The 111,986-nt window shown below is 72.0% G+C and carries 109 protein-coding genes, 1 tRNA gene and 3 riboswitches (2 of these 113 only partly in view); of the genes, 82 read left to right on the top strand and 28 right to left on the bottom strand.

The window, feature by feature from the left end:
• From V2J52_RS05665 to V2J52_RS05720, 12 genes are all read left to right on the top strand, one after another.
• A protein-coding gene (locus V2J52_RS05665; RefSeq protein WP_331226706.1) for a DUF58 domain-containing protein crosses the window boundary here: on the top strand, nucleotides 1-854 show its 3' portion. The gene continues 34 nt to the left of window position 1, outside the view; 854 of the gene's 888 nt are visible here — the last part of the coding sequence; the start codon falls outside the window, past its left edge; the stop codon is at nucleotides 852-854.
• Nucleotides 841-1,293: a hypothetical protein gene (locus tag V2J52_RS05670; protein ID WP_331226707.1), complete on the top strand. Its 453-nt coding sequence runs from the start codon at nucleotides 841-843 to the stop codon at nucleotides 1,291-1,293. Before V2J52_RS05665 ends, V2J52_RS05670 begins: the two co-directional genes overlap by 14 nt.
• Entirely contained in the window at nucleotides 1,293-2,309 is a 1,017-nt protein-coding gene (locus tag V2J52_RS05675; RefSeq protein WP_331226708.1) for a vWA domain-containing protein, read from the top strand. Before V2J52_RS05670 ends, V2J52_RS05675 begins: the two co-directional genes overlap by 1 nt.
• The gene (locus tag V2J52_RS05680; RefSeq protein WP_331226709.1) at nucleotides 2,306-3,355 is read left to right on the top strand and encodes a vWA domain-containing protein; all 1,050 of its coding nucleotides are present in this window, start codon (nucleotides 2,306-2,308) and stop codon (nucleotides 3,353-3,355) included. Before V2J52_RS05675 ends, V2J52_RS05680 begins: the two co-directional genes overlap by 4 nt.
• Nucleotides 3,352-4,242 (top strand): hypothetical protein, encoded by an 891-nt coding sequence (locus V2J52_RS05685; protein WP_331226710.1) that lies wholly within the window; start codon nucleotides 3,352-3,354, stop codon nucleotides 4,240-4,242. The genes V2J52_RS05680 and V2J52_RS05685 overlap by 4 nt, the downstream gene beginning before the upstream one ends.
• A 308-nt stretch (nucleotides 4,243-4,550) precedes the next feature.
• Nucleotides 4,551-8,735 (top strand): choice-of-anchor G family protein, encoded by a 4,185-nt coding sequence (locus V2J52_RS05690; RefSeq protein WP_331226711.1) that lies wholly within the window; start codon nucleotides 4,551-4,553, stop codon nucleotides 8,733-8,735.
• 87 nt (nucleotides 8,736-8,822) lie between these two features.
• Nucleotides 8,823-9,620: a DUF5819 family protein gene (locus V2J52_RS05695; protein WP_331226712.1), complete on the top strand. Its 798-nt coding sequence runs from the start codon at nucleotides 8,823-8,825 to the stop codon at nucleotides 9,618-9,620.
• Nucleotides 9,617-10,672, top strand: coding sequence for an HTTM domain-containing protein (locus tag V2J52_RS05700; RefSeq protein ID WP_331226713.1), 1,056 nt, complete (start codon nucleotides 9,617-9,619; stop codon nucleotides 10,670-10,672). Before V2J52_RS05695 ends, V2J52_RS05700 begins: the two co-directional genes overlap by 4 nt.
• 14 nt (nucleotides 10,673-10,686) lie before the next feature.
• Nucleotides 10,687-12,168, top strand: coding sequence for a phytoene desaturase family protein (locus V2J52_RS05705; RefSeq protein WP_331226714.1), 1,482 nt, complete (start codon nucleotides 10,687-10,689; stop codon nucleotides 12,166-12,168).
• 61 nt (nucleotides 12,169-12,229) lie between these two features.
• Nucleotides 12,230-13,312, top strand: coding sequence for a quinone oxidoreductase family protein (locus V2J52_RS05710; RefSeq protein WP_331226715.1), 1,083 nt, complete (start codon nucleotides 12,230-12,232; stop codon nucleotides 13,310-13,312).
• A 76-nt stretch (nucleotides 13,313-13,388) separates the two neighbouring features.
• Nucleotides 13,389-14,198, top strand: coding sequence for a type I 3-dehydroquinate dehydratase (aroD, locus tag V2J52_RS05715; RefSeq protein WP_331226716.1), 810 nt, complete (start codon nucleotides 13,389-13,391; stop codon nucleotides 14,196-14,198).
• Between the two features lie 46 nt (nucleotides 14,199-14,244).
• Nucleotides 14,245-15,012, top strand: a complete 768-nt coding sequence (locus V2J52_RS05720; protein WP_331226717.1) for a variant leucine-rich repeat-containing protein — start codon at nucleotides 14,245-14,247, stop codon at nucleotides 15,010-15,012.
• Here V2J52_RS05720 and V2J52_RS05725 read toward each other — a convergent pair.
• Entirely contained in the window at nucleotides 15,005-15,451 is a 447-nt protein-coding gene (locus V2J52_RS05725; RefSeq protein WP_331226718.1) for a (deoxy)nucleoside triphosphate pyrophosphohydrolase, read from the bottom strand. The genes V2J52_RS05720 and V2J52_RS05725 overlap by 8 nt on opposite strands.
• A 92-nt stretch (nucleotides 15,452-15,543) precedes the next feature.
• On the opposite strand from V2J52_RS05725, the gene V2J52_RS05730 reads away from it, so the two are divergent.
• The gene (locus V2J52_RS05730; RefSeq protein ID WP_331226719.1) at nucleotides 15,544-16,263 is read left to right on the top strand and encodes a M50 family metallopeptidase; all 720 of its coding nucleotides are present in this window, start codon (nucleotides 15,544-15,546) and stop codon (nucleotides 16,261-16,263) included.
• Between the two features lie 212 nt (nucleotides 16,264-16,475).
• Entirely contained in the window at nucleotides 16,476-16,994 is a 519-nt protein-coding gene (locus V2J52_RS05735; RefSeq protein WP_331226720.1) for a MarR family winged helix-turn-helix transcriptional regulator, read from the top strand.
• A gap of 15 nt (nucleotides 16,995-17,009) precedes the next feature.
• On the opposite strand, the gene V2J52_RS05740 is transcribed toward V2J52_RS05735, so the two are convergent.
• A complete protein-coding gene (locus V2J52_RS05740; protein ID WP_331226721.1) occupies nucleotides 17,010-17,633 on the bottom strand; it encodes a MarR family winged helix-turn-helix transcriptional regulator in 624 nt (207 codons plus the stop codon).
• Between the two features lie 122 nt (nucleotides 17,634-17,755).
• Here V2J52_RS05740 and V2J52_RS05745 point away from each other — a divergent pair, with 122 nt between their 5' ends.
• The 12 genes from V2J52_RS05745 (at nucleotide 17,756) to mnhG (ending at nucleotide 29,176) form a co-directional block, all read left to right on the top strand.
• On the top strand, nucleotides 17,756-19,078 hold the full coding sequence (locus tag V2J52_RS05745; RefSeq protein WP_331226722.1) for an alpha-amylase family protein: 1,323 nt from the start codon (nucleotides 17,756-17,758) through the stop codon (nucleotides 19,076-19,078).
• 67 nt (nucleotides 19,079-19,145) lie between these two features.
• Nucleotides 19,146-19,219, top strand: a tRNA-Gly gene (locus V2J52_RS05750).
• A 130-nt stretch (nucleotides 19,220-19,349) separates the two neighbouring features.
• On the top strand, nucleotides 19,350-19,976 hold the full coding sequence (locus V2J52_RS05755; protein WP_331226723.1) for a nucleotidyltransferase domain-containing protein: 627 nt from the start codon (nucleotides 19,350-19,352) through the stop codon (nucleotides 19,974-19,976).
• A gap of 98 nt (nucleotides 19,977-20,074) precedes the next feature.
• Nucleotides 20,075-20,653, top strand: coding sequence for a dCTP deaminase (gene dcd / locus V2J52_RS05760; protein ID WP_331226724.1), 579 nt, complete (start codon nucleotides 20,075-20,077; stop codon nucleotides 20,651-20,653).
• A gap of 2 nt (nucleotides 20,654-20,655) precedes the next feature.
• On the top strand, nucleotides 20,656-21,729 hold the full coding sequence (locus V2J52_RS05765; RefSeq protein ID WP_331226725.1) for a hypothetical protein: 1,074 nt from the start codon (nucleotides 20,656-20,658) through the stop codon (nucleotides 21,727-21,729).
• A gap of 75 nt (nucleotides 21,730-21,804) precedes the next feature.
• A complete protein-coding gene (locus V2J52_RS05770) occupies nucleotides 21,805-22,239 on the top strand; it encodes a PRC-barrel domain-containing protein (RefSeq protein ID WP_331226726.1) in 435 nt (144 codons plus the stop codon).
• A 207-nt stretch (nucleotides 22,240-22,446) separates the two neighbouring features.
• A complete protein-coding gene (locus V2J52_RS05775; RefSeq protein ID WP_331226727.1) occupies nucleotides 22,447-25,446 on the top strand; it encodes a Na+/H+ antiporter subunit A in 3,000 nt (999 codons plus the stop codon).
• On the top strand, nucleotides 25,443-25,967 hold the full coding sequence (locus V2J52_RS05780) for a Na(+)/H(+) antiporter subunit C (protein ID WP_331226728.1): 525 nt from the start codon (nucleotides 25,443-25,445) through the stop codon (nucleotides 25,965-25,967). Before V2J52_RS05775 ends, V2J52_RS05780 begins: the two co-directional genes overlap by 4 nt.
• A complete protein-coding gene (locus V2J52_RS05785) occupies nucleotides 25,964-27,553 on the top strand; it encodes a Na+/H+ antiporter subunit D (RefSeq protein ID WP_331226729.1) in 1,590 nt (529 codons plus the stop codon). The genes V2J52_RS05780 and V2J52_RS05785 overlap by 4 nt, the downstream gene beginning before the upstream one ends.
• On the top strand, nucleotides 27,550-28,209 hold the full coding sequence (locus V2J52_RS05790) for a Na+/H+ antiporter subunit E (RefSeq protein ID WP_331226730.1): 660 nt from the start codon (nucleotides 27,550-27,552) through the stop codon (nucleotides 28,207-28,209). The genes V2J52_RS05785 and V2J52_RS05790 overlap by 4 nt, the downstream gene beginning before the upstream one ends.
• On the top strand, nucleotides 28,206-28,700 hold the full coding sequence (locus tag V2J52_RS05795) for an MrpF/PhaF family protein (protein ID WP_331226731.1): 495 nt from the start codon (nucleotides 28,206-28,208) through the stop codon (nucleotides 28,698-28,700). Before V2J52_RS05790 ends, V2J52_RS05795 begins: the two co-directional genes overlap by 4 nt.
• Nucleotides 28,697-29,176 carry a monovalent cation/H(+) antiporter subunit G gene (mnhG, locus tag V2J52_RS05800; protein ID WP_331226732.1) on the top strand — a complete coding sequence of 160 codons (480 nt, stop codon included), beginning with the start codon at nucleotides 28,697-28,699 and terminating at the stop codon, nucleotides 29,174-29,176. The genes V2J52_RS05795 and mnhG overlap by 4 nt, the downstream gene beginning before the upstream one ends.
• 30 nt (nucleotides 29,177-29,206) lie before the next feature.
• Here the strand turns inward: mnhG and V2J52_RS05805 are convergent, their stop codons facing one another.
• A complete protein-coding gene (locus V2J52_RS05805) occupies nucleotides 29,207-29,464 on the bottom strand; it encodes a DUF4235 domain-containing protein (RefSeq protein WP_331226733.1) in 258 nt (85 codons plus the stop codon).
• Nucleotides 29,465-29,652: 188 nt separating this feature from the next.
• A riboswitch (TPP riboswitch) is annotated at nucleotides 29,653-29,756 on the top strand.
• 60 nt (nucleotides 29,757-29,816) lie between these two features.
• Here V2J52_RS05805 and V2J52_RS05810 point away from each other — a divergent pair.
• The 7 genes from V2J52_RS05810 to V2J52_RS05840 all read left to right on the top strand — a co-directional run bounded on the left by V2J52_RS05810 (nucleotide 29,817) and on the right by V2J52_RS05840 (nucleotide 38,137).
• Nucleotides 29,817-30,917 carry a thiamine ABC transporter substrate-binding protein gene (locus V2J52_RS05810; protein WP_331226734.1) on the top strand — a complete coding sequence of 367 codons (1,101 nt, stop codon included), beginning with the start codon at nucleotides 29,817-29,819 and terminating at the stop codon, nucleotides 30,915-30,917.
• Complete coding sequence (locus V2J52_RS05815) at nucleotides 30,917-32,686, top strand: ABC transporter permease (protein ID WP_331226735.1); 1,770 nt, start codon at nucleotides 30,917-30,919, stop codon at nucleotides 32,684-32,686. Before V2J52_RS05810 ends, V2J52_RS05815 begins: the two co-directional genes overlap by 1 nt.
• Nucleotides 32,680-33,807 carry an ABC transporter ATP-binding protein gene (locus tag V2J52_RS05820; protein WP_331226736.1) on the top strand — a complete coding sequence of 376 codons (1,128 nt, stop codon included), beginning with the start codon at nucleotides 32,680-32,682 and terminating at the stop codon, nucleotides 33,805-33,807. Before V2J52_RS05815 ends, V2J52_RS05820 begins: the two co-directional genes overlap by 7 nt.
• Nucleotides 33,800-34,351, top strand: coding sequence for a hypothetical protein (locus tag V2J52_RS05825; RefSeq protein WP_331226737.1), 552 nt, complete (start codon nucleotides 33,800-33,802; stop codon nucleotides 34,349-34,351). The genes V2J52_RS05820 and V2J52_RS05825 overlap by 8 nt, the downstream gene beginning before the upstream one ends.
• A gap of 192 nt (nucleotides 34,352-34,543) precedes the next feature.
• Entirely contained in the window at nucleotides 34,544-35,278 is a 735-nt protein-coding gene (locus V2J52_RS05830; protein ID WP_331226738.1) for an HAD family hydrolase, read from the top strand.
• Nucleotides 35,275-37,656 (top strand): glycoside hydrolase family 65 protein, encoded by a 2,382-nt coding sequence (locus V2J52_RS05835; protein ID WP_331226739.1) that lies wholly within the window; start codon nucleotides 35,275-35,277, stop codon nucleotides 37,654-37,656. Before V2J52_RS05830 ends, V2J52_RS05835 begins: the two co-directional genes overlap by 4 nt.
• 4 nt (nucleotides 37,657-37,660) lie before the next feature.
• A complete protein-coding gene (locus V2J52_RS05840) occupies nucleotides 37,661-38,137 on the top strand; it encodes an aminoacyl-tRNA deacylase (protein ID WP_331226740.1) in 477 nt (158 codons plus the stop codon).
• A 3-nt stretch (nucleotides 38,138-38,140) separates the two neighbouring features.
• Here V2J52_RS05840 and V2J52_RS05845 read toward each other — a convergent pair whose 3' ends face one another.
• From V2J52_RS05845 to V2J52_RS05860, 4 genes are read right to left on the bottom strand one after another with little or no spacing between them, the layout of a single operon-like run.
• On the bottom strand, nucleotides 38,141-38,584 hold the full coding sequence (locus tag V2J52_RS05845) for a pyridoxamine 5'-phosphate oxidase family protein (RefSeq protein WP_331226741.1): 444 nt from the start codon (nucleotides 38,582-38,584) through the stop codon (nucleotides 38,141-38,143).
• A 60-nt stretch (nucleotides 38,585-38,644) separates the two neighbouring features.
• Nucleotides 38,645-39,436 (bottom strand): ABC transporter ATP-binding protein, encoded by a 792-nt coding sequence (locus tag V2J52_RS05850; RefSeq protein ID WP_331226742.1) that lies wholly within the window; start codon nucleotides 39,434-39,436, stop codon nucleotides 38,645-38,647.
• Nucleotide 39,437: 1 nt separating this feature from the next.
• Entirely contained in the window at nucleotides 39,438-40,352 is a 915-nt protein-coding gene (locus tag V2J52_RS05855) for an ABC transporter permease (RefSeq protein WP_331226743.1), read from the bottom strand.
• Nucleotides 40,353-40,365: 13 nt separating this feature from the next.
• Complete coding sequence (locus V2J52_RS05860) at nucleotides 40,366-41,364, bottom strand: ABC transporter substrate-binding protein (protein ID WP_331226744.1); 999 nt, start codon at nucleotides 41,362-41,364, stop codon at nucleotides 40,366-40,368.
• A 135-nt stretch (nucleotides 41,365-41,499) separates the two neighbouring features.
• Here V2J52_RS05860 and V2J52_RS05865 point away from each other — a divergent pair, with 135 nt between their 5' ends.
• The 6 genes from V2J52_RS05865 to V2J52_RS05890 all read left to right on the top strand — a co-directional run bounded on the left by V2J52_RS05865 (nucleotide 41,500) and on the right by V2J52_RS05890 (nucleotide 48,634).
• Entirely contained in the window at nucleotides 41,500-42,510 is a 1,011-nt protein-coding gene (locus V2J52_RS05865; protein ID WP_331226745.1) for an aldo/keto reductase family protein, read from the top strand.
• A 117-nt stretch (nucleotides 42,511-42,627) separates the two neighbouring features.
• On the top strand, nucleotides 42,628-44,346 hold the full coding sequence (locus V2J52_RS05870) for a glycerol-3-phosphate dehydrogenase/oxidase (RefSeq protein WP_331227118.1): 1,719 nt from the start codon (nucleotides 42,628-42,630) through the stop codon (nucleotides 44,344-44,346).
• Between the two features lie 111 nt (nucleotides 44,347-44,457).
• Complete coding sequence (locus V2J52_RS05875; protein WP_434056390.1) at nucleotides 44,458-45,168, top strand: MIP/aquaporin family protein; 711 nt, start codon at nucleotides 44,458-44,460, stop codon at nucleotides 45,166-45,168.
• A 50-nt stretch (nucleotides 45,169-45,218) separates the two neighbouring features.
• Nucleotides 45,219-46,733 (top strand): glycerol kinase GlpK, encoded by a 1,515-nt coding sequence (gene glpK, locus V2J52_RS05880; protein WP_331226747.1) that lies wholly within the window; start codon nucleotides 45,219-45,221, stop codon nucleotides 46,731-46,733.
• Nucleotides 46,734-46,759: 26 nt separating this feature from the next.
• Nucleotides 46,760-47,980, top strand: a complete 1,221-nt coding sequence (fdhA, locus tag V2J52_RS05885; RefSeq protein ID WP_331226748.1) for a formaldehyde dehydrogenase, glutathione-independent — start codon at nucleotides 46,760-46,762, stop codon at nucleotides 47,978-47,980.
• A gap of 135 nt (nucleotides 47,981-48,115) precedes the next feature.
• Nucleotides 48,116-48,634, top strand: a complete 519-nt coding sequence (locus V2J52_RS05890) for a DinB family protein (protein ID WP_331226749.1) — start codon at nucleotides 48,116-48,118, stop codon at nucleotides 48,632-48,634.
• A 27-nt stretch (nucleotides 48,635-48,661) separates the two neighbouring features.
• On the opposite strand, the gene V2J52_RS05895 is transcribed toward V2J52_RS05890, so the two are convergent.
• On the bottom strand, nucleotides 48,662-49,465 hold the full coding sequence (locus tag V2J52_RS05895) for a UbiA family prenyltransferase (protein WP_331226750.1): 804 nt from the start codon (nucleotides 49,463-49,465) through the stop codon (nucleotides 48,662-48,664).
• Nucleotides 49,466-49,565: 100 nt separating this feature from the next.
• Here V2J52_RS05895 and V2J52_RS05900 point away from each other — a divergent pair, with 100 nt between their 5' ends.
• The 5 genes from V2J52_RS05900 (at nucleotide 49,566) to V2J52_RS05920 (ending at nucleotide 52,992) form a co-directional block, all read left to right on the top strand.
• A complete protein-coding gene (locus tag V2J52_RS05900) occupies nucleotides 49,566-50,636 on the top strand; it encodes a type III polyketide synthase (protein ID WP_331226751.1) in 1,071 nt (356 codons plus the stop codon).
• Nucleotides 50,636-51,154, top strand: a complete 519-nt coding sequence (locus V2J52_RS05905; protein ID WP_331226752.1) for an isoprenylcysteine carboxyl methyltransferase family protein — start codon at nucleotides 50,636-50,638, stop codon at nucleotides 51,152-51,154. Before V2J52_RS05900 ends, V2J52_RS05905 begins: the two co-directional genes overlap by 1 nt.
• A 13-nt stretch (nucleotides 51,155-51,167) precedes the next feature.
• A complete protein-coding gene (locus V2J52_RS05910) occupies nucleotides 51,168-52,187 on the top strand; it encodes an NAD(P)/FAD-dependent oxidoreductase (RefSeq protein WP_491062120.1) in 1,020 nt (339 codons plus the stop codon).
• A gap of 75 nt (nucleotides 52,188-52,262) precedes the next feature.
• The gene (locus V2J52_RS05915) at nucleotides 52,263-52,517 is read left to right on the top strand and encodes a hypothetical protein (RefSeq protein WP_331226754.1); all 255 of its coding nucleotides are present in this window, start codon (nucleotides 52,263-52,265) and stop codon (nucleotides 52,515-52,517) included.
• A gap of 40 nt (nucleotides 52,518-52,557) precedes the next feature.
• Entirely contained in the window at nucleotides 52,558-52,992 is a 435-nt protein-coding gene (locus tag V2J52_RS05920; protein ID WP_331226755.1) for a VOC family protein, read from the top strand.
• Nucleotides 52,993-53,053: 61 nt separating this feature from the next.
• On the opposite strand, the gene V2J52_RS05925 is transcribed toward V2J52_RS05920, so the two are convergent.
• Nucleotides 53,054-54,442 (bottom strand): dihydrolipoyl dehydrogenase family protein, encoded by a 1,389-nt coding sequence (locus V2J52_RS05925; protein WP_331226756.1) that lies wholly within the window; start codon nucleotides 54,440-54,442, stop codon nucleotides 53,054-53,056.
• A gap of 210 nt (nucleotides 54,443-54,652) precedes the next feature.
• Between V2J52_RS05925 and V2J52_RS05930 the strand changes: the two genes are divergently transcribed.
• Nucleotides 54,653-57,439 (top strand): aconitate hydratase, encoded by a 2,787-nt coding sequence (locus tag V2J52_RS05930; protein WP_331226757.1) that lies wholly within the window; start codon nucleotides 54,653-54,655, stop codon nucleotides 57,437-57,439.
• 15 nt (nucleotides 57,440-57,454) lie between these two features.
• Here the strand turns inward: V2J52_RS05930 and V2J52_RS05935 are convergent, their stop codons facing one another.
• Complete coding sequence (locus V2J52_RS05935; RefSeq protein WP_331226758.1) at nucleotides 57,455-58,126, bottom strand: TetR/AcrR family transcriptional regulator; 672 nt, start codon at nucleotides 58,124-58,126, stop codon at nucleotides 57,455-57,457.
• A 42-nt stretch (nucleotides 58,127-58,168) separates the two neighbouring features.
• Between V2J52_RS05935 and V2J52_RS05940 the strand changes: the two genes are divergently transcribed.
• Genes V2J52_RS05940 through V2J52_RS05955 form a run of 4 tightly spaced genes read left to right on the top strand, consistent with a single transcriptional unit; the run spans nucleotide 58,169 to nucleotide 60,237 of the window.
• Nucleotides 58,169-58,798, top strand: a complete 630-nt coding sequence (locus V2J52_RS05940; protein ID WP_331226760.1) for a hypothetical protein — start codon at nucleotides 58,169-58,171, stop codon at nucleotides 58,796-58,798.
• Nucleotide 58,799: 1 nt separating this feature from the next.
• Nucleotides 58,800-59,420, top strand: a complete 621-nt coding sequence (locus tag V2J52_RS05945) for a hypothetical protein (protein WP_331226761.1) — start codon at nucleotides 58,800-58,802, stop codon at nucleotides 59,418-59,420.
• A 5-nt stretch (nucleotides 59,421-59,425) separates the two neighbouring features.
• Nucleotides 59,426-59,809, top strand: a complete 384-nt coding sequence (locus V2J52_RS05950; protein WP_331226762.1) for a VOC family protein — start codon at nucleotides 59,426-59,428, stop codon at nucleotides 59,807-59,809.
• A 47-nt stretch (nucleotides 59,810-59,856) separates the two neighbouring features.
• Nucleotides 59,857-60,237 carry a DUF4267 domain-containing protein gene (locus tag V2J52_RS05955; protein ID WP_331226763.1) on the top strand — a complete coding sequence of 127 codons (381 nt, stop codon included), beginning with the start codon at nucleotides 59,857-59,859 and terminating at the stop codon, nucleotides 60,235-60,237.
• Nucleotides 60,238-60,267: 30 nt separating this feature from the next.
• Here the strand turns inward: V2J52_RS05955 and V2J52_RS05960 are convergent, their stop codons facing one another.
• A complete protein-coding gene (locus tag V2J52_RS05960; protein ID WP_331226764.1) occupies nucleotides 60,268-62,196 on the bottom strand; it encodes a stealth family protein in 1,929 nt (642 codons plus the stop codon).
• 373 nt (nucleotides 62,197-62,569) lie between these two features.
• Here V2J52_RS05960 and V2J52_RS05965 point away from each other — a divergent pair, with 373 nt between their 5' ends.
• Complete coding sequence (locus V2J52_RS05965; protein ID WP_331226765.1) at nucleotides 62,570-62,941, top strand: VOC family protein; 372 nt, start codon at nucleotides 62,570-62,572, stop codon at nucleotides 62,939-62,941.
• 182 nt (nucleotides 62,942-63,123) lie between these two features.
• Here the strand turns inward: V2J52_RS05965 and V2J52_RS05970 are convergent, their stop codons facing one another.
• A complete protein-coding gene (locus V2J52_RS05970) occupies nucleotides 63,124-64,233 on the bottom strand; it encodes an NAD(P)-dependent alcohol dehydrogenase (protein ID WP_331226766.1) in 1,110 nt (369 codons plus the stop codon).
• Nucleotides 64,234-64,412: 179 nt separating this feature from the next.
• Between V2J52_RS05970 and V2J52_RS05975 the strand changes: the two genes are divergently transcribed.
• Complete coding sequence (locus V2J52_RS05975) at nucleotides 64,413-65,396, top strand: YihY/virulence factor BrkB family protein (protein ID WP_331226767.1); 984 nt, start codon at nucleotides 64,413-64,415, stop codon at nucleotides 65,394-65,396.
• A gap of 61 nt (nucleotides 65,397-65,457) precedes the next feature.
• Nucleotides 65,458-65,985, top strand: coding sequence for a GrpB family protein (locus V2J52_RS05980; protein ID WP_331226768.1), 528 nt, complete (start codon nucleotides 65,458-65,460; stop codon nucleotides 65,983-65,985).
• On the opposite strand, the gene V2J52_RS05985 is transcribed toward V2J52_RS05980, so the two are convergent.
• Entirely contained in the window at nucleotides 65,982-67,154 is a 1,173-nt protein-coding gene (locus tag V2J52_RS05985; RefSeq protein ID WP_331226769.1) for an SGNH/GDSL hydrolase family protein, read from the bottom strand. The two genes, V2J52_RS05980 and V2J52_RS05985, sit on opposite strands and share 4 nt — an antisense overlap.
• Nucleotides 67,155-67,392: 238 nt before the next feature.
• On the opposite strand from V2J52_RS05985, the gene V2J52_RS05990 reads away from it, so the two are divergent.
• A complete protein-coding gene (locus V2J52_RS05990; protein ID WP_331226770.1) occupies nucleotides 67,393-67,746 on the top strand; it encodes a PH domain-containing protein in 354 nt (117 codons plus the stop codon).
• Here the strand turns inward: V2J52_RS05990 and V2J52_RS05995 are convergent.
• Nucleotides 67,740-68,141 carry a VOC family protein gene (locus V2J52_RS05995; RefSeq protein ID WP_331226771.1) on the bottom strand — a complete coding sequence of 134 codons (402 nt, stop codon included), beginning with the start codon at nucleotides 68,139-68,141 and terminating at the stop codon, nucleotides 67,740-67,742. The two genes, V2J52_RS05990 and V2J52_RS05995, sit on opposite strands and share 7 nt — an antisense overlap.
• A 125-nt stretch (nucleotides 68,142-68,266) precedes the next feature.
• Here V2J52_RS05995 and V2J52_RS06000 point away from each other — a divergent pair, with 125 nt between their 5' ends.
• The 3 genes from V2J52_RS06000 (at nucleotide 68,267) to V2J52_RS06010 (ending at nucleotide 69,668) form a co-directional block, all read left to right on the top strand.
• Nucleotides 68,267-68,665 (top strand): helix-turn-helix transcriptional regulator, encoded by a 399-nt coding sequence (locus V2J52_RS06000; protein ID WP_331226772.1) that lies wholly within the window; start codon nucleotides 68,267-68,269, stop codon nucleotides 68,663-68,665.
• Between the two features lie 78 nt (nucleotides 68,666-68,743).
• Nucleotides 68,744-69,175: a VOC family protein gene (locus tag V2J52_RS06005; RefSeq protein WP_331226773.1), complete on the top strand. Its 432-nt coding sequence runs from the start codon at nucleotides 68,744-68,746 to the stop codon at nucleotides 69,173-69,175.
• A gap of 43 nt (nucleotides 69,176-69,218) precedes the next feature.
• The gene (locus V2J52_RS06010; RefSeq protein ID WP_331226774.1) at nucleotides 69,219-69,668 is read left to right on the top strand and encodes a YdeI/OmpD-associated family protein; all 450 of its coding nucleotides are present in this window, start codon (nucleotides 69,219-69,221) and stop codon (nucleotides 69,666-69,668) included.
• Nucleotides 69,669-69,690: 22 nt separating this feature from the next.
• On the opposite strand, the gene V2J52_RS06015 is transcribed toward V2J52_RS06010, so the two are convergent.
• The gene (locus V2J52_RS06015; RefSeq protein ID WP_331226775.1) at nucleotides 69,691-70,524 is read right to left on the bottom strand and encodes a hypothetical protein; all 834 of its coding nucleotides are present in this window, start codon (nucleotides 70,522-70,524) and stop codon (nucleotides 69,691-69,693) included.
• Nucleotides 70,525-70,729: 205 nt separating this feature from the next.
• On the opposite strand from V2J52_RS06015, the gene V2J52_RS06020 reads away from it, so the two are divergent.
• Entirely contained in the window at nucleotides 70,730-71,101 is a 372-nt protein-coding gene (locus tag V2J52_RS06020) for a VOC family protein (protein WP_331227119.1), read from the top strand.
• Between the two features lie 156 nt (nucleotides 71,102-71,257).
• On the opposite strand, the gene V2J52_RS06025 is transcribed toward V2J52_RS06020, so the two are convergent.
• Nucleotides 71,258-71,623, bottom strand: coding sequence for a cyclophilin-like fold protein (locus V2J52_RS06025; RefSeq protein ID WP_331226776.1), 366 nt, complete (start codon nucleotides 71,621-71,623; stop codon nucleotides 71,258-71,260).
• A gap of 244 nt (nucleotides 71,624-71,867) precedes the next feature.
• Here V2J52_RS06025 and dnaK point away from each other — a divergent pair, with 244 nt between their 5' ends.
• From dnaK to V2J52_RS06050, 5 genes are all read left to right on the top strand, one after another.
• The gene (gene dnaK / locus V2J52_RS06030) at nucleotides 71,868-73,730 is read left to right on the top strand and encodes a molecular chaperone DnaK (RefSeq protein WP_331226777.1); all 1,863 of its coding nucleotides are present in this window, start codon (nucleotides 71,868-71,870) and stop codon (nucleotides 73,728-73,730) included.
• Nucleotides 73,727-74,359: a nucleotide exchange factor GrpE gene (locus tag V2J52_RS06035; RefSeq protein ID WP_331226778.1), complete on the top strand. Its 633-nt coding sequence runs from the start codon at nucleotides 73,727-73,729 to the stop codon at nucleotides 74,357-74,359. The genes dnaK and V2J52_RS06035 overlap by 4 nt, the downstream gene beginning before the upstream one ends.
• Before the next feature lie 114 nt (nucleotides 74,360-74,473).
• Nucleotides 74,474-75,454: a DnaJ C-terminal domain-containing protein gene (locus V2J52_RS06040; RefSeq protein ID WP_331226779.1), complete on the top strand. Its 981-nt coding sequence runs from the start codon at nucleotides 74,474-74,476 to the stop codon at nucleotides 75,452-75,454.
• Nucleotides 75,455-75,507: 53 nt separating this feature from the next.
• Nucleotides 75,508-75,930, top strand: a complete 423-nt coding sequence (locus tag V2J52_RS06045) for a heat shock protein transcriptional repressor HspR (RefSeq protein ID WP_331226780.1) — start codon at nucleotides 75,508-75,510, stop codon at nucleotides 75,928-75,930.
• 69 nt (nucleotides 75,931-75,999) lie between these two features.
• Entirely contained in the window at nucleotides 76,000-76,887 is an 888-nt protein-coding gene (locus V2J52_RS06050) for a hypothetical protein (protein ID WP_331226781.1), read from the top strand.
• Nucleotides 76,888-76,997: 110 nt separating this feature from the next.
• Here V2J52_RS06050 and V2J52_RS06055 read toward each other — a convergent pair whose 3' ends face one another.
• The 3 genes from V2J52_RS06055 to V2J52_RS06065 are packed head-to-tail and all read right to left on the bottom strand — an operon-like array spanning nucleotide 76,998 to nucleotide 79,782.
• Nucleotides 76,998-77,396, bottom strand: a complete 399-nt coding sequence (locus V2J52_RS06055; RefSeq protein WP_331226782.1) for a type II toxin-antitoxin system VapC family toxin — start codon at nucleotides 77,394-77,396, stop codon at nucleotides 76,998-77,000.
• Complete coding sequence (locus V2J52_RS06060) at nucleotides 77,393-77,644, bottom strand: type II toxin-antitoxin system VapB family antitoxin (protein ID WP_331226783.1); 252 nt, start codon at nucleotides 77,642-77,644, stop codon at nucleotides 77,393-77,395. The genes V2J52_RS06055 and V2J52_RS06060 overlap by 4 nt, the downstream gene beginning before the upstream one ends.
• A gap of 56 nt (nucleotides 77,645-77,700) precedes the next feature.
• Nucleotides 77,701-79,782 carry a prolyl oligopeptidase family serine peptidase gene (locus tag V2J52_RS06065; protein ID WP_331226784.1) on the bottom strand — a complete coding sequence of 694 codons (2,082 nt, stop codon included), beginning with the start codon at nucleotides 79,780-79,782 and terminating at the stop codon, nucleotides 77,701-77,703.
• A 142-nt stretch (nucleotides 79,783-79,924) separates the two neighbouring features.
• Between V2J52_RS06065 and V2J52_RS06070 the strand changes: the two genes are divergently transcribed.
• A complete protein-coding gene (locus V2J52_RS06070; protein WP_331226785.1) occupies nucleotides 79,925-83,899 on the top strand; it encodes a phosphodiester glycosidase family protein in 3,975 nt (1,324 codons plus the stop codon).
• A gap of 95 nt (nucleotides 83,900-83,994) precedes the next feature.
• On the opposite strand, the gene V2J52_RS06075 is transcribed toward V2J52_RS06070, so the two are convergent.
• Nucleotides 83,995-84,168: an antitoxin gene (locus V2J52_RS06075; RefSeq protein WP_331226786.1), complete on the bottom strand. Its 174-nt coding sequence runs from the start codon at nucleotides 84,166-84,168 to the stop codon at nucleotides 83,995-83,997.
• Nucleotides 84,169-84,291: 123 nt separating this feature from the next.
• Here V2J52_RS06075 and V2J52_RS06080 point away from each other — a divergent pair, with 123 nt between their 5' ends.
• The gene (locus V2J52_RS06080) at nucleotides 84,292-85,719 is read left to right on the top strand and encodes an amidase (RefSeq protein ID WP_331226787.1); all 1,428 of its coding nucleotides are present in this window, start codon (nucleotides 84,292-84,294) and stop codon (nucleotides 85,717-85,719) included.
• Here the strand turns inward: V2J52_RS06080 and V2J52_RS06085 are convergent.
• Nucleotides 85,716-86,594, bottom strand: a complete 879-nt coding sequence (locus V2J52_RS06085) for a sigma-70 family RNA polymerase sigma factor (RefSeq protein WP_331226788.1) — start codon at nucleotides 86,592-86,594, stop codon at nucleotides 85,716-85,718. The genes V2J52_RS06080 and V2J52_RS06085 overlap by 4 nt on opposite strands.
• A gap of 79 nt (nucleotides 86,595-86,673) precedes the next feature.
• On the opposite strand from V2J52_RS06085, the gene V2J52_RS06090 reads away from it, so the two are divergent.
• From V2J52_RS06090 to pyrE, 5 genes are all read left to right on the top strand, one after another.
• On the top strand, nucleotides 86,674-87,060 hold the full coding sequence (locus tag V2J52_RS06090; RefSeq protein ID WP_331226789.1) for a DoxX family protein: 387 nt from the start codon (nucleotides 86,674-86,676) through the stop codon (nucleotides 87,058-87,060).
• Between the two features lie 122 nt (nucleotides 87,061-87,182).
• Nucleotides 87,183-89,801: an ATP-dependent chaperone ClpB gene (gene clpB / locus V2J52_RS06095; RefSeq protein ID WP_331226790.1), complete on the top strand. Its 2,619-nt coding sequence runs from the start codon at nucleotides 87,183-87,185 to the stop codon at nucleotides 89,799-89,801.
• 82 nt (nucleotides 89,802-89,883) lie between these two features.
• Entirely contained in the window at nucleotides 89,884-90,690 is an 807-nt protein-coding gene (locus V2J52_RS06100) for a serine hydrolase domain-containing protein (RefSeq protein WP_331226791.1), read from the top strand.
• A 33-nt stretch (nucleotides 90,691-90,723) separates the two neighbouring features.
• A complete protein-coding gene (locus V2J52_RS06105) occupies nucleotides 90,724-92,415 on the top strand; it encodes a patatin-like phospholipase family protein (RefSeq protein ID WP_331226792.1) in 1,692 nt (563 codons plus the stop codon).
• Nucleotides 92,412-92,984, top strand: a complete 573-nt coding sequence (pyrE, locus tag V2J52_RS06110; protein WP_331226793.1) for an orotate phosphoribosyltransferase — start codon at nucleotides 92,412-92,414, stop codon at nucleotides 92,982-92,984. The genes V2J52_RS06105 and pyrE overlap by 4 nt, the downstream gene beginning before the upstream one ends.
• 65 nt (nucleotides 92,985-93,049) lie before the next feature.
• Here pyrE and V2J52_RS06115 read toward each other — a convergent pair whose 3' ends face one another.
• Nucleotides 93,050-93,832 carry an exodeoxyribonuclease III gene (locus V2J52_RS06115; protein WP_331226794.1) on the bottom strand — a complete coding sequence of 261 codons (783 nt, stop codon included), beginning with the start codon at nucleotides 93,830-93,832 and terminating at the stop codon, nucleotides 93,050-93,052.
• Nucleotides 93,833-94,016: 184 nt separating this feature from the next.
• Here V2J52_RS06115 and V2J52_RS06120 point away from each other — a divergent pair, with 184 nt between their 5' ends.
• From V2J52_RS06120 to fbaA, 4 genes are read left to right on the top strand one after another with little or no spacing between them, the layout of a single operon-like run.
• Nucleotides 94,017-94,865 carry an SDR family NAD(P)-dependent oxidoreductase gene (locus tag V2J52_RS06120; protein WP_331226795.1) on the top strand — a complete coding sequence of 283 codons (849 nt, stop codon included), beginning with the start codon at nucleotides 94,017-94,019 and terminating at the stop codon, nucleotides 94,863-94,865.
• Complete coding sequence (locus V2J52_RS06125) at nucleotides 94,862-95,524, top strand: LemA family protein (protein ID WP_331226796.1); 663 nt, start codon at nucleotides 94,862-94,864, stop codon at nucleotides 95,522-95,524. Before V2J52_RS06120 ends, V2J52_RS06125 begins: the two co-directional genes overlap by 4 nt.
• A 29-nt stretch (nucleotides 95,525-95,553) precedes the next feature.
• The gene (locus V2J52_RS06130; RefSeq protein ID WP_331227120.1) at nucleotides 95,554-96,252 is read left to right on the top strand and encodes a TrmH family RNA methyltransferase; all 699 of its coding nucleotides are present in this window, start codon (nucleotides 95,554-95,556) and stop codon (nucleotides 96,250-96,252) included.
• Nucleotides 96,253-96,301: 49 nt separating this feature from the next.
• Nucleotides 96,302-97,324, top strand: coding sequence for a class II fructose-bisphosphate aldolase (fbaA, locus tag V2J52_RS06135; protein ID WP_331226797.1), 1,023 nt, complete (start codon nucleotides 96,302-96,304; stop codon nucleotides 97,322-97,324).
• A gap of 70 nt (nucleotides 97,325-97,394) precedes the next feature.
• On the opposite strand, the gene V2J52_RS06140 is transcribed toward fbaA, so the two are convergent.
• On the bottom strand, nucleotides 97,395-97,775 hold the full coding sequence (locus V2J52_RS06140) for an STAS domain-containing protein (protein WP_331226798.1): 381 nt from the start codon (nucleotides 97,773-97,775) through the stop codon (nucleotides 97,395-97,397).
• Nucleotides 97,776-97,862: 87 nt separating this feature from the next.
• Here V2J52_RS06140 and V2J52_RS06145 point away from each other — a divergent pair, with 87 nt between their 5' ends.
• On the top strand, nucleotides 97,863-100,013 hold the full coding sequence (locus tag V2J52_RS06145) for an ATP-binding SpoIIE family protein phosphatase (RefSeq protein WP_434056381.1): 2,151 nt from the start codon (nucleotides 97,863-97,865) through the stop codon (nucleotides 100,011-100,013).
• A gap of 37 nt (nucleotides 100,014-100,050) precedes the next feature.
• On the opposite strand, the gene V2J52_RS06150 is transcribed toward V2J52_RS06145, so the two are convergent.
• The gene (locus V2J52_RS06150) at nucleotides 100,051-100,380 is read right to left on the bottom strand and encodes an STAS domain-containing protein (RefSeq protein WP_331226800.1); all 330 of its coding nucleotides are present in this window, start codon (nucleotides 100,378-100,380) and stop codon (nucleotides 100,051-100,053) included.
• Nucleotides 100,381-100,554: 174 nt separating this feature from the next.
• Here V2J52_RS06150 and V2J52_RS06155 point away from each other — a divergent pair, with 174 nt between their 5' ends.
• Both V2J52_RS06155 and V2J52_RS06160 read left to right on the top strand, forming a co-directional pair.
• Nucleotides 100,555-101,841, top strand: a complete 1,287-nt coding sequence (locus tag V2J52_RS06155; RefSeq protein ID WP_331226801.1) for an adenylosuccinate synthase — start codon at nucleotides 100,555-100,557, stop codon at nucleotides 101,839-101,841.
• A 68-nt stretch (nucleotides 101,842-101,909) separates the two neighbouring features.
• Nucleotides 101,910-102,224 carry a DUF2249 domain-containing protein gene (locus tag V2J52_RS06160; RefSeq protein WP_331226802.1) on the top strand — a complete coding sequence of 105 codons (315 nt, stop codon included), beginning with the start codon at nucleotides 101,910-101,912 and terminating at the stop codon, nucleotides 102,222-102,224.
• 62 nt (nucleotides 102,225-102,286) lie between these two features.
• On the opposite strand, the gene V2J52_RS06165 is transcribed toward V2J52_RS06160, so the two are convergent.
• Entirely contained in the window at nucleotides 102,287-103,264 is a 978-nt protein-coding gene (locus V2J52_RS06165) for an LppM family (lipo)protein (protein ID WP_331226803.1), read from the bottom strand.
• 136 nt (nucleotides 103,265-103,400) lie between these two features.
• Here V2J52_RS06165 and purD point away from each other — a divergent pair, with 136 nt between their 5' ends.
• From purD to purQ, 5 genes are all read left to right on the top strand, one after another.
• Nucleotides 103,401-104,684 (top strand): phosphoribosylamine--glycine ligase, encoded by a 1,284-nt coding sequence (gene purD / locus V2J52_RS06170; protein ID WP_331226804.1) that lies wholly within the window; start codon nucleotides 103,401-103,403, stop codon nucleotides 104,682-104,684.
• Nucleotides 104,681-105,553 (top strand): phosphoribosylaminoimidazolesuccinocarboxamide synthase, encoded by an 873-nt coding sequence (locus V2J52_RS06175; RefSeq protein WP_331226805.1) that lies wholly within the window; start codon nucleotides 104,681-104,683, stop codon nucleotides 105,551-105,553. Before purD ends, V2J52_RS06175 begins: the two co-directional genes overlap by 4 nt.
• 303 nt (nucleotides 105,554-105,856) lie before the next feature.
• A complete protein-coding gene (locus V2J52_RS06180) occupies nucleotides 105,857-106,837 on the top strand; it encodes a fatty acid desaturase family protein (protein ID WP_331226806.1) in 981 nt (326 codons plus the stop codon).
• Nucleotides 106,838-106,925: 88 nt separating this feature from the next.
• On the top strand, nucleotides 106,926-107,189 hold the full coding sequence (gene purS, locus V2J52_RS06185) for a phosphoribosylformylglycinamidine synthase subunit PurS (protein ID WP_331226807.1): 264 nt from the start codon (nucleotides 106,926-106,928) through the stop codon (nucleotides 107,187-107,189).
• Complete coding sequence (gene purQ, locus V2J52_RS06190) at nucleotides 107,189-107,929, top strand: phosphoribosylformylglycinamidine synthase subunit PurQ (RefSeq protein WP_331226808.1); 741 nt, start codon at nucleotides 107,189-107,191, stop codon at nucleotides 107,927-107,929. Before purS ends, purQ begins: the two co-directional genes overlap by 1 nt.
• Before the next feature lie 272 nt (nucleotides 107,930-108,201).
• Here the strand turns inward: purQ and ald are convergent, their stop codons facing one another.
• A complete protein-coding gene (gene ald / locus V2J52_RS06195; protein ID WP_331227121.1) occupies nucleotides 108,202-109,317 on the bottom strand; it encodes an alanine dehydrogenase in 1,116 nt (371 codons plus the stop codon).
• Nucleotides 109,318-109,802: 485 nt separating this feature from the next.
• Nucleotides 109,803-109,892, top strand: a riboswitch (glycine riboswitch).
• A riboswitch (glycine riboswitch) is annotated at nucleotides 109,893-109,985 on the top strand.
• A gap of 47 nt (nucleotides 109,986-110,032) precedes the next feature.
• On the opposite strand from ald, the gene V2J52_RS06200 reads away from it, so the two are divergent.
• Nucleotides 110,033-111,022: a DMT family transporter gene (locus V2J52_RS06200; RefSeq protein ID WP_331226809.1), complete on the top strand. Its 990-nt coding sequence runs from the start codon at nucleotides 110,033-110,035 to the stop codon at nucleotides 111,020-111,022.
• Here the strand turns inward: V2J52_RS06200 and V2J52_RS06205 are convergent.
• Together V2J52_RS06205 and V2J52_RS06210 are read right to left on the bottom strand one after the other, a co-directional pair.
• A complete protein-coding gene (locus V2J52_RS06205) occupies nucleotides 110,994-111,899 on the bottom strand; it encodes a MaoC/PaaZ C-terminal domain-containing protein (protein WP_331226810.1) in 906 nt (301 codons plus the stop codon). The two genes, V2J52_RS06200 and V2J52_RS06205, sit on opposite strands and share 29 nt — an antisense overlap.
• Nucleotides 111,899-111,986, bottom strand: the 3' portion of a protein-coding gene (locus V2J52_RS06210; protein WP_331226811.1) for a 3-oxoacyl-ACP reductase. The gene runs 1,271 nt beyond the window's last position; only the last 88 of its 1,359 coding nucleotides appear in the window; its start codon lies beyond the right edge, outside the window; the stop codon is at nucleotides 111,899-111,901. The genes V2J52_RS06205 and V2J52_RS06210 overlap by 1 nt, the downstream gene beginning before the upstream one ends.

Below are 111,986 nucleotides of genomic sequence, written 5' to 3' on the forward strand. Positions count from 1 at the left end.
CCCGCCTGGACCTGCCCACGGTCCGGCGCGCCTCCGGCCTGCTCGACGGGCGCCACCGCTCGACCTTCACCGGCCACGGCCAGGACTTTGACGACATGGTCGAGTACCACCCCGGTGATGACGTCGGTGACATCGACTGGAAGGCCTCCGCCCGTTCCGGGTACCCGGTCATCCGCCGTTTCGTCCACGAGTCGAACCTCGCCATGGTCCTCGCCGTCGACACCGGCCGGTCGATGGCCGCGACCGCGCCGAGCGGCGAACGCAAGTCGGAGGTCGCGCTGTTCGCGGCCGACGTCGTCGCCTACCTCGCCCGGGCGCGCGGCGACCTCGTCGCGCTCGTCGCCGGCGACTCGCGCCGCATCACCCAGATCCCGGCGCGCGGCGGCACCGGGCACATGGAGCTGCTGCTGCGGCGGCTGGAGCAGGACCTCGCCCGCGAAGCGCCGCCGTCGGACCTCAGTCGGGTGCTCGACCGCATCCTCACCTCGGTCAACCGGCGCACGCTCGTCGTCCTCATCACCGACGAGGCGCGGCCCGGGCTCGACGACGAGGACGCGCTGCGCCGGCTGCGGACCCGCCACGACATCATGGTCATCTCCATCGCCGACGCCATGGCCACGACGCCGGGGCTCGGGCCCGTCGCCGACGTCGACGAGGACCTCCTGCTGCCGCCGTTCCTGCAGCGCGACCGCCGGCTGCACGCCGCGGCGACCGTCGCCGTCGCCAACCGGCGCAAGGCGATCCGCGACATGCTGCGCCGCCGCGGGATCGAGCACGTCGTGGCCGCCAGCTCCGACGACGTCGTCGACGCCCTCATCGACCTGTTCCGGAGGCAACGACGTGTCCGGCGCTGACTCCCTGCTGCCCCCCGAGGCCTACTCCTGGTGGGTGCCAGCGCTCGGTGGCGGCCTGCTGCTGCTCGTCGCGCTCTGGTTCACCTACGTGCTGCTGAGCACCCGCCGGCCCGACCCCACCAAGCAGCCGCCGATGACCGGTGACGCACGCGGCCGTTACGAGATCGCCGTCGACGGCGCCGTCGCGGACTACCGCAGCGGCGAGCTCGACCTGCGCTCGCTCCACCTTCGCCTCGCGCGGCTCATGCGTGACTTCGCCTCCGACCGGATCGGCCGCGACGTCCGCCCGTGGACCCGCAGCGAGATCGCGGCGCACGACCCGACCGCCCGCATCGGCCACCTGCTGGCCGTCTGGGAGGAGCCGTCCTTCGCCCGGCGCAGCGACGCCGAGGCCGAGACGGCCGCCGACCAGGCCCGGGAGGTGATCCAGCAGTGGTGATGCGGTGGGAGTGGCTCATCCCGGTCGTGCTGGGCATCGTCGCGGCGGCCGCCGTCGTCGGCTGGGTGCTGCCGCGCTCGGCCCGTACCCCCCGCGCGGTGCGCTGGGTGGCCAACAGCAGCTACCTGCGCCGGCTGCCGACCTACCGCAGCCGGCTGCGGCTGCTGCAGGCCGGGCTCGCCGGCCTCGCGGTCTTCGCGATCGTCGGGGCCCTCGGCGCCTCGCTGCTGCTGGCCCGGCCGGCGGACCGGGACGTGCGTGCCTCGGCGCTCGCCAACCGGGACATCGTGCTGTGCCTCGACGTGTCCGGCTCGATGATCGAGTTCGACACCGAGATCGTTGGTCAGTTCTCCCAGCTGGTTGAGGGCTTCGACGGCGAGCGCATCGCGCTGTCGGTGTGGAACAGTACGTCGCGCACCGTCTTCCCGCTCACCGACGACTACACGCTCGTCACCGAGGAGCTCGAGGAGGCCGCCGAGATCCTCGACTTCGACCTCGACGCGTGGTCCTACGCCCCCGAGGACCTCGCTGCCCTCGAGGAGTTCATCGCCGGCACCTTGGCGCTGGAGGACGAGGCGTCCTCGCTCGTCGGTGACGGTCTCGCGAGCTGCGCCTACGCGTTCGACGACACCGATTCCGAGCGCTCGCGGTCGATCGTCCTCGCGACCGACAACCAGGTGCTGGGCGTGCCGATCTACCAGCTGGACCAGGCGGCCGAGCTGGCGGCCGAGCGCGGTATCCGGCTCTACGGGCTGTTCGCCTCCACCTCCGAGGCCTACAGCGAGGAGAACGAGGACGCGTATCGGGCGGCGATGGAGGATAACGGCGGGCTGTTCTACCACGCCGACGACCCGACCGCCGTCGACGCGATCGTCGACGACATCTCGCGGCAGCAGGCGGTCGAGCTCGACGCCAACCCGGAGGTCGTTCTCACCGACCGGCCCGAGACCGTGCTGTGGCTCGCCGTCGCCGGGGTCGCCGGGCTCATCGTCGTCGCGTGGCGGTTGCGCTCATGACACTGACACTCCTGTGGCCGCTGTGGCTCACCGCGCTGGTGTTCGGCCCGATGCTCGTCATCTGCCTGATCGCCGCGATCCGCGCCCGGCGCACCGGCGACGGCACCTTCCTCGCCTGGCTCCGGCGCGCCGTCATGACGGTCGCGCTGCTCGGGATCGCCCTGGGGCCGGCGGTGCCGAGCACGACGACGACGGTCGAGTCGAACGTCGAGATGTTCTTCGTCGTCGACCGCACCGGCTCGATGGCCGCCGAGGACTACGACGGCGGCCGGACGCGCCTGGACGGGGTCCGCGAGGACGTCGTCGCGCTCGTCGAGGCGATGCCCGGTGCCCGCTACTCGGTGATCGGCTTCGACTCCCAGGCCACCCGGCAGCTGCCGCTGACCACCGACGCGCGGGCGGTGGGGACCTGGGCGGACACGCTGGTCCAGGAGATCACCTTCTACTCCGCCGGCTCGGCGGTCGACCGGCCGCTGGACGCGCTCACCACCGCGCTCGAGGGCGCGGCGGAGCGCAACCCGGAGAACGTCCGCCTCGTCTACTTCCTCGCTGACGGCGAGGACACCCGCGGTGACGGCGTGGAGGAGCAGGAGACCCAGTCCTACGAGCCGCTCGCCGACCTCGTCGACGGCGGCGCGGTGCTGGGGTACGGCACCGCCGAGGGCGGGCAGATGCGCGCCTACGACGGCACGTCGGCCACCGGGCCGGGGACCGACGCACCCTGGATCGTCGACCCGACGCAGCCGGGCAGCCCGCCCGCGGTGTCGCAGATCGACGAGGCGGCGCTACGGCGGGTCGCCGAGCAGCTCGGCGTCGACTACACCCACCGCATCTCGCCGACCCCCGTCGACGGTCTCGTCGCCGGCGTCGACGTCGAGACCATCACCGGCGACGGCCGGCGCGACGTCTCTGTGTACGAGGACGCCTCGTGGCCGCTGGCGGCAGTGCTCGCGGCCCTGCTCGCGTGGGAGATCTGGTACCAGACCAGCCGCTTCCCGCGGCCGACCAGGCCCAGCAGAAGGACCCGACCGAGGGAGGCGACATGACCGAGCGCACCGAACCCGGCGTCGGACGACCGCCGGCCGTCGAGGACGAGGGCGCGACGTCTGCACGACTGCGCCGGCGCCGGCTCCTGCTCGGCTGGTCCTCGCCGGTCGTGCTCGCCGCGATGGTCGCCGGCTGCCTGCTGCTCGGCACGGCCTTCGGTAACCTGCTGGGCCGGCAGGACTACGAAGCGATGCGGTACTCGCAGGCGGCGACCCAGTTCCAGCTCCAGCAGCGATGGACGGGCTTCACCGAACCGTGGAAGGCGTGGTTCAACAGCGGTACCGCGCACTACCGCGCCGAGGAGTACTTCCTGGCCACCGAGGACCTCCGGGTGGCGCTCGTCGCCGTTCCGGTGGCCGCCCCGCTCGACGGCGCGCCGGCCGACACCAAGGACCCACAGTCCCCCGAGTGCCGGGTGCGCACCAACCTGTCGGTGGCGATCGAGGCGATGGGCGACGAGGCCGCGGAGCTCGACGACCCGGCGATGGCGGCCGCGCAATACGCCGAGGCCCGTGAGGTCATCGATCCCTGCACCGCGATGCAGGAGAACGAGGAGACCTCCGACCGGCAGCAGGACAAGGAGGACCAGGCGCGCGAGGACGAGCAGGAGCAGCGTGACGAGCCGTCCGCGGAGCCCAGCGACGCTCCGTCCGAGGAGCCCTCGGACGAGCCCACCGACCCGGGTGAGGACCCGACCGACGACCCGAGCGACGCCCCTTCGGACGACCCCTCCGAGGAACCTGGCGACGAGCCCACCGAGACGCCGGAGCCCACCGACGACCCGCAGCGCGAAGAGCTCGAGGAGCGCAACCGGGAGGCGGAGCGCGACCGCCAGGAGGAGCAGCAGCGAGGCGGTGGCGGCTCCGGCGGCGGCCAGAACTGGTGATATTGGCCGCTCATTCCCGAATGGTGAGAATATCCGGCTGAACGTTACCGAACCGTTATGACGCGCCTTTCAATGTCGTCGACAGGCGTCGTAAGGTCGTGGCGGCGGCCCTAACGGATAAATCGGCCGATCAACCGGTCTCTTCGGGTCGCCTGAGGGAGATAGTTGCCGAGTGGTGGGGGCGGTTTCGGTGCTGGTGCGTGGGGCGATACCGTCCCTTCGTGCACCCGCGTGTGCTCCCTCCCCCTCGGTAGTCGAGTTCAACGAGGGGGATTTTCTTGACAGCAAGACATGCAGTACGACCACCGGTGAGACGGTGGCGGCGCCCTCTGGCGGCGATCGCTGCCGGCTCGCTCATCGCGGTCGCGGGCGCATCGGGAGCCGTCTCGGCACCCAGTGACGACAGTGAGGCCGCCGCGCAGCTGATCAACGCGGACCTCCTAGGGCTTGATCTGCTCGACGTGATCCGGACCGAGTCCGGCAACCCGAGCGATGCAGGGCCGAACAGCGCGAACATCGATGCCTCCGTGCTCGAGTCGCTCATCGACCTCGAGCTTCCGTCGATCGGGCTGCCGCTCATCAGCGACGGCACCAACGGCGGCCTGCTCGACCTCGGAGCCGGCGCCGCTGCCGGCGTCCTCAACGGGTACGCGGCTTCGCCGAGCGCCACCACATCGACGGCCGCCTCCGGCGCCGTCGGTGCTGACGGCGTCATCGACCTCGACGCGGGTTCCAGCACGGACCTCGCGCGGCTCGACCTCACGGCGCTGCTCGGCCAGCTCGAGCTCGACGGCCTGACCGACCTCGTCATCGACGAGGTCTCCGTCGCGCTCGGCGCACTCGCGTCGCGCGCAGAGGCGGCCGATGGCGAGATCGAGCGCGAGTACCTCCTGGCTGGCGCGGAGCTCAACGTCTCCAGCCCGCTGCTCGGCACGCTGTCCAACACGCTCGCCACCACCTACGACGCGACCGGCACGCTGGTCGAGGAGTCCCTCGACGGGCTCGTCGGTACCGGTGGCCTGGTGGACAACGCGCTGGGTCTCATCGACCTGCCGGCGATCAACCTCCTCGGGCTCGTGACTGCCCAGCTGGAGCGGCCGACCGCCACGCTCGACGTGACGCTGCCGCCGCTGGACGACGTGCTCACCACGCCGATCTCCTCGCCGGGTGAGCTGGTCACCATCGACCTCTCGCAGGGCACGATCGGTGTCGACATTGCCAAGCTGCTCAAGGGCACCGAGGGCGAGGACCTCAACGGGCTGGACCCGAACACGTCCGTGCTCACCGATGAGACCATCGAGGCCATCGTCAACGGAGTGGCCACCGCTGTGGGCACGCTGCTCGACTCGGTCAACGAGACGGTGCTGACCGCGCTGCACGAGAGCGAGCTGACGGTCAACGCCGGTGGTGAGCTCAATGTGCTCGGCGGGATCGGTTCCGCTGATTTGGACATCGACCTGACCGGTACGTTGGCAGGCTTTGCTGGTCTCGAGGGTGCTCCGGCGCCGACCTTCGGAACGATCGCCGATATCAGTGTCGGTTTTATCAACATTCCGGCTGGCGAGCTGATCAACCTCGTCGTTCAGCCGCTGCTCGGCTCGGTGACCGCCGCCCTCGGGCCGATCCTCGACACCGCACTGACCACCCAGGCTGACGTCCTCGCGGACGCGCTCACCGGTGTCGTCGACCTGGTGCTGGAGCCGCTCGAGCCCGTGCTCGACGGTGTACTTCGCCAGATCGCGACGATCACCATCAACGAGCAGCCCGCCGAGGGTGACCTCGGTGAGGACTCCGCAACGGTTCGCGCGCTGGCGATCGACGTGCTGCCGGGCACGCTCGGTGGCGTGGGTGTTGACCTCGCGTCCTCCACGGTGCGCGTCTCCGAGATCGAGGCGGCGCTGAGCGTCAGCCCCGACCCGGTCGAGATCGGTGCCGAGCTGACCGCTGAGGGCGAATCCTTCACCCCCGAGCAGCCGGTGACGGTCACCTACACGGACAGCGATGGCGCCGTCGTCGCGACCTCCGAGGATGTGGTGGTCGACGAGGACGGAGCGTTCACCGACGTCATCACGGTTCCGGAGAACACCGCCGTGGGCGCCCTGACAGTCAGTGCGACCGACGGGACCCGCACCGCTGTGGACACGGTCGAGGTCATCGAAGGCGCCGGTACTGACCCGGATGCCGGTACTGACCCCGACGCTGGGACGGACCCGGATGCGGGCACTGACCCCGATGCGGGCACTGACCCCGACGCTGGGACGGACCCCGACGCCGGTACGGACCCGGACGCGGGCACCGACCCGGACGCGGGCACCGACCCGGACGCGGGCACGGACCCGGACGCCGGTACTGACCCGGACGCCGGGACGGACCCCGACGCGGGCACCGACCCGGACGCCGGCACTGACCCGGACGCTGGGACGGACCCGGACGCTGGTACGGACCCGGACGCGGGCACCGCTCCGGATGCTTGGACTGACCCGGATGCCGGTACTAACCCGGACGCCGGCACGGACCCCGCCGCGGGTACCGACCCGGACGCTGGCACGGACCCCGACGCTGGTACCGACCCGGATGCCGGCACTGACCCGGACGCTGGGACGGACCCGGACGCTGGTACGGACCCGGACGCGGGCACCGACCCGGATGCGGGCACGGACCCCGACGCTGGTACGGACCCCGACGCGGGCACCGACCCGGACGCCGGTACTGACCCGGACGCCGGCACGGACCCCGACGCGGGTACCGACCCGGACGCCGGTACTGACCCGGACGCTGGTACGGACCCCGACGCGGGCACCGACCCCGACGCGGGTACTGACCCGGACGCCGGCACGGACCCCGACGCGGGCACTGACCCGGACGCGGGCACTGACCCGGATGGTGACTACGACCCCGCGGTCGTGGGCGCGCCGGACGAGGTTGCTGTGGGTGACACGGTCACGGTCGAGGGCTCGGACTATGTTCCGGGCTCGACGGTGACGGTCGTCTACACCGACAGCGAGGGCAGCATCGTCGGCCAGAACGAGGGCACGGTCGGCGATGACGGCAGCTTCACGGACTCGCTCGTCGTGCCGGTCGGCACGCCGCTGGGGCCGCTGACGATCACTGCTGTCAGCGGCGACCTTTCGGCCGCTGATGTCGTCACCGTGATCGAGCCGGACGCGGGGACGGACCCCGACGCGGGCACCGACCCGGACGCCGGCACGGACCCCGACGCGGGCACTGACCCGGACGCCGGTACGGACCCCGACGCGGGCACCGACCCGGACGCCGGTACTGACCCGGACGCCGGTACGGACCCAGACGCGGGCACCGACCCGGACGCTGGCACGGACCCCGACGCGGGCACCGACCCGGATGCCGGTACGGACCCGGACGCTGGGACTGACCCCGACGCGGGCACCGACCCGGATGCTGGGACTGACCCCGACGCGGGCACCGACCCGGACGCGGGTACGGACCCGGACGCTGGCACGGACCCCGACGCGGGCACCGACCCGGATGCCGGTACGGACCCGGACGCTGGGACTGACCCCGACGCGGGCACCGACCCGGATGCTGGGACTGACCCCGACGCGGGCACCGACCCGGATGCGGGTACGGACCCGGACGCCGGTACGGACCCCGACGCGGGCACCGACCCGGACGCGGGTACGGACCCGGACGCTGGCACGGACCCCGACGCGGGCACCGACCCGGACGGCGACTACGCCCCCGTCATCGTGGGCGCGCCGGACGAGGTCGCCGTGGGTGACACGATCACGGTCCAGGGCTCGGACTACGTCCCGGGCTCGACGGTGACGGTCGTCTACACCGACAGCGACGGCACCATCGTCGCGGAGCACCAGGTGACGGTCGGCGATGACGGCAGCTTCACGGACTCGCTCGTCGTGCCTGCCGGCACGCCGGTGGGCCCGCTGACGATCACTGCTGTCAGCGATGGCCTCGCGGCGTCTGACGTCGTCACGGTTGTCGACGGCGGTGCGGGAACCGACCCGGACGCTGGGACTGACCCGGATGCGGGCACCGACCCGGACGCCGGGACGGACCCCGACGCGGGCGACTACGACCCGTCGGTCGACGCCTCGCCGGACCGTGTCGTCGTTGGTGACACGATCGAGATCGGCGGCTCGGGCTACGTCCCGGGTTCGACGATCACGGTGGTGTACACCGACAGCAACGGCGACGTCGTCGCTGAGCACACGGTCGTCGTCTCCGAGGACGGCAGCTTCAGCGACTCGCTGGTCGTCCCGGCCGGCACCGCGCTGGGCGCGCTGACCGTCACCGCCACCGGTGAGGGCCTCAGTGCCAGCGACACCGTGACGGTGGTGGCAGCGACGAGCCCGTCGCCGGCGCCGTCGTCGCCGTCCTCGCCGTCGCTGCCGGTCACCGGCTTCGGTGGCCTGGCGATCGCGGCCATTGCCGCGATGGTCCTGATCGGTGGAGCCGCCGTGACCCTGTGGTCGCGGAAGCACGCCGCCCGAGGCTGATAGCGCCTGAGGCATGAACGTGGCCGTATGGCCCGGCAGCAGCCGGGCCATACGGCCACGTTCGCCGTTGACCCGACGAAGGACGACATGCGTAGAAGTAACGGCCCCGCGGTGACCGGAGGCGAGATCCCGGTGACCCGCCGAGCACGCCTCGTGCTGTGGCCGCTCATCGCCGTGGCGCTGGTCCACACCCTGTTCATCGGGCTCTGGGTGGGGCCGAGCACACCGGTGAAGGAGGCGATCGGCGCCGACGTCGTCCGGAGCTACGTCATGCCGGTGTTCGACCAGAACTGGCGGATCTTCGCCCCGACCCCGCGTCGCGCCGCCGTCGAGCTGGATGTCCGCGCCATGGTGCGTGACGCCGAGACCGGCGAGGAGCGGATCTCTGACTGGGTCCCTCTCGTCGACGGCGAGGACTCGCTCATCCGGGGCAACCCGTTCCCCCCACGACTCTCGCTCGCCGCGCGCCGCGTCGCCAACCACCTCAACACCCGGATGGGTGACATGAGCGCCGGCCAGCGCACGCAGGCCGAGGCCAGCTACTTCACGACGCCGATCGCCGAGCTGCGCGAGCGGCTGCTGGCGGTGGACGACGACGGCGCGGCCGGGGCGAGCACCGTCGACGGCTACCTGCGCTACGACTCGGTGGCGACGTCGCTGGCGACGTACTTCGCGGTCGCCACCTGGTCCGAGGAGACCACCCACGTGCAGTACCGCAGCTCGATCCGTTACACACCGTCGTTCAACGACCGCCACGAGCGGGACATCGACGACGCCGAGCGCACCTACCGCGAGTACGGCTGGCGGCCGGCGGCCGACGTCACCGCGGAGACCGCCGCGCTGTTCGAGTCCTACCCGAACGCCATCCGAGAGGGCCTGGAATGAGCACGATCACGTGGGCCCGCGACGGCGCACGCGACGCCGTCGGGTTCGTCGAGACCTGGCTGGTCGGCGCCAAGCGCGCGACCTACGGGCTGTCCGCCGCCCGGATCCTCGTCGGCGTCGCGCTGCTCGGCATCCTCGTCGCCAACTTCGGCACCCGCCACGCGGTGTGGGGCCCGGGCTCCAGCTGGATCGACGCCTACCGCCAGACGACCGGGTTCGACTCCCTCAGCGGCATCTTCGCGGGCGAGAGCCCCATCGTCTTCACCCTCAAGTACTTCGCGCTCGCGCTGGTGGCGGTCGCCGTCATCGTCGGTTGGCGGACGCGGCTCGCCACCGCGGTGCTCGCGATCGGGATGACCGCGCTGGTGGAGCGCAACGGTCTCGTCGGGGACCAGGGGGACAACATCGCCCGGATCGGGCTGGTGCTCATGCTGTTCATGTCCACCGCCGAGCACTGGTCGCTGGACGCCCGGCGACGCCGGCGCTCGGCCCGCGCCGCGCGGACCGGGCTGCTCGGCGACGTGCTCGTCGGTCGGCCGGTGCTCCCGGCCTGGTTGACCAACCCGCTGCACAACGTCGCGCTCGTCGCGCTCGCGCTGCAGCTCTTCATCCTCTACACGGCGTCGGCCCTGTTCAAGGTGCAGGGCGAGCTGTGGCAGAACGGCACCGCCCTCTACTACCCGCTGAGCCTGCACGAGTACGGCGTCTTCCCGTGGCTGAACTCGCTGCTCACGCTCAACCCGGTGATGGTCACCGCCGCGACGTACTTCGCGGTCTTCGTCCAGCTGTTCTTCGCCATCGGGCTCCTGCACCCGGTGACCAGGCGGCTCGCGCTCGTCGGCGTCATCCTCATGCACGTCGGCATCGCGGTGCTCATGGGCCTGCCGTGGTTCTCGCTCTCGATGATCGCGTTCGACGCGATCTTCGTGACCTCGGCGACCTGGCGCCGAGCCGAGGTCGGCGTCGCCGGCCGGATCGCTCAGCGCCGCGCCCGGAAGGCGGAACCCGACGGCGAGCCGCAGGTGGTCGACGGGTCCGTCACCACCGGATGAGCCACACTGGGGCGATGAGTGCCGCGCGTGAGGTGACCGATGTCGTCGTCGTCGGCTCGGGTCCCAACGGGCTCGCGGCAGCAGTGACGATGGCCCGGGCCGGGCTCGGCGTCGTCGTCCTCGAGGCGCAGCCGACCGTCGGTGGCGGGGCGCGCACCGCGGACCTCGGGCTGGCCCCGGGCATCGAGCACGACCTCTGCTCCGCGGTGCACCCGCTGGCGACCTCGAGCCCGTTCTTCCGGGCCTTCGACCTCGTGGCCCGAGGTGTCGAGCTGCGGGCGCCCGCGATCTCCTACGCGCAACCGCTCGACGGCGGCCGGGCGGGGCTCGCCTACCGCGACCTCGAGCGGACGGTCGACAACCTCGGCCCGGACGGAGACGCCTGGCGGCGGCTGTTCGGCCCGCTGGTACGGGACCTCGAGGCGGTGCTGGCCGTCTCGCTCGGCGACATGCGCGGCATCCCGGCTCCGCTGCGCAGCCCCGCCGGGGTGCGCGGTGCCGTCGCGTTCGGGCTGCGCGTCCTCGAGCAGGGGACGGCGCTGTGGAACCGGCCGTTCACCGCGGACGCCGCACCAGCGCTCCTCACCGGTGTCGCGATGCACGCGATCTCCGCGCTGCCCGCGCTGGCACCGGCGGGCACCGCCCTCATGCTCGGCGCGCTGGCGCACCACGGCGGCTGGACCCTGCCGGTGGGTGGCTCGCAGGCGATCACCGACGCGCTCGTGGCCGACCTCGAGGCGCACGGCGGGCAGGTCCGCACCCGCCACCGGGTGGCGACGTGGGCCGAGCTGCCGCGGGCACGTGCGTACCTCCTCGACACCAGCCCGGGGGCCGCGGCGCAGATCTGGGGCGAGCGGCTACCGGCCGACGTCCGGCGCCGGCTGCGGCGCCACCGCCATGGCGATGCCGCGTCGAAGGTCGACTTCGTCCTCTCCGGGCCGGTGCCGTGGGCCGCGCCGGAGGTCGGCGGGGCGGCGACGGTGCACGTGGGCGGCACCCGGGAGGAGATGGCGGCAGCGGAGCTCGACGTCGCGCGCGGCGTGCACCCGCGACAGCCGGCGGTGCTGCTGTCCGACCCGACCGTCGCCGACCCGGGCCGCAGCCACGGCGGCCTGCGGCCGCTGTGGACCTACACCCACGTCCCGGCGGGTTCCACGCTCGACATGACCGAGGCCGTCACCGCGCAGATCGAGCGGTTCGCCCCGGGGTTCCGCGACCTCGTCGTCACCTCACGAGCCGTCCCGGCGGCCCGTCTCGCCGACACTAACGAGAGCTACGTCGGGGGAGACATTGCCGGTGGTGCGATGACGATGCCGCGGGTCGTCCTCGGTCCGACCGGCCGGTGGGACCCGTACCGGCTCGGCATCCCGGGGGTGTACCTGTGCTCGGCAGCCGCGCCGCCGGCGCCTGGGGTGCACGGGATGAACGGCTGGCACGCCGCTCGTCGCGCGTTGCGTGACCGGTTCGGCCGTTCGGTGCCGTCGCTCGCACCGTAGGCGCCAGCGCGCAGCACAGCAGGTTCCGCGCCGTCGAGTGAGTAGCAGCAAGGAGAGCCAGATGCCCAAGGTCTACGTGTTCACCGCCCCGGGCGGGCCGGAGAACCAGCAGCTCGTCGAGCGGCCGGCGCTGGTGCCCGGCGCCGGCGAGCTCGCGGTCGCGGTCCGGGCCGCCGGGGTCAATCCCGCGGACTGGAAGATCCGGGCCGGGCTGTTCGGCGCCACCAAGGTTCTGCCGGCCCCGCTGGGCCTCGAGCTGGCGGGGGTGGTCACCGCCGTCGGTCCGGGCGTCACCGGTGTCCGGATCGGTGACGCCGTGCTCGGGCCGCCCGCGCCCGGTGCTGGTGCGTTCGCCGAGCAGACCCTGGTGCGGGCCGCCGCCGTCGTGGCCAAGCCAGCCTCGATCGGCTTCGAGGCGGCGGCGACGCTGCCGATCGCCGGCACCACCGCCTATGACCTCGTCCACCAGGTGCCGCTCGGCCCCGGGCAGAGCGTGGTCGTCCTCGGTGCCGGCGGCGGTGTCGGACGGCTGGCGGTGCAGCTGGCCCGGGCACGGGGCGCCCGGGTGCTCGGAGTGGCGAGCGAGGCGAAGCGCCAGGTGGTCGAGAGCGCTGGGGCCGTTCACGTGCCGTCGGGCCCGCATGCCCCGCAGGCGGTGCGGACGCTGCTGCCCGACGGCGCCGACCTCATCGTCGACCTCGTCGGTGGAGAGGTGCTGCGCTCGCTGGGCGCGGCGCTCGCCGCGACCGGGACCGTGGTGACCGCGGCGGACCCCGGCGTGGCGGCCGAGCTCGGCGGCAGCGGCCGGCAGCACCTGGACGGGACGCTCGCCGCCGTCGCGGCCGCGGCCGCGGCCGGCGGCGTCGGACCGCTGGTTGCCGCGGCCTTCCCGCTCGACCAGGCGGGCGCGGCGCTCGCCGCGACCGGGACCGTGGTGACCGCGGCGGACCCCGGCGTGGCGGCCGAGCTCGGCGGCAGCGGCCGGCAGCACCTGGACGGGACGCTCGCCGCCGTCGCGGCCGCGGCCGCGGCCGGCGTCGTCGACCCGCTGGTGACCGCGGCCTTCCCGCTCGACCAGGCGGGCGCGGCGCTCGCGGAGGTCGAGGCTGGGCACACGGCGGGCAAGATCGTCATCGTGCCGTGAGGTGAACGGGTAGACCGGCGTCGGCGACGTCGCTATAGGGTCTCGCGAGGCAGGCATCGACCAGGGAGGTAGCAGGGTGAACGGGACCGTCCGGCTCCGGCAGGTCACTCTCGGCTCCGGGCCGGCGAAGATCGCCGCACCGCTGTGCGCGACGACGCCCGCGGACCTCCTGCGCGAGGCCGACGCCGTTGTCGCCGCCGGGGCCGACGTCGCGGAGTGGCGGATCGACTACCTCCTCGCCGCCCGCGGTCTCACCACTCCACCCAACGACCTTGTCACCGTCCTCGCCGGGCTGCGGGAGCGGCTCGGTGACATCCCGCTGCTGGCCACCGTGCGCACCGCCGCCGAGGGCGGCGAGGTCTCGCTGCGCGACGCCGAGCTCGGCGTCGTCGTTCGGGCGCTCATCGAGGCAGCTGGCGACGGCGCCGGTCACGACGCCGTCGACGTCGAGCTGGCCAGGGGCGAGGTGCTGCCCGACGCCGTGGCGCGGGCCCACGAGCTCGGCGTCGTCGTCATCGCCTCGGCGCACCACTTCGACTGCACCCCGCCGCGCGCCGAGATGCTCGCCGAGCTCACCCGGATGGCCGAGGCAGGCGCCGACGTCGCCAAGCTCGCGGTGATGGCGCACGACCCGATGGACGTGCTGGAGCTCCTCGCGGCCACGCACGAGGCGACGCAGCGACTCGCTGTGCCGGTGATCACCATGGCGATGGGTCCCGACGGTGTCGTCTCGCGGCTCGCCGGCGAGGTGTTCGGCTCGGTGCTTACCTTCGGCGCGGTCACCCGGGCGTCGGCGCCGGGGCAGGTCGACGTCGCGCGGCTGCGAGATGCCGTGGCCCTGGTCCACGAGACCGGGCATACTCCCACCGACGTGAGTGGTGGGTAACCAGGACGCGTCGCCCCACCACCCGATCCACCATGAAGGACGCACCATGACCCGCCCGGACGAGTTCACCGTCTACCAGGCGACCGACCGGGGGACACCGCCGCCGGTCCTCGAGCAGATGGCCGGGGCGCGGCCCGACCTGCGGCAGTTCGTCGCCGCGAACCCCTCGACGTCGCCGGAAGTGCTCGGCTGGCTGGGCAGCCTCGGTGACCCGGCGGTCGCGGCGGCGCTCGCCCGGCGCTCCGCCGGCTCGGCGACCGCCTGGGCGACTCCCGCGCAGCCCCAACCTCCGGCCGGTGGGCCGGCCCCGCATCCGTACGCCGCGCCCGGCGGCCCTCCGGCGCGGGCGGTCAACCTCCACGCCGCGGTCAACCCGTACGCGCCGCCGGCGGGCCAGGCCGTCGGTCCGCCCACCGGGCAGCACGGCTACGGCGCCCCGGGCCCCGCTCCCTTCGGCCAGCCGGGCGGTTACGTGCCGACGCCCGGGGACCTCGCGGCAACCGGGTACGGCTACCAGCCGCAGCCGACCGGCAACCGGAAGGGGCTCATCGCCGCGATCGTGATCGGTGCCGTCATCCTCGTCGGTGCGCTGGTGTTCGCCGCGACGAGCATCTTCTCCTCGCTGGAGACCACCACGCTGGGCGACGACCCCAGCCTCGACCTGCTGTGGGACGAGTGTGCGGGCGGTGACGCCGCCGCCTGCGACGACCTCTACTGGGAGTCCCCGCTCGGCTCGGACTACGAGGAGTTCGGTGACACCTGCGGCGACCGCCAGCCGGTCGGTACCGACCGGTGGTGCCGCGACGTCATGTAACCCGCCCGCCCGACCCGCCGGTAGACCCGTAGCGCGCCTCGAGGGCCGCGACGATCGGGACGTCCGCCGGTAGCCAGGCCAGCTCGCCCCAGCGGCCGCGCCGCAGCCAGCGCAGCTCGTCGTGATCGGCCAGCGGCGCCGGCTCACCGGCGGCGAGGACGGCCGACCACACTCGCATCGTCAACCGGTCATCGATCGGCCAGTCCCCCGCGCGGGGCCCGGTGAGGACATCGCCGAGAACGAGCCCGACGCCGAGCTCCTCGGCGATCTCCCGGTGCACCGCGGCCTCGGGCAGCTCGTCGGCTTCGACCTTGCCGCCGGGAAGCTCCCAGCGTCCGGCGAGAGCCGCGGGCGCGGAGCGTCGTGCCGCGAGCAGCCACGACGGCGTCGTGAGGTCGTCGAGGATGGCGGCGGCGACGACGAGACGGGTGCCGGGCACACCCGTCACTTTACGCAGGCTTGCCTGTTCTGGAAGAGGAAGGGCCCGCGTGCCCGGACTGGCGCGGCGCGGCGGTCGGGGAGAATGGCCCGATGAGTTCCTGGTGGCAGGAGGTGGCGCGGCGCTGGCGGACGGACGCCGCCCTCGCAGACCTCGACCTGCCCGCGGGGGCGCTGGTGGCGGCGCTCGCGCTCGGGGTGGTGGTCGTCCTGGTGCCGTCGCTCTGGCGGCTGCTGCGGGTGGCGGTGACGGTGGTCCACGAGCTCGGGCACGGCGTCGTCGGGATCCTGGTCGGCCGGTCCTTCACCGGCCTCGTCCTCCGGGCCGACATGTCCGGCCATGCGGTGACGGTCGGGCCGCAGCATGGCCCTGGCAGGGTGGTGACGACGTGGGCGGGCTACCCGGCGCCGGCCGTCGTCGGGCTCGTTCTCGTGTGGTCGGCGACGCGGGGATGGGCAGCGCCGGTGCTCGGCGGCCTCACTGTGATCCTCGTGGTGTCGCTGGTCCGCGTCCGGTCCTGGTACACCCTGCTCGTCATGCTTGCGGCGACCGGCGGCGTGGGCTGGCTGTGGTGGGCCGGCGCGCCGGCCGCGCAGGGGCTCGCGCTCGTCGCCACCGGGGTGCTGCTCACCCTGGGGGCGTGGCGGCACCTCGCGGCGGTGGTGCGGGGACCCTCGCGCGGCTCCGACCCGGGGGTGCTCGCGCGACTGACGCCGCTGCCCGCGGTGGGCTGGAACCTCAGCTTCGTCGTGGTCCTCGGCGCGGCGAGCTGGCTGGTGGCGCGGCTCCTCGCCCCGCTGGTGGTCGGCTGAGCCGGTGGCGCCGGCTGCGCCCGCCCCACCCGGCGGCGCCGGCCCCGCCCGGCGGATCGGGTAAGTTCCGTCAGCGCGGGGCTGACGGAAGTCACCCGATGTGGCGAGGCGGTAGCGGCGGCCCCGCTTCACCGACGGCTGAGCCGGCGGCGGGCATTGACGGCAAGCTCGCACTCCTCTATAGTTGAAGCCTCAACCTTGAAGGAGTGCAGATGGCTGGTGACCAACCGGGTGACCCCCGGTGGCTGTCCACGACGGAGCGAGAGAGCTGGCTGAGCATCACCGAGCTGGTCACGACCCTACCGGGCGCCCTCGACACGCGGATGCAGCAGCAGGCCGGCATCACGTTCTACGAGTACATGGTCATGGCGATGCTCTCGGAGAACGAGGAGCGCACGCTGCAGCTGAGCGATCTCGCCGAGCTCACCTCGGGCTCGCTCTCCCGGCTGTCGCACGTCCTCACTCGGCTGGAACGTCAGGGCTGGGTCGAGCGGGCGAGGTCCCCGCACAACCCGCGGGCGCGGGTCGCCACGCTGACCGACGCCGGCATGGACAAGGTGCGGGTGACGGCCCCGCTCCACGTCAATGACGTCCGGTCGCTCATCTTCGACGCGCTCGACCCCCGGCAGGTCACCGAGCTCGCCGAGATCCTCGCGCCGGTTATCGAGCGGATCCGGCCACCAGGCCAGCGGCCCCCGAGCGGGCGCGGGGTCGGGGTCGGACTGCCGTAACCGTCCTGCGGCGCGCTACGAGGCGCTCGGCGTGCCGCCGATCTGCCGCGGCTGGCGCCCCGCTCCAACAGTGAGCGAGTGGTGCAGCGCGTCGACGGTGCTGCGCGCGGTCTCCAGATCGACGTCCTCGAGCGACCCGGCGATCTTGTCGAGGAGCCGTACCCGGATCGCCTCCGACTGGCCCAGCACGGCTTGGCCGCGCGGGGTCACGTGGACGAGCGTCTGCGTCGCCTCGGCGTTCGGCTCGCTCGGGTGGTGGTGGCGGTCGAGCAGACCGTGGCGGACCAGGCCGTCGATCGTCGCGGCGGCCGCCGCATCGGCCTGGCCGGTCCGGCGCGCGACGTCACGGTGATGCTCCGCGCCGTCGGCCACCGCCAGCAGCGTGTGCAGCTCGCCCGCCCGGAGCCCGGTGAGCTCCTCGACGCCCCCGAGCACCTGGTGGCGCGCGGTCGCGAGCCGGTCGGAGCCACCCTCAAGGTCGAGGATGGTGGCGAGGTGCTCACTCGGCGCCGCGTTCCGCAGCTCCTGCCGGGCGCGAGCGACGGGGTCGACGGCAGTCAGCCACGTCGATGGCGACGCGTCGGTCGGCGCCGGGAGATGAGCAGGGTCAGGGTCTTGGGAGTGCGTGGTCACACCCATGGAACGGGCGGGAGCGCCAGGTTGTTCCGTGCCGGCGCAGCGGGGGCGACGATCGGGCATAGTGGCGGTGGGGCGACGCACCGACCCGCCGTCCCGAGGGGCACGGACGACCAGGGAGACCGATGACCGACTGGGTGCGGCACGCGATGTGGTGGCACGTCTACCCGCTGGGGTTCCTCGGGGCCGAGCCGGCGGCGCTGCCGGACGGTGCCCCACCGGAACCACGTCTGCGCCGGCTGGTCGACTGGCTCGACTACCTGCTCGACCTCGGGCTCAACGGCCTCGCCCTCGGCCCGGTGTTCGCCGCCGAGACTCACGGCTACGACACCGTCGACCACTTTCGTGTCGACCCCCGGCTCGGGACCGAGGAGGACCTTCTCGCGCTCATCGACGCCTGCCGGGCCCGTGGCGTGAGGGTCACCCTCGACGGTGTCTTCAACCATGTCGGGCGCGGGTTCCCGCGGTTCGCCGAGGTCCTGCGGGACGGTCCCGACGCGGCGTCGGCCGGCTGGTTCCGGCTCAGCTGGCCGTCGGGCGCCGGCCCGGGGGACGAGCCCGGCTACGAGAGCTTCGAGGGCCACGAGGCGCTCGTCGCGCTCGACCACGCCAACCCGGCGGTGGTGGCGCACGTCGCCGATGTCATGACGTACTGGCTGGACCGCGGGATCGACGGTTGGCGCCTCGACGCCGCGTACGCCGTCCCGGCGTCGTTCTGGGCCGAGGTGCTGCCGCGGGTACGTGCCAAGCACCCGGACGCCTACATCTTCGGCGAGGTCATCCACGGTGACTACGCCGCCTTCGTCACCGGCTCCGGGGTCGACGCGGTCACCCAGTACGAGCTGTGGAAGGCGATCTGGAGCTCGCTGAACGACGTCAACCTCCACGAGCTTGCCTGGTCGCTGACCCGGCACGCGGAGTTCCTCGAGACCTTCGTGCCGCTGACCTTCGTCGGCAACCACGACGTCACCCGGATCGCCAGCCGGCTCGAGGACCCCCGACGGCTGACGCACGCCCTGGTCGTGCTGCTGACGGTGGGCGGCACCCCGACTGTCTACGCGGGTGACGAGCAGGGCATGCGTGGCGTGAAGGAGGAGCGGGCGGGGGGCGACGACGCCGTCCGGCCCGAGTTCCCCCAGCAGCCCGGCGAGCTGGTCCCCGGCGGGTGGCAGGTCCATGCCCTCCACCGCGAGCTGCTCGCCCTTCGCCGCCGCCACCCGTGGCTGTGGGACGCCCGCCCGGAGATCCTCACGACGACGAACACCGAGCTGGTCTACCGGGTCGCCGGGCCCAGCGGCGAGAGCCTCGTCGTCGCCCTCAACATCGACGAGCAGCCGGCGCGGCTGGACGTCCCGGCAGCGACGGCGGTCGCGGCGGGTGCGGGCCGGCTCGACGGCGCGGCGGTCGAGCTCGACGGCTTCGGCTGGGCGGTTCTCACCGCCGGCTGACCGGGAGATTTTCGGTGCCGCCGCGACAGCCGGTATAGTGTCGGCTGGCAGCGCGATGCGTTGCCGCGCGGGTGTAGTTCAATGGTAGAACTTCAGCTTCCCAAGCTGATAGCGCGGGTTCGATTCCCGTCACCCGCTCCATATGAAGGCGTAGGTCAGGAGCCTGGAGGCGGCCACGCCGGGTCTGGCTGAGTCTGCTGGTGGCCGAGACGGGACTCGCGTGAGTACAAGACTGATCACGTGAGTCGCTGAGTTCTCAGGGGAAAGACGAATGGACGTGTCGAACCCGATGGCCGACGTGGTGCCGTCCGCCCACGGGCCAGTGCTCGCCGTCCTGGCGGCCACGACGACGCCACTCACCGGGCGGTCGATCGCCGAGCTGACCCGGCCGCGTGTTTCCCAGGCTCGGGCCGCGCGGATCCTCAACGAGCTCGCCGAGGCGGGGCTCGTGACCCGGGTGCCCGCTGGCTCCGCCTCGCTGTTTACTTTCAACCGTGAACACCTCGCCGCCGGCCCGGTCGAGGCGCTGGCATCCCTGCGCGTCCAGCTCTGGGAGCGGATCGCGGAGCACACGAACGGTTGGACTCACGCTCCCGACGGCGTCGTCGTCTACGGATCCGCCGCGAGGGGCGACGGTGATGTGTCCAGTGACATCGACCTTCTCGTCATCCGGCCTCCTGCCGTCGAGGAGGGGGACGAGGACTGGCACCGTGACCTGACCGACTTCGCCGACCAGGTCACTCGCTGGACCGGCAACTCATGTGAGCTGCTCGACCGTTCCGCCGACGAGCTGCTGGCGATGGCGGCGCCGGGCGAGCGCCTGCTTGCCGAGATCCGCCGGGACGGACGCGCGCTCATCGGTGCGGTCTCGCTCGTGCCGGCACCCGAGGCCGCCTGAGAACCACGGCAGTCGAGTGGGCGACCAGGATGGTCGACGCCGCGCGGGATGCCGCAGTCTCCTGACCGTCGGGCCGCGCGATGAGGCACAATCGGCTCGTGCTGCTCTCCGACCGCGACATCCGCGCCCAGATCGACGCCGGCCGCGTCACCCTCGAGCCCTACGACCCCGCGATGATCCAGCCCGCGAGCATCGATGTCCGGCTCGACCGGTGGTTCCGGCTGTTCGACAACCACCGCTACCCGGTGATCGACCCGGCGCAGGACCAGTCCGAGCTCACCCGGCTCGTCGAGGTGCCGGCCGATGAACCGTTCGTCCTCCACCCCGGCGAGTTCGCGCTCGGTGCCACTCACGAGCTGGTCACGCTGCCCGACGACGTCGCCGCCCGGCTCGAGGGGAAGTCCTCGCTGGGACGTCTGGGCCTGCTCACCCACTCGACGGCCGGCTTCATCGACCCGGGCTTCACCGGGCACGTGACGCTCGAGCTGTCGAACACCGCGACGCTGCCGATCACGCTGTGGCCCGGGATGAAGATCGGTCAGCTGTGCTTCTTCCAGCTCTCCAGCCCGGCGGAGCACCCCTACGGCTCCGGCGCGCAGGGGTCGCGCTACCAGGGCCAGCGTGGCCCCACCGCGTCCCGATCGCACCTGAGCTTCAGCAAGATCTCGGTCGGGTAGCCATGGCCGAGGATCGCCTGCCGCTGCTGGACCGCACGCTCGCCGAGCCGCGCCACCTGCTCGTACTGCCGGGGGCGGTGACTCCCGACGAGGTCGAGGCGCTCGCTGCCTCCCACTTCGACGACGCCGGCTGGACCGGCCCCTCGTCGCTCCGGGTCACCGGCGCCGCCCAGCTCACCGGTCCGTGGCAGCTGGACGACGCGCTGCGCACCGCGCTCGACCTGCCGCGATGGGCGGTGCTGGCGATGCTGCTGCGCTGCCCCATCGAACGGTCCGGGCCGGTGCCACGCGAGCTGCTCGGCCTCGGCGGGCTGCTCGACGCCTTCCCCGACGGCGAGCCGGTTGGGCTCGAGGGCCGGGTGCTGCGCCACCTCCTCGCGCAGGCGCGCCGGCTCGGCGGGGCGGTCCGGCTGGCGGGAACCGGCACGGTGCTCGTGCCCGACCCGGCCACCGCGGTCGACCTCACCGTGCACAGCACCGTGTGGCTCGACCCGGACGCCTGCGCGCAGGTGCTGGCGCCCCAGCTGCCGACCCTGCGGCTGCCCCACGACGAGGCCCCGCTCGACGGCGCGACACAGCCCGCCGGTGCCGAGGCGTCCGTCGGCCCCGCGGCGCACCGGCCGCCGCCGGGCGCGTTGGACGAGAACGAGCGGGCCTGGCTGCACGCCGAGGCCGACGCGCTCGACCGTGCGGTGCTCGCCCAGCCGCAGGTGCTCGACGGCTACGCACTCGTCGGGGCGCCGCGCCGCGACGGTGCGCTCGCCGCAGGCGACAGCGCCGACGGTGACCTCATCGAGATCGGCGTGTCCGGGGACGTCCCGCCGGAGCCCGCGCTGCGGGCCATGCCGTGGGCGCGCAACGGCGTCGTCACCTACGAGGTGCGGTGGCGGCCCGCCGATCCCGAGACCGCCCTCGGCCCGCGGCCCCCGCTGGCCGGCCGCCGCCGGCGGACCGCCGCCCGGCTGCTGGTGGAACGGCTCACCGCGCTGCTGCACGGTGCCGTCGGTGGCGAGGTCGTCGACGACGACGGCTTCCTCGTCGCCGTCGGGTCCCTCGCCGATGGACGGGACGAGTGAGCCGCCGACTCGCACGGACGCTCGACCGCGCCTACCGTTATCAGAAAGTTATCTGAGGGGAGAGGCGCAGCGATGGTGAGCGAGAACGAGGTCCGCGAGCTGCTCGAGGCGGGCGGCGTCGTCCGCGGTCCTGACGGCGAGCGGATCGGCAAGGTCGGTGACGTCTACCTCGACAACGCCGGCGGCCGTCCGGCGTGGGTGACCGTCCGCACCGGGCTGCTCGGTACCGGCGAGCACTTCGTCCCGCTCGACGGTGCCACCATCGCCGACGCCGCGCTGCGTGTCCCGTTCGACAAGCTCACCGTCCTCGCCGCACCCAGCGTGGCGGCCGACGCGCTCCTCAGCCCCCACGACGAGGTCGAGCTGTACTCGCACTACGGGCTGGCGGTCCGTGCCCCGGGCGAGCCGGAGGCCCCGGGCCTCGGTTCGCCGCCGCCGGCCGACGTTCTTCCGCCAGGGCTGGCCGAGTACCCGGACGGTGCCCCGGTCGAGGCCACTCGCGCGACCTGACCGTCGCTCCTCCTCCGGTGACGGCTCCCGGAGAGGGTGGTGTGATTGAACGCACCAGCGGTCATGAGGCAACGGAGACTTGTTAGACTTTCGAGCAGTCCCGTTCTCAGGCCTGTCCCCTCGTGGTGAGTTGATGGCGGGCATCGGCCGCGAGATCTCGCGGATGACCCACGACTCGACCGCCGAACTCAAGACCGGGAGCCGCGAGTGCTGCAGCTGTTGATCCTCCACCTCGTGGTGGCAGTGATCGCGCCAGCATGCATGAAGCGGTGGGGCCGCAGGTTCTTCCTCGTCCTCGCCCTTGCCCCGGCGTCCGCCGCGGTGTGGGCCGCCACGAAGACCTCGGCGGTGCTCGCCGGCGACCACCCCGTCGTCGACGTCTCGTGGGTGCCGTCGCTGGGGATGAACCTCACCTTCCGGCTCGACACGCTGTCCTGGCTGATGGTGCTCATCGTCGGCGGTATCGGGGCGCTCGTGCTCGTCTACTGCGCGAGCTACTTCGCGGCCTCCGCGACGGGGCTCGGGCGGTTCGCCGGGGTGTTCATCGCCTTCGCGGGCACGATGCTCGGGCTCGTCACGACGGACAACACGCTGCTGCTCTACGTCTTCTGGGAACTGACGACCGTCACCTCCTTCCTGCTCATCGGGCACTACCACGATCGGCGCAACTCCCGGCGGGCCGCCCTCCAAGCGCTGATCCTCACCACGCTCGGCGGCCTGGCGATGCTCGCCGGCCTCGTCGCGCTCGGCGAGGTCGAGGGCGGCAGCTACGCGATGAGCGAGCTCATCGCCAACCCGCCCACCGGCGGCATCGTCCCCGTCGCGATCGCCCTCGTGCTGCTGGGCGCGGTGACGAAGTCGGCGATGCTCCCCTTCCACTTCTGGCTGCCGGCCGCGATGGCCGCCCCGACCCCGGTCAGCGCCTACCTGCACGCCGCTGCCATGGTCAAGGCCGGTGTCTACCTCGTCGCCCGGTTCGCCCCCGGCTTCAGCGACCTGGCGCTGTGGCGCTGGAGCATCCTCGTCCTCGGTGGCGGCACGCTGCTGCTCGGCGGCTACCGGGCGCTGCGGCAGCACGACCTCAAGCTGCTCCTCGCCTTCGGCACGGTCAGCCAGCTCGGCCTCATCATCCTGCTCGTCGGTTTCGGCACCCAGGCCGTCGCCCTCGCCGGCGTCGCGATGATCGCCTCCCACGCGCTGTTCAAGGCCTGCCTGTTCCTCTGCGTCGGCACCATCGACTGGTCCGTCGGCAGCCGCGACCTCCGTGAGCTCAGCGGGCTCGCCCGACGGATGCCGATGACCGCGGTGTCCGCCGGCGTGGCCACCGCCTCGATGGTGGGACTGCCGCCGCTCGTCGGCTACGTCGCCAAGGAGGGGGCGCTCGAGGGACTGCTCGCGGAGTCGGATGGCATGGCGACCGCGGCGCTCGTGCTCGTCGTCGTCGGCTCGATCCTCACCTTCGCCTACGGCCTGCGCTTCATGTGGGGCGCCTTCGCCAGCAAGCCCGGCGTGGCCGAGCCGCCGTCGCAGCGCACCTCGCGCCTCATCGTCGCGCCGAGCGCGGTGCTGGCCGCGGCGAGCCTCGTCGTGGGTCTCGTCCCGGCGTCGCTGGAGCACGTGCTCGCCCCGTTCGCCGAGACCTTCCCTGGGGAGCCCGGCCACCTGACGCTGTGGGGCGGCTTCGGCACCCCGGTCGTCCTCACCCTGCTCATCATCTGCGTCGGCCTGCTGCTCTTCGCCGCCCGCACCCGGGTCGAGCGGCTGCAGGACGCCTTCTGGGAGACCGACGGTGCCGAGGGCGCCTACCGCAAGACCATCCGTGGCCTCGAGCACCTCGCGGCCGACGTCACCGCCTTCACCCAGCGCGGCTCGCTGCCTAACTACCTCTCGACCATCCTGTTCGTCACCGTCGCGCTCGGCGGCGGGGCAGCCCTCGGCTACGCCACGCTGCCCGACTCGGTGCGGTTGTGGGACAGCCGGGTGCAGCTCGCCGTCGTCGTCGTCATCGCGATCGCGGCGTTCCTCACCGCTCGTGCCCGCCGCCGGCTCAAGGCGGTGCTGCTGCTCGGCGTCAGCGGCTACGGGGTGGCGCTGCTCTACGAGCTCCACGGCGCACCGGACCTCGCGCTCACCCAGGTGCTCGTCGAGACGATCACGCTGGTGGTGTTCATCCTCGTGCTGCGCCGGCTGCCGGCGTACTTCTCCAACCGTCCGCTGGCGGTCTCCCGCTGGTGGCGCGCTGGCCTCGGCGTCATCACCGGGCTGACGATGGCCGGCCTCAGCCTCGTCGCATCCGGCAGCCGGGTCCACACCCCGGTGTCGGCGGATTTCGCGCGGGAGGCCTACGAGTACGGGTACGGCAAGAACATCGTCAACGTCACGCTCGTCGACATCCGCGCCTGGGACACCATGGGCGAGCTCTCGGTGCTGCTCGCCGCGGCGACCGGCATCGCGTCGCTGATCTTCCTACGCTCCCGGTCCGGCAAGATCGACCGCGCCGGCCGGCTGGCGGAGGCCAAGGCCAAGCACGAGGTCTGGCCGTCACCGGTACCCGACCGGGCCGCCGCGCTGCGCCGCGCGAGGCCTGCCGAGGTGCCGGAGACGCTGCGCGCCCCGGGCCGTAACCGGGAGTGGCTCAGCGGCGGCAGCACGCTCTCGCCGCAGCGCCGATCGGTGATCTTCGAGGTCGGCACCCGGATGGTGTTCCACACCATGCTGGTCTTCTCGGTGTTCCTGCTGCTCGCCGGGCACAACGCCCCGGGCGGCGGCTTCGCCGGTGGCCTCATCGCCGGGATCGCGCTGACCGTGCGCTACCTCGCCGGCGGGCGCTACGAGCTCGGCGAGGCCGCGCCGGTGCAGGCCGGCTGGTTGCTCGGCGCCGGGATGTTCATCGCCGCCGCGGCCGGCGCGCTGCCGCTGGCGTTCGGCGGCGACGTCCTGCAGTCCATCGCCATCGACGTGGACCTGGGCATCTACGGCGAGCTCCACCTGGTCACCACGCTGTTCTTCGACGTCGGGGTGTACCTCGTCGTCGTCGGCCTCGTGCTGGACATCCTGCGGACGCTCGGCGCCGAGGTCGACCGGCAGGGTGAGCTCGAGGGCAGCGTCGCGCCCGACGTCGCCTACGACTCGCCGACGGTCGCGGCCGACGACGCCGCGCCCGAGGCAGCCCCAGTGCCGAGCCCGTCAACCGGGGGCCGACGATGATCGATACCTCTCCCAGCCTCGCGCTGGTCCTGCTCGTCGCAGTGCTCGTCGGCACCGGCGTCTACCTGCTGCTCGAGCGCAGCCTCACCCGGATCATCGTCGGCATCGCGCTCATCTCCAACGGCGTCAACGTCATGTTCCTCATCGCCGGTGGTCGCGCCGGCGGGCCGCCGCTCGTGGGGTCCACCGACCCGGCGGAGATGAGCGACCCGCTGCCGCAGGCCATGGTGCTCACCGCCATCGTCATCACCCTCGGGCTCACCGCGTTCCTCCTCTCGCTGGCGTACCGGTCGTGGCAGCTCCACGGGCACGACGAGGTCCAGGACGACCTCGAGGACCGCCGGATCGCCCGCCGGGCCGAGCGCAACGAGCTGTCGGAGCGGAGCACGGACGACGCCGGGAGCACGCTGGCCGAGGATGCCGCCAAGACCCGCGACGAGACCGCCACCTCGAGCGACCACGCCCCGACGGGCCACCACCCGCCCGCCATCAGCAGCGACGACGGAGAGGAGCTGCGGTGAACGCACTCGTCCCACTGCCGGTCCTCATCCCGCTGCTGGCCGCCGGCATCGCGCTCGCCCTGGCACGGTTCCCCCGCGCCCAGCGCCTCGTCACGCTCGGTGCGCTCACCAGCGTGCTGGGGATCGCGATCGTCCTGCTCGTCGCCGTCAACGACGGCCCCCTCGCGGTGGACATCGGCGGCTGGGCGGCGCCGGTGGGGATCGCGCTGGTCGCCGACCGGCTGTCGGCGATCATGCTGGTCGTCTCGGTGGCCGTCACCCTCGGCGTCCTCGTGTACTCGCTGGCGCAGGGCAACGCCGACGGTGACGACGGCGCCCCGGTGGCGATCTACCACCCCACCTACCTCATCCTGTCCGCCGGCGTGTCCAACGCGTTCCTCACCGGGGACCTCTTCAACCTCTACGTGGGCTTCGAGATCCTCCTCGTGTCCAGCTTCGTGCTCATCACCCTCGGCGGCTCACGGGAGCGGGTCCGCTCGGGCACCGTCTACATCGTCGTGTCGATCCTGTCCTCGGTGGTGTTCCTCGCGGCGATCGCGCTGGTCTACGCGGCGACCGGCACCGTCAACCTCGCTCAGCTGTCCATCCGGCTCGCCGAGATCGATCCGGGCACCGCGCTGGTGCTCCAGCTGATGCTGCTCGTCGCCTTCGGCATCAAGGCCGCGGTGTTCCCGCTGCACGCCTGGCTGCCGGACTCCTACCCGACCGCCCCCGCACCGGTCACCGCGGTGTTCGCCGGGCTGCTGACGAAGGTCGGGGTGTACGCGATCATCCGCACCCAGACCCTGCTGTTCCCCGACGGCAGGCTGGACAACCTGCTCCTCGTCGTCGCGCTGGTGACGATGATCGTCGGCATCCTCGGCGCTGTCGCGCAGCAGGACATCAAACGGCTGCTGTCCTTCACCCTCGTGAGCCACATCGGCTACATGATCTGGGGGGTGGCGATGTCGAGCGCCGCCGGGCTCTCCTCGGCGATCTTCTACGTGGTCCACCACATCACCGTGCAGACCGCGCTGTTCCTCATTGCAGGCCTCATCGAGCGCCGCGGCGGTACGACGTCGCTCGCCAAGCTCGGCTCGCTGGCGCGCCTCTCCCCGGTGCTCGCGATCCTCTACTTCATCCCGGCGATGAACCTCGCCGGGATCCCGCCGATGTCCGGCTTCCTCGGCAAGGTCGGCCTCATCGAGGCCGGCGTTAACGAGGGCGGCCCGCTGGCGTGGACGCTCATCGCCGGCTCGCTGGTCACCAGCCTCCTGACGCTCTACGCGGTGACCAAGGCCTGGAACCAGGCGTTCTGGCAGGAAGCGCCCGAGCCGCTGCCGGACTCCCCGATCCCGCGCTCGATGCTCCAGCCGGCCGCCGCGCTCGTCGTCATGTCGCTCGCGTTCACCGTCGTCGCCGGCCCGCTGCAGGAGTACACCGACCGGGCCGCTCGCGACCTGCGGGCGCAGAGCCCGTACGTCACCGCGGTGCTGCCAGACGGGGTCCGTGGCACCGGGCAGTCGCCCGAGGTCACCGAGGACGCCGAGCGGGACCACGGCACCGGCGACGTCGATGACGCGCCGGAGACGAGGGAGCTGCCGTGAAGCACACCTCGATGGACTTCCCGCGCGCCCCGCAGCGCCGCCGCCGGCTCGCCGCCAGCTGGGGGCTGCTGCTGTGGCTCACCGTCGTGTGGGTCTTCCTCTGGGGCGAGGTCACGGTGGCCAACGTCGTCAACGGCGTCATCGTCGCGATCGTCGTCACCAGCGTGCTCGCCCTGCCGGCCACCGACTTCAACGGCAGCTTCCGGCCGCTGGGCGTGATCATCTTCGTCAGCCGTTTCGTGTGGGACGTCGTCCGCGCCTCGCTGGACGTCACCCGCATCGTGGTCCGCAAGGAACCGCCGCACGGTGCCGTCATCCGGGTGCGGCTGCGCAGCCACTCCGACTTCTACCTCACGATGACCTCCGGGCTGACCGCGCTGGTGCCGGGGTCCGTCGTCGTCGAGGCGCACCGGGTCACCGGGACGATCTACGTCCACGTGCTCGACGTCGAGATGCACGGCGGGCTGGAGCAGGCCCACCTGTCGGTGCTGGAGCAGGAGGAGCGGGTGCTGCGCGCCTTCGGCTCGCGCGAGGAGCTGCTCGACGCCGGGCTGGTGCCCGGCAGCACCTCCCGTGCCGGGTACCTGGTCTCCCGCAGCGGGCAGCGGATCCAGGACGACGTCGTCGCACGCCGGGACACCGAGGAGCGCCGATGAGCGTCATCTACACGCTGTGCTTCGTCCTGCTGCTCATCGCGGCGATCCTCGCGCTCGTCCGCCTCGAGCGCGGCCCGAGCATGTTCGACCGCATCTTCGCCCTCGACCTGATCACCGCGACCGTCCTCGGCACCATCGCGGTGATGGCCGCGATCACGCGCCGCGCCGACCTCATCCCGGTGCTCATCGTCCTCACCCTCGTCGGCTTCGTCGGCTCGGTGTCGATCGCACGGTTCGCGGTGCTCGAGTCCGCCGACGAGGCGCGGATCCTCACCAAGGACGAGCTGCGGCAGATCCTCGCCGAGCGCGAGGCGGCGGCTGACGATGACGATGACGATGACGATGACGATGACGACGCGCCGGCGGTGCACGACGTGGACGAGGACGGCGTCGTCATCGCGGTGCTGGACCCCGCCAAGGACCCGGGGGTGTCCGGCCCGCGGCAGCGGGGCCGGGTGGCCGACGCCGACGAACGAGGTGGTGAGCGATGACCGCGGTTGAGGTCGCCGACCTCGTCGGCGCCGTCTTCCTGCTGCTGGGCTCGATGCTCGCGGTCGTCGCGGGTCTCGGCGCGCTGCGGCTGCCGGACCTGGTGTCACGGATGCACGCGGCGACCAAGCCGCAGGTCTTCGGCCTCATGCTGCTGATGACCGGGCTGGCGCTGACGCTGCGCAGCCTGGCGATGACCTTTGCGCTCGTGCTCGTGGTCGCGTTCCAGCTGGTCACCGCACCCATCTCGGCGCACATGCTCAGCCGGGCCGGCTACCGGACCGGCAAGGTGGATGCTGAGCTCATGGTGGTCGACGAGCTCACCGAGGACCTCGAGCGGGCCGACAAGCTCGACGAGCTCGACCGGCTCGAGGCCGAACGTGCCGAGCAGGAGGCCGAGCGCCGGGAGCGCGCGGAGCGCACCGACCCGGAGTCCGCTGCCCGGGAGCCGGGCGACGAGGACGACGGGACGCGCTGACCACGGTCAGTCAGCGCGGCACCGCGACCGTCAGGGCTTCTGCTCGATCGGACCGCCGTACCACTTGGCCGCGCCGGCCTGGGCGAGCTGCCGGCTGATCCCGATGATCGCGCCGCTGACGGCGGCGAAGATGACGATCTCGACGAGGCTGATGGACGGGTCGTTCGGGTCGTCGCCCGGAGGCTCGTGACCGGTGACGGCCTTCCAGCCGATGTCGAGCACCTTGTTGGCGACCAGCCCGGCAACAACTGCCGAGCCGGCACTGACGATCTTCCAGCCGATGTCCATGCTTCTCCGTCCGCGTGCGTGAATGACTCGCCCCAAACTATCGGCCACCGCCCCCCGGCGCACCACCCACCCCCCTCTCAGCCCTCTCTCAGCCCCCTCACCCACCCCCTCTCGCCGACAGCGGGATTGTCCACGCGCCGCCTGCCTCGAGCCGGGCCGCACTCGCGCGGCCCCGGGGTTAGGATGGCCTGGAACGACAGGGGAGCACCGAGAGGTGCTGAGAGTGCGGCAGACCGCAGACCCTCGAACCTGCCCGGCTAGCACCGGCGAAGGAAGTCGGGATTCTCTCCCCGTGCCCCACCGACCACCGGTGGGCGCGGCCCCTCCTTGATCCTGAGGAGGACACCGAATGATGACCAACCACCACCACCCGAGCGGCCGGACTGCCGGCAGCCGGCGGCTGCTCGGCGCCACCGCCACCGCCACCGCTGCCGCGCTGCTGGTCGCCGGCGGCTGCAGCGTCCTCGGCAGCGGGGACGGCGGGTCGAGCAACGACCCTGCCACCGACGGCGGCTCGGCCACCGACTCCGGTGGCGAGCTCACCGTCGTGACCCACGACTCGTTCAACCTCAGCGAGGGGCTGATCGCCTCGTTCGAGGAAGCCACCGGCTACCGGGTCACCCAGGTGGCGCCGGGCGACGGCGGTGCGCTGGTCAACCAGCTCATCCTCACCGCCGACAACCCGCTGGGTGACGTCGTCTACGGCATCGACAACTCCTTCGCCGCCCGGGCGCTGGACGCCGGCGTGCTCGCGCCCTACGAGCCGGCCGGCGCGCCGGCCGAGGGCTATGAGGGCGCTCTCACCGCGATCGACTTCGGTGACGTCTGCATCAACATCGACCACGAGTGGTTCGCCGACCATGGCATCGAGGAGCCGGCGACCCTCGAGGACCTCACCGACCCCCAGTACGCCGACCTGCTCGTCGTCACCAACCCCGCGACCTCCTCGCCCGGCCTGTCCTTCCTGCTCGCCACCGTCGGTGCCTTCGGGGACGACGGCTGGCAGCAGTACTGGCAGGACCTGACCGCCAACGGCGTGCGGGTCACCGAGGGCTGGTCCGACGCCTACTACGTCGACTTCTCCGGCTCCGAGGGTGCCGGGCCCCGGCCGCTCGTGCTGTCCTACTCCTCCTCACCGGCCGCGGAAGAGCCCGGCCGCACCGGTGCGCTGCTCGACACCTGCTTCCGGCAGACGGAGTACGCCGGGGTCCTCGCCGGCGCGCAGAACCCTGAGGGGGCGGAGGCGTTCATCGACTTCCTCCTCTCGCCCGAGGTGCAGGAGGACATCCCCGGCCAGATGTACATGTACCCCGCCGACCCGGACGCCACCCTGCCCGTGGAGTGGGCTGAGCACGCTCCGGTGAGCGAGAACCCGCACGGGGTCGACCCCGCGGACATCGCCGCCGGGCGCGACGAGTGGATCCGGACGTGGACCGAGATCGTCATCGGCTGATGACCCGAGTCCTGGCCGAGGCGGACCCGGCGGCGTCGGCCGCCCGCCCGGCACCGGTCGACGGCGGCGCGCGGTGGGCGCCGCGCCGCCGTCGCCCGTCGGTGACGGCGGCGCTCGGCTGGTCGTTGGCCGCCGGGTTGCCGCTGGCCTTCCTCGGGGTGTTCTTCCTGTGGCCGGTGCTGACGATGGCCGGCCGCGGCCTGGTCGACGGCGGGGCGCTGGACCTCACCGGCGCCGCCGAGGTGCTGTCGCGACCCCGGACCTGGCGCATCCTCGGCACCACGGTGGCGCAGTCCGTCGCCGGCACCGTGGTGTCGCTGCTGCTCGGGCTGCCCGGCGCGTACGTGCTCTACCGGCGCCGGTTCCGCGGCCGGCGCGTGCTGCGCGGCTTCATCACGGTGCCGTTCGTGCTGCCGACCGTCGTCGTCGGAGTGGCGTTCCGATCACTGCTCGTCGAGACCGGACCGCTCGGCTTCCTCGGCCTCGACGGCAGCTTCGCCGCGATCGTCGCCGCGCTGGTGTTCTTCAACTACTCCGTGGTGGTACGGACCGTCGGCGGGATGTGGGAACGGCTCGACCCCCGTGCCGAGGAGGCAGCCCGCAGCCTGGGCGCGTCGCCGTGGACCGCGTTCCGTACCGTCACGCTGCCGGCGCTGGCGCCGGCGATCGCCTCGGCCGCCGCTGTCGTCTTCCTGTTCTGCGCGACCTCCTTCGGGATCGTCCTCACCCTCGGCGGGATCCGGTACGGCACCATCGAGACCGAGATCTGGATCCAGACCACCCAGTTCCTCGACCTGCGGGCCGCGGCAGTGCTGTCGATCGTCCAGCTCGCCGTCGTCGGCCTCGCGCTGTGGCTGGCCGCCCGGACCCGCCGCCGTCAGGAGCGGGCCCTGGAGCTGCGCACCGACGCCGCCGCTGTCGGCCGGCTCCGGCTGCGCGGGACGGCGAGTGGGCCGGGACCGGACGCCGGACCGGCGCTGGTGACCGCCGTCGTCGTGCTCGGTCTGCTCGCGCTGCCGCTGGCCCACCTGTTCGTCGGGTCGCTGCGCACGCCGGACGGCTGGGGGCTGGGCAACTACCTGCGGCTGGGCACCACCGGCGGGACGAACGCGCTCACCGTCACGGTGTGGGAGGCGGCCGCGAACTCGCTGCGGATCGCCGTCGACGCCACCGTGATGGCGGTGGTCGTCGGCACCCTGGTGGCGGTCGTGGTCTCGCGGCGGCCCCGCACCCGCGCCGGTCGGCGTGGTCTCGCGGTGCTCGACACCGTCTTCATGCTCCCGCTGGGGGTCTCGGCGGTGACGGTCGGCTTCGGCTTCCTCATCACCCTCGACTCCCCGCCGCTGGACCTGCGCAGCTCGGCGATCATCGTGCCGATCGCGCAGGCGGTGGTCGCGGTGCCGATCGTCGTGCGGACGGTGCTGCCGGTGCTGCGGGCCATCGACCCGCGGTTGCGAGAGGTGGCGGGGGTGCTGGGTGCCTCGCCGTGGCGGGTGCTGCTGACCGTGGACGGGCCCTTCCTCGTGCGGGGCTTCGGGCTGGCGGTGGGCTTCGCGTTCGCCGTCTCGTTGGGCGAGTTCGGCGCGACGTCGTTCCTCGCCCGGCCGGAGAGCCCGACGCTTCCGGTGGTCATCTTCCGGCTCATCGGCCGGCCCGGCGCAGAGAACTACGGCATGGCGCTCGCGGCGTCGGTGGTGCTGGCGGCGCTGACCGCGACGGTGATGATGGTGGCTGAGCGGTTGCGGGGGGACAGGATGGGGGCATGGTGAGCGGGCTGCAGGTCCGGGGCGCGGTCGTCCGGTACGAGGACGGCCCGACGGCGGTCGACGGCGTCTCGCTCGATGTCCCGGCCGGCGAGGTGCTCGCCCTGCTCGGGCCGTCCGGGTGCGGCAAGTCCTCGCTGCTGCGCGCCGTCGCCGGGCTGGAGCCGCTGCGCGCCGGCGAGCTGCGGTGGGCGGGGGAGCGCATCGACGCGCTGCCGGTGCACGAGCGCGGCTTCGGGCTGATGTTCCAGGACGGCCAGCTCTTCCCGCACCGCGACGTCGCCGGCAACATCGGCTACGGGCTGGTGATGGCCGGCGTACCGCGGCGGGAGCGCGCCGAGCGGGTCGACCAGCTGCTCGACCTCGTCGGGCTCGCCGGCTACGGCCCGCGAGAGATCGCCACTCTCTCCGGCGGGCAGCGGCAGCGCGTCGCGCTGGCCCGGGCGCTGGCACCGCGACCCCGGTTGTTGCTGCTGGACGAGCCGCTCTCGGCGCTCGACCGAGGGCTGCGCGAGCACCTCGCCGGCGAGCTGCGCGACATCCTGCTCGCTGCCGGTGCCACCGCGATCTACGTGACGCACGACCAGGACGAGGCGTTCACCGTCGCGAGCCGGGTGGCGGTGATGGCCGGCGGCCGGCTGCTGCAGGTCGACACCCCCGACCGGCTCTGGCGGACCCCGGTGAGTGAGCAGGTGGCTCGGTTCCTCGGGTACGGCCCGGTGCTCGACGGCGTGCTCGAGGCCGCCGGAACCGGGGCCGTGGTCCGGACCGAGGTCGGCACGGTGGTGGCCGGGGATGGCGCCCGGTCCGTACCGTCCGCCGGCGCGCGGTCCGCGTCACCGGCCACGGTGAGGGTCGCGCTCGGTCCGCGAGGGCTCGTGCCCGCCGGCACCACCGGTGCTCGGCTGCCGGTCACCGGCTGGCGGCTGCGCCGCGGCGACCTCGAGGTCGACGTCGAGCTGCCCGGCGAGGAGAACGCGACGATGCTGCTGCCCGGCGGGCCCGACGTCCTCGTGCCGGAGTCGGTCACCGTGCGCCTCGACCCGGCCGGCGTCGTGCTGCTGCCCGCGGCGACCGGTGCCGAGGCCGGGGGCACCGGCGTCCGGGAGGCGATCGGCCATGAATGAGCCGCTGCTGCTGCTCATGCTGCTGGTCATCATCGTGCTGCCGGCGGTGCTGATCGCACGCACGGGGCGGCGGCTCGGGCAGGGCACCCGGCTGCGCCAGCAGCTGGGGATGTGGGCCGAGATCCGCGGCTGGCGGCTGCTCGGACCCGATGAGCAGCCGATCGGCCGCTGGCAGGTGTGGCCCTTCACGGCCGCGGAGCGGGAGGTCGGCGAGGCGATCGCCGGTGTCCACCGGGGCCGGGCGGCGACATCGTGCCGGCTGGACGTCACCGACGGGCCGCGGCTGGGCACCTTCCACGTGCTCACCGTGGCGCTGGACCGGCCGGGACGCCCCCGCACCCTACTGACTGACGGCGCCGTCGTCGAGAGCAACGACGCCGGCGACGTCACCGGCGTGCGTGCCGAGCGCCTCGCCGCGGTCGTGGCGCGGCACCCGGCGATGTCGGTCCGGCTCGAGCGGGACGTCGTCGTCGGCTGGCTCCCCGGACCGCCGCTGCTCAGCGAGCTCGACGCCTACCTCGACGCCCTCGCCGACATCGCCTGACCTCGGCGCGCCCGGCGAGACCGTCGGCTCGCCCATTCCGATCATCTGGCGCTGCTGGCAGGGGCGAGCCGTGATCGCGAAGGGCGAGTCTAGCCAAGGGGCAGTGGCGCGTGGAGTGCGGCAAATGTTCGCCTGGCGGAGGATCGGTGGCACCCTGGGTACGCCTGTGCCCCTCGCGACCAAAGGAGCAACGTGCTCGGACTTCCGGACGGCATCCGTGCCTGCCTCTTCGACCTCGACGGTGTTCTCACCCAGACCGCCGCCATCCACACCCGGGCCTGGGCGCAGACCTTCGACGAGTACCTGCGGCGTCACGCGGCGCTGACCGGGCAGCCGTTCCGGCCGTTCGACGTCGCCGCGGACTATGCGACCTACGTCGACGGCAAGCCGCGGATGGACGGCGTGCGCGACTTCCTCGCCAGCCGCGGCATCACGTTGCCAGCAGGGAACCGCGACGACGACGGCGACCAGGAGACCGTCGCGGGGGTGGGCAACCGCAAGAACGAGCTGCTGCTGCGGCTCATCGCCGAGGAGGGCGTCGACGTCTTCGAAGGCTCGGCCCGCTACCTCCACGCCGCCCGGGAGGCCGGTCTCGCCTGCGCCGTCGTGTCGTCCAGCGCCAACGCGGCCCTCGTCCTCGAGGTCACCGGGCTGGACGATGACATCACCGTGCTCGTCGACGGCTCCCTCGCTCACGCGCTCGGGATGCCCGGCAAGCCGGCGCCGGACACCTTCCTCGAGGGCGCCCGGCGGCTCGGTGTGGTGCCGTCGGAGGCGGTGGTGTTCGAGGACGCGCTTGCCGGGGTCGCCGCCGGACGGGCCGGGAACTTCGGCTACGTCGTCGGCGTCGACCGCCTCGACCAGGCCGACGCGTTGAGTGCGGCCGGGGCGGACATCGTCGTCGCGGACCTGGGGGAGCTGCTGTGAGCGTCGAGCACGCGCTGCCGGTCGAGCCGTGGTGCCTGCGTGAGCGCCACCTCGACCTCGACGAGCTGCCGGTGACCGAGTCGCTGTTCGCGCTGTCCAACGGGCACCTCGGGCTGCGCGGAAACCTCGACGAGGGGGAGCCGGCCGGCCAGCGCGGCACCTACCTGTCGGGGTTCTACGAGAACCACCCGCTGCCCCACGCCGAGGGCGGCTACGGCTACCCGGAGTCCGGGCAGACCATCGTCAACGTCACCAACGGCAAGCTCATCCGGCTGCTCGTCGACGACGAGCCGTTCGACGTCCGCTACGGCGAGATGCTCTCCCACGAGCGGGTCCTCGACCTGCGCGCAGGCACGCTGCGCCGGGAGGTGGAGTGGGTCTCGCCGGCCGGCCGGCAGGTGATCGTCCGCTCGACCCGCCTGGTGTCGTTCACCCACCGGGCGATCGCGGCGATCGAGTACGAGGTCGAGCCGGTCGACGCCGAGACCCGGCTCATCGTGCAGTCCGAGCTCGTCGCGAACGACGACGCCCCGGTGGTCCGCACCGGCGACCCGCGGGTCGCGGACGCGCTCAAGGACCCGCTCGAGCCGCTCGGTCGGGACGTCGAGCAGGATGGCGCGATCCTCATGCACCGCACGCGGCGGAGCGGGCTGTCGATGGCGGCGGGGATGGACCACGTCATCGAGTGCCCCCAGCAGTACGAGGTGGAGCACGAGGCACGTGACGACTGGGCGCGCACCACGGTCGTGACGGTGCTGCAGCCCGGCGAGACGCTGCGGATCGTCAAGTACATCGGCTACGGCTGGTCCGGCACCAGGTCCGAGCACTCGCTGCGCGACCAGGTGGCCGCGGCGCTCACCAGCGCCCGGTACGCGGGCTGGGACCGGCTGCTGCTCGACCAGTCCGCCTACCTCGACGACTTTTGGGCCGGGGCCGACGTCGAGGTCGAGGGAGACCCGGTCATCCAGCAGGCAGTGCGGTTCGCGCTGTTCCAGGTGCTCCAGGCCGGCGCCCGGACCGAGCGGCGGGCGATCGGCGCCAAGGGGCTCACCGGTACCGGGTACAACGGCCACACGTTCTGGGACATCGAGGGATTCGTGCTGCCGGTGCTGGTGATGACCGCGCCCGAGGCGGCGGCCGACGCACTGCGTTGGCGGGCCTCCACCCTGCCGCTGGCCCGGGAGCGGGCCGCGACCCTCAGGCTGCAGGGCGCCGCGTTCCCGTGGCGCACCATTCACGGCGAGGAGACCTCGGCGTACTGGCCCGCCGGTACCGCCGCGTTCCACCTCAACGCCGACATCGCGCGCGCGTTCGAGTACTACCGCAACTCCACCGGGGACGAGTCCTTGGACCGGGAGTGCGGCGCCGAGGTCCTCATCGAGACCGCCCGGCTGTGGATGTCGCTCGGCCACCATGACCGCAACGGGACGTGGCGCGTCCAGGGGGTCACCGGCCCCGACGAGTACACCGCCGTCATCGACGACAACGTCTTCACGAACCTCATGGCGGCGCGGAACCTGCGCGCCGCCATCGGGGCCTGTGAGCGGCACCCGGACATCGCCGACGACCTCGGCGTGACCGACGAGGACCGGGCCGGCTGGCTCGCAGCGGCGCAGGCCGTGCACATCCCGTACGACGAGCAGCTCGGCGTCCATCCGCAGTCGGAGGGCTTCACCAGCTTCGGCGAGTGGGACTTCGACGCCGACACGGTCGCCTACCCGCTCATGCTCCACGCGCCCTACTTCCAGCTCTACCGCAAGCAGGTGATCAAGCAGGCGGATCTCGTGCTCGCCATGCACTGGTGCGGCGAGGTGTTCACCGACAAGGAGAAGGCGTGGAACTTCGACTACTACGAGCGGCGCACGGTGCGGGACTCGTCGCTGTCGGCCGGGACGCAGGCGGTCATCGCTGCTGAGGTCGGCCACCTCGACCTCTCCTACGCCTACCTCCACGAGGCCGCCCTGGTGGACCTGCGCAACCTGCAGGCCAACACCGACCAGGGGCTGCACATCGCCTCGCTCGCCGGAGCCTGGACGGCGCTCGTCGACGGCTTCGGCGGGCTGCGCGACGGCGGACCGATGCTGCGGGTGGACCCGGCGCTGCCCGAGCAGATCACCCGGCTCGCCTTCCGGCTGCGGTGGCGCGGTATGGCCGTCCTCGTCGAGACGACCCACGATGAGGTCGTCTGCTCGCTGATCGACGGCGACGAGCTGGAGCTGGAGCTGTACGGGGAGCGGGTGCGGGCCACCGCCGACGCCCCGGTGCGCCGTCCGACCCGGCGGCGCGTACCGCTGCTGCCGCAGCCGCCGCAGCCGCCCGGCCGGGCACCGAAGCCGGCCGGCGCCGGCCCGCTGTCCGTCGCCCGGAGTGCGGAGTGAGCTCATGACTGACAACGACGCGGTGAGCACCGCCGCGACCGAGGCGATGACGGCGGCCGGCCTGGCGTTCACCGCCACGCAGCACGGCCGGGTGAGCAGTCTGGCGGAGGCGGCGGCGGCTCGCGGGGTCGAACCGGCCGCGATCATCAAGACGATCGTCGTCCGGCGCGCCGACGACGACTTCCTCTTCGTGCTGGTCCCCGGCGACCGCAGCATCTCGTGGCCCAAGCTGCGGGCGCTGCTGGGGGTGAGCCGGCTGTCGATGCCGGACGCGGCCACCGCCAAGGACGTCACGGGTTACGAGCGCGGCACCATCACGCCGTTCGGGGCCACCCGGGCCTGGCCGGTCGTCGCCGACGAGCGGGTGACCGGCCGGGTGTCGATCGGGGCCGGGGCGCACGGCGTAGCAGCGACGGTCGACGCCGCCGAGCTCATCGTGGCGCTCGGCGCGCAGCGCGCTGACGTCACCGAGCCCGCCTGACGCTCAGCGGTCCGCCCGCGGTGCCACGGCGCTGGTGTCCGGTGCCGCCGGCGCGGTCGGCCCGGGCCGCACCCGGCGCCCGGTGACACCCGTCAGCGCCAGGCCCACCGGGACGGTTCGCGGCAGCGCCGGCCACACGTCGGCCACGGACAGCCCGGGGTTGACCAGTGGGTCGCCGATGAGGTGCGCCGCCCCGCTGACGGTCACCGACCAGCCCGACTGGGTCGCGGCATCGAACTCGCCGGCGCCGAAGGTCATGGGATGCCCCTCGACGATCGCCTCGAGGGTGGTGCCGTAGGACGTCCGGAACACCAGCTCCGCGGCGTGCACGACGAAGTTCACCGGCACCATGTGGACCCGGCCGGCGGTGCAGTGCGCGAGCCAGCCGACGCTGACCTCGTCGAGCAGGCGCCGGCAGGCCTCAGCACTGAGCTCCTCGATGGCCATTGACGGCTCCGATCCGGGTCGGAGCCCCATCCTCCCACCTCACCGCCCCGCGGCGCAGCGCTACTGCAGCAGCGTGCGGTCGTCGAGCTCGGCGCCCTTGACGTTCTCGAAGGCGTCGAGCAGGTCCTGGACGGTGGCGCGCTGCTTGCGCTCACCGGCGACGTCGACGACGATCCGGCCCTCGTGCATCATGACCAGCCGGGTGCCCAGTCGCAGCGCCTGCTCCATGTTGTGGGTGACCATCACGGTGGTCAGGTGGTGGCGCTCGACCGCCTCGGCGGTCAGCTTCGACACCAGGGCCGCCCGCTGCGGGTCGAGCGCCGCGGTGTGCTCGTCGAGCAGCAGGATCTTCGGCTCGCTGAACGTCGCCATGAGCAGCGACAGCGCCTGCCGCTGACCGCCGGAGAGCATGCCGACCTTGGTCTTCAGCCGCCGCTCCAGACCGAGCTCCAGCGAGGCGAGCTCCTGCTGGAAGAACTGCCGCTTGGCGCGGGTGACGCCGAGGCGCAGTCCTCGCCGCTGGCCCCGGGAGTAGGCGATGGCGAGGTTCTCCTCGATCGTCATGTCCGGTGCGGTGCCCGCCAGCGGGTCCTGGAAGACCCGGCCGACGTGCGCGGCGCGGCGGTGGTCGGGCAGGCGGGTGACGTCGTTGCCGTCGACGACCACCCTGCCGGAGCCCGGGGTGAGCGTGCCAGCGATGATGTTCAGGAGCGTGGACTTCCCCGCGCCGTTGGAGCCGATGACGGTGGTGAACTCGCCCGGCTCCAGCTGCAGCGAGATGCCGTCGAGCGCCACCCGCTCGTTCGGGGTCCCGGGGAAGAAGGTCTTGCTCACGGAGTCGATGGCGAGCACGTCACTGTCCTTCCGTCGTCGAGGACGTGGCGGCCGTGCGCCGCAGCGTGCGCAGCGCCCTGATCCGTCGGAACAGGCCCCACTTGGGCAGCAGGAGGGCGACGACGACGAGGACGGCGGAGACCAGCTTCATGTCGTTCGCCTCCAGCCAGGACACCTGGAGGGCCAGCTGGATCGCCACCCGGTAGAGGATCGAGCCGAGCACGACGGCCAGCGTGGAGATGACGATGAGCCGCGAGCCGAAGACTGCCTGACCGAGGATGACCGAGGCGAGCCCGGCGATGATGAGGCCGATCCCCATCGAGATGTCGGCGAAGCCCTGGTACTGGGCGACGAGCGCGCCGCTGAGGCCGACGAGGCCGTTGGACAGCGCGAGCCCGAGGATCTTCGTCCGGTCGGTGTTGACGCCGAAGCTGCGGATCATCGCCTCGTTGTCGCCGGTGGCCTGCAGCGCCAAGCCGGTGTCGGTGTGCAGGAACCAGTCGAGGACGAGCTTGACGAGGATCGCCAGCGCCGCGAAGATCCCGATCGCCACCGCGCCGCCGAGCAGCCCGTTGTCCCGCAGCGGCGTGATCAGCGTTTCCTCGCGCAGCAGCGGCACGTTGGCGCTGCCCATGATGCGCAGGTTGATCGAGTACAGCCCGATCTGGGTGAGGATGCCCGCGAGCAGCGGGTTGATCCCGCCCTTGGCATGGAGCAGCCCGGTGATGACTCCCGCCGCCAGCCCCGCCACTCCGGCGGCAAGCGTGGCGAGGGCCGGGTGGGTGCCTCCCGTGATGAGGACGGCGGCGGTCGCGGCGCCCGTGGTGAAGCTGCCGTCCACGGTGAGGTCGGGAAAGTTGAGGATCCGGAAGGTCAGGTAGACCCCCAGCGCCATCACGGCATAGATGAGCCCGAGCTCGACTGCTCCGATCATGAAGAGGCTCGCGTCACTCGAGGACGGTGTCGGCGCGCTCGAGCAGCTCGGCCGACAGCTCCACGCCCATGCGCTCGGCAGCGGCCGGGTTGACGATGAGCGGCCACTCGGTCAGCGTCTCGATGGGCATCTCGGCCGGGTCCGCGCCGTCCTGGAGGATGCGCACGGCCATCTCACCGGTCTGGTAGCCGAGCAGCTCGTAGTCGACGCCGTAGGTGGCGATCGCGCCACGCTCCACGGTGTCGCCGTCGGCGGAGATGAGCGGGATGGACTTGGACTCGGCGATCTGGAGCAGTGCCTCGAAGGACTGGATGACGGTGTTGTCGGTCGGCACGTAGAAGGCGTCGACGTCGAGGGAGTCGGCGGCCTGCTGCACCTCTCCCGAGTTCGTCACGGTGGCGACCTCGATCTCGACGCCGAGCCCGGCGGCGGCCTCGCGGGCGAGCTCGACCTGGACCTCGGAGTTCACCTCGCCGGCGCTGTAGACGATGCCGACGCTCTGGGCGTCGGGGGCGATCTCCGTCAGCAGCTCGAGCTGCTCCGCGACCGGGTTGAGGTCGCTGGTGCCGGTGAGGTTCGCGCCGGGCAGCTCCCAGCTGTCCACCAGACCCGCCTCGAGCGGTTCGGTGACGGCGGTGATGAGGATCGGGACGTCGGTGATCGCCTGTGCCGCGGCCTGCGCCGTCGGCGTGGCGATGGCGAGGATGAGGTCGTGGCCACCCGAGGCGAGGTCGTTGGCGATGGCGATCGCCGTCGGCTGGTCGCCCTGGGCGTTCTGCTCGTCGTACTCCACCTCGAGCCCGGCGTCCGCGAGCGCTGCCTTGAAGCCCACGAGGGAGGAGTCGAGCGAGGGGTGGGCGGCGATCTGGGTGACACCGACCGAGTAGGACTGGGCGTCGTCGCCCGAGCCGGCGTCGGCGCCGTTCTCAGGCTCGGCGTCGCCGCACGCGGCGAGGGCGAGCATCGGGACGGCAAGTGCGGCGGCGAGCGGGCGGAGCGTCGAGCGCTTCATGGGGGAGGTCCTTCCAGTCCACAGGGCTTCGCCGCAGGGTACTGCAACGACCGTCGGCCGAGATGGATGTCCCACGGGCCGGGCCCGGTTGAGCGCCGGCGGCTGCTGCCGCCGCGCTCCGACTACTGTCGGGCCATGGTGAACTACCGATTCCTTGGCAGCAGCGGACTGAAGATCAGCGAGATCGTCTACGGCAACTGGCTCACCCACGGCGCACAAGTTGAGGACGAGGCCGCGCGCAGCTGCGTGCGAGCCGCGCTGGACGCCGGGATCTCGTCGTTCGACACCGCGGACACCTATGCCAACACCCGCGCCGAGGTCGTGCTCGGCGAGGCGCTGGCGGGTGTCCCGCGGCACGAGCTGGAGATCTTCACCAAGGTGTACTGGCCCACCGGGAAGATGGGCCCCAACGACTCCGGGCTGTCCCGCAAGCACATCCTCGAGGCGATCGACGGCTCGCTGCGGCGGCTGGGCACCGACTACGTCGACCTCTACCAGGCGCACCGCTACGACGTCGAGACCCCGCTCGAGGAGACGATGCAGGCCTTCGCCGACGTCGTCCGGCAGGGCAAGGCGCTGTACATCGGTGTCTCCGAGTGGCCCGCCGACAAGCTCCGCGAGGGACAGCTGCTCGCCCGCGAGCTGGGCTTCCGGATCGTCTCCAACCAGCCGAAGTACTCGATGCTGTGGCGGGTGATCGAGGCCGAGGTGGTGCCGGCCTCGCAGGAGCTGGGGATCGGCCAGATCGTCTTCTCCCCGGTGGCGCAGGGCATCCTCACCGGCAAGTACCTGCCCGGCCAGCCGGCGCCGGCGGGGTCGCGCGCCGCCGACGACAAGGGCGGCTCGCGGATGATCGGGCACGACGTGGGCGACGACGACCTCCTCGGCCGCGTGCAGCAGCTGCGCCCGGTCGCCGATGAGCTCGGGCTGTCGATGGCGCAGCTGGCGGTGGCCTGGGTGCTGCAGAACGACAACGTCGCGGCGGCGATCATCGGCGCCTCCCGGCCGGAGCAGGTCACCCAGAACGTTGCTGCGTCCGGCGTGAGCATCCCCGCCGAGCTGCTGGCGCGGGTCGACGAGATCCTCGGGGACAAGGTCGAGCGCGACCCGGCGCGGACGAACGTGCCCGCCGGGCGGGTCAGCTGAGCGAGGAAAATTCATCGCTGTCCCATATTGCGGACATGCGGTGCGTCCACGACGATAGGTGTGCGCGGCCGGTGGTCGTGACACCTCGGACGAAGGAGCCCCGTGACAGATGCGGCCATGACGCCCGACACTCGCGCCAGGGCCCTCGCGGATCTCGGCAGGGGCGAACCGTTGGACGTCCTCGTCATCGGCGGCGGCGTCACCGGGGCAGGGATCGCGCTCGACGCCGCGACCCGCGGGCTGCACACCGGGATCGTCGAGGCCCAGGACTGGGCCTCGGGGACCTCCAGCCGGTCCAGCAAGCTCGTCCACGGTGGCCTGCGCTACCTGCAGATGCTCGACTTCCACCTCGTCCACGAGGCACTCACCGAGCGTGACCTGCTCCTCAAGCACCTCGCGCCGCACCTGGTGAGGCGGGTGGCCTTCCTTTACCCGCTCGAGCACCGCATCTGGGAGCGCGCCTACGTCGGTGCCGGGGTGGCGCTGTACGACGCGCTCGCCGGGATCGCCCCGGGCAAGCGGGCGATGCCGCTGCACCGCCACCTCACCCGCACCAAGGTGGGGCAGCTGTTCCCCGACTTCCGCCACGACGCGGCCATCGGGGCCGTCCAGTACTGGGACGCCACCGTCGACGACGCCCGCCTGGTCACCACGCTGGTGCGCACCGCCGTCGGCTACGGCGCGTTGGCGGCCAGCCGCACCCAGCTCGTCGACCTCACGAAGGACGCCAGCGGCCGTGTCGACGGCGCCGAGCTGCAGGACCTGGAGACCGGCGCCCGCCTGAGCGTCAAGGCCAGGAACGTCGTCAACGCCACCGGGGTGTGGACCGAGGAGACCGAGGCGCTGTCCGGCAGCACCGGCGGCCTGAAGGTGCTCGCCTCCAAGGGCATCCACCTCGTCGTGCCGCGGGAGCGGATCCGTGGCGACGTCGGGCTGATCCTGCAGACCGAGAAGAGCGTGCTGTTCATCATCCCGTGGTCGCGCTACTGGATCATCGGCACCACCGACACCCCCTACGAACGCGACCTGCGTCATCCGGTGGCCACCCGTGCCGACATCGAGTACGTGCTCGACCACGCCAACGAAGTGCTCCGGGAGCCGCTCACCCGCGCGGACGTCATCGGCTCCTACGCCGGCCTGCGGCCGCTGCTGCAGCCGGGCACCAAGGAGGGCACCTCGTCGGCGAAGGTCTCCCGGGAGCACACGGTGGCGTCGCCCACCCCCGGCCTGACCGTCGTCGCCGGTGGCAAGCTCACCACCTACCGGGTGATGGCCAAGGACGCCGTCGACTTCGCGCTGGGGGAGAAGGCGCGCCGGCTGCCGTCCATCACCGATCGCATCCCGCTGCTCGGCGCCGTCGGGCTGCAGGCCGTGCACCGCCGCGCGCACCGGCACGCCGCCCGCCACGGCTGGACCAAGGCGCACGTCGACCACTTGCTGCACCGCTACGGCTCGATGCTCGAGGAGCTGGTCGCGATGGTCGACGAGCAGCCCGACCTCGCCCGGCCGCTCGAGCACGCACCGGCCTACCTGCGCGTCGAGATCGCCTACGCCGCCACCCATGAGGGCGGCCTCCACCTCGAGGACGTCATGCTCCACCGCACCCGGCTGGTCTACGAGGTCGCCGACCGCGGACTGGCGGCGGTGCCCGAGATCATGGACGTCATCGCGCCGATCCTCGGCTGGGACGAGGACCGACGACGGCGCGAGACCGACTCCTACGCCGAGCGCTGCGCGGCCGAGCGAGCCGCCGAGGAAGCCGGCGACGACGCCGACGGCGAGTGCGCCCGGCAGCAGGCGGCTGACATCGCCCCGATGGCGGCGCCGCCCGACTGAGCACCCTTCGACCCCGTCGGCGCAAGGCCGCACCGGCGGGCCACCGGACGCGAAAGAGAGGACAACGTGGACTTCTCAACGATCTTCCTGCCCGAGCTGGCGGGCACCGCGATGCTGACACTGCTCGGTTGCGGCGTCGTGGCCAACGCGCTCCTGCCCAAGACGAAAGGGGTGGGCGTCGGCAGCAACTGGCTGCTCATCAACTTCGGCTGGGGCCTGGCCGTGTTCGCCGGCGTGTACGTCGCCTACAGCACCGGCGCCCACATCAATCCCGCCGTCACCGTCGGGCTGTGGGCCAGCGGCGACCCCTTCTTCGGCGGCAACGAAGAGCTCGGGCTCGGGGTCATCGAGGCCACGGCCGGCAACGCGCTGGTCTACTTCCTCGCGCAGATGATCGGTGCCGTCATCGGCGCTGCCATCATGTACCTCGCCTACAAGCAGCACTTCGACCAGGAGGCGCCGGGAGCCACCAAGCTCGCGGTCTTCTCCACCGGGCCGGAGGTCCGCAGCTACGGCTGGAACGTCGTCACCGAGGTCATCGCCACCTTCGTCCTCGTGTTCGTCATCGTCGCGTTCGGCTACACGCCCTCGGGGCTCGGGCCGCTGGCCGTGGCGCTTCTCGTCGTCGGTATCGGTGCCAGCCTCGGTGGCCCCACCGGGTACGCCATCAACCCCGCCCGTGACCTCGGCCCGCGCATCGCGCACGCGCTCCTGCCCATCCGTGGCAAGGGCTCCAGCGACTGGAGCTACGCCTGGGTACCCGTCCTCGGCCCCCTCATCGGTGGCGCGATCGGTGGTCTCGCCGGTGCCCACCTCCTGTGACCCCTCCGTCCAAGGCAACGAACCGTCCGCAGCGACGTGAAAGGAACGACATGGTTGACTACGTCCTCGCCATCGACCAAGGCACCACGAGCTCCCGGGCGATCATCTTCGACCACGGCGGCAGCGTCGTCTCCACCGGGCAGGTGGAGCACGAGCAGATCCTGCCCCGCGCGGGGTGGGTGGAGCACGACCCGGCTGAGATCTGGACCAACGTCCGGGAGGTGGTCGGCCTCGCGCTGACCCGCGGCAACCTCACCTCCCGGGACCTTGCCGCCGTCGGCATCACCAACCAGCGCGAGACGACGGTGGTGTGGGAGAAGAGCACCGGCAAGGCTGTCCACAACGCCATCGTCTGGCAGGACACCCGCACCCAGAAGATCGTCGAGGAGCTCGGCGGCAGCGAGGGTGCGGAGAAGTACAAGAGGCAGGTCGGGCTGCCGCTGGCGACCTACTTCGCCGGCCCGAAGATCAAGTGGATCCTCGACAACGTCGACGGCGCCCGGGCAAAGGCGGAGGCCGGCGAGCTGCTCTTCGGCACCACGGACACCTGGGTGCTGTGGAACATGACCGGTGGACCGAACGGCGGCGTGCACGTCACCGACGTCACCAACGCCTCGCGCACGATGCTGATGAACATTGACTCGCTCAGCTGGAACGAGGACATCGCCAAGGACATGGGGGTGCCGCTGTCCATGCTCCCGGAGATCCGCTCCTCCTCCGAGGTCTACGGCAAGGGCCGCGAGGGCGGGATGGTGCCGGGCGTGCCGATCGCCGGGATCCTCGGCGACCAGCAGGCCGCGACCTTCGGGCAGGCGGCCTTCGAGGTCGGCGCCGCGAAGAACACCTACGGCACCGGCAACTTCCTGCTGCTCAACACCGGCACCGAGCTGGTGCACAGCGAGAACGGGCTGCTGACCACGGTCGGCTACAAGATCGGCGACCAGCCGCAGGTGTACTGCCTCGAGGGTTCCATCGCCGTCACCGGCTCGCTCGTGCAGTGGCTGCGCGACAACCTCGGGCTCATCAAGGACGCCGCGGAGGTCGAAAAGCTCGCCAAGTCGGTGGAGGACAACGGCGGGGCCTACTTCGTGCCTGCGTTCTCCGGCCTGTTCGCGCCGTACTGGCGGGCCGACGCGCGCGGCGCGCTCGTGGGCCTGACCCGGTACGTCAACAAGGGGCACATCGCCCGGGCGGTGCTCGAGGCAACGGCCTACCAGTCCCGCGAGGTGGTCGACGCGATGAACGCCGACTCCGGCGTCGATCTCAAGGAGCTCAAGGTCGACGGCGGCATGGTCGCCAACGAGGCCCTCATGCAGTTCCAGGCCGACATCCTCGGCGTGGACGTCGTGCGCCCGAAGGTCGCTGAGACGACGGCGCTGGGCGCGGCCTACGCGGCGGGCATCGCGGTCGGCTTCTGGCAGGGCGAGCAGGACGTCGTCGACAACTGGGCCGAGGACAAGCGGTGGTCCCCGCAGATGGACGAGGCCGAGCGCGAGCGCCTCTTCCGCAACTGGAAGAAGGCGGTGACCAAGACCTTCGACTGGGTCGACGACGACGTCGACTGACATCCGAGCTACAAGAGGAGTTCGCCATGAGCAACAGGGCAGTGAGCTACGCCGGCGCCAACAAGGTCGAGGTCATCGACATCGACTACCCCGAGTTCGTCCTCAAGGACGGCCCGGGGGTGCATCCGGACAACATCGGACGCCGGGTGGACCACGGCGCCATCCTCAAGGTGGTCGCCACCAACATCTGCGGCTCGGACCAGCACATGGTCCGCGGCCGCACCACCGCCCCGGAGGGGCTCGTGCTCGGGCACGAGATCACCGGGGAGGTCGTCGAGGTCGGTCGCGACGTCGAGTACATCAAGGTCGGTGACCTGGTCTCGGTGCCGTTCAACATCGCCTGCGGGCGGTGCCGCAACTGCAAGGAGCGCCGGACCGGCATCTGCCTGAACGTCAATCCCGACCGTCCCGGGTCGGCCTACGGCTACGTGGACATGGGCGGCTGGGTCGGTGGCCAGGCCGAGTACGTGCTGGCGCCCTATGCCGACTGGAACCTGCTGAAGTTCCCGGACAAGGACCAGGCGATGGAGAAGATCCTGTCGCTGACCATGCTCTCGGACATCTTCCCCACCGGGTTCCACGGCGCGGTCAGTGCCGGCGTCGAGGCCGGCTCCACGGTCTACGTCGCGGGCGCCGGCCCGGTCGGTCTCGCCGCGGCGCTCGGGGCGCAGCTGCTGGGCGCCGCGGTGGTCATCGTCGGTGACCTCGTACCGGACCGGCTGGCGCAGGCGAGGAGCTTCGGCTGCGAGACGGTCGACGTCTCCAAGGAGGACCCGAAGGACAAGATCGATCAGCTGCTCGGCGTGCCGGAGGTCGACTGCGGCATCGATGCCGTCGGTTTCGAGGCCCGTGGCCACGGCGAGAACGCGCAGACCGAGCAGCCGGCCACCGTCCTCAACTCGCTGATGGACATCACCCGGGCCGGCGGCAGCCTGGGCATCCCCGGCCTGTACGTCACCGGGGACCCGGGCGCGGCGGAGGAGGCTGCGCAGCGCGGTTCGCTGTCGCTGAACTTCGGCCTCGGGTTCTCCAAGTCCCACGTGTTCGTCACCGGCCAGTGCCCGGTGATGAAGTACCACCGGGGGCTGATGAACGCGATCCTGCACGACCGGGTCGACGTCGCCTCGGCGGTCAACGCGACGCCCATCACGCTGGAGGACGCGCCGCGCGGCTACGCGGACTTCGACTCCGGGGTGGCGAAGAAGTTCGTGCTCGACCCGCACGGGCTGCTGCCGAGCCGCTCCTGAGACCGGCTGCCGGCCGGCCGACCCACCACGGCGTGGGCGGCCGGCCGGACCGGTGGCGCCGTCACGCGGACGCCGCGCGCGGCGGGCGCCGGCCGCGGGGTATACCTGTCCGTTGGAAACGAGACGGGAGGCGCCATGGCGATCGAGCCGGACACCAAGGACTGGACGTGGGTGCTGCAGCGCCCCTGCACCGAGTGCGGCACCGATGTGACGCCGTACGCGCCAAGCGCCATCCCCGCGATGATGGACGGCGCGCTGCGACGCTGGATGGCGGTCCTGCGTCGCCCCGACGCAGCGCAGCGCCCCGACGGCTCGACGTGGTCGCCGCTGGAGTACGCCGCGCACGTCTCGGACGTCTGCCGGGTGTTCACCGACCGGTTGGCGCTCCTGCTGCGCGAGCAGGACCCCACCTTCCCCGACTGGGACCAGGACGCCGCCGCCGTCGACGGTCGCTACGCCGAGCGCAGCTCGGACGAGGTCGCCGGCGAGCTGGCGCAGCGTGCGAAGAAGGTCTCTGCCGCCTTCGCCGGCGTGCCGCTCGACCAGTGGGACCGTGCCGGGCTGCGGAGCAACGGCTCGCCGTTCACGGTGCGCACCCTGGGCCAGTACTTTGCCCACGACGTGCTGCACCACCTGCACGACGTCGACGGCTGACTGGCCGCCGGCGGTCCGTCGACGCGGTCAGCCGGCGCGCAGGAGCAGTACGACGACGTTCACCAGCGCGATGACCATCGCCGCGCGGAACGCGAACCGGCCCGGCCGCCGCAGCGACCCGACCGCGAGCAGCCCGGCCCCGGCCAGCACCGCCCACGCCCACGCGGGCACTGGCGGGGGCGGGCCGAGGGTGGCGACGGTGGTGCCGGCGACGAGGACGACGACGGCGAGCACCCCGCTGCGCCGCGACCCCAGCGCGTGCGGCAGGCCCCGGACCCCGGTGGCGGCGTCGTCGTCGAGGTCGGGCAGCGCGTTGACCAGGTGCGCGCCGACGCCGAGCAACCCACCGACCGTCATCAGCCACCACGGCGGCAGGACGGCGGGGTCGAGCGCCAGCCACGCGACGGCCGGCAGCCCGGCGAAGGCGACGGCGTACGGGAGCCACGAGAGCAGCGTGGCCTTGACGCCCAGGTTGTAGGACCAGGCGGCGGCGAGCAGCACCAGGTGAGCCAGCGCGGCCGGCAGCCCCAGTGCCAGCGACAGCGCCGTGCAGCCGGCCACGGTGAGGGCGAGCGCCACGGTGACGGTCCGCCGGGTGAGCTCACCGGTGGCGAGCGGCTTGTCCGTGCGCCCCACCGCCCAGTCCCGCTCGGCGTCGACGAGGTCGTTGGACCAGCCGACCGACAGCTGACCGGTGAGGACCGCCAGCCCGACCAGCAGCACGGTCAGCGTGCCGTGCCCCGCCGCGACGGCGAGCAGCGCACCGAGCGCGGTGACGACGGCGGTCGGCGCCGGGTGCGATGCGCGGGCGAGGGCGAGGAAGGTGCGCACCCGGTGAGGCTAGCGGGCGCTCCCCGTCGCAGCGCAGGAGCAGCCAGTACCGGCAACGGCGCCGCGCGCGCCGGACGGGGCCGGACCGTACGCTCGGGTGGTGACCCAGCTGCTCGCCGTCGAGCCGGTCCTGCCGGTACACCGCTACGACCAGGCCGAGCTCACCGATGCGCTGGTGCGGATCGTCGGTGTCGAGGGGCACGACGAGCGGCTCATGCGACGCATCCACGCCGGCTGCGAGGTGGACCAGCGCTACCTCGCGCTGCCGCTGGCGAGCTACGAGCAGCTGGTGGACTTCGGCCAGACCAACGACGCCTTCATCGCGGCAGCGGTCGACCTCGGGGCGACCGCGCTCACCGCCGCCCTGGCGCGCAGCGGCATCCGGGCCGACGAGGTCGACCTCATCATCTCCACGACGATCACCGGCCTCGCCGTCCCGTCCCTCGAGGCCCGGATCGCGGCGCGGGTGGGCCTGCGGGCCGACGTCGTGCGGCTGCCGATCGTCGGGCTGGGCTGCATGGCCGGCGCGGCCGGCACCGCGCGGCTGCACGACTTCCTGCGCGGCCGCCCGGACGGCGTCGCGGCCCTCGTGTGCGTCGAGCTGTGCTCGCTGACGGTGCAGCGCGGCGACGTCTCGCCGGCGAACCTCGTCGCCAGCGGGCTGTTCGGCGACGGCGCCGGGGCGGTCGTCGCGGTCGGGGAGCAGCACCCGCGAGCCGGCCGCGACCACGACGACGTCGCGCCGCGGGTGGTCGCGTCGGCGAGCAAGCTCTACGCCGGCACCGAGGCCGTCATGGGCTGGGACGTGGGCTCCACCGGGCTGCGCATCGTGCTCGGCGCCGAGGTGCCCGACCTCGTCCGGGACAACGTCGGCCCCGACGTCGTGGCGTTCCTGGCCGGGCACGGGCTAACCGTCGCGGACGTCGGCTGGTGGGTGTGCCACCCCGGCGGGCCGAAGGTCATCGGCGCCCTCGGCGAGACGCTGGGCGTGCCGAACTCGGCGCTGGTCCTCACCACAGAGTCGCTGCGGACCGTCGGCAACCTCTCCTCCGCCTCGGTGCTGCACATCCTGCGGGCGGCCCTCGACCGGCGCCCGGCGCCCGGGTCCACCGGCGTCATGATGGCGATGGGCCCCGGCTTCAGCCTCGAGCTCGTGCTGCTGGAGGCGTGATGTCCCAGCTGCTGTTCACCGTGCTGATCGCCGGCGTCGCGCTGGAGCGGCTCGCCGAGCTGGTCGTCGCGCGACGCAACGCCCGCTGGGCGTTCGACCGCGGTGGTCGGGAGGTCGGCGCCGGGCACTACCCGGTGATGGTCGTGCTCCACACCGCGCTGCTCGCGGGCTGCCTCACAGAGGTGTGGCTGCGCGACCCGCCGTTCCTGCCGGCGCTCGGCTGGACCATGCTTGTGCTCGCGCTCGGCTCGCAGACACTGCGGTGGTGGTGCATCGCCACGCTCGGCAGCCGGTGGAACACCCGGGTGATCGTCGTCCCGGGCATGGCGCTGGTGAGTAGCGGGCCCTACCGGTGGCTGCGCCACCCGAACTACGTCGCCGTCGTCGTCGAGGGCTTCGCGCTGCCGCTCGTGCACTCCGCGTGGCTGACGGCGCTGGTGTTCACGGTGGCCAACGCCGCGCTGCTCTCGGTGCGGATCGGCACCGAGAACCGGGCGCTGGCCGCCGCCGGGGGCTGAGGTGGCCGGCGCGGTGGTGGACGTCGTCGTCGTCGGTGGTGGGCCGGCCGGGCTGGCGACCGCGCTGCACGCGGTGCGCGCGGGGCTGACGGTGCGGGTCCTCGAGCAGCGGGTCGACGTCGTGGACAAGGCCTGCGGCGAGGGCGTGATGCCCGCCGGTGTCGCGCACCTCGCGGCCCTCGGCGTGCACCCCGAGGGGCGAGAGATCCGCGGCATCCGCTACTGCGCGGGCGAGCGCCACGCCGAGACCCGGTTCCGCGCCGGTCCCGGGCGGGGCGTGCGGCGCACCGAGCTGCACCGGGCGCTGCGGCAGGCAGTGCGCGACGCGGGCGTGGTGATCGAGCGGTCCCGGGTGCGCGAGGTGCTGCCGCAGCCCGGCGGCGTGATCGTCGACGGCGTCGCGGCAGGGCACGTCGTCGTCGCCGACGGCCTGCACTCCCCGCTGCGCCACGCGCTCGGCCTCGACCGGCCGGTGCGCGGCCCGGTCCGGTTCGGGCTGCGCCGGCACGCGCGACTCGCGCCGTGGACCGACCTCGTTGAGGTGCACTGGGCGGCCGGCGGGGAGGCCTACGTGACGCCGGTCGGTGACGAGGAGGTCGGCATCGCCATCCTCACCAGCCGCCGGGCACCGTACGAGGAGCACCTCGCGCAGTTCCCGGAGCTGCGCGAGCGGCTGGCGGGAGCCGGCTGGACCACCGCGGTGCGCGGCGCCGGCCCGCTGCGGCAGGCCTCGCGCCGCCGGGTGCAGGGCCGGGCGCTGCTCGTCGGCGACGCCGGCGGGTACGTCGACGCCCTCACCGGGGAGGGCATCAGCCTGGCGCTGGCGCAGGCCCGCGCTGCGGTGGCCGCGATCGCCGCGGGCGACCTCGACCGCTACGAGCGCGACTGGCGCCAGGTCGTGCGCCGCCACCGGTGGCTCACCGGCGCGCTCGTCGCCACCGCGGCCTCACCGGCACGGCGCCTGATCGTCCCTGCCGCCGGGGCGCTGCCGCCGGTGTTCGCCGCCGCCGTCAACGCGCTCGGCCGGGTGTGAGCGCAGAGGACCTGGCCGCCAGGGTGCGGCCGCCGAACCCTGGCGGAACGGGCGGCCGAGGAGGATCATGGCGGCATGGGACAGGTTGTCGCGCTGCCCGCGCGGGGCGAGGTCTTCGCCGATGCCCGTGGCGAGGGCCGAGCTGTCCGCGTGTCCTGGCACCACGACAACGGGGTCGCCGTCCTCTCGCTGTGGCGGGGCGCGGTGTGCACCGGCACCCTCCAGGTGGCCGCCGCCGACGTCCCCGCGCTGGTCGCGAGCCTCACCACCGGCCTGGCCGAGGGCTACCGCCGGGACAGCGCCGTCCAGGCTCAGCGCGCGACCTCATGACACCATCCCCTGCCCTCACCGCCCCGACCCTGGAGATGCCGTGGCCCAGACCGTCCAGGTGACCTTCGACGCCCACGACCCACGTGCCCTCGCCGGGTTCTGGGCGGAAGTCCTGGGCTACGCCGACGACCCGCCGCCGCCCGGCTTTGACAGCTGGGAGGCGACGCTCGACGCCTGGGGGATCCCGCCGGAGCGGCGCAACGACCGCTGGGCGGTGAGCGACCCGGACGGCGCCGGCCCTCGGCTGTTCTTCCAGCGCGTGCCGGAGGGCAAGACCGCGAAGAACCGGGTTCACCTCGACGTGCGCACCGCCCCCGGCCGCACCGGCCCGGAACGGATGGCCGCGCTCGACGCCCGCGCGACTGAGCTCATCGCGCTCGGCGCCACGGTGCTCACGAGGATCGAGCCCGATGTGATCGACGCCGGGCACGTGGTCATGCAGGACCCCGAGGGCAACGAGTTCTGCCTCGACTGAGGTGCTCGCCCTCGTGACCTGGCGGATCCGGCGTCGCGATGACCGGGGAGCGGCCGGGCAGTCAGCCGTCGAGGGTGTCGAGGAGCAGGTTGAGACCCTCGCTCATGGTGGGGTGGGCAATGACCGCATCGCGGACCTGCTGGTAGCGCAGCCCGCCGAGCATGGCCATCTGGACAGCGGTCATCACCTCGCCCGAGTCGTGGCCGAGCAGCGCGACGCCGAGGAAGAGGTCGGTGTCGGCGTCGATGACGGCCTTCCAGCTGCCGGTGGTGTCGTGGCGGGTCTTGGCGCGGGGGATCGCCGCGAGGTCGAGCCGCGCCACCCTCACCCGGTGGCCCTTGGCTCGGGCCTCGGTCTCGCTCAGCCCGACCCGCGCGAGCTCCGGCGTCGTGAAGACGACGTACGGGACCAGACGGCCGGTCGTGACCGTGTCCGCGCCGGTGAGGTTCGCCCGGATGACCCGGAAGTCGTGCCACGAGGCATGGGTGAACTGCGGACTGCCGGCGACGTCCCCGGCGGCCCACACGTGCTCGGCGGTGGTTCGCAGGTGGTCGTCGACGACGACGCCGCCGCGGTCGTCCACGTCGACACCAGCCGCCGGGAGATCGAGATCGGCCGTCACGGGCGTCCGGCCAGTGGCGATCAGCAGGTCCGCACCACGGACCTCGGTGCCGTCCCCCAGGGTCACGACGACGTCGCCGCCGGGCTCCCGGCGCACCGCCGCGGCCCGCGACCCGAGCCGCACGTCCACCCCCTGCGCGGTGAGGTGCGCGGCGACGTCCGCCGCGACGTCGGCGTCCTCACGTGCCAGGAGCTGGTCACCACCCTGGAGCAGCGTGACCCGCGAGCCGAAGGTGGCGAACATCGAGGCGAGCTCGCAGCCGACGTACCCGCCCCCGAGGACGAGCAAGGACTCCGGCAAGCGTTCGAGGTGGAGGATGCTCTCGGTGTCCCACACCCCTGCCTCGGTGATGCCGGGCAGGTCCGGCCACGCGGGCGTGGTGCCGGTGTTGACGAGGACGTCACGGCCGCGGACATGACGGGTCGCGCCGTCGCCGGTCGTGATCGACACGGTGCGCTCGCCGACGAAGCGGGCGGTGCCGAGGACGAAGTCCATCCCCGAGGCCGGGAACATCTCGGCGTGCGCCTGCACCATCCCGCCGACGACGCCCTCCTTGTGGGCGCGCAGCAGGTCGAGGTCGACCGTCGGCTCGCCGTCGACGGCGACCCCGAACCGGGCGGCGGCGCGGGCGGTGAGCAGCGTGCGGGCGGACTCGACGAGTGACTTGGTGGGGATGCACGCGACATTGATGCAGGTGCCGCCGATCTTGTCGCGCTCGACCATGACCACCGACCACCCGGCCTTCGCCCGGTCCATCGCCAGCGACTTGCCGGCCTTGCCGCCGCCAACCACCAGCAGGTCCACGTCCTCGATGTCGTGCTCGCTCATCGGTCTCTCCTCGCTGCTCGACAGGTGCTCGTCGCAGAGCCGCACGACGCCCCGGTCCCATCTACTCACGCCGGTCCCAGCTTCGCTCGCGACGTACGCTGCCGGGCGCCGCGAACCGGGGTACGGTGAAAACGTACGGTGTGCCGAGCGTCACGCGGCCGCTGCCGGTTCATGTGACGGCTCCCCGGGCATCGGCGATGAGGAGGAGCCATGACCATGGACAGCTTCGGTGCGCGCGACCGGCTCGACGTCGGCGGCAGCAGCTATGACATCTTCCGGCTCGACCGGGTCGAGGGCTCGGCGCGGTTGCCGTTCAGCCTGAAGATCCTGCTGGAGAACCTGCTGCGGAACGAGGACGGCCGGCTCGTCACTGCCGAGCAGGTCCGTGCGATGGCCGCGTGGGACCCGGCGGCGACGCAGGGCCCCGAGATCCAGTTCACCCCGGCCAGGGTGCTCATGCAGGACTTCACCGGCGTGCCGTGCATCGTCGACCTCGTCGCGATGCGTGACGCGATGACTGCCGCTGGCGGCGACCCGGCGAGGGTCAACCCGCTCATCCCGACCGACCTCGTCATCGACCACTCGGTCATCGCCGACGTCTTCGGCCGCGCCGACGCGTTCCAGGTGAACACCGAGCTCGAGTTCGAGCGCAACCAGGAGCGCTACGAGCTGCTCCGCTGGGGTCAGCACGCCTTCGACGACTTCCAGGTGGTCCCGCCCGGCACCGGGATCTGCCACCAGGTCAACCTCGAGCACCTCGCCAGCGTCGTCTTCACCCGCGACGGTGAGCAGCGCCCGCTCGCCTACCCCGACACGGTCGTCGGCACCGACTCCCACACCCCGATGATCAACGGGCTCGGCGTGCTCGGCTGGGGCGTCGGCGGCATCGAGGCGGAGGCCGCGATGCTGGGCCAGCCGATGAGCATGCTCATCCCGCAGGTCGTGGGCCTCAAGCTCACCGGCGAGCTGCCCGAGGGCACCACCGCCACCGACCTCGTCCTCACCGTGGCTGAGCTGCTGCGCCGTACTCGCGTCGTGGGGAAGTTCGTCGACTTCTTCGGTCCCGGTGTCGCGAGCGTGCCGCTCGCCACCCGCGCGACGCTGGGGAACATGAGCCCGGAGTATGGCTCCACGGTGAGCATCTTCCCGGTCGACGACGAGACGCTGACCTACCTGCGGCTCACCGGCCGCAGCGAGCACCAGATCGCCCTCGTCGAGGCCTATGCCAAGGAGCAGGGCCTGTGGCACGACCCGGACCACGCCCCCGACTACTCGCAGGTGGTCGAGCTCGACCTCGGGTCCGTCGAGCCGTCGATCGCCGGGCCCAAGCGTCCGCAGGACCGCATCCCGCTCAAGGCCGCGCAGTGGGCGGTCCGCGGCCTGCTCGCCGGCCGCTCCCACGAGGAGGCCGTGCAGGGCGGGCTCGACGACGCCTCGGCCGACTCCTTCCCGGCCAGCGACCCGATCGCCATCAGCTTGCGGGTCGCCCGGGACGAACCGCCGCACCAGGGTGGCTACGCCCGGCCCGCCGAGTGGCCGTCCGACCCGGTCGACATCACCATCGGGGACGCGACGACGCAGCTCGACCACGGCGACGTCGTCATCGCAGCGATCACCTCGTGCACGAACACCTCGAACCCGTCGGTGATGATCGGCGCCGGGCTGCTCGCCAAGAAGGCGGTCGAGCGCGGGCTGGGATCCCGGCCGTGGGTCAAGACGTCGCTGGCGCCCGGCTCCCGGGTGGTCACCGACTATTTCGACAAGGCCGGCCTGACGCCGTACCTCGACCAGCTCGGGTTCAACCTCGTGGGCTACGGCTGCACGACGTGCATCGGCAACTCCGGACCGCTCATCCCCGAGGTCAGCGAGGCCGTCACTGGCAATGATCTGTCGGTGGCCGCGGTGCTCTCCGGGAACCGGAACTTCGAGGGCCGGATCCACGGCGAGACCAAGATGAACTTCCTGACCTCCCCGCCGCTCGTCATCGCCTACGCGCTCGCGGGCAGCACGCAGACCGACCTGCTCACCGAACCTCTCGGGCAGGGCAACGACGGTCAGGACGTCTACCTACGCGACATCTGGCCGACGACGGCGGAGATCAAGGACGCCGTCGACGCCACCGTCGAGGCGCAGATGTTCACCGAGGGCTACGCCGACGTCCTCACCGGGGACGACAACTGGCAGGGCATGGAGCTGTCGGACACCCTCACCTTCGACTGGGACGAGGCCTCCACCTACGTGCGCCGCCCCCCGTACTTCGACGACATGCCCGTCGAGCCCGAGCCGCTGCGTGACGTCGCCGGTGCCCGGGTGCTCGCCTACCTCGGTGACTCGGTCACTACCGACCACATCTCCCCGGCCGGCGCGATCCGCAAGGACTCCCCGGCCGGTCAGTACCTCACCGAGCACGGCGTGAGGGTCAAGGACTTCAACTCCTACGGTTCGCGCCGCGGCAACCACGAGGTGATGATCCGCGGCACGTTCGCCAACGTGCGGCTGCGGAACAAGCTCGTGCCCGACGTCGAGGGCGGCTTCACCCGCCACCTGCCGGACGGCGAGCCGGAGAGCATCTTCGACGCCGCGCAGAAGTACGCGGCGGACGCCACGCCGCTCGTGGTGGTCGCGGGCGCCGAGTACGGCTCAGGATCCTCCCGGGACTGGGCCGCCAAGGGCACCATGCTGCTCGGCGTCAAGGCGGTGCTGGCGACGTCCTACGAGCGGATCCACCGCTCCAACCTCATCGGGATGGGTGTGCTGCCGCTGCAGTTCGCCGAGGGGGAGGACGCCGAGTCGCTCGGCCTCACCGGCGAGGAGACCTTCTCGATCCTCGGCCTCGAGGGCACGGACGAGATCCCGCGGGAGGTCACCGTGCGGATCGAGTCGGACGGCGAGAGCCGTGAGTTGACGATGCGGGTGCGGATCGACACCCCGGTGGAGGCCGCCCACTACCGTCACGGCGGCATCCTGCCCTACGTGCTTCGCCAGATGCTCGGCTAAGAAGCACCGATCAGGCTATGGGCGACCGAGCCGATCACCGGGGTGATCGAGCAGCTGATCCTGCAGGAGCCGCGTGAGCCAGTCGGCGTACTCGGCATCCGACCAGCCGCAGGCATCCCTTGCCGCCAGGTAGAGCTCGACCCCGGTCAGCATCCAGGCGCGATCGACCCCCCGCGCGATCGTGAGGTCGCGGGATAGTGCCCCGGCCTGTTCGAGGTCGGTCACCAGTTCGCGTAGTGCCGCCCGCCGGTGTTGGTCGCCTTGCGTCCGGAGCTCGGCAAGAGCCGGGTCTCCAGCGGCGACGTGCATCGCGGTGAGCGCAACCTTGCTGCTGGAAAGCAGAGCACTGGTCCATGCGGCAAAGTCCGCCAGCTTCCGTCGCGGGTCTGCCTCGGCGCGGACACGGACCAACCATCCGGCGGCATCGGCGTCGTGCTCCAGCTGGGCGAGGAGCGCGCCGACGATCGCGCCCTTGGAGCCGAAGGTGGCATACACCGTTTGCGGTGTCACCCCGGCAACCTCGGCAACCTCGGCGACCGTCGTTCCGGCGAACCCGTGCTCGGCGAAGAGGTCGCGTGCCGACGCCGCGATGCGCTCTCGCGTCTCGGCGGCGCGCCGGGTCCGCAGCGGAGACCGATAGGTACGGGCCGGCCTCTCGTCCGGCGGAGGGCCGGGTCTTGGGGTCATAGCCCAAATAATACTTGACCTGACTCGACTAAGGTGAATACCGTGATCGGCGACACCAAAGGTCCCGTCGAAGTGCCCGAGGAGGTGGGAACCATGCCGGGTCAGGTTGTCGGTTCGCTGATCGCGGCCGGGTTCGGAGCGGTGTACATCGTGGTTAACGCCGGATCGTTGCCGCCGGGGGTTCAGTGGTCCCTCCGGGCCGTAGCGGCGGCGGCACTGTGCTTCGTGGTGATCGCAGTGTCCCGCAGGGCTGCCGGGCACCGACCGGCTGCTGGGCGGCCCGATGGGCCGGTCTTCCCCCGCACCTACTGGCTGGTGGTGGGTGTCGAAGCCGCACTGCTCTTCGGAGGGGTCCGTGTCGTGGCAGGACCGCTGGCGACGCCGGAGGCAGGCGTTGCATGGGTCTCGGTGGTGGTCGGGGTTCACTTCTTCGCTCTCGCCCGAATCTTCGATCAGGCATTCTTCAACCTGCTGGGCGCCGCGATCAGCCTCTGCGGCGTCGCGGCTCTCCTCCTCGCATTCACGGGGGCCGGGCTGCCGAGCGTCGACCTGGTTGGCGGCGTCGCTCCCGGGCTGCTGCTGCTTGCCTCCGCTCTGTGGGGCATTCAGCGTCGCCCCGTGGCAGCAGCGACGCCTCACTCGTCCTTCATGGCAGACCAGGGAGGCCGCTGAGATGGCGATCGACGACGACGTCCGACATGGCCTCGCGGGCGCATGGGACCGTTTCGCCGGGCCCGGGCAGTCGAGAGGCGAAGGTGTCGGCACGATCGCCGCCGTCGCCGCCGCAGCGGCGTGGGGTGACCACGCGCTCGAGCGGGGGGCCCCGCGGCACTGCCGGGGACTGATGCGGCTGGCCGCGGTCGACCTGTGGGGCGGGGTCTGGGTCAACAACACCCCCAGCTGCGTGCGCTGGTACGAACGGCCTGGCCAGGGGGCCGGTGAGCACGTCGCATTCGCAGCCGTGCACCTTCTTCACGCCGGAGCGGTCGGCTACACCGACGCGGCCGTGGGGAACCGCACCCGAGGCTCGGCGCTCCGCTGGACACTTGCCCACTACGCGTGGCTGCTCACGACCACGTCGGTGATCGCCACCGCGCCGAGACACGTGCGCCTGCCGATCGCTCTTGCCGCAACGGCGGTCGGGCTCGGACTGGATCGAGTCCTGGGACGCTCCGTGGCTGCGCCCTGGTTCGCGCCGGTCTACTACACCAAGCTCCTGATCGGCCACGCCGCAGGAAGCGTCTGGACCGGAAAGCACCATCCGCAAGCTATCTCAGCCAAGAAAGGACGATGACAGCCATGGACATGAAACTTGAGGTCATCGGGATCCCGGTCTCCGACGTCGACGCCGCCAAGGCGTTCTACACGGAGCAGGTGGGTTTCGGACTTGACCACGACGTCACCCCGGCGCCGGGGATGCGGGTCGTCCAGATGACCCCACCGGGCTCTGCGTGCTCTGTCGTGATCGGGGAGGGCATGCCGCTGGGCGAACCCGGTTCGACCAAGGGCCCGCAGCTCGTCGTCAGCGACATCGACGCGGCCCGTGCCGCGCTCGCAGGCCGAGGCGTCGCGATCACCGAGGTGCAGCAGCTCGGTCCCGAGGGTGCGCCGGGATCCAGGTTCGCATTCTTCACGGACCCCGACGGCAACGGTTGGTCGTTGCAGGAGATGCGCGGGGACTGAGTGTCTCGCGGGCATGGAGCGTTGGACGGACGAGACGGGAGGCACGGATGACAACGCTGCTGTTGGTGCTGGCGGGCCTGGGAGCATTGGCGATCGTGGTGATCGGCCTGCGGTTCTTGCTGGTGCCCCGCACGGCGGCCGCCCAGTTCGGGCTGGGCGATGGTGCGGCGGTGACGGCCGAGCCCTGGCTGGCGGTCAAAGGGGTGCGGGACGTGGTCAGTGGCTTGGTCGTGCTGCCCGCCCTGCTGAGCGGTCAGGCGTGGCTGGTCGGTGCGATGTGCCTCATCGCCGCGGTGACTCCGTGGGCGGATGTGGTGGTGGCGACTCGCAGCGGCGGCTCTCGTGGCCGTGCCCTCGCTGTGCACGGCGGGACCGGTGCGGCGCTCGTGGTGATCGGAGCGCTGCTCTTGCTGGCGGCTGACGGCTGAGCTGCTGCGGCCACCACGGCGGGCAGCGTCTCAGCCGTCCTTGGAGGCGGCCCCCTGGGCGGCCAGCCGCCGTGGCGCGGCGTGTGGCTGCACGACGTCGTCGAGCGGGGTGGTCGCGATGCCGCGCTCGAACGAGCTGGCCAGCGGGAAGTAGCGCGACAGGAAGGCACGCAGCAGCCGGCCGCTGTCCTCGTCTTCGCCCGAGACGTCGGGGGAGTCGTTGAGGCAGAAGACATCGAACTCGCGGGCGCCGAGCACGTGCTGCAGCCGGCGGGCAGCCCCGGGATGCCCGAGGTTGAGGTAGAGGTACTCCAGCCGTCCCGGGACCGCCTTGCCCAGCCCGTAGGCGTAGTAGTGGTGCAGCGCCGAGGTGATCGACAGGTCGTCCGGGTGGCGGAACTTCGAGGCCGCCACCTGGGCGAACAGCTCGGGGTGGGTGTCCTCCATGTGCTCCAGCACCGAACGGAGCTGCGGGTGCGGGGTGTGCTGGAAGATCGTCGTCGTCGTGCGACCGAACACGTCCTCGATGAGGTCTCGGTTGTTCTTCGCCGCGCTGGTCACCGGGTCGTCGTGCGGTTCGCGGGGGCCGTGGTCGATGAGCGCCGAGGACGGGAAGAACTTCGCCAGCCCGTTGCCGTGGAAGAACAGCTCCGGGGTGACCGGGCGGCCGAAGAAGACGTCGTCGTTGAGGTACAGGTAGCGCTCGGCCAGCCCCGGGATGCGGTGGAGCTGGGACTCGATCGCGTGGGAGTTGAACACGGGCAGCACGGCCGGGTCGGCGAAGATCTCCCGGTGGTCGACGAGGTTGAGGCGGGGGTGGGCGGTCTCCAGCCAGTACGGCACCTGCCCGGCCGTCACGACGTGGACGGTGCGGACCCAGGGCGCGAACATCTCCAGCGACCGCAACGAGTAGCGCAGCTCGTCGTGCGAGCGGAAGCGGGCCGCGTGGGTGGCGGCCGGCAGCAGGCCGACGTCCCGCGGGGAGCCGAGCGCGGTCGCCCGCTGCTCGTTCCAGTCGGGGTCGGCGCCGTCCACCCAGGTGTAGACGACGTCGATCGGTCCGGTGGCCGCGAACAGGTGCGGCAGCTGCGGCACCGGCAGATCGGCGGCCGGCCGGGCGGTTGCCTCGTGCCAGGCCTTGTCGGTGAGCCGGTTGGTCCACGCCTGCCGGCGCGGAGCGGCGAGGCGCCGGTCGGCCTCCGCGCCGGGTGCGGCGGTGCCGTGCTTGACGGCCGTCCGGTCGGTGACCGTGGGTTGCGGCTCGCGCCACACCTCGACGTCGATGCCGACCTCGGCGGCGGTGATCGGCCGGCCCGGGCCCCCGGCGGTGAGTCGGAAGAGACGGAAGCCGCCGTCGGTGGCGCACAGCTGACGGACCCGGCTTCGCGTCACGCGGCGCGGGCGGGCGGCCGACGCGTCGAGCGGCACGGCGTACCAGGACCGGTCGAGGCCGTCGGCGAGCGCGGCGGCGGTGTGCTCGGCGTCCTGGCCGCGCACCGCGACGGACGCGTCCTTGCCGGGACCGGCCGGCAGCACCACGGGGGCCACGCCGGAGCGGCGCAGGGTGTCGACCACGGTGGCGCGCTGCTGGTGAGTCTCGTCGTCGGCGTCGAGCTGTGAGACGGCGGCGGCCCACCGGGGCCGCAGCGCCGAGCCCACCGGCACCAGGGAACCGCGGGTCGGCAAGGAGCGGCGGTCGAGGAGCCGCTCGTTGACGGCGTGCGCGAGGTGGGCGGCGTGCCCGGTGGCTCGCACGATCCGGCTGCGCCACTGGCCCGGCAACGCTGCCAGCGTCCGGCTCCGCCGTCGGGCGCTGCGGTCACGGGCCCGGAGCACGGGCGCCACCGAATCGGGGTAGAGCAGCAGCTCGGTACCCACGGCGTCGACCGTGTACTTCACCTCGCGGTCACCCGCGCTGATCTGGTCCTGGACCATCCAGGTCTGATCGAATCCGGTCACCACTCCAAAGGGTTGCTTCACTCATTCCGCCTTTCTTCACCGGCCCACGAGCGGCGGTGGTACGTCCCTCATGGGACGGCGTACCGTGCGCCTCGCGGGCGGCCCGCGGCTCCTCGCGCTGCAAGGCGTCGAGTGTGCCGTCGAGCAAACATGTCGCGCATCGTCGGGCGCAGCCGTACGGGGTCAGCCGAGGGCGCTCGAGGCGCGGGAAGTTTCATTGTACGCCGTGGGTAGTATCCGCGGCCTGGCTGCGCCCGGTCAGGGCTATATCGGCGCGCGAACGTGGCGCAAATCCGGCCGTTAGGTGACCGCAATGCTTCCTAGGGTGAGGATGGGCGGTCCGAGAGCGGACGCCACGATGAAGGGGTGAACGATGGACTGGAAGATCGAGCTCATCTTCGTGCCGGTGACCGATGTCGACCGTGCCAAGGAGTTCTACCTGCGGATCGGCTTCAACGCTGACCACGACCAGGTCCCGTTCGAGGGGCTGCGATTCGTGCAGATGACCCCGCCGGGATCGGCGTGCTCGATCGCGTTCGGCGACGGGCTCGGCGGGGACCTGGAGCCGGGGCGGCAGAACACGATCCAGGTGGTCGTGCCGGACGCCGATGACGCGTTGGTCCAGCTGCGGTCGGTCGGCGTCACCGCGCAGGGCGTCGACGAGCAGGCATGGGGGCGTTTCGTCACCTTCGACGACCCCGACGGCAACACCTGGACGCTCCAGGAGCTGCCCGCGCGCGACTGAGGCTCCCGCTCCGGCGCCCGCGGCCGACGCGGTCCGGGTGGTGTCGCTGCACATCATGCTCCCCGTTCTGCGGTGCGTCTGTGGTCGCCGTCACGCTATCCAACGAGGATCTCGACGGCGCGACGGGGGCCGACCGTCCGGTCATGGGCAGTCGCGGGGCGGCAGGGTGAAGACGCCGCCGCTCAGTGCACGAGGACGGCCTTGACCGCCTCGCCGGATCCGGTGGCCTCGATAGCGCTCTCCAGCTCGGCGAACGGGTAGGTGCGGACCAGCTTCTCCAACGGGAAGCGGCCCTGCCGACGCAGCTCCAGCAGCTGTGGGATGAAGACGCGTGGCACCGAGTTGCCCTCGACGATGCCCTGCACGCTGCGGCCGAGCTGCATCACCGGCAGCAGGTCGAGAGTCATGCCGGGGGCCGCGCCGACGATGCCGAGGTGGCCGCCCCAGGCAAGCGAGTCGACCAGCCGGGCCAGCACCGGCGCGACGCCGGTGGTGTCGAACGCGTGGCTGGTCCCGCCACCGGTGAGGTCGCGGATCTGCTCGACCTGGTCTTCGTCCCGGCCGTCGACGGTGTGGGTGGCGCCGAGCTCCCTGGCCAGCGCCAGGCGCTCCTCGATGATGTCGACGGCGATGATCGTGCCGACCCCGGCGGCGACCGCGGCCATCAGACCACTGAGGCCGACCGCGCCGGTGCCCGCCACCACCAGGCTGTCGGTGGGGCCCGGACGTAGCACGTTGAGGATGGCGCCGGCGCCGGTCTGCACGCCGCAGCCGAGCGGGCCCAGCAGGTACTCGTCGTCGGGCTCGACCCAGTCCGGCACCTTGGCGAGGTTGCGCTCGGCGACCAGCGCGTGGGTGGCGAAGGAGGATTGTCCGAAGAAGCTCGACCCGACGGGTGCGCCGTCAAGGGTGGCCTTGAATGAACCGTCGGCACGCGTGAGGGCAAAGTTGATGTCGTTGAACTGCTCGCAGTTGAACGGCCGGCCGGTGAGGCAGGTGCGGCACTGCCCGCAGGAGGCGTAGGAGGCCATCACGCGGTCGCCCTCGACGACGTCCGTCACCCCGGTACCAACCGCCTCGACCACGCCGGTGCCCTCGTGCCCGTAAATGGCGGCAGGGAAGTCGGGCTGGTGGAAGGTGTCACGGGCGAACAGGTCGGTGTGGCACAGCCCGGTCGAGGTGTACCGCACGAGGACCTCACCCGGCTGCGGGTCACCCAGCTCGATGCCATGGACCAGCTCGAAGGTGCCGCGCGGCTCGCGAAGGAGGTGGGCACTGATCGTCGTAGACATCTGGGTCTCCTTCGGTCGGGACGAACCACGCTACTCCGGACCGTCACACCGGGCAGAGCGGGGCGCTGGGGAGTGGCCGTCACCACCGACGCCGCGACCGGCTGAGCGCTGCCGGCGCACCGAGGCCGGCCGCGGCATCCCGGAGTGCGAGCCGCCCGGGCCGGGACGAGACTGAGCGCATGGCGGCCGTCATACCCCGCGAGCCGACGCCCGCGGCACCCGGTGCCGGTGCGGTCGCACCGCGCCAGATCCCGCTGCGCGGGTGGCTGCTCATCCTGCGCCGGGTGGCAGGTCGCGTCCTCGCCGAGAAGTTCTTGCTCTACAGCGCCGGCGTCGCGTTCTTCGCGGTGCTCTCCGTGGCGCCGGTGATGCTCACCGCGCTGTCGGTGTACGGCGCGGTCAACACGCCGGCACGGGCGCAGGAACACCTCTCGGGGGTGGTGGCGGTGCTGCCGCCCGCGCTCGGCGACGTGCTGGCCGACCAGCTGGTGTCGATCACGGCAGCGTCCACCCAGCTCCTGACGTTCCACGGCTTCCTTGCCTTCGCCGTCGCACTGGGGACGGCGACGACCGCGATGACGTTCCTCATCGAGGCGGTGGCCGTCGCCTACCGCGAGGAGGACACCCGGGGCGCGGTCCGCCGTTCGCTCCTGGCCCTGGCGTTCGTGCTCGGTGGTGCGGTGGCCCTCGGAGCGGTGTTCACCAGCACCGCCGTAGTCGCCCGGGCGCTCGCCGGGGCGCCTGACTGGGTCCTCGTGCTCGCCCTCGTGGCGGCGTGCATCGGCCTTGCGCTGATAGTGACCGTCGGCCTCGAGGTGCTGTACCGGTTCGCGCCCGGCCGCCGGGGCAGGGCGCGGTGGCGCTGGATCAGCGGCGGCGCTACCGCGACGACCGCCGGCTGGTTGGCAGCCACGGGCGGGCTGTTCTTCTACGTGCAGAACCTGGGCACCTACGAGCGCATGTACGGCTCGCTCGCCGGCGTCGCGATCAGCATGCTGTGGCTGTGGCTCACCGTCCTCCTCATCATCCTCGGGGCCGCGGTCAATGCGGAGAGCGAACGGCAAGCGGCCCGCGACTCGACCGTCGGGGAGGAGCGGCCGCCCGGGCGGCGGGGCGCCGTCGTCGCCGACGACGTCCCGCCGCACCCGGAGGACCCGGACTGACCGTTGGTCGTCCCGTTGGTCGCGAACGGAGCGGGACGACGGCGCGTGCCATGATCCGGCCATGGATGCCGAGCGGGCTGTTCACCTGGACACCGAGCAAGCGGTCACTCTGGTACCGAGCCGGTACGAGGAGTGGGTCCGACGCTTCGCGCAGATGGCCGCCGCCATCGAGTTGATCGTGCCGGACGCGACCATCGAGCACATCGGCTCCACCGCGGTGCCCGACCTGCCGGCGAAGGACGTCGTCGACCTCCTCATCGGCGTCGATGCCCAGTCGGTCGTGCCTGCTGCCCGGCAGCTGGTGGCGGCGGGGTTCGATCTCGAGGGCGAGCTGGACCACCACTGCTGGCTCAGCTCGCCGGACCGGCGCGATCGCGCCTTCGTCCTCCACGTCGTCGAGCACGGCAGCCGTGCCTGGAACCGTCGCATGGCGTTCCGCGACCTGCTGCGGGCCGACGAGTCCGCCCGACGGGCCTACCTGCAGGTCAAGGAGCACGCCGCTCGGCAGTCGCGAGGCTGGGACGACTACACGCTCGCGAAGAGCTCGGTTGTGGCCGAGCTGCTGGCAGGGGCCGACGCGGAGGACTAGCTGGCTGCGAACGGGCCGTCGGCGAAGACTGCGCCGACGAACCGTTCCGCCATCAGTCGGTGGGTCGCCGAGTCCGGGTGGAGGGCGTCGGGCAGCGGGTGCGCGGCCGCGTCGGCGTCTCCGTAGAGCTCGCGCCCGTCGAGGTAGTGCAGGTGCTGGTCGGTGGCACGCCTGTCGGCCACGATGCGTGCCAGCTCCTCGCGGATCACCGCCAGGGTGAGCTTCCCGGTTGCCACCTCGGCGGGATCCCCGGTGGCGCGGAACCGGAGGACTCCCTGGGCGAAGGCGTCCAGGTCGAACCCGCCGGGGCCGGGGGTGTCCTCGTGGATCGGGCAGAGGATCGGTGAGACGACGAGCAGCGGCGTCGTGGGGTGGCCCTCGCGGATGGTGTCGAGGAACCCGCGGACGGCGGGGCCGAACGCCCGCAGCCGCATGAGGTCGGCGTTGACGAGATTGATGCCGATCTTGAGGCTGATGAGGTCGGCGGGCATGTCGCGGATCTCCCGAGCGACGAAGGGGTCGAGGAGAGCGCTGCCGCCGAACCCGCGGTTGACCAGGTCGACCCCGGCGAGGCGTGCCGCGGCGACGGGCCAGATCCCGGTCGGAGTGGCGGCGTTGGAGCCGTGGCTGATCGAGCTGCCGTGGTGCACCCACACCCGCCGGGAATGATCCGCTGCGGGCTGCACGGGGGCGTCGGCACGCAGCTGGTGGATCTCGATGGTCTCGCGGTGCGGCAGCCAGATCTCGACGTCCTTGTCCCGGGCTGGCAGGCCCGCGAAGCGCGCGGTGCTCGCCGGTCCGGTGTCCGTCGTCGTGGTGCCGTCCGCCGTGTCGATGGTGACCGTGGTGCCGCCGGACGTCGTGGCCTGCGCGACCAGCTCACCGTCGACGACGAGCTCGACGACGCCGTCGGGCCGCGGGGCGATGCCGGCGTAGGTGGTCCGTGACCGGTGCAGGTCGAGCTCGATCACGGTTGCTGCGGTGCGGAACGCGAGGTGCACGCCCGACGGCTGGGACTCCACCATCGCCAGCTGCGGGTCGGCGCACTGCGCGCGCGCCCACGAGGAGAGCCGGTGCGGCAGCAGGCCGTGCTGCGACCGTTCGAGCTCGGCGGCGCCGCGGACGAGCGCCGTCGTGAGTGGAACGACGGTCAGGTCGGGAGCTGTCATGGAATGTCCTTCGGTCTCGTCGTGGCCGGCGGGCTCACCGGCGCTCGTGCTCGGGCGGGTCGGGGTGCTGTCCGGCAGACTAGGACCCACCGGGCGTGGCGGGCGAACCGCCCGGCAGGTTCGCTGGTACGCGACGAAGGGACGCGCATCGATGCGTGTGGACTCGGCCCATCGCAGCGTCTGGCGAGCCCGTGGGACGGGATGGCGGACGTTCACCTACATCTGGCTGCCGCTCACCGTGCTGTTCCTCGGCTGGACGTTCTTTGCCGACGATGTGCACTGGGGGACACGCGTCGTCGGCGTGTCCAATGTCCTCGTCGCCAGCCTCACCGTGCTGGAGATGCGCAAGATGTCCGCGGCCGATAGCTCTGGCATCGAGGTGACCGAGCTCAAGACGCGGCGCATCCCCTGGAGCGCGGTGGAGCGGCTGCGCCCGGTCAAGCCCGGCATGTGGTCGATCTTCATCCCGGTCAAAGCTCGGCTGGTCGACGGCTCGGCTCTCACCCTCCCGCATGTGCCCGCGTCGGACCTGGTGAGGCTGGAGAGACTTCGAACGAAGGGGGCCGAACCACCGGGTGGGTCGGATCACTGAGCCGGATGCATGATCTCCCAGAGGTCGCCGTCGGGGTCCGCGATGGTGCCGGTGTATCCCCATTCCCGCTGCTGGGGCTGAATGGCGACCTCGGCGCCCGCGTCGCCCGCCGCTCGGATGAGGTTGTCCACCGTGCTCGTCGAGTCGACGGAGATGCTGAGGAGACATTCGGCAGTGCCGGCCTCGGCCGTGGCTCGTTCGGCGGTGACCCAGCCGAAACCTCCGGTCGGGATGTACATGACGCGGGCGCGTTGGTTGACGACGACCTGGAGCGGCTCAGGAACGCCGTCCTCGGCGAGCTCGCCCGGGGTCTGGAGCCCCAACGCCTGCGCGAAGGCGTGTGCGCGCCGGCGGTCCTCAGTGGGCATGGCGATGGTGATGTCGAAAGTGTTCATACGGGGACCGACTTGGCCGGGCATCGCGAATCATCGGGCTGGTGCCGACCGGTTCGACATCATCGACTTCTCCCGCACGACCAGCCTTGATCTCAGATCACCACGTTCGCACCAGAATAGGAGTCATGGGCCAGGACTCAGAGGCGACGAACCGCCGGCTGCTGCGCGCCCGCGACGCCATGGACCGCGCCTACACCGAGCCGCTGAACGTCCCGGACCTGGCGAGGATCGCCCTCGTCTCGGAGGCGCACTTCATCCGAACCTTCCGGGCGACCTTCGGTGAGACCCCGCACCGTTACCTGCAGCGGCGGCGGGTGGAGCGGGCGATGCACCAGCTCCGCGAGACCGACCGGTCGGTCACCGACATCTGCATGAGCGTCGGCTTCACCAGCCTGGGCACGTTCAGCCGGACCTTTCGCGAGATCGTCGGCCAGTCACCGAGCGAGTTCCGCGCGAGCACGCCGTCCGCGCCCATCCCGACGTGCTTCACCAAGAGCTGGGGCAGACCGAGCAGTTTCGGATAAGCCATTGCCAGCCGTGCTCACTAACGTCGTGCCCATCACCCGCCCGGCCCCCGGGCAGGCACAGCAGAGGAGAACGTCATGATCACCGCGCTACGCATCAGTCAGGTCTACGTCCTCGACCAGCAGGAGGCGCTCGACTTCTACGTCGGCACCCTCGGGCTCGAGCTTGGCGACGACATCAACTTCGGCCCGATGCGGTGGCTCACCGTCAAGGCACCGGACGGCCACCAGATCCTGCTCGAGCGTCCCGGCCCGCCGTCGATGGACGACCAGACCGCCGACCAGGTCCGCGACCTCGTGACCAAGGGCGCCGCAGGTGGCCACCTCTTCTTCGTCACCAGCGACGCCCAGGGCATGTACGAGCAGCTCGTCGAGCGCGGCGTCGACATCACCGACGAGCCCACCAGGCAGCCCTACGGCCTCGACTTCGGCCTGCGCGACCCGTTCGGCAACCACATCCGCATCGCCGAGCTCTCCGACGTCCCGGTGACGGCGGACGCCGCACGCTGAGCGCGCTGCTGCTGAGCTCACCACCAGGTACGAAGGAGTCACTGTGGTCAGTTTCCGAACCGCGCTCTGGCCCGGCGGCGGCAACAACGTCGGCATCGTCGTGCCCGAGGACATCGTCCTCGGGTTCGGCCGCGGCAAGCGCGTCCCGGTGGTCGTCACCATCGACGGCGGCTACACCTACCGGACCACGATCGCCTCGATGGGCGGGCAGTTCCTGATCTCGTTCAACGCGCAGACACGCGCCGCGACGGGCCGGACCGCCGGGGACGAGGTCGAGGTGACCCTCGAGGTCGACGACGCGCCCCGCACCGTCGATCCGCCGGCAGAGCTGGCCGCGGCACTCGAGGCGGCCCCGGCGGCGGCTAAGGCGTGGTCGACGCTCTCCTACAGCAAGCAGCGTGGACACGCGGAGTCCGTCGCCGGCGCCAAGCAGGAGGAGACCCGGGCCCGCCGGGTGCAGAAGGTGATCGCCACCTTGTCCGGACCGGCTTGACGCAACCGCAAGGCCCCGTGCCTCAGGGGCACGCTCGGTCGTCAGCAACACGCACGAGCAGCCAGTCCATGTGTGGTACCGACGCGACCATTTCGCGGTCCGAGCTGCCGAGCGGGTACAAGGTCAGCTCGTCTCCGTCGTTGACGTCCCAGGGCGCCTCACCGTCGGCGGGCGTCCAGAGCGATCCGTCGAGCGGGCCGACGATCGGGCTGTCGCAGGACGGGGCGGCACGGTAGACGTACCGGACGGGCTGGTCCGCCGGAAGGTCCTCCCCGTCAGCAATGAGCGGAGGCTCGACGGGGACCGTCAACGATGGGTCAGCGTGCACCTGCTCGTCCGTGGCGGTGCTGCCTGGACTCGCGAGATCCACATCGACCACGGTGCGTTCTTCCGGTGCTCCGGGATGCGGGTCCCGCGCCTCGAGCTGCACCCGGAACGGGCCTGGCGGCAGCAGATCCCGGGAGATGGCCACCACGAACGCGTGCGGGTTGGCGTCGTCGGGGCAGCCGTAGAGCTCGCCGGGGACCACGAGATCGGCGTGAACCAGGTCGCCGTCGACGACGACCCCGTCCATGCGGACCGGGCAACCGGATCCGTAGACCGCACCGAACCACACGGCGATCTCTCGCTCCCAGTCCACCTCGGCCGGGGCGCCGTCCAGACCTGCCGACCGCCACATCGTGCGCAGCTGGTCACCGGTGGTGGCCACTGCGGTGCGGTAGACCTCACCAGACGGCCCCTCGCCGAGGAGGCGCCAGCCCTCGCCCGCCGTCGCCTGCTCGTCACCAGTCGAGGACCCGGCCGGATCCGTGCCGGCGACCGTGCTGCAAGCGCTCAGTAGGAGCGCGCCGGCCAACAGGGCGCCGGCTAGGGCGCTGAAATGGCAGCCTCTGCGTCGCTTCGCTTCCGGCACGCGCGCCACCTCCTGGCCCCAAGTATTCTCGTTCCGGGCCCAGCGTGTCCTGCCATTGCGCAACCAGAGCCCGCCCAGCTGCCGCCCGAGAACCCTGGTTGCCGAATGGGACTGTCACGTGTGATCCGCGGCCCATAGGGTGACGAAGATGGCTTCCCGATTCTCTGAGCTCGTCATCGATTGCCAGGACCCACAGCGGTTGGCGGAGTTCTGGTGCGACGTCCTCGGCTTCGTCGTGCTCGGCAACGAGGACGGTGCGATCGAGGTCGGACCGGCCGAAGGGTTCGGCGGACTGCAGCCAACCCTGATCCTGAGGCCGACGACCGATCCCAAGGCCGGCAAGCAGTGGCTCCACATGGACCTCAACCCAACCGACCGCGACCAGGAAGCCGAGCTCGAACGACTCCTGGCGATCGGCGCGCGACCGGCCGACGTCGGCCAGACCGGCGAGGAGCAGTGGCATGTCCTGCGCGACCCCGAGGACAACGTGTTCTGCCTTCTGCGAGCCCGCCTGAGCTAGCAGGCAGCAGCACCCTGCTATCCGCGCGGCAGCGCATCGACCTGTTCTCAGCGGTCGAACCCTGGTCAGTCCCGCAGGCCCGCACCTCTTCCCTCATCCAGGCCCGCGAGCTGAGGCTCCGTCCTGCTGTGGCGGCTACCGGCTCGACCCGATAGCTCAGTAAGCGCGCGTGGGAGCCGCCGTGATCTGGATGGGGGAGCCGTCTGGTAGGTCCCGCAGTGCGTCGAGGTCGTAGGTGAAGCGTCCCATCCGCACCAGGCCGGGCCACCGTCCAGGACGTCCGTAGTACAGGACGAGCCCACGGGTGGGGGCGTGGTAGCCAATCTCCCCGGGTTCGGGGGCGTCCGCGTGAGGAACGCCGGTCAGGGGCAACGACCGGTCCAACGGCGCGACCTTCTCCACCTGATTGAAGTCGTTGAAGGCCAGGGAGAGCGGGAGCATACGGGCGAACTCGTGTGCTACCGGATGGTCGAACAGCTCGCCGTCGATACGGGCCTCACCGATGGTCAACTCGATCCTCACACAGCCTCCTTCGTTCTCTGCCCGTGCCCGGGACGTCCCAGCCGGCCAACGTAGCCGAGAGTCGTACCCAGCTGCAGCGGACGACCCGCCGTCGTCCGGGAATGAAACTCATCCACCCAAGGTTGAGCCTGACAGACTCAAGTTTGGTGGTCTCGAGTTGACATGTCAGCCGCGAGGCGCAGACTTGAGTGCGGACGACTCAAGGGCCGGGACCCGGCCCGCGTACAGGACAGGAGCACTTCACATGGCACGAGCGGTCGGAATCGACTTGGGCACCACCAACTCCGTGGTGTCCGTCCTTGAGGGTGGCGAGCCCACCGTCATCGCCAACGCCGAGGGCGCGCGCACGACGCCGTCGGTCGTTGCCTTCTCCAAGTCCGGCGAGGTTCTCGTCGGCGAGGTCGCCAAGCGGCAGGCCGTCACCAACGTCGACCGGACGATCACCTCGGTCAAGCGCCACATGGGCACCGACTGGTCGCAGCAGATCGACGACAAGACCTACTCCGCCCAGGAGATCTCCGCGCGGGTGCTCGGCAAGCTCAAGCGCGACGCCGAGCAGTACCTCGGCGAGACCGTCACCGACGCCGTCGTGACCGTCCCGGCATACTTCAACGACGCCGAGCGGCAGGCCACGAAGGACGCCGGGCAGATCGCCGGGCTCAACGTCCTGCGGATCGTCAACGAGCCCACCGCCGCGGCGCTCGCCTACGGGCTCGAGCGCGGCAAGGAGGACGAGCTCATCCTCGTCTTCGACCTCGGTGGCGGAACCTTCGACGTCTCCCTGCTGGAGATCGGCAAGGACGAGGACGACTTCTCCACCATCCAGGTGCGCGCCACCTCCGGTGACAACCGCCTCGGCGGCGACGACTGGGACCAGAAGATCGTCGACTGGCTCGTCGCCCAGGTGAAGAACAAGGACGGCGTGGACCTCTCGAAGGACAAGATCGCCCTCCAGCGGCTGCGGGAGGCCGCCGAGCAGGCGAAGAAGGAGCTGTCCTCCACGCTCAACACCAACATCTCGCTGCAGTACCTCTCGATGAGCGAGAACGGTCCGATCCACCTCGACGAGAAGCTCTCGCGGGCGCAGTTCGAGGACATGACCAAGGATCTCCTCGACCGCACCAAGGCACCGTTCAAGGCGGTCATCGCGGACGCCGGGATCAACGTCGCGGACATCGACCACGTCGTCATGGTCGGTGGCTCCACCCGGATGCCTTCCGTGACCGAGCTCGTCAAGGAGCTCACCGGCGGCCAGGAGCCCAACAAGGGCGTCAACCCGGACGAGGTGGTCGCCGTCGGCGCCGCGCTCCAGGCCGGGGTCATCGGCGGTGACCGCAAGGACATCCTGCTCATCGACGTCACGCCGCTGTCCCTCGGCATCGAGACCAAGGGCGGGGTGATGACCAAGCTCATCGAGCGCAACACGGCCATCCCCACCAAGCGCTCCGAGGTCTTCTCCACCGCCGAGGACAACCAGCCCAGCGTCCTCATCCAGGTGTTCCAGGGTGAGCGAGAGTTCGCCCGCGACAACAAGCCGCTGGGGACCTTCGAGCTCACCGGGATCGCCCCGGCGCCCCGCGGCATGCCGCAGATCGAGGTCACCTTCGACATCGACGCCAACGGCATCGTCCACGTCTCCGCCAAGGACCGTGGCACCAGCCAGGAGCAGTCGATGACCATCACTGGTGGCTCGGCCCTGCCGAAGGACGAGATCGACCGGATGGTCAAGGAGGCCGAGGCGCACGCCGAGGAGGACAAGAAGCGTCGCGAGGAGGCCGACTCCCGCAACTCCGCGGAGCAGCTCGTCTACTCCACCGAGAAGCTGCTGACCGACAACGCCGACAAGCTCTCCGAGGAGGTCTCCGCCGAGGTCCGCACCGCCGTCGACGACCTGAAGAAGGCGCTCGAGGGCGAGGACATCGCCGAGATCACCGCGAAGCAGGCCGCGCTGGTCACCGCCTCGCAGAAGATCGGTGAGGCGCTGTACGCCAGCGACCAGGCCGCTGGCGAGCAGCCCGCCGCCGAGGACGCGGCCCCGGCCGCCGAGCAGTCCTCGGACGAGGACGTCGTCGACGCGGAGATCGTGGACGAGGACGAGTCCAAGTGACTGGCGAGAACATCAACCCGGGCGGTCAGCCGCCTCCGGAGGAGGAGCGGGAGCGGCCGGTCGTCAACGACCGGCGACGCATCGACCCGGAGACCGGTGAGGTGCGTGAGCCCGACGCCGCCGAGGAGGCCGTGACGGCCGAGACCGACGACGAGCAGGACCCGGTGGCCTCCGGGGCACTGGCCGCGGTCAAGGCCGAGGCGGCCGACCTCGCCGAGCAGCTCGCCCGTCGCAACGCCGAGCTGTACAACCTCCAGCAGGAGTACAACGGCTACGTGCGCAGGTCCAAGGCCGGCGCCGGTGACCTCAAGGTCGCCGGGCACGTCGAGGTCGTCGAGGCCCTGCTCGGGGTGCTCGACGAGATCGAGCTGGCGCGCCAGCACGGAGACCTCACCGGCCCGCTGGGCGCGATCGCCGAGAAGGTCGAGACGACCCTCGAGCAGCGCGTCGCCCTGGAGCGGTTCGGTGCCGCCGGCGAGGAGTTCGACCCCGAGCTCCACGACGCGCTCATGAGCACCCCGGACCCGCAGGTGACGGCTTCGACGATCGTCCAGGTCATGCAGCCCGGCTACCGGATGGGCGAGAAGATCGTCCGCGCCGCCCGGGTCGCCGTCAGCGTCCCCGAGTAGCACCGCGCCCGGCCGCCCGGCCCGCCCCCCGTTCGCGGGCGGGCGGCCGGGCGGCGGGCGTCGGACGGCCGATCAGTAGTAGAAGTAGAGCGACACGAGTGGAGGTGAGGCGCGATGGCAGGGCAGGACTGGTTCGAGAAGGACTTCTACGCCGAGCTCGGCGTGCCCAAGGACGCCGACGCCGCAGCGATCAAGAAGGCGTACCGGAAGCTCGCCCGGGATCTCCACCCGGATCGCAACCCGGACGACACCGCGGCCGAGGGGCGCTTCAAGAGCGTCGGTGAGGCGTACTCGGTGCTCTCCGACCCCGAGCAGCGCAAGCAGTACGACGCCGTGCGGACGATGGCCGGCGGCGGCGCCCGGTTCTCGGCGGGCTCCGGTGGTGCCGGCGGGGCCGGCGGCTTCGAGGACCTCTTCGGCGGGATGTTCCCCGGCGGTGGCGCCGGCGGGCCCGGCGTGCGCTACTCCACCGGCGGTGGTGGCTTCGAGGACGTCCTGCAGGACATGTTCTCCGGCGGGGGCTTCAGCAGCCGACGCCGTCCGACCCAGCAGGGCGGCGACATCACCACCAGCGCACGGCTGCCGTTCCGCAACGCCGTCGAGGGTTCCACCGTGCAGCTGACCACCAACGGACGCTCGATGACCGTGCGGATCCCGCCCGGCGTGCACGACGGGCAGAAGATCCGGCTGCGCGGCAAGGGGCAGCCGGGACGCGGTGGTGGCGAGCCCGGCGACATGGTCGTCACCGTCAACGTCGACCCGCACCCGGTGTTCACCATCGACGGCCGCAACCTCCGGCTCACGGTGCCGGTGACCTTCGCCGAGGCTGCCCTGGGCGCGACCATCGAGGTCCCGACCCTCGCGGGCGACCTCGTGCGCCTCAAGCTGCCGGCCGGCACGCCGTCGGGCCGCACGTTGCGCGTCAAGGGCCGCGGCGTCGACACCCCCAAAGCCACCGGCGACCTTCTGGTCACCGTGGAGGTCGCGGTGCCGAAGAACCTCAACGCCAAGGCGAAGGCTGCCGTCAAGGACTACGCCGAGGCGACCGCAGGCGAGGACCCTCGCGAGGAGCTGCGGGCCCAAGCGACCCGCTGACCGATCGCCGTCCCCGGCGGACCGTGACGACACCGACGAGGAGGCGATGACCGATGACGACCGATGACATCGACGACGCCACGGCGGTCTACGTCATCTCCATCGCCGCCGAGCTGGCCGGCATGCACCCGCAGACCCTGCGGCAGTACGACCGGCTGGGGATCGTCACGCCGGAACGCACGCGGGGCCGTGGCCGGCGGTACTCGACGCGCGACGTCGAGAGCCTGCGTGAGGTCACGCGGCTCTCGCAGGACGAGGGCATCAACCTCGCCGGGATCCGTCGCATCATCGAGCTCGAGCGAGAGCTCGATCGCACGGCCGCCGAGCTCGCCCGGCTCCGGTCGCAGGTCGCCAGCGCCAGCCGGGTGTTCGCTGCCACGGCCGAGGGCGAGGTGAGCGAGCTGCCGCGAGGCCGGCGCGTCCGGCGCCGGTCGGGTGGCGCACTCGTACTCTGGCGCCCGCCGCACCTGGGCTGAACGGGCTGGCATGCTTGACATCAACAACCGGCCGATCCAGTGGTCGGCGACCATGAGGGGCAGGGCCCGATGACCAACGACGACGGCGCACCACAGTACGGCCGACGACTCCCCGAGGGGCAGAACCCGACGCCCGGCGACCACGGCCAGCAGCCGGGGCAGCCGCCCGCCTACGGCCAGCAGCCGGGTTACGGGCAGCAGCCGCCCGTCTATGGGCAGCCATCGGATTACGGACAGCAGGGCCAGTACGGCCAGCAGCCGGGTTACGGACAGCAGGGCCAGTACGGCCAGCAGCCGGGTTACGGGCAGCAGGGCCAGTACGGCCAGCAGCCGGGCTACGGCCAGCAGCCCGGCCAGTACGGCCAGGCCGGCTACGGCCAGCAGTACGGCGTCGGCCCGGCGTCCGGGCCCCCGCCCAAGCGGACCGGGGCGATCGTCGCCGTCGTCGTCGGGGCGCTGCTGATGATCGGGGCGCCGATCGTCGGCATCGTCATGGCGGTGGCCCAGGCGGGTGACACCGTCGGCGAGATGGCCACCGACGGCGTCGAGGTGACGAACGGCGGCACGGTGGACCTGCCGGCAGACGTCGAGCGACTCGTGCTGTTCAACGACTCCAGCATCACGGCCGGCAGCGTGTCGTGCGACGTCACCGACCCTGGCGCCAGTGCCCTCGAGGTGTCGCAGACCATCGACGCGCTCGGGGCCGAGGACGTCCCGATCCCAGGCGTGACGTTCCAGACGACGTCGAACGGTACCTACACGATCGACTGCGACCTGCCGGAGGGCTCCTCGCAAACGATGATCGTCTCGCCGCCGATCGACTTCGGCGCCCTGCTCAGCGGCGGCATCGTGGGTCTCATCGGCCTCGCCGTCGGCTTCCTCGGCCTGGTCCTGCTGATCATCGGCATCATCTGGCTCGTGCGCGTCAACAAGCGCATCCGCACCGGTCAGTACTGAGCCGCCGGCTGGATCAACGGGTAGCTTTCGTCAGCAATGGTCTGACGAAAGCTACCCGTTGCCGGTGGGGCGCCGGTGGGGCGCCGGTGGGGCGCCGGTGGGGCGCCGGCTTACGCCGCGCTGAGAATGTCCGTCTGCGCGAAGTCGCGGCCCTTGAAGAGCAGGCTGGCGCCGAGGGTCCGCGCCAGGGCGTATGAAAAACAGTCTCCGAAGTTGAGAGCGGCCGGGTGACGACCCTTGCCGAACCGGCGCCACGCAGCGACAGCGACCGCTATCTGCTCCCCGTCGACCGCCGTGGTCGAGACCTGAAGGGCATCAAGGAGCGCGTGCAGGTCCGCGGTCGCCTCCGGACCCTGCTTGGCCTCGATGACGATCCCAGCCTCTACTGCAGTCGCTGCACTGATGGTCAGACCGCCGGCATGCCGCTGCATCGCCGCGAGCAGTGATTCGGCATCGGTCTCACCGAAAATCACCGCCGACAGCGCCGATGTGTCCAGGACGACAGTCACGGAAGCCCGTCCTCGTCGTATCCGAGGATGTCATCGGGATGACGATCATCGAGGATCGCCCGACGTCTGCCTCGCTCGACGATGGCGTGGAGGTCGTGCCCGGCGCTCGCTGCCCGCGTCTGCGCCCGCACTTTCGCGAGGCGCTCCTCGATGGCGCGGCGGGTGGAGACCGTGATGCTCTCACCGGTGGCCGCCGCCAGTTCCCGGGCGAGCCGATCCGTGTCCGCGTCCTTGATGTTGAGGGCCATCACCTCAGATTAGAAGGAAGAATTCATCCTGACAAGGATGATCCCGGGTCCCGTTCTCAGCCGAGCCGCTGCCAGAGGAACTCGTAGGCCAGCGCGTTCATGAACGCCTGCTGCGCGTTGGTCGCCGCGCCGCCGTGGCCGCCCTCGATGTTCTCGAAGTAGGTCACGTCCTTGTCGGCTCCGGCCATCAGCGCCATCATCTTGCGCGCATGCCCAGGGTGGACGCGGTCGTCGCGGGTCGAGGTCGTGAACAGCACCGGGGGCGCCGGTGCCGCGGCGTCGAAGCGATGGTACGGCGAGAAGGTGCGGATGTACTCCCACTCCTCGGGCACGTCCGGGTCGCCGTACTCGGCCATCCACGACGCCCCCGCCAGCAGCTGGCTGTAGCGCTTCATGTCCAGCAGCGGCACCTGGCACACGATGGCGCCGAACAGCTCGGGGTAGCCGGTGATCATGTTGCCCATGAGCAGCCCGCCGTTGGAGCCGCCCTGCGCGCCGAGGTGCGCGGTGTCGGTGACGCCGCGGGCAACGAGGTCGCGGGCGACGGCGGCGAAGTCCTCGTAGGCGCGGTGGCGCTTCTCCTTGAGCGCCGCCTGGTGCCAGCGCGGCCCGTACTCGCCGCCGCCGCGGATGTTGGCCACGACGTACGCCCCGCCGCGCTCGAGCCACGCGCGGCCCACGGCGGCGGAGTACCCCGGCAGCCGTGGGATCTCGAAGCCGCCGTAGCCGGACAGCAGCGTCGGCAGCGGGCGGACCTCGGCGTCGTCGGCGGCGGGCACCGGGGAGACCTGGAAGTACGGCACCCGGGTGCCGTCGTCGGACGTCGCGAAGTGCTGCTCCACGTGGATGCCGTCGGTGTCGAAGTAGGCCGGCATCGACTTCAGCGGCTCCAGGCCGACGACGGCGCCGTCGTCGTCCAGCTCCAGCCGGGCGAGCGTCGTCGGGGTGAGGAACCCGGTGACCGTCAGCCACAGCCCGTCGGACGCGTCGGCGTCGACGGCCCTGACAGCGATGGTGGCCAACGGTGGCGCCTGCCAGTCGGTGGCCGCGGCCGCGAGGTCGAGCGGGCGGCGGCGCCAGGGCGCGTCGCCGGTCGGCGGGGTGAGTACCTCGAGCCGGTTGGTGACGTCGTCGAGGACGGTGACGACGAGGTGGTGACGCGTCCATAACGCCCCGACCAGCGCCGTCGACGCGGTCGGCGTGTAGAGCGACTCGAAGCCGCGGTCGCCGGCGAGGAAGTCGTCGAGGCGCATCGCGAGCAGGGAGCCGCCGGGATAGCTGCGGCCACCGACCTCCCAGTCCTCGCGCAGCTCGACGGTCAGCCACTCCCGGTGGACGTCTGGCTCCGCGGAGCGCGGCACGTCGATCCGGGTGAGCTCACCGCCGTCGAGCAGGTACATGTCGGCGTCGTAGAAGGCGCGCGCCCGCCACACGATGTCCCGTTCGAAGCCGGTGGTGAAGTCGTGCGCGGCACCGATCGACATGTCGGTCGTCTCGCCGGCGAAGACCTCCGGCGCATCGGCCAGCGCGGTGCCCCGCTCCCAGCGGCGGACGGTGCGCGGGTAGCCGGACGCCGTCATCGAGCCCTCACCGACATCGGTGTAGGCGAACACGACGTCACCGGTGGAGTCCGCCCAGCGCAGGGCGCCCTTGGCCTCCTCGCGGGTGAACCCGTCGGCGACGAAGGTCTTGGTCACGAGGTCGAACTCGCGGGTGACATCGGCGTCCGAGCCGCCCCGGGACAGCGCGACCAGCGCCTTCTCGTACGCCGGCCGCAGCACCTGCGCGCCGTGCCACACCCAGTTGACGCCTTCGTCGGCGGCCAGCGCGTCGATGTCGAGCAGCACCTCCCACTCCGGCTCGTCGCTGCGGTAGGAGTCCCACGTGGTGCGGCGCCACAGGCCACGCTCGTGCTCCGCGTCGGTCCAGAAGTTGTAGAGGAACTCGCCGCGCTGGGCGACCGCCGGGATCTTGTCCGTGGAGTCGAGCACCTCGAGGATCTGCGCCTGCAGCGCGTCGAAGCGCTCGGTGCCGAGGGCAGCGGTGGCCCGCTCGTTGTGGCCGCGGACCCAGCCGAGCGCGTCATCGCCCTCGACGTCTTCGAGCCAGGCGTGGGGGTCGGTCGGGGGAGTGGTCATGGCGCCATCCCATCACGTGTGCGTCGGGCGCCCGGTATTCATCCGGCCGTCACCACCGAGACGCCCGGTGGTCACCGTTCGGCCACCTCGCCGCGATGTGCTGGCGGGTGCAGCCCACCCCTCCGCTGAAAGGCCTCCTTCCGTGTCCGAATCCGCCAGGCCTCGTCGCCGCGCGATCACCGCAGGACTGCTGTCCTGCCTCGTCACCGGCGCGCTCGCCGTCGGGCTCACCGCCCCGGCGGCCGCCCTCGTCGCGCCCGACATCGAAACCGCCGCCCCACCGCAGGCCGCCGACGTCCCGGGGTACCTCGACCTCAGCGACGACGGTGCCGCAATGGTCACCGAGCGCACCGAGACCGAGATCGGGCCCGGCACGGTGCTCACCGAGTTCGTCCGGATGGAGGACGCCGGCTGGCAGCGCGGTGCGATCCTCGACGTCGACCTGACGAACCCGGCGATCTCGCTGGACTACATGGACTCCGGCAAGGCGGCCGGGAACGCGACCATCTCCGAGATGGTCGAGGAGGCCGGCGCGGTCGCCGGCGTCAACGGCGACTTCTTCGATATCAATAACTCCGGCTCCGCGCTCGGCGTCGGGGTCGACGCCGAAGAGGGCGTCATCACCTCCCCGAACCCCGGCCGCAACAACGCGCTGGTCATCGACCCGCGGGGGATCGGGCACCTGACCGAGGTGTTCCTCGACGGCCGGGCGGTCGCCCCGGACCGCGGCTGGGACATCCCACTGACCGGCCTCAACGCCTCCACCTTCGCCGGTGGCGTGGCCGTGTACACCGAGCGCTGGGGCGACCACGCCCGGGTCAACGGCCTGGGCAACCGGGACAACGCCGTCGAGGTGTGGGTCGGACCGGACTCCCGGGTAACGCAGACCGCGCAGCCCGTCGGCGGCGGGGAGATCCCCGCGGACGCGCGCGTCGTCGTCGCCCCGGCCGGCGAGCACGCCGACCTGCTCGCCGCCCTCGAGGTGGGCGACCGGCTGCAGACCAGCTACAGCGTCCGCTCCGACGCCGACCAGGCGATCGTCGCCATCGGCGGCGGCGCCCACCTCGTGCGCGACGGCGTCGTCCAGACCCACAGCGACACGACGGTCCACCCCCGGACGGCCGTCGGCCTCGACGCCGACGGCGGGCGCCTGATCCTCGTCGTCATCGAGGGACGCAGCTCGATCTCCCGCGGCATGTCGCTCGACGAGCTCGGCGGTTTCCTGCACCAGCTCGGTGCCCACCACGCGATGAACCTCGACGGCGGCGGCTCCACCCAGATGAACGCCACCACCCCGGGCGAGGAGCAGTCCTCGGTGGTCAACAACCCGTCCGACGGCGTCGAGCGGCGTGACGCGAACGGGCTCGGCGTCGTCGTCGGCGAGAGCTCAGGGATCGTCGAGGCCTACAACGTCCGGCCGGCCAGCCGGCTGCCCAACGCCGACCGCGTCTTCCCCGGCCTGCAGCGCAACCTGGAGGCGCTCGGCTACGACGAGCACAAGCGTGCCGTCGTCACCCCGGCCGAGGACTGGGTGTCGACCGCGCCCGACGTCGCCACGGTGACCGACGACGGCGTCCTCGCCGGCGTGGCGCCGGGTCGCACCACGGTGAACGCCTCCGCCGCGACCAGCGACGACTCGGTGGCCAGCGGCGAGACCGACGTCCAGGTGCTCGACGAGCTGGTCCGCATCCAGGCGTCGACGGCCGCCGTCACCCTCGCGGACGAGGAGAGCAGCGGTTCGGTGGTCATCACCGGCTTCGACCGCCACGGCTACGCCGCGCCGATCGACACCGCGGACGTCACGGTGACCGTCGGGGACGGCTTCACGGTCGAGCCTGCTGCCGCCGCGACGTTCGGCGTCGTCCCGGAGTCGGGCTTCGGCTCCGCGACCGCCACCTTCGAGGTCGACGGGCACACCGTGGACATCGCACTCATCGTCGGCACCGAGACCGTCGTCGTCGCCGACTTCGCCGACGCCGCGGACTGGACCTACGCCCAGGACCGCGCCTCGGGCCGGATCGAGCCCGCCGAGGGGCCCGACGGCCAGGACGCCATCAAGCTCACCCACGACTTCTCGCTGCAGACCGGGACCCGCGGCTCGTACGCGATCGCCCCGCAGCCGATCCGCGTCGAGGGCCAGCCGCTGTCACTGACCGCGCTCGTCCACGGTGACGGCACCGGCGTGTGGCCCCGCATCCAGTACACCAACGGCGACGGCGTCCGCGGGAACATCGACGGGCCGAACCTCGACACCCCGGGGTGGCAGGAGGTCACCTTCACGGTGCCCACCGGTACGACCTACCCGCTGACGCTCGAGCGGATCCGCTTCATGGAGACCAAGGCGGCCGCGCAGTACCAGGGCGAGATCATCGTCGCCGGGCTGCACGCCAACGTCCCGCAGGACGTCGACATCCCGCAGCAGCAGGTGTGGCACGACCCGTCGTCGTCCCGGCTCGGTGACGTCGACGACGCCCCGCTGCGCATCGCGGTGATCTCCGACGCCCAGTTCGTCGCCCGCAACCCCGACTCGGCGGCCGCCCTGGCTGCCCGCCGGACCATCCAGGAGGTCCAGGAGCAGGGCGCGGACCTGCTGGTCATCAACGGCGACTTCACCGACGAGGCCACCCCCGAGGACTTCGACCTCGCCCGGCGAATCCTCGACGAAGAGATCCCGGACGAGGACGCGCTGCCGTGGATCTACGTCCCCGGCAACCACGAGATCATGGGCGGCCCGATCGAGAACTTCGTCGACGAGTTCGGCCCGACGACGACGGCGAGCACGCTGGACGGCACCCGGGTCGTCACGCTGAACTCGGCCACCGGCCGGCTCGGCAGCGACTTCGCCCAGCTCCGGATGCTCCGTGAGGAGATCGACAACGCCATCGAGGACCCCGAGATCACCGGCTTCCTCGCGTTCTTCCACCACCCCACCCGCGACTTCCGGCCCGGTGCGCCCTCCCAGCTCACCGACGGCCAGGAGGCCCGGATGATCGAGCGGTGGATGTCCGAGCTGCGTGCCGAGGGAGTCTCCGCGGCCGTCGTCAACGCCGGCGTGGGCGCCTTCGACGTGCGCACCCAGGACGGCGTCGTGCACCTGACCAACGGCAACGCCGGCAAGGGACCCAGCTCGACCCGGGACCGCGGCGGCTTCACCGGCTGGTCGATGCTCGGCATCGACCCGGCGCAGGGCTATTGGCCCGAGGCGGACGACCAGTGGCTGAGCATCGAGGTCCGGCCGCACGTCGACGACCTGCGGATCCTCGGCCCGGACACGCTCGAGACCGGTGAGAGCGTCCAGCTCGAGGGCGTCGTGGACCAGAACGAGGGCACCGCGGCGAACCCGCGGATGGAGGCGACCCCGGTGGTCTGGCCGATGTCCTACCGCTGGGACGCCGGCAACGGTGCGGTGCTGGCCGACGAGCCGGTCGAGCTCGCCGCCCGCACCCTGGCGACGCTGGTCGACGACGGCGCGAACGAGGCCGCGGCGCCGCCGGAGACGGCCACCGTCGTCGAGCTGGACGCCCGCACCGGCGAGGTCACCGCGCTGGACCAGGTGATCATCGATGGTGTCGTCACCGACGCTGGCGACGTCTCGGACTCGCACGAGGCGCTGGCCCCGGCGACCTACGTGGCGACCGTCGAGCTGGCGGTGAGCGCGGACAGCACCGCCCACGAGATCGAGGTCGCGCTGCCGCAGTACGCGTCGGTGGAGGAGGAGCCGACCGAGGAACCGACGGAGGAGCCCACGGAGGAGCCCACGGAGGAGCCCACGGAGGAGCCCACGGAGGAGCCCACGGAGGAGCCGACCGAGGAGCCGAGCGGTGAGCCGGGCGACGACCCGATAGATGAGCCCACGGAGGAGCCGAGCGGCGAGCCGGGCGACGACCCGATCGATGAGCCCACTGGCGACCCGGCCGGCGGCGACGCCGGCGACTCGACCAGCGGACCGGGCGGCGAGCCCACCGGGGGCGCCGCTGGGGCAGCGGCCGACGAGCTCACCGCCACCGGTGCGCCGGTGGTGGCCGGCGTCCTGTCCGCGGTGATCCTGCTGCTCATCGGCGGGGTGGTAGTGGTGGCTGCTCGACGACGCGGCGCGCTGGCGCCCGAGGTGGGCTGAGCGCAGCCCGCAGCCAGGCGGTAGTCAGGCCGGGTGCCTCGGGCGTCGTGAGACGTCCGAGGCACCCGGCCTTGCCGTACCCCGACCGGATCGGGTCACTCGTTGCCGATCTTCTTGTCGGCGGCGTCGCGCCCCTTCTCGACCTTGTCGGCGTGCTTGCCGCCGGTCTTGTCGTCCGCGAGGCCCGAGGCGCGGTCGAGCGCGTCGTCGCTGTGCTGCTCGCCCTTCTCGCCGCCGAGGGCTTCCTTGGCCTTGTCACCGATACCCATGGGTACGTCCTTCCTGTCGGTGCCGCTGGTTTCGGCACGTACGTAGGAGGGTGCGCCCGCCGGGCGAGGCGCGCAACGGGAGACGGAGCGGCCGCGGGGCGCTGGGCTGGATAGCCTCGAGAGATGACGGACATCCACGAGCTCAGTGCCCTTGACCTTGCTGCCGCGGTACGCCGCCGGGAGGTCTCCCCGACCGAGGTGCTCGACCACACCCTCGAGCGCGCCCGGCGGCTCGGTCCCGACGTCGGGGCTTTCGTCCACGTCGCCGAGGACCACGCTCGCGCCCAGGCGGACCGCGCGACCGAGCGGTTGGCCGACGGCGGTGAGCTCCCGCCGTTCCTCGGCGTGCCGGTCCCGATCAAGGACCTCGTCATGGTCGGCGGGCTGCCCTTCGAGGCCGGCAGCGCCACCCTGCGCGGGTTCGTCGCGCCGGCGGACGACGGCATCGCCACGACGCTCGCCGAGGCCGGCACCCTCATGGTCGGCAAGACGACGACCCCGGAGTTCGGGCTGCCGCCGTACACCGAGCCGGACGTCGCCGCGCCTGCCCGCAGCCCGTGGGACCCGCGTCGCAGCGCCGGCGGCTCCAGCGGAGGCGCGGCTGCCGCGGTGGCTGCGGGGATCGTCCCGGTGGCGCACGGCAACGACGGCGGTGGCTCCATCCGGATCCCGGCGAGCGCCTGCGGCCTCGTCGGGCTCAAGCCGTCGCGCGGCCGGATCTCCAAGGGGCCGTACGGCGTCGACGGCGCGGGCGGCTCCACGGACGGCGTCGTCAGTCGGACGGTGCGGGACACCGCGGCGTTCCTCGACGTGCTGTCGCGGCCGTGGCCGGGTGACCACTACCTGCTGCCCCGGCCGCGGACGACCTTCCTCGACGCCTGCGACCGGGCCCCGCAGCCGCTGCGGATCGGGATCCTCACCAAGCCGATCAACGTCGTCGACGCCCCGGTCCACGCGAGCTCGCTGGCCGCCGTCGAGCGGGCCGGCCGGCTCCTGGAGTCGCTCGGGCACCACGTGACGGTGACGACGGTGCCGTTCACCGCGGAGGAGTGGGAGGCGTTCCGCCCGACCTGGGCGGTCGGCGCGCTGTCCGCGCCGATCGAGCCGGACGTCGAGCCTCTCCTCGTGCCGCTGACCCGCTGGATGCGCGACCAGGGCCGCGGCTACTCCGCGGTCGACTACGCGAACGCCGTCGCCACCGCCCAGCGCCTCGCACGAGCCGCAGCCCAGGTGTGGGACGGGCTCGACGTCGTCCTCACCCCCACGCTGGCGACACCCTCGCCATTCATCGGTGCGATGCGCGACGACGGCGACCCGGCGGGGGACTTCGAGGCGCAGAAGGCCTTCACCCCGTGGACGAGCCCGTGGAACATGATCGGTGCGGCAGCCATCTCGGTGCCGCTGCACCGCGCGGAGGTCGACGGCGTCACGCTGCCGGTCGGCGTCCAGCTCGGCGCCACCCGGCTGGGGCAGGAGGAGATGCTCCTCGCCCTCGCCGCCCAGCTCGAGGCCGCCGACCCCTGGCCGCTGCTCCCGGCGGCCACCGCCTAGCGCTCGGGCGGGGGCGCCGGTAGGTCCATCGCTGCCAGCCGGACCGGATCCACCAGCGCCACGACGTCCACGATCCGTCCGCCAGCCACGGTGCAGGCCATCACGCTGAGCGGCTTGCCGCCCCGCCCCCAGGACAAGATGCCCGGCTCGCCGTTGACCAGCACCCGCCGCGCGACGACCGACGCGTGGCGACCACGCTGCGCCGCCGCCACGACCTCGGTGGCGCCGAGGTGCACGATGGTGCCGCGCGGCGTGTAGGAGCGCCAGGTGACCTCGGGGTCGAGCACCTCGAGGAGCCGGTCGAAGTTCCCGTCGCGGGCAGCCGCGATGAAGGCGTCGACGACGTCACGCTGCTCCTGGCGCTCGGCGGTGGTCCGGGGCGAGTCACGGACCTTCCGGCGGGCGCGGCTGGCGAGCATCTTGCTGGCGTCGGTGGACCTGCCGAGGATCTGGCCGATCTCGGCGAAGGAGACCCCGAAGACGTCGTGCAGCACGAACGCCAGGCGTTCGTCGGGGCGGAGGGTCTCCAGGACCACCAGCAGCGCCAGCGCGACCGAGTCCGCCAGGACCGCACTCTCCTCGGGTGTCTCGTCGTCGTCCTCGGTGACGACGAGCTCTGGGAACCGGGCGTCGTACGGCGCCTCCGGCCTGGCCTGGCGCGAGCGGAGCACGTCGAGACACACCCGCCCGACGACGGTGGTCAGCCAGCCGGCGAGGTTGTCGATGGCGCCGGCGTCCGACCGCGACAGGCGCAGCCAGGCCTCCTGCACCGCGTCCTCGCCGTCGGCCCGCGAGCCGAGCATCCGGTGGGCCATCGCGACGAGGCGCTCGCGCTCGCGCTCGAACGCCTCGGTGGGGACAACGTCGGGAGTCATGTGCGGTTACCTTCCGGGGCCGAGATCCGTCATGGGTATGACGTGCCCGTGAGGGCTGAGGTAACACGAAGGAGCATATATGGACACCGCACTGTGGATCGTGGCCGGCTTCCTGGCCGTCGCCTACCTGATCGGTGGCGCCGGTCAGCTGCTGCTGCCCAAGGAGAAGTACCGCGCGCTGGGCCGCAGCCAGCACTGGGTCGACGACTTCAGCGCCGGTCACATCAAGGCCATTGGAAGCATCAAGATCGTGGGCGCGGTGGGCCTCCTGCTGCCCGCTGCCGTCGGTGTCGCACCTGTGCTGGTCCCGCTGGCCGCCTCCGGGTTGATGCTGGTGATGGCCGGCGCGGCCACCACCCGGTTCCGCCGTAACGAGTGGGGCTTCATGGTCGGCGACCTCGTCTACCTGTCGCTGTTCGCCTTCGTGGCGTGGGGGCGCTTCGGCCTCGTGCCCTTCGGCTCGTGAGGCGCCCGGACGGCGCCGCAGCGATCGGGCCACGGCGCGCCGGGCGGGGTTGAGTGGAATAGGCTCAACTTTGTCCCGGTTGTACCGACCGGTAGCCCGACCAGCATCAATCGGAGGTCTTGATGGACAAGTTGACGACCAAGTCGCAGGAGGCCATCGCCGCTGCGATCCAGGCGGCCTCGGCCGCCGGCAACCCGCAGCTGGAGCCCGTGCACGTGCTCGTCAGCCTGCTCGGCCAGCAGGGCGGTGTCGCGGCGGCGCTGGTCGATGCCGTCGGCGCGGACCGGGCCGCGATCACCCGCCGGGCCGAGGCCGCGGTGGCCGCCCTGCCAGGTGCCTCCGGCTCGTCGGTCGCCCATCCCGCGACGTCGCGGTCGATGATGACAGTCATCACCCAGGCCGGCGAGGAGGCCCGTGCCCTGGGTGACGAGTACGTCTCCACCGAGCACCTGCTCATCGCCATCGCTCGCAGCGAGGGTACGTCTGGCGAGATCCTGCGTAACGCCGGCGCTGACCGGGAGGCCCTCCTCGCCGCGCTGCCGAGCGTCCGCGGCTCCGGCAAGGTCACCAGCGCCGATCCCGAGGGCACCTTCCAGGCCCTGGAGAAGTACGGCCAGGACCTCACCGCGGCCGCCCGTGACGGCAAGCTGGACCCGATCATCGGCCGTGACGCCGAGATCCGGCGGGTGGTGCAGGTGCTGTCGCGCCGCACCAAGAACAACCCGGTGCTCATCGGGGAGCCCGGCGTCGGCAAGACCGCCGTCGTCGAGGGCCTCGCCCAGCGCATCGTCGACGGCGACGTGCCCGACTCGCTGCGCGACAAGCGCCTCATCGCCCTCGACCTCGCCTCGATGGTCGCCGGCGCGAAGTACCGCGGCGAGTTCGAGGAGCGGCTCAAGGCCGTCCTCGACGAGATCAAGGACTCCGCCGGCGAGGTCGTCACCTTCATCGACGAGCTGCACACCGTCGTCGGCGCGGGTGCCGCCGAGGGCTCGATGGACGCCGGCAACATGCTCAAGCCGATGCTCGCCCGCGGCGAGCTGCGGATGGTCGGCGCCACCACGCTGGACGAGTTCCGCGAGCACATCGAGAAGGACCCTGCCCTCGAGCGCCGGTTCCAGCAGGTCTTTGTCGGCGAGCCCACCGTCGAGGACACCGTGGCGATCCTGCGCGGCATCGCGCCGAAGTACGAGGCGCACCACCAGGTGACCATCTCCGACGGCGCGCTCGTCGCCGCCGCGACCCTCTCCGACCGCTACATCAGCGGCCGCCAGCTGCCCGACAAGGCCATCGACCTCGTCGACGAGGCCGCCTCCCGGCTGCGGATGGAGCTCGACTCCTCGCCGGAGGAGATCGACGTGCTCCGCCGCGCCGTCGACCGGCTGAAGATGGAGGAGGCCTACCTCGCCGACTCCAGGCAGGACGAGGGTGACGACGCCGCCGCGGCCGACCGGCTCGAGACGCTGCGCGCCGAGATCGCCGACCGCAGCGAGGAGCTCGCCGCCCTCACCGGCCGCTGGGAGGCCGAGAAGGCCGGCCACAACCGGGTCGGTGACCTCAAGTCCCGGCTCGACGCGCTGCGCACCGAGGCCGAGCGCGCACAGCGCGAGGGGGACCTCGAGGCCGCCTCGCGCCTGATGTACGGCGAGATCCCCGCCGTCGAGCGGGATATCCGCGCGGCGGAGGCGGCGGAGCAGACCGCGCCGACAGAGCCGCCGATGATCGCCGACCGGGTCTCTGCCGACGAGGTCGCCGAGGTGGTCGCCGCGTGGACCGGCATCCCCACCGGTCGGCTGCTCGAGGGCGAGACCGACAAGCTGCTGCGGATGGAGGACGTCATCGGCCAGCGGCTGATCGGCCAGGAGCAGGCGGTGCGGTCGGTCTCCGACGCCGTCCGGCGCTCGCGGGCCGGTATCGCCGACCCCGACCGGCCCACCGGTTCCTTCCTCTTCCTCGGCCCCACCGGCGTCGGGAAGACCGAGCTGGCCAAGTCCCTCGCCGACTTCCTGTTCGACGACGAGCGCTCGATCGTGCGCATCGACATGAGCGAGTACTCCGAGAAGCACTCGGTCTCCCGGCTGGTCGGTGCGCCCCCCGGCTACGTCGGCTACGAGGAGGGCGGCCAGCTCACCGAGGCGGTGCGCCGCCGGCCGTACTCGGTCGTGCTGCTTGACGAGGTGGAGAAGGCGCACCCGGAGGTCTTCGACATCCTGCTCCAGGTGCTCGACGACGGCCGGCTCACCGACGGCCAGGGCCGCACGGTGGACTTCCGCAACGTCATCCTCGTGCTGACCTCGAACCTCGGCTCGCAGTTCCTCGTCGACCAGCTGCTGGACGACCACGCCAAGCGCGAGGCCGTGATGGCCGCGGTTCGGTCCGCGTTCAAGCCGGAGTTCCTCAACCGGCTGGACGACGTCGTCATCTTCGACGTACTCAGCCTCGAGCAGCTCGGCTCCATCGTGTCGCTGCAGATCGAGCGGCTCAGCGCCCGGCTGGCGGGGCGCCGGATCCGGCTCGAGGTCACCTCCGAGGCCGCCGACTGGCTTGCCTTCGAGGGGTACGACCCGTCCTACGGCGCGCGGCCGCTGCGCCGGCTCGTGCAGCGCGAGATCGGCGACCAGCTCGCGCGGCTCATGCTCGCCGGTGAGGTCACCGACGGGTCGAGCGTGACCGTCGGCCGCGGTGACGACGGCCTGGTGCTCACCGTCACCGGGCCCGCTGTGCCCAGCGCGGCGGGCTGACGTCCTCCGCGGCCCGGGCCGGGAGCGGCGGTCGCGGGCGGCCGGACGGCCCCGGCTCGGGAGCGGGTGGCATGCTGGAGCGGTGACAGCGCTTCGTGAGTTCCCGTTCCCCCAGTTCCCCCACGCGGTGGTCGTCACCGGACCGGACGAGGTCCGGTGGCGGCACGGTGAGGTCCAGCAGACCTTTCGGTGGGCCTCGGTGACCAAGCTGCTGAGCGCGACCGCCGCGCTCGTCGCCGTCGAGCGTCACCTCGTCGACCTCGACGCCGCCGCCGGCCCCGACGGCGCCACCGTCCGGCACCTGCTCGCCCACGCCTCGGGGGTGGCGATGGACTCCGACAAGACGCTCGGTCCCCCCGAGCGGCGCCGGATCTACAGCAACCGTGGCATCGAGCTGCTCGCCGACCACGTCGCCGACGCCACCGGCACGCCGTTCGAGGAATGGCTCGAGGACACCGTGCTGGTGCCGCTCGGCCTCAGCAGCGTGGTGCTCGACGGCTCGCCCGCGCACGGCGCCACCGGCCACGCCGAGGACCTCGCCGCGTTCGGCCGGGAGCTGCTGCGCCCCACGCTCATCTCCGCCGACCTCCACCGCGCGGCGACGACGGTCGCATTCCCCGGCCTCACCGGCGTGCTGCCCGGGTTCGGCCGGCAGGACCCCAACGACTGGGGCCTGGGCTTCGAGATCCGCGGCTCGAAGTCACCGCACTGGACCGGGTCCGGCAACAGCCCGGCGACCTTCGGTCACTTCGGTCAGTCCGGCAGCTTCCTGTGGGTCGACCCCGCCGCCGACCTCGCCGCCGCGTTCCTCGGTGCCGAGGCGTTCGGGCCGTGGGCGGCGGAGCTGTGGCCGGGCCTGGGCGACGCGATCCTCACCGAGCTCGCCTGACCGCCGCGGCCTGGCCGTCGGTAGCCTGCTGACATGCCCCTAGACACGGCTCCAGACGAACCTGTGGTCGGCCTCGTCCTCAGCGGCGGGGGTGCGCGCTCGAGCTTCCAGATAGGTGCGCTGCACTACCTCTACGGTGAGGTGGGGATCGCGCCGTCGGTCATCACCGGCACGTCCGCCGGGTCCATCATCGCGGCGGTGCTCGCCCAGTCCGCCGACCACGACGGTCAGCGCGCGCTCCTCGACCGGCTCGACACGCTCTTTCGCGAGATGCGCTCGTCCTCCGACATGTTCACCGAGCTGCCCTGGTTCACCCGGCTGCGCGAGCGCGGGCCGGTGTGGATGCAGGCGCTCGACCGTGGGCCGCGGCGGCCCCGGCGGCCCGGTCCGCTCGGCCGCTCCTTCCGGCGGGTGGCCGACCTGCGCCACGGGATCACGGCCGCGGTCGACCGGGCGGTGGACGCCGGCCGCAACGGTGAGTCCGACCGCCCGTCGACGAGCGGGCGCGCCGCGGAGCCGGGCGGGCCCGACGCCGCCGACCCGACGGACGCCGGCACCGCTCCGCTCGCCGCCGAGGCGCCGTCGGACGTCGCCCTCCCCACGGCGCCGCCTACCCGCACCGACGCGCGCACGGCTCGTACCGGCGCCCGCCCCGCCCGTACGGAGGAGGAGCGTGAGGACGCTTGGCCGGTGAAGGTGCTGGAGTCCATCGAGATCCTGCGCACGATGGGCCGGGCGAGCTCGGACATCGAGGAGATCGTCGAGGGCGCCCAGCGGGAACGGTCGATGTTCCGGCCCGGCCCGTTCGTCGACCGCCTGGTCGAGCCGGACATCTTCGACCCCGCGGCCGTGCCGGCCTCCGGCGTCACGCTGCGCATCGCCGTCGTCGCCCTCGAGAGCGGCGAGCTGCGGTACGTCACGCAGGACGGCAGCTTCGTCGATCGGGAGAACCGCCCGGTGGAGGTCGATGCCACCGTGGAGCTGGTGGAGGCGGTGCGGGCGTCGTGCGCGATCCCGATGGTGTTCCCGCCCGTGCGCCTGGGCGCCGAGAACTACGTCGACGGCGGGGTGCGGGAGTCGTTGCCGACGGAGGTCGCGATGAAGCACCTCGGGGTCCACACCTGCTACGCCGTCGTCGCAGGACCGTCGAGCGGGGTGCCGCGCGAGGAGTCTTTCGACGACAAGGACATGCTCGCGATCGTCCTGCGGACCACGACGACGATCATGACCGACGAGGTCCAGCGCGACGAGGTCATGCGGGCGCGAGAGGCCGGCGCCGTCGTCATCGAGCCGGAGTTCGACGTCCATGACACCTTGACGGTGGCGCCAGGCCTCGTCGCCATCTCGATCGACTACGGCTACCTGCGCGCCGCCGAGGTGCACCAGGGAGCGAGCGCCGAGGAGCAGGCCATCACGCGGGACATCATCGAGCTGCGGCGCGAGATCTGGCGCGCCGAGGAGCTGGCCTTCGGTCCGGAGGGGCCGGAGCACGACGAGCACGGTCCCGACCAGGTGGACGAGATCGCCGACCGCAAGCTCGAGCTGCGCGACCTGCTGCAGCGCGTCCCGATCGGCCGGACCCCCGCCGGTGCGGCGAGCTGGTGGCAGACCTGGGAAGCCCACGCCTTCGACGTCCCGGTCGACCCCGGCTGGGTGACGGCCGCCGACGACCAGGCGGACACGCCACCGCCGGCGGGACCGACCGCCGGTACTGTGGCGCCGTGACCTCCCCCAACGACTCCCTGCGCAACCGGCTCGCTGACCACGTCCGTGACCTCGCCGTCATCCACGGCGAGGTGACGCTGGCCAGTGGCCGGGTCTCCGACCACTACGTCGACATGCGCCGGGTGACTCTGCACCACGCCGCGGCCCCGCTCGTCGGCCACGTCATGCTCGACCTCCTCGAGGAGGCGGGCCTGGGCACCGGCGAGATCGACGCCGTCGGCGGCCTGACGATGGGCGCCGACCCGGTTGCCACCGCCGTGCTGCACGCCGCCGCCTCGCGGGGCCTGGCGATCGACGCCTTCGTCGTCCGCAAGGAGGCCAAGGCGCACGGCCTCCAGCGGCGCGTCGAGGGCCCGGACGTCGCCGGCCGCCGCGTCGTCGCCGTCGAGGACACCTCCACCACCGGCGGCAGCCTGCTCACCGCCATCGAGGCGCTGCGGGAGGCCGGCGCGGTGGTCCTCGGGGCCGCCGTCGTCGTCGACCGCGACACCGGGGCCCGTGAGCGACTCGAGGCGGAGGGCGTCCGTTACCTCTCGGCCCTGGGCGTGGCAGACCTCGGGCTGGGCTGAGCTGCCCGCTCGATCGCGAACGCAGGTGACCTCGCACCGGACCGGCCCCGAGCGAGCGCCGGAGCTCAGGTGAGGTCGACGACGACGGGCACGTGGTCGCTCGGGCGCGTGCCCTTGCGCTCGTCGCGGGCGATGTGCGCCGAGGTGACCCGCCCGGCCAGCGCCGGCGAGGCCAGCGTGAAGTCGATGCGCATCCCCTCGTTCCTGGGGAAGCGCAGCCGCTGGTAGTCCCAGTAGGTGTAGGCGTCCGGGACGTGCTGGCGGGTGACCTCGTGGAAGCCCGCGTCGGCGAGGGCAGCGAACGCCTGCCGCTCAGCCGGGGAGACATGGGTGGCGCCGGCGAACGCGGCGATGTCCCACACGTCGGAGTCGAGCGGGGCGATGTTCCAGTCGCCGACCAGCGCGACGGCGGCGCCTGGGTCCGCGGTGAGCCAGCCGTCGGCCGCGCTGCGCAGCGCCGCCAGCCAGTCGAGCTTGTACTGGTAGTGAGGGTGGGCCAGCTCCCGGCCGTTAGGCACGTAGAGGCTCCACACCCGGACCCCGCCGGCCGTGACCCCGAGCGCGCGTGCTTCCGTTGCGGCCGGCTCGCCCCACGTAGGCATGCCGTCGAAGCCCGGCGTGATGTCCGACAGCCCTACCCGGGACGCCACCGCGACCCCGTTCCACTGGCTCAGGCCGTGGCAGGCGACCTCGTAGCCGGCCTCGTGGAACGCCAGCAGCGGGAACTGCTCGTCCCGGCACTTGGTCTCCTGCATCGCGAGCACGTCCGTGCCCGAGCGGCGGAGAAAGTCGATGACGCGGTCCACCCGCGTGCGGATGGAGTTGACGTTCCAGGTGGCCAGGCGCATGAGCCGAGGCTATCGGCCGTGCGGCCCGGCGAGCGCCCGGCCCGGTCCGGCCCGCCCGGCGTCGCGTAGGTGTGTGGTCCTGGCCGCCCAGCAGCCACAACCACCCACGTAGCCACGCGGGGCGACCGACGGCGAGCGAGCCGCGCGGCAGTGGGGACCGGGACGCACCTCTAGGGTGAGATCCATGGCTCGACGCGGCACGGCTCTCATCACCGGGGCGACGGCGGGGCTGGGTCTCGAGCTCGCCTGGCAGCTCGCCGCCGACCACCACGACCTCGTGCTCGTCGCGCGTGACCAGACGCGGCTGGCGACCGTCGCCGCCCAGCTGCGCGCGGTCGCCGCCGTCCACGTCGAGGTCCTTGCGGCGGACCTCTCCGTGCCCGACGACGTCGCCCGGATTGCCGACCGGCTCACCGACCCGCGGCGGCCGGTCGGGCTGCTCGTCAACAACGCCGGCTTCGGCCTCGGCCAGCGCTTCGTGGGCGGCGAGCTGGCTGCCGAGGAGGACGCGCTGGCCGTCATGGTCCGCGCCGTCATGGTGCTCAGCCACGCGGCCACCGGCGCCATGGTGGCCCGCGGCCGGGGAGCGGTGCTCAATGTGTCTTCCGTCGCGGCACTCACCACGATGGGCAGCTACGCCGCGCACAAGGCCTGGGTCCGGGTCTTCACCGAGGGCCTCGCCACCGAGCTGCGCGGCACCGGGGTGACCGCGACTGCACTGTGCCCGGGCCTGGTGCGGACCGAGTTCCATGCCCGGGCACGGATGCGCTCAGAGGTGTGGCCGGACTGGGTGTGGCTCGATGCCACCGGGGTCGCGGCCGCCGCGCTGAGGGCCGTGCGCCGCGGCGACGTGCTCTGCACCCCCAGCCTCCGGTACGCCGCCGGAGCCGCCCTGCTGCGCCTCGCGCCGCGGTCGATGGTGCGCGTGATGACCGGGCGCGTTCGGTCGCTGCCGGACCCGTCGGTCACCGCGACGGGTGTGGTTGAATCGGCCAGACCGCTGGACCGCTCCCCGAGAGGCTGCCGTACGTGAACACCTGGCTCATCGCACTTGTCGTCGTTGGCCTGCTGCTCCTTCTCGTCCTCGTCTGGGCGATCGTCACCTACAACGGGCTCATCCGGCTACGGAACCTCGTCCAGGAGGCGTGGCGGCAGATCGACGTCGAGCTGCAGCGACGTCACGCACTGGTGCCCAACCTCGTCGAGACCGTCAAGGGCTACGCCACGCACGAGCGCGAGGTGTTCGAGCAGGTCACCGAGGCTCGCGCCGCCGCGGTCGGTGGCGGCTCCGGGCCGGAGTCGCGGGCGCAGAACGAGAACGCGCTGAGCTCGGCGCTGTCACGGCTGTTCGCGGTGGCGGAGAACTACCCCCAGCTGCGGGCCTCGGAGAACTTCTCCCAGCTGCAGGCCGAGCTGACCAACACCGAGGACCGGATCGCGGCGGGCCGGCGCTTCTACAACGCCAACGTGCGCGAGCTCAACACCAAGGTCGAGACCTTCCCGCCCAACGTCATCGCCGGGATCTTCTCCTTCCGCCGGGCGGAGTACTTCGAGGCCAACGACCCGGTCGTGCGCGCCGCCCCGAACGTCAGCTTCACCCGCCCCGACGCGCCCGCCGCGCTCCCAGAGACCGAGGGCGGCCCGTCCTTCGGCGGCCAGCGCGGCGGCTACGACCCGCGCCGCGACGCCTGACGGCGCCGGTGACCCAGCCGCCGGAGCCGGTGCCTGAGCTGCCAGTGCCGGAGCCGGCAGAGCCGGTGACCGAACCGGACGAGGTCGGCGTCGGACCGTGGCCCGATGGGCCCGCCCAGTGGCCGACCGATGACCGTTACGACCCGCAGCTGCTGGCGGAGGGGGACCGCCGCAACGTCGTCGACCGCTACCGGTACTGGCGGATGGCGGCGATCGTCGCGGACCTCGACTCCCGGCGTCACCCGCTCCACGTGGCGGTGGAGAACCTCGGTCACGACTTCAACATCGGCTCGGTGGTCCGCACCGCCAACGCGTTCGCGGTCGGCAGCGTGCACATCGTGGGCCGGCGCCGGTGGAACCGTCGCGGTGCGATGGTGACCGACCGCTACCAGCACCTGCTGCACCACCCCACCGTCGACGGGCTGGTCGAGTGGGCTCGGGCGCGGGACCTGCCGCTCGTCGGCATCGACAACGTCCCGGGGTCGGTGCCGATCGAGCACCGGGCGCTGCCCGCCGCCGCGGTCATGCTGTTCGGTCAGGAGTCCGGCGGGCTGTCCGAGCCGGCACGGGCCGCGTGTGACGAGATACTCCACATCAGCCAGTACGGCTCGACGCGTTCGCTCAACGTCGGCGCCGCCGCCGCGGTCGCGATGCACAGCTGGATCGTCCAGCACGCATCGCTGGTCGATGAGCGGTGGACGGCCCCGCGGGTGGCGCCTGGCTCGTGAGACAATCGGCTCCGTTCAGGACGAGTCGTCTAGCAGAGCGGAGGCCACCGTGGCCATTGCAACACCGGAGTCTTACAACGAGATGCTTGACCGGGCCAAGGCGGGCAAGTTCGCCTACCCGGCCATCAACATCTCCTCCTCACAGACGGTGACCGCCGCCATCCGCGGCTTCGCCGAGGCGGAGAGTGACGGCATCATCCAGGTCTCGGTCGGCGGCGGTGAGTACGCCTCCGGGTCCACCATCAAGGACCGCGTGACAGGCACGCTCGCGCTGGCCGGCTACGCCCACGCGGTCGCCAAGAACTACGGCGTCACCATCGCGCTGCACACCGACCACTGCGTCAAGGAGAACCTCGACTCCTGGGTCAAGCCGCTGCTCGCGTACGCGGCCGAGGAGGTCGCCGCCGGCAAGAACCCGACCTTCCAGTCCCACATGTTCGACGGCTCCACCGTGCCGCTGGACGAGAACCTCATCATCGCCGAGGAGCTGCTCGAGCTCTCGCAGAAGGCCCGCACGATCCTCGAGATCGAGGTCGGCGTCGTCGGCGGCGAGGAGGACGGCCACGAGGCCGAGATCAACGAGAAGCTCTACACCACGGTGGAGGACGGCCTCGCCACGGTCCGCGCGCTCGGAGCCGGCGAGAAGGGCCGCTACCTCACCGCGCTCACCTTCGGTAACGTCCACGGGATCTACAAGCCCGGCGCCGTGCGGCTGCGTCCGGAGCTGCTCGGGGAGATCCAGGCGGCCGTCGGCAAGGAGCTCGGCAAGGACTCGCCGTTCGACCTCGTCTTCCACGGTGGCTCCGGCTCCTCTGCCGAGGAGATCGCGACCGCGGTCGACAACGGCGTCATCAAGATGAACGTCGACACCGACACCCAGTACGCGTTCACCCGCCCCGTCGTCGAGCACATGTTCAAGAACTACGACGGCGTGCTCAAGGTCGACGGCGACATCGGTAACAAGAAGGCCTACGACCCCCGCGCCTGGGGCAAGGCTGCCGAGGCCGGCATGGCGGCTCGCGTCGTCGAGGCCTGCCAGCAGCTGCGCTCGGCCGGCACCAAGATGGCCTGACGAGCCTCGTGCTCCGCTGACGGCGGCGGGCGTCACCCTCGGGCGGCGCCCGCCGCGTGTGTCTCCAGGGTCAGGCGATGTCGCCCGCGACCCGCTCGGCCCCCGGGAAGCCGGGGTCCTCGTCGACGATGGTGATGAGGTCGCCCAGCCGGGTGATCTCCAGCAGGAACCGCACGACGTCCGGCGGTTTGATGATGGTGAGCCGGTGGGGCGAGCGGTGCGCGAGGCGTGCGAGCAGTGCCACGCCGGAGGAGTCCATGAACGTCACATGACGGGCGTCGACCTCGATGGGGTCGGTCGACCGCTCGGCCTCGGTGATGGCCTCGGTGAGCTCGGCGCTCAGCGCCACGTCGATCTCCCCGGAGAGGACCAACCGGGTGCGGCCGGGGGCCGCCATGAGGTACGCCGAACCTGGCTCGCTCTGTCCGCTGCGGGACTGGTCTTCTACCACTGCTGCTCCTTCGTGGTCTGTGGTCCAGGCGTGCACCGCGGAACGCTAGCAGGCATCCTAGGGAACGTTATGTGATCGGAGCCGCAGATGGTGAGTCCGAGACCCGGACCGGGGGATCCCCCCACCGTCGTCGACCCTGCCGTGGCTCACGTGCTCGATGCGCTGCCGGACCCGGTTGTCGTGCTCGACATCGACATCGACGCCCCGGACGAGCCGTGGGAGGTGGTGTGGGCCGGTCGTGCGCTCGTCGCCACCACCGGGTATGACGCCGCCGCTCTCCGTGAGATGCCGGCCGACGTGCTGGCGGACGCGGTGGGCACCGATCGTGCCGCGCTGGTGGCGGCGTTCCGCCGCGAGCAGGCGTTCTCGCACGTGCGCGCCGTCCGGCGTCGGGACGGCTCCACCTTCCGGGCCACCGTCTCCTACGCACCGCTCGGCCCGGGCGGCGGCGGCCGGCGGCGCTGGTTGACGACGATCCGCGACGCCAGCCACGAGCTCGCCTCCGCGGTGCTCGCCGAGGAGCGCTCCGCCGTCGAAGAGCGGGCCCGACGCGCGCTGAGCCTGGTGGCGAAAGTCTCCGACATCCTCGCTGACGCCGAGTCGGTGCGGACCCTGGCCGACATCGCCCAGCTGCTCGTGCGCCGGGCGGTCGGCTGGGCCGCGTTCTACGCCGACGGCGGGCCGCTCCAGCAGATCGTCGAGCTCGGCGGAGCGTCGGGTGGCTCCGGCGAGCGGCGGACGGCGCGCGACCCCGGGGAGGACGACCCGGTGAGCGCGCTGCTCGCCGAGACCCGGATGCGCACCGTGGTGCTCGACCGTGAGGCCGTGCTCAGCGGCACACGGACCGAGGAGCTGCTCGGTGCCGTCGCGCTCGACGCGTCGTTCCCCGGCGACTGGGAGGAGCTGTGGCTGGTGCCGGTGCTCGGCCGGGAGTCGGTGCTCGGCCTGCTCGCCGTCGTGCCGGTCGACCGCTCGGCCCGCGGGGCGTCGCAGGCAGGCGCGGACGCGACCCCGGCGCTGACCGCGCCCGAGCTGCGGGTGCTGCTCGAGCTGGTGGCTCGCCGGGTCGGCATGGCGATGGACAACATCCAGCTCTACGAGCGCGAGCACCGGCTCGCCGAGACGCTCCAGCACGCCATGCTGCCCGAGCAGGGCGCGGTCGAGGGCCTCGACGTGTGGAGCTACTACGCGCCCAACTCCGAGCACGCCCAGGTGGGCGGCGACTGGTACGACGTGCTCAACGTCGGGGACGGCCAGGTGGCCGTGGTGGTCGGCGACGTCGTCGGGCACGACGTCGAGGCTGCGGCGTCCATGGGCCAGCTCCGGTCGGTGGTCCGCGCCTACGCCGCGGAGTTCATCGACCCGGGCACCGTGCTCGGCCGGGTCGACCGGCTGGTTGCCGGGATGCGGATCGCCCGACCCGCGTCCTTCGTCTACGCGGTGCTCAGCCCGGGGGACGACGGCGGCTGGGAGGTGGCCTACACCAGGGCCGGCCACCTGCCGCCGATGCTGGTGCGCGCGGGACAGGTGCGCCAGCTCGACGGTGCCGGCGGCATGCTCGTCGGCTTCGGGGAACGCCCCCGGCACACCGCGCGGACCGTCGTCGAGCCGGGGGACGTGCTGCTGTTCTACACCGACGGGCTCGTCGAGCGCCGCGACCGCACCATGCGCGACGGCGTCCAGCGGCTGGCGGAGGTGGCGGCCGACATCGTCGCCCCGGACGCCGCCGGCGTGGGGGAGGAGGTGCTGCTCCGGCTGGCAGACGCGCCCGAGGACGACATCGCCGTCGTCGTCGTCCGGATCCCCGACGTCCTGGGCGACCTGGCGCGAGCGTGGACCGGTCCGCGGCAGCGCCGCTGGCAGATGCCGGCGGACCCGCAGACCATCGGCCGGGCGCGCAAGCTCGTGCTCCGCACCTGCGCGGCGTGGGGCCTCGAGGACACCGCGGCCGTGGAGCTAGTGGTCTCCGAGCTGGTCTCCAACGCCGTCATGCACGGCTGGGGCCGGGTGGACCTGCGCCTGCAGGACACCGGTGACGGCCTGCGGATCGAGGTCGAGGACGCCAACCCGGCGCCGCCGGTGCAGCGGGACGGCCGGGTCGGTCGGGTCGGCGGGTTCGGCCTGCACATCATCGCGCGGCTGGCCGACTGGGGCTGGCGCCCCACCGCCACCGGCAAGGTGGTGTGGGCGCGGGTCGGCGCGCACAAGCCCTGGGAGAGCCGGGCCGCGGAGGCCTAGCCAGGCCGGCGGCGCCGGGCCGCCGGTCGTCCGCCGGTCAGGACGCGGCTGGCTCGCAGCGGTGGTCGGCGTCGATCCGGAACGAGTCGAGCGCGCCGCAGATCTCGAGGACGAACAGGTCGCGGTCGTGGCAGCCGCGCAGCACGGCGGCCCCGCCTCGCCGGTTCGCGGCATCGGCGAGCGAGATGAGGAACGCCGCGCCGGTGGAGTCCATGAACGTGACGCCGCACATGTCGATCACGAGCAGCTGCCGGCGCAGCCCGCTGACCCTGGAGGTGACCTCCGGGAACTGGGCACGCTCGGCGAGGTCGAGATCGCCGGTGACCGTCACGGTGGTCGTCGCCGACGACGCCGCGATCTCGATCATCCCTGCTTCCTCCGCCCGTCGGCCGCCTGGCGCGGCTCTCGTCCCCCGACCCTAGGGCGGCTGCCGCGGCGGCGCACGCGCAGACCGTGGGACGGGACGCCGGGGCGATGACCTGGTCGCTCGGATACTCTTGCGCGGGGGCCGACCGGCCCAGGATCAGCGAAGGGATCGAAGATGCCAGCGGTCGTCGTCGTCGGCGCTCAGTGGGGCGATGAGGGCAAGGGCAAGGCCACCGACCAGCTCAGCTCCCAGGTCGACTACGTGGTGAAGTTCAACGGCGGGAACAACGCCGGGCACACCGTGGTCGTGGGGGACGAGAAGTACGCGCTCCACCTGCTGCCGTCGGGGATCCTGTCCCCTGGGTGCACGCCGGTGATCGGCAACGGCGTGGTCGTCGACCTCGAGGTGCTCTTCGAGGAGATCGACGGGCTCGAGGCGCGCGGGGTCGACACCTCCAAGCTGCTCGTCTCCGCCGGTGCCCACGTCATTGCCCCGTACAACCGCACGCTCGACAAGGTCGGCGAGCGGTTCCTCGGCAAGCGCAAGATCGGCACCACCGGCCGTGGGATCGGCCCGACGTACGCGGACAAGATGTCGCGCGTCGGGATCCGGGTCCAGGACCTGTTCGACGAGGCCATCCTGCGGCAGAAGGTCGAGGGTGCCCTCGTCCAGAAGAACCAGCTGCTCGTGAAGATCTACAACCGCCGTGCGGTCGGGGTCGACGAGACCGTCGAGGAGCTGCTGCGCTTCACCGAGCGGCTCCGCCCGATGGTGGCCGACACCTCGCTGGTCCTCAACCAGGCGCTGGACGCCGGTCGCACCGTCGTCTTCGAGGCCGGTCAGGCGACCATGCTCGACGTCGACCACGGCACCTACCCGTTCGTCACCTCGTCCTCGGCGATCGCCGGTGGCGCCTCGACCGGCTCCGGCATCGGGCCGACCCGGATCGACCGGGTGGTCGGCGTCGTCAAGGCCTACACCACCCGCGTCGGCGAGGGACCGTTCCCGACCGAGCTGCACGACGACGACGGCGAGCGGCTGCGCTCGGTCGGCGGGGAGTACGGCACCACCACCGGGCGGCCGCGCCGCTGCGGGTGGTACGACGCCGTCGTGGCCAGGTACGCCAGCCGGGTCAACGGGCTCACCGACTTCGTGCTGACCAAGCTCGACGTCCTCAGCGGGCTGCCGACCATCCCGGTCTGCGTCGCCTACGACGTCGACGGCCGGCGGATGGCGGAGATGCCGCTCGACCAGAGCGACTTCCACCACGCCGTGCCGGTCTACGAGGAGCTCGAGGGCTGGTCGGAGGACATCAGCGAGTGCCGTGAGTTCAGTGAGCTGCCGCCCGCTGCGCAGCGCTACGTGGAGCGGGTCGAGGAGCTCTCCGGCACCCGGATCTCCTCGATCGGCGTGGGTCCGGACCGCGCCGCGACCATCGTTCGCCACTCGCTGCTCGACTAAGCCCGACCGTATAAACACGGATAGTTCCTTGGTTATGCTGGGCTGACACCCGGACGAGAGGAACGACCATGGCCATCAACGACGTCGAGATCCAGCGCGGTCCCGAGCCCGCGAGCGCCGGCGGCTGCGCCTGTGGCGAGCACGACCACGGGGTGCCCGAGCTCGACGTGCGGCAGATCCCGCACGCGATCCGCCACGCGACGGTGTTCGGTGCCCTCGGCGCGATCGCCCCGGGCTTCTCGCTCGACCTCGTGGCACCGCACAACCCGCTGCCGCTGCTCGCGCAGATCGAGGAGCGCGAGGGGGGCACCATCGAGGTCGCCTACCGCCAGGAGGGGCCCACCGACTGGACGGTGCGGCTGACGCGGCGCCGCCCGTCCTGACGACGGCAGAGAAAAGGGGCCCCGGTCCGTGCATCGCACGGACCGGGGCCCCTCGTCGTGAGTTAGCGGTTGTCCACCGGCGGCTCGTCGCCCGGAACCTGCGGCGGGACCTCGGGGGAGGCCGGCGGCGTGAACGGCGCGTCGGTCGCAGCGGTCGAGGGGCCGGTCTGCGGCTGGCCGGAGTAGCCCGCACCGGCGTCGGTCGGGACCGCGCCGTGACCGGAGGCGCCGGGCTGGCCGAAGCCGCCGGGCTGGCCGAAGCCGCCGGGCTGGCCGAAGCCGCCAGGCTGGCCGAAGCTGTCCGGGGCGGCGGGGGCGCCGTAGGGCGCGGTCTGCGTGCCCGCCGATCCCTGCTGCTTCTTCTTCACGACGAAGAAGATGATGGCAGCGAGCGCCAGCAGCGCCACGACGCCGAGCACGATCCACAGCACCATCGAGGTACCACCGCCGCCGCCGAGCAGGGAGCCGCTAGCCGCACCGGTGGCGGTGCCGCCGGCGCTGAACGCCTCCATGCCGCGCCAGGTGGCGGTGTTGCCGTCGATCTCGGCGTTGTCGTCGGCCTCGATGACCTCGCCCGGGAACGTGACCGAGATGGAGATCTCCGGCTCCATGCCGGCGGGCATGTCGCCCATGTCGTCCATGCTCGCGGCGTCGTCACCGGTGAAGGTGAACACGAAGTTGTCGCCGTCGCGGGTGACGCCGAGCGAGTCGTCGCTGAAGGTGTCCAGCGGGGCACCCGTCGCGGTGATGCGGCAGCCGACGTTGCCGTCGGTCTCGGTGTCCTCGACGGCGAAGTCGATGTCCTCGGCGTCGGGACCGCTGACGATCTCCGACTCGAGGGAGGAGCAGTCCATGTCCTCGCGGGTCAGCATCCCGGTGAGGTCACCGACCTCCATCGACACGTCGGCCGTCTCGTTCTCGTTGATCGTGATGCCCATGTCGAGGCGGAAGCAACCGCCGAGCACGAGCAGCAGCGGCAGCAGCAGGGCTGCTGCCAACCGCCGGCGCGGACGCGAGGTGGTGGTCTGGTGTGTATTCATGACACGAACCCTACCGGCCGCCCCCTGCTGCGGGAGCGGCTGACCGGCATCGGCGATGGGGAGTTCTCCCCGGAATCGCCGGCCGCCGGTGATCATCTGCGGTGAGCGACCCCGCCGCCGGGTAGGGTCGTAAGTCGTGAAGATCCTTGTTGTCGGCTCTGGCGCGCGTGAGCACGCGCTGGCCCGAGCGCTGACCATCGTCCCTGCCGAGAACGACGTCGTCGTTGCCCCCGGGAACCCCGGCACGGCCTCGATCGCTCGAAACGCCGCCGTCGACCCGTTGGACCCCGCGGCGGTGGCGGCACTCGCCCTCGCCGAGGGCGCGGACCTCGTGGTCGTCGGTCCGGAGGCGCCGCTCGTCGCGGGCGTCGCCGACACCGTGCGCGCGGCCGGCATCCCGTGCTTCGGTCCCGATGCCGCCGCGGCCCACCTCGAGGGCTCCAAGGCGTTCGCCAAGGAGGTGATGGCAGCGGCCGACGTCCCCACCGCGCGGGCCTATGTGTGCACGACGATCGACGAGGTCGCCGAGGCGCTGGACGCCTTCGGTGCGCCGTACGTCGTCAAGGACGACGGGCTCGCCGCCGGCAAGGGGGTCGTCGTCACCGACGATCTGGGCGCCGCCCTCGAGCATGCCCGCGGGTGCCTCGATCGAGAGCTGACGCCGGGGCAGCCCGCGCCGACCATCGTCGTCGAGGAGTTCCTCGACGGTCCGGAGGTCTCACTGTTCTGCCTGTGCGACGGCACCGACGCCGTCCCGCTCGCCCCTGCGCAGGACTTCAAACGGCTCGGTGACGGCGACGCCGGCCCCAACACCGGCGGCATGGGCGCCTACAGCCCGCTGCCGTGGGCGCCGCCCGAGCTCGTCGAGGAGGTCATGGAGCGGGTCGCGCGGCCGGTCGTGCGCGAGATGGCGCGCCGGGGCACGCCGTTCGTCGGCGTCCTCTACTGCGGGCTAGCGCTGACCAGCCGGGGTGTGCGGGTCATCGAGTTCAACGCCCGGTTCGGTGACCCCGAGACCCAGGTGGTGCTGCCGCGCCTCGCGACGCCGCTCGACCAGCTGCTGCTCGCCGCGGCCACCGGCACCCTGGCGACCGCCCCCGAGCCGCGCTGGCACGACAACGCCGCGGTCACCGTCGTCGTCGCCGCCCACGGCTACCCGGAAGAGGTGCGCCGGGGCGACCGGATCGACGGGATCGGCGCAGCCGAGGAGCTGCCCGGCGTCCACGTGCTGCACGCGGGCACCGCGGCAGCGTCCGAGGGAGACCTCAGCTGCGACGGCGGCCGGGTGCTGTCGGTCGTCGGGGTGGGTGACGACCTCACCGCGGCCCGGCTGGCCGCCTACGACGGGGTCAAGCGGATCACGATCGCCGGCTCGCAGCACCGCAGCGACATCGCCGCCGCGGTCGCGGTGCAGCCGTGACCGCCGTCGAGCTGCCCGGCTGGCAGCACGTCTACTCCGGCAAGGTCCGCGACCTCTACGCACCGGTCGAGCCGCACCCGGAGGGTGACGTCGTCCTCGTCGTCGCGTCGGACCGGATCAGCGCCTACGACCACGTGCTGCCGACGCCGATCCCCGGCAAGGGGGAGGTCCTCACCGGGCTGAGCCGGTGGTGGTTCGGGCAGCTCGAGGACATCGTGCCCAACCACGTCCTGTCCTACGACGTCCCGGCCGCGGTGACGGGGCGTGCGATGGTCTGCCGGCGGCTGGAGATGTTCCCGGTCGAGTGCGTCGCCCGGGGTTACCTCACCGGCTCCGGCCTGGTGGAGTACCGCGCGGGCCAGGCGGTGTGCGGCGTGCCGTTGCCCGCGGACCTGACCGAGGCCTCCCGGCTGCCCGAGGCGATCTTCACCCCCGCCCGCAAGGCGGCGGTCGGCGAGCACGACGAGAACATCAGCTTCGACGTGATGGCCGAGCAGATCGGCACCGACCGTGCCGCGGAGCTGCGTGACCTCACGCTGCGCGTCTACGCGCGAGCAGCGGAGCTGGCGGCCCGCAGCGGGATCATCGTGGCGGACACCAAGCTCGAGTTCGGGCTGGCACCGGACGGCACCGTGGTCCTCGGCGACGAGGTCCTCACCCCGGACTCCTCGCGGTTCTGGCCGGCCGACGGCTGGCGCCCCGGCGTCGCCCAGCCGAGCTTTGACAAGCAGTACGTGCGCGACTGGCTCACCTCACCGGCCTCCGGCTGGGACCGTCGGTCCGACGCCCCGCCACCGGCGCTGCCGGACGACGTCGTCGACCGCACCGCGGGACGCTACCGCGAAGCCCTCACCCGGCTGACCGCCTAGCCCCGGCACGGTTCGTCCGGCGGCGACGGGAGGGGCGTGCCGGCGGGGATGTGCAGGTGTGGTGGCGGTCGGGGGTGAATCCGGTCCCAGGTGCCCGATCGACTGTCATTCGTGCCACACTTGGAGGCAGTGCCCGAACCAACGGGTGCGGCTGTGACACATCGTCGCGAGCCCCGCCGATGAAGGCATGATCACGTGAGTTCCACCTTTTCTGACAAGGCCCAGACCGCTAGCCCGTCCCCGCGGGTGCGGCAGGTCAGTTCGTTCACCGCTCTCACCAAGGCGGTTCAGGAGGCTGGCCTCTTGCGCCGGGCCTACGGCTACTACTGGGCCAAGCTCATCGCGATCACCGTGCTGGGCCTGGGACTTGCCGTGGCGTTCGTCTTCATCGGCAACACCTGGTGGCAGATGATCACCGCCGTCGTCCTCGCGGTGCTGATGGTCCAGGCGGCGTTCCTCGGCCACGATGCCGCGCACCGGCAGATCTTCGTGTCCGGCAAGTGGAACGAGTGGATCTCGATCATCGTGATCAACCTGTTCGTCGGCATGGGCCACGGCTGGTGGCAGCGCAAGCACAACAAGCACCACGCCAAGCCGAACCAGATCGACGGCGACCCGGACATCGCGCCCGGCGTGCTGGCGTTCAGCGCCCACGCCGCGGAGGTGCGCAAGACGCCGCTCACCCGGTGGCTCGCCACCAAGCAGGGCTACTTCTTCTACCCGCTGCTGTTCCTCGAGGGCCTGAACCTGCACGTCCAGGGCATCAAGCGCCTGGTGAGTCGCGAGAAGATCAAGCGGCGCTGGGTCGAGCTGAGCTTCATCCTGTTCCGGCTGATCTCCTACGTCGTGCTGGTGTTCCTCGTCCTCAGCCCGGGCAAGGCCGCTGCCTTCATCGGCATCCAGGTCGGGGTGTTCGGCTTCTACCTGGCGCTGTCGTTCGCGCCGAACCACATCGCGATGCCGATCGTCCCGCCGGACGTCAAGATCGACTTCCTGCGCCGGCAGGTCCTCATGAGCCGCAACGTCAGCGGTGGCCGTGCCATGGACACCTTCATGGGCGGGCTCAACCTTCAGGTGGAGCACCACCTGTTCCCGTCGATGGCCCGCCCGAACCTGCGCAAGGTCGCCCCGATGGTGCGCAAGCACTGCGAGGAGCTCGGCGTGCGCTACACCGAGACCACCCTCATGCAGTCGTTGCGGACGGTCTTCCACTACCTCAACCGGGTGGGGCGCGGCGGCCTCGACGTCTGGAGCTGCCCGCTGACGGCGCAGTACCGGGTCTGACCGGCCGCACGAAGCCACGGATACGTCTACCGTCGCGCGCGACGGTAGACTCGGGGACGCTGTCATCCGCCGATCAGGAGTTCACCCCATGGGACGCATCGTCGTCGAGGTCATGCCCAAGCCCGAGATTCTCGACCCGCAGGGCAAGGCCGTCGCCGGCGCACTGCCCCGGCTCGGGCTCGACGGCATCATCGGGGTCCGTCAGGGCAAGCGCTTCGAGCTCGAGGTCGAGGGTGACGTCGACGCCGACGCCCTCGACAAGGCGCGCCGCGCCGCCGAGACCCTGCTGTCGAACCCGGTGATCGAGGATGTCGTGCGCGTGGCGGCGATCGACGACGCCGAGGAGGCCTGATGCACCGCCTCGAGGTGGAGCTGCCGCAGCCCGACGTCGCCGGCGCCCGCATCGGCGTCGTCACCTTCCCCGGCTCGCTCGACGAGCGTGACGCCGAGCGGGCGATCCGAATCGCCGGCGGCGAGCCGGTCCGTCTCTGGCACGCCGACGTGAGCCTGCGCGACGTCGACGCCGTCGTCCTGCCCGGCGGCTTCTCCTACGGCGACTACCTGCGCTGCGGCGCCATCGCCCGCTTCGCGCCGGTGATGTCCGAGGTGGTCGACGCCGCCAACGGCGGGATGCCGGTGCTCGGCATCTGCAACGGCTTCCAGATCCTCTGCGAGGCGCACCTGCTCCCCGGCGCGCTCATCCGCAACGACCACCAGCGTTTCCTGTGCCGCGACCAGCAGCTGCGGGTGACGAGCACCGACACGGCCTGGACCGCCAACTACCGCGGCGACCAGGTGATCACCGTCCCGCTGAAGAACGGCGAGGGCGGCTACGTCGCTGACGAGCGCACCCTCGACGAGCTCGAGGACACCGGCCGGGTGGTCTTCCGTTACGAGGGCTTCAACCCCAACGGTTCTGCCCGTGACATCGCTGGCATCAGCAACGCGGCGGGCAACGTCGTCGGGCTGATGCCCCACCCCGAGCACGCCGTGGAGCGTGGCTTCGGCCCGGACGGCCCGGCCTCGGTCGGGACCGGTACCGACGGCCTGGCGATCTTTACCTCGGTGCTCGGCGTCCTCGTCAACGCCTGACCGCTGGCCCCAGCCCCTCCCTCCTTCACTGAGAGCGGGATTGTCCACGCGGTGGGTGCGGCCAGGCCGCTGCCCCCGTAGCGTCCACTCTCGCCGAGAGCGGGATTGTCAACGCGGTGGGTGCGGCCAGGCCGCTGCCCCCGTAGCGCCCACTCTCGCCGAGAGCGGGATTGTCCACGCGGTGGGTGCGGCCAGCTGTCGGCGACAAGTCTGCTGTCGCGGACAATCCAGCTGTCGGCGACAAGTCTGCTGTCGGTGACAGGTTGCTGGTGTTAGGCCAGGACGTCGGCGAGGGCGACGGCGTCCATGCCGTGGGCGTGGGCGACCGGGGCGGAGACCAGTGCGCCGTCGTGGGTGGCCAGACCCTTGGCGAGCGCCGGGTCCGCGCGCATCGCCTCGCGCCAGCCTCGGTCGGCGAGGTCGAGGGCATACGGGATGGTCGCGTTCGTCAGGGCGTGAGTCGACGTGTGGGACACCGCACCGGGCATGTTCGCCACGCAGTAGAACATCGTGCCGTGCACCCGGTAGGTGGGGTCGCTGTGGGTGGTGGGCCGGGAGTCCTCGAAGCAACCACCCTGGTCGATCGAGATGTCGACGACGACGGCGCCCTCCTTCATCCGCGACACCTGCTCGTTGGACACCAGCCGCGGCGTCCGCGCGCCTGGCAGGAGCACCGCGCCGATGACGAGGTCGGCGTCCATGACCGCCCGCTCGATCTCGAAGGCGTTGGACACCACGGTCTGGCAGCGGCCCCGGTAGAGGGAGTCCGCGTGCCGCAGCCGCGAGACGTCCTTGTCCATGAGGATGACGTCGGCCTGCATGCCGACCGCCATCGCGGCCGCGTTCATGCCGGCGGCGCCGGCACCGATGACGACGACGCGCGCGGAGTACACGCCCGAGACGCCGCCGAGCAGCACGCCGCGCCCACCCTGGGCGCTCATCAGCGAGTGGGCGCCGACCTGTGGTGCGAGCCGGCCGGCGATCTCGCTCATCGGCGCCAGCAGCGGCAGGCTGCGGTCGGGCAGCTCGACGGTCTCGTAGGCGATCGCGGTGACGCCGCGGCGCAGGAACTCGGCGGTGAGCTGCGGCTTGGCGGCGAGGTGGTGGTAGGCGAACAGCAGCTGGCCGGCACGCAGGTGGTCGTACTCGGCGGGCACCGGCTCCTTCACCTTGAGGACGAGCTCGCCGCGCTCCCAGACCGCTGCGGCGTCGTCGAGGACGGTGGCGCCGGCAGCGGTGAAGTCGTCGTCACTGATCGACGCACCGACCCCGGCCCCGGACTCGACGACCACCTCGTGGCCGTGCTGGACGAACTCGTGGACTCCCGACGGGGTGATCGCCACCCGTCCCTCGGAGTCCTTCACCTCACGTGGCACACCAATTCGCATGGCGGTCATCCTCGCACCACGGGCCCGGCAGTGAAGCATCGGCGCCGGCGGGGCGACGAGGTCGCGGTCGGCGAGGGCCGATATCGACGCGAGTGACGCTTCCCACGCCATCCGCCGAGGTTGTCCACAGCGGCCATCCACAGGGTTGTGCACATACACACAGGTTGGCCATTCAGCCTGTGGACAGCTGCGGGACAGTCGGTGGACAACCGCCGGTCACCTTGTGGTCACCTGCGGTCGTCCGGGAGCCGCCTCCGACGACGATCGCGGCGAGCATGCCGGCCGTCGGGTAGCCGGCATCATGGAGGGCAATGAGCGCGAGGCTGGCGAACACTGCGATCCGGCCGACCCTCGAGACCGGCACCGCGGCCGTCGTCGTCGCGGCCCTCGCCTGGCTGGCACCGGGCGGGCCGCGGTGACCGGAATCATCGTCACCAGTTGCGCAGATGCGCCATAATGGATCCGTCGACAACTGAACACGCCATCGACTCGCAGCGGGAGAGTCCCGCGTCAGCGGGCGCCGAAGGAGCAACCTCCCCGGGAATCTCTCAGGCCCCCTAGACCGCTGCGGCGAGGCACCTCTGGAAAGCAGCCCTCACGGGCTCACCGACGGTGTAAGCGGGTACGTCCCGCGAAAGCTCTCAGGTACGAATGACAGAGCGGGGAGGTTCCTGCTCATTCGGCGCGCCTCCGCGCGCCCTGCCTGAGGAGCTCCATGGCTCTGGTCACCGACGCACCCGCACGTCGCGGCACGCTGCTCGCCCCCACCACCCCGTTCCGCCGGGTGCCGCGGATGCGTCGTCGGCTCGGCGTCGTCGCGATTATCGTCTCGGCGACCGCGATGGGCTTCTCCGGGGTCTTCGGCCGGCTCGCCACCCCACCGGGGGCGGTGCTCGGCGAGGCGCTGACCCTGGGCCGCATGCTCGTCGGGGCGGTGGGCGTGCTGGTGCTGCTGGCGTTCTCCCGCCGACTGTCCCTGCTCCGGCAGGTGCGGATGTCCTGGTCGGTGGTGCTCGGTGGGGTGTTCCTCGGCCTGTCGCTCGCGACGTACCTGTCGGCGACCGTGCTCACCGACCTCGCGCGTGCGGTCGCGTTGCACTACCTCGGCCCGGTGATCGCCACGGTCCTCGCCCGTGCGCTGCTCAAGGAGCGGCTCTCCCGTGGCGAGACCGTCTCGATGGTCACGAGCTTCCTCGGCATGATGCTCGCCTCCGGCCTCGTCGACGGCGCCTCCCCGACCGGGTCCGAGCAGCAGCTCCTGGGTGACGGGCTCGCGGCCGCTTCCGGCGTCCTCTACGGCCTGGCGCTGCTGTGCTACCGCTACCGCTCCGACATGCCCGCCGACGTCCGCAGCTTCTGGAACTTCCTCTTCGGCACCCTCGCGGTCGGTGGCATGGTGGTTCTCACCCGGCCTGACGTCAGCGGGATGACGGCAGCGCACTGGGCCTGGGCAGCCGCCTTCTTCCTCGTCTGCGGCCTGCTGGCGCTCGGGCTGCTCGTCGTCGCCGGCAAGCACCTGCGCGCCGTCGAGCTGTCCGCGCTGTCGTACTGGGAGGTCGTGGTGGCGATGCTGCTCGGCGCCGCGGTCTACGCCGAGGGCGTCTCGCTGCTCGCCACCATCGGTGCGGTGGCGATCGTCATCGCCGCCGTCGTCCCGCTGCGGACCCGGCACCGGGTCACACGTGAGGCATCACCGAGCCGGTGAAGTGCACGCGGCCGGACTTGGGGTGCCGGCCCGCGTAGCGCACCGCCTCGCCCGCTGGGTCCAGGCTCAGCGCGACCCGACCCGGCAGCAGCACCGGCTTGGCGAACTCCACCTCCCAGGTGAAGGTGTCCCCGCGGAAGCGGCCCACGTGGGCCAGTGCCCGGGCAGCGGTGTACATGCCGTGCGCGATCGGCTGGGGGAAGCCGAGCACCCGAGCACCCACCCGGGAGGTGTGGATCGGGTTGCGGTCCCCGGAGACCGCCGCGTACTGCGTGGCGACCTCCCGGCCGAGCTGCCACACCGCGCTCGCGGGGGCCGCTGGCGTGGAGCCGGCGGCCGCGTCCGGGTGGCTCTCGGCGGTGTCCTCCGGGGCAGTCGTGCCGGGCAGCCGGTGCCCCGGGGACAGGTAGGTCGAGGTGCCCTCCCAGACGACGTCGTCGCCCGCGGCCACCGTCACGACGAGGTCGACCAGGGTGCCACGGCGGTGGCCGCGGGGATCGGCGGCGTGCGCCCGTACCGACAGCTCCTCGCCGAGCAGCACCGGCCGGTGCTGGACCACCCGGTTGGCGACGTGCACCATGCCGAGCACCGGGAGCGGGAAGTCCTCGCGCACCATGACGGCCATTGCGAGCGGGAAGGCCAGCACATGGACATAGCCGGCCGGCAGGACGTCGGTGCCTGGCTCGCCGAGCAGGTGCTGGTAGCGCGACAGCTGGCCGGCGTCCCCGCACAGCCCGGAGACGGCGTAGCCGGTGGTGGGCAGCGCGCTCGCACCGCTCCCGCGGGTCATCATCAGCCGGGCCGTGCGGGACATCGCCCGGGAGTAGAGCGAGCCGAGCGACGGCGCGGCGGGCAGGGGCTGGTAGCTGATCGCCATCACTGCCCCACGAGGTTCTGGCCGCACACCCGCAGCGTGGCGCCGTTGATGCCGCCGGCCTGCGGGGCGGCGAGGAACGCGATCGCC

The organism is Georgenia sunbinii (genome assembly GCF_036421875.1).
Classification (GTDB): Bacteria; Actinomycetota; Actinomycetes; order Actinomycetales; family Actinomycetaceae; genus Georgenia_B; species Georgenia_B sunbinii.

Bases quoted from the DNA above. Each gene is read 5' to 3' on its own strand.
- mnhG (WP_331226732.1), top strand. From the start codon at position 28,697: ATGACCGCGGTTGAGGTCGCCGACCTCGTCGGCGCCGTCTTCCTGCTG.
- glpK (WP_331226747.1), top strand. From the start codon at position 45,219: ATGGTTGACTACGTCCTCGCCATCGACCAAGGCACCACGAGCTCCCGG.
- V2J52_RS05975 (WP_331226767.1), top strand. From the start codon at position 64,413: ATGGCGGCCGTCATACCCCGCGAGCCGACGCCCGCGGCACCCGGTGCC.
- V2J52_RS05925 (WP_331226756.1), bottom strand. From the start codon at position 54,442: ATGAGCGAGCACGACATCGAGGACGTGGACCTGCTGGTGGTTGGCGGC.
- V2J52_RS05710 (WP_331226715.1), top strand. From the start codon at position 12,230: ATGCCCAAGGTCTACGTGTTCACCGCCCCGGGCGGGCCGGAGAACCAG.
- V2J52_RS06105 (WP_331226792.1), top strand. From the start codon at position 90,724: ATGCCCCTAGACACGGCTCCAGACGAACCTGTGGTCGGCCTCGTCCTC.
- V2J52_RS06020 (WP_331227119.1), top strand. From the start codon at position 70,730: ATGGCTTCCCGATTCTCTGAGCTCGTCATCGATTGCCAGGACCCACAG.
- V2J52_RS05840 (WP_331226740.1), top strand. From the start codon at position 37,661: ATGACTGACAACGACGCGGTGAGCACCGCCGCGACCGAGGCGATGACG.
- V2J52_RS05915 (WP_331226754.1), top strand. From the start codon at position 52,263: ATGGGACAGGTTGTCGCGCTGCCCGCGCGGGGCGAGGTCTTCGCCGAT.
- V2J52_RS05995 (WP_331226771.1), bottom strand. From the start codon at position 68,141: ATGAACACTTTCGACATCACCATCGCCATGCCCACTGAGGACCGCCGG.
- V2J52_RS06200 (WP_331226809.1), top strand. From the start codon at position 110,033: ATGGCTCTGGTCACCGACGCACCCGCACGTCGCGGCACGCTGCTCGCC.
- V2J52_RS06000 (WP_331226772.1), top strand. From the start codon at position 68,267: ATGGGCCAGGACTCAGAGGCGACGAACCGCCGGCTGCTGCGCGCCCGC.
- V2J52_RS06205 (WP_331226810.1), bottom strand. From the start codon at position 111,899: ATGGCGATCAGCTACCAGCCCCTGCCCGCCGCGCCGTCGCTCGGCTCG.
- V2J52_RS05740 (WP_331226721.1), bottom strand. From the start codon at position 17,633: ATGGGTGTGACCACGCACTCCCAAGACCCTGACCCTGCTCATCTCCCG.
- V2J52_RS05755 (WP_331226723.1), top strand. From the start codon at position 19,350: ATGGACGTGTCGAACCCGATGGCCGACGTGGTGCCGTCCGCCCACGGG.
- V2J52_RS05845 (WP_331226741.1), bottom strand. From the start codon at position 38,584: ATGGCCATCGAGGAGCTCAGTGCTGAGGCCTGCCGGCGCCTGCTCGAC.
- V2J52_RS06150 (WP_331226800.1), bottom strand. From the start codon at position 100,380: ATGATCGAGATCGCGGCGTCGTCGGCGACGACCACCGTGACGGTCACC.
- V2J52_RS06080 (WP_331226787.1), top strand. From the start codon at position 84,292: ATGACGGACATCCACGAGCTCAGTGCCCTTGACCTTGCTGCCGCGGTA.
- V2J52_RS06085 (WP_331226788.1), bottom strand. From the start codon at position 86,594: ATGACTCCCGACGTTGTCCCCACCGAGGCGTTCGAGCGCGAGCGCGAG.
- V2J52_RS05720 (WP_331226717.1), top strand. From the start codon at position 14,245: ATGACCCGCCCGGACGAGTTCACCGTCTACCAGGCGACCGACCGGGGG.
- V2J52_RS05930 (WP_331226757.1), top strand. From the start codon at position 54,653: ATGACCATGGACAGCTTCGGTGCGCGCGACCGGCTCGACGTCGGCGGC.
- V2J52_RS05805 (WP_331226733.1), bottom strand. From the start codon at position 29,464: ATGGACATCGGCTGGAAGATCGTCAGTGCCGGCTCGGCAGTTGTTGCC.
- V2J52_RS05680 (WP_331226709.1), top strand. From the start codon at position 2,306: ATGACACTGACACTCCTGTGGCCGCTGTGGCTCACCGCGCTGGTGTTC.
- V2J52_RS06090 (WP_331226789.1), top strand. From the start codon at position 86,674: ATGGACACCGCACTGTGGATCGTGGCCGGCTTCCTGGCCGTCGCCTAC.
- V2J52_RS05945 (WP_331226761.1), top strand. From the start codon at position 58,800: ATGGCGATCGACGACGACGTCCGACATGGCCTCGCGGGCGCATGGGAC.
- V2J52_RS05705 (WP_331226714.1), top strand. From the start codon at position 10,687: ATGAGTGCCGCGCGTGAGGTGACCGATGTCGTCGTCGTCGGCTCGGGT.
- V2J52_RS06120 (WP_331226795.1), top strand. From the start codon at position 94,017: ATGGCTCGACGCGGCACGGCTCTCATCACCGGGGCGACGGCGGGGCTG.
- purQ (WP_331226808.1), top strand. From the start codon at position 107,189: ATGCACCGCCTCGAGGTGGAGCTGCCGCAGCCCGACGTCGCCGGCGCC.
- V2J52_RS05970 (WP_331226766.1), bottom strand. From the start codon at position 64,233: ATGTCTACGACGATCAGTGCCCACCTCCTTCGCGAGCCGCGCGGCACC.
- V2J52_RS06065 (WP_331226784.1), bottom strand. From the start codon at position 79,782: ATGACCACTCCCCCGACCGACCCCCACGCCTGGCTCGAAGACGTCGAG.
- V2J52_RS05735 (WP_331226720.1), top strand. From the start codon at position 16,476: ATGGCTGGTGACCAACCGGGTGACCCCCGGTGGCTGTCCACGACGGAG.
- V2J52_RS06075 (WP_331226786.1), bottom strand. From the start codon at position 84,168: ATGGGTATCGGTGACAAGGCCAAGGAAGCCCTCGGCGGCGAGAAGGGC.
- V2J52_RS05955 (WP_331226763.1), top strand. From the start codon at position 59,857: ATGACAACGCTGCTGTTGGTGCTGGCGGGCCTGGGAGCATTGGCGATC.
- V2J52_RS05855 (WP_331226743.1), bottom strand. From the start codon at position 40,352: ATGATCGGAGCAGTCGAGCTCGGGCTCATCTATGCCGTGATGGCGCTG.
- V2J52_RS05745 (WP_331226722.1), top strand. From the start codon at position 17,756: ATGACCGACTGGGTGCGGCACGCGATGTGGTGGCACGTCTACCCGCTG.
- V2J52_RS06160 (WP_331226802.1), top strand. From the start codon at position 101,910: ATGGCCATCAACGACGTCGAGATCCAGCGCGGTCCCGAGCCCGCGAGC.
- V2J52_RS05675 (WP_331226708.1), top strand. From the start codon at position 1,293: ATGCGGTGGGAGTGGCTCATCCCGGTCGTGCTGGGCATCGTCGCGGCG.
- V2J52_RS05815 (WP_331226735.1), top strand. From the start codon at position 30,917: ATGACCCGAGTCCTGGCCGAGGCGGACCCGGCGGCGTCGGCCGCCCGC.
- V2J52_RS05795 (WP_331226731.1), top strand. From the start codon at position 28,206: ATGAGCGTCATCTACACGCTGTGCTTCGTCCTGCTGCTCATCGCGGCG.
- V2J52_RS05870 (WP_331227118.1), top strand. From the start codon at position 42,628: ATGACGCCCGACACTCGCGCCAGGGCCCTCGCGGATCTCGGCAGGGGC.
- V2J52_RS05825 (WP_331226737.1), top strand. From the start codon at position 33,800: ATGAATGAGCCGCTGCTGCTGCTCATGCTGCTGGTCATCATCGTGCTG.
- V2J52_RS06005 (WP_331226773.1), top strand. From the start codon at position 68,744: ATGATCACCGCGCTACGCATCAGTCAGGTCTACGTCCTCGACCAGCAG.
- V2J52_RS05820 (WP_331226736.1), top strand. From the start codon at position 32,680: ATGGTGAGCGGGCTGCAGGTCCGGGGCGCGGTCGTCCGGTACGAGGAC.
- V2J52_RS06060 (WP_331226783.1), bottom strand. From the start codon at position 77,644: ATGGCCCTCAACATCAAGGACGCGGACACGGATCGGCTCGCCCGGGAA.
- V2J52_RS05935 (WP_331226758.1), bottom strand. From the start codon at position 58,126: ATGACCCCAAGACCCGGCCCTCCGCCGGACGAGAGGCCGGCCCGTACC.
- V2J52_RS05685 (WP_331226710.1), top strand. From the start codon at position 3,352: ATGACCGAGCGCACCGAACCCGGCGTCGGACGACCGCCGGCCGTCGAG.
- V2J52_RS05865 (WP_331226745.1), top strand. From the start codon at position 41,500: ATGGTGAACTACCGATTCCTTGGCAGCAGCGGACTGAAGATCAGCGAG.
- V2J52_RS06115 (WP_331226794.1), bottom strand. From the start codon at position 93,832: ATGCGCCTGGCCACCTGGAACGTCAACTCCATCCGCACGCGGGTGGAC.
- V2J52_RS06045 (WP_331226780.1), top strand. From the start codon at position 75,508: ATGACGACCGATGACATCGACGACGCCACGGCGGTCTACGTCATCTCC.
- V2J52_RS05985 (WP_331226769.1), bottom strand. From the start codon at position 67,154: ATGACAGCTCCCGACCTGACCGTCGTTCCACTCACGACGGCGCTCGTC.
- dnaK (WP_331226777.1), top strand. From the start codon at position 71,868: ATGGCACGAGCGGTCGGAATCGACTTGGGCACCACCAACTCCGTGGTG.
- V2J52_RS05875 (WP_434056390.1), top strand. From the start codon at position 44,458: ATGCTGACACTGCTCGGTTGCGGCGTCGTGGCCAACGCGCTCCTGCCC.
- V2J52_RS05980 (WP_331226768.1), top strand. From the start codon at position 65,458: ATGGATGCCGAGCGGGCTGTTCACCTGGACACCGAGCAAGCGGTCACT.
- V2J52_RS06040 (WP_331226779.1), top strand. From the start codon at position 74,474: ATGGCAGGGCAGGACTGGTTCGAGAAGGACTTCTACGCCGAGCTCGGC.
- clpB (WP_331226790.1), top strand. From the start codon at position 87,183: ATGGACAAGTTGACGACCAAGTCGCAGGAGGCCATCGCCGCTGCGATC.
- V2J52_RS05765 (WP_331226725.1), top strand. From the start codon at position 20,656: ATGGCCGAGGATCGCCTGCCGCTGCTGGACCGCACGCTCGCCGAGCCG.
- V2J52_RS05695 (WP_331226712.1), top strand. From the start codon at position 8,823: ATGCGTAGAAGTAACGGCCCCGCGGTGACCGGAGGCGAGATCCCGGTG.
- V2J52_RS05905 (WP_331226752.1), top strand. From the start codon at position 50,636: ATGTCCCAGCTGCTGTTCACCGTGCTGATCGCCGGCGTCGCGCTGGAG.
- V2J52_RS06155 (WP_331226801.1), top strand. From the start codon at position 100,555: ATGCCAGCGGTCGTCGTCGTCGGCGCTCAGTGGGGCGATGAGGGCAAG.
- V2J52_RS05965 (WP_331226765.1), top strand. From the start codon at position 62,570: ATGGACTGGAAGATCGAGCTCATCTTCGTGCCGGTGACCGATGTCGAC.
- V2J52_RS06050 (WP_331226781.1), top strand. From the start codon at position 76,000: ATGACCAACGACGACGGCGCACCACAGTACGGCCGACGACTCCCCGAG.
- ald (WP_331227121.1), bottom strand. From the start codon at position 109,317: ATGCGAATTGGTGTGCCACGTGAGGTGAAGGACTCCGAGGGACGGGTG.
- V2J52_RS06145 (WP_434056381.1), top strand. From the start codon at position 97,863: ATGGTGAGTCCGAGACCCGGACCGGGGGATCCCCCCACCGTCGTCGAC.
- fdhA (WP_331226748.1), top strand. From the start codon at position 46,760: ATGAGCAACAGGGCAGTGAGCTACGCCGGCGCCAACAAGGTCGAGGTC.
- V2J52_RS05950 (WP_331226762.1), top strand. From the start codon at position 59,426: ATGGACATGAAACTTGAGGTCATCGGGATCCCGGTCTCCGACGTCGAC.
- V2J52_RS05700 (WP_331226713.1), top strand. From the start codon at position 9,617: ATGAGCACGATCACGTGGGCCCGCGACGGCGCACGCGACGCCGTCGGG.
- V2J52_RS05810 (WP_331226734.1), top strand. From the start codon at position 29,817: ATGACCAACCACCACCACCCGAGCGGCCGGACTGCCGGCAGCCGGCGG.
- V2J52_RS06165 (WP_331226803.1), bottom strand. From the start codon at position 103,264: ATGAATACACACCAGACCACCACCTCGCGTCCGCGCCGGCGGTTGGCA.
- V2J52_RS05890 (WP_331226749.1), top strand. From the start codon at position 48,116: ATGGCGATCGAGCCGGACACCAAGGACTGGACGTGGGTGCTGCAGCGC.
- V2J52_RS05730 (WP_331226719.1), top strand. From the start codon at position 15,544: ATGAGTTCCTGGTGGCAGGAGGTGGCGCGGCGCTGGCGGACGGACGCC.
- V2J52_RS05780 (WP_331226728.1), top strand. From the start codon at position 25,443: ATGATCGATACCTCTCCCAGCCTCGCGCTGGTCCTGCTCGTCGCAGTG.
- purS (WP_331226807.1), top strand. From the start codon at position 106,926: ATGGGACGCATCGTCGTCGAGGTCATGCCCAAGCCCGAGATTCTCGAC.
- V2J52_RS05860 (WP_331226744.1), bottom strand. From the start codon at position 41,364: ATGAAGCGCTCGACGCTCCGCCCGCTCGCCGCCGCACTTGCCGTCCCG.